This is a genomic window from Castellaniella caeni NBRC 101664, from assembly GCF_001592225.1.
Classification (GTDB): domain Bacteria; phylum Pseudomonadota; class Gammaproteobacteria; order Burkholderiales; family Burkholderiaceae_B; genus Castellaniella; species Castellaniella caeni.
On the sequence record NZ_BCWN01000014.1, the window covers coordinates 1 to 89585 of the forward strand.

At 64.6% G+C, this 89585-nt stretch carries 82 protein-coding genes and 1 tRNA gene; 57 read left to right on the plus strand and 26 right to left on the minus strand.

Features of this window, described 5'->3' with window-relative positions:
* Positions 1 to 26 precede the first annotated feature (26 nt).
* Positions 27 to 632, plus strand: a complete 606-nt coding sequence (locus CCA01S_RS09740) for a recombinase family protein (protein ID WP_066457815.1) — start codon at positions 27 to 29, stop codon at positions 630 to 632.
* A 100-nt stretch (positions 633 to 732) separates the two neighbouring features.
* On the opposite strand, the gene CCA01S_RS09745 is transcribed toward CCA01S_RS09740, so the two are convergent.
* Entirely contained in the window at positions 733 to 2331 is a 1599-nt protein-coding gene (locus CCA01S_RS09745; protein ID WP_066457597.1) for a methyl-accepting chemotaxis protein, read from the minus strand.
* 553 nt (positions 2332 to 2884) lie between these two features.
* On the opposite strand from CCA01S_RS09745, the gene mgtA reads away from it, so the two are divergent.
* Positions 2885 to 5650, plus strand: a complete 2766-nt coding sequence (gene mgtA, locus CCA01S_RS09750; RefSeq protein ID WP_066457600.1) for a magnesium-translocating P-type ATPase — start codon at positions 2885 to 2887, stop codon at positions 5648 to 5650.
* Between the two features lie 63 nt (positions 5651 to 5713).
* Here the strand turns inward: mgtA and CCA01S_RS09755 are convergent, their stop codons facing one another.
* From CCA01S_RS09755 to amaB, 7 genes are all read right to left on the minus strand, one after another.
* Positions 5714 to 6754, minus strand: a complete 1041-nt coding sequence (locus tag CCA01S_RS09755) for an ABC transporter ATP-binding protein (protein ID WP_066457604.1) — start codon at positions 6752 to 6754, stop codon at positions 5714 to 5716.
* A 1-nt stretch (position 6755) separates the two neighbouring features.
* On the minus strand, positions 6756 to 8270 hold the full coding sequence (locus CCA01S_RS09760; protein WP_066457607.1) for an ABC transporter permease: 1515 nt from the start codon (positions 8268 to 8270) through the stop codon (positions 6756 to 6758).
* 35 nt (positions 8271 to 8305) lie between these two features.
* A complete protein-coding gene (locus CCA01S_RS09765; protein WP_066457609.1) occupies positions 8306 to 9337 on the minus strand; it encodes an extracellular solute-binding protein in 1032 nt (343 codons plus the stop codon).
* 60 nt (positions 9338 to 9397) lie between these two features.
* Positions 9398 to 10498, minus strand: coding sequence for an amino acid ABC transporter permease (locus CCA01S_RS09770; RefSeq protein WP_066457611.1), 1101 nt, complete (start codon positions 10496 to 10498; stop codon positions 9398 to 9400).
* A gap of 7 nt (positions 10499 to 10505) precedes the next feature.
* Complete coding sequence (locus CCA01S_RS09775) at positions 10506 to 11699, minus strand: amino acid ABC transporter permease (RefSeq protein WP_084386662.1); 1194 nt, start codon at positions 11697 to 11699, stop codon at positions 10506 to 10508.
* Positions 11680 to 12705: an amino acid ABC transporter substrate-binding protein gene (locus CCA01S_RS09780; RefSeq protein ID WP_066457622.1), complete on the minus strand. Its 1026-nt coding sequence runs from the start codon at positions 12703 to 12705 to the stop codon at positions 11680 to 11682. Before CCA01S_RS09780 ends, CCA01S_RS09775 begins: the two co-directional genes overlap by 20 nt.
* A 78-nt stretch (positions 12706 to 12783) precedes the next feature.
* Entirely contained in the window at positions 12784 to 14286 is a 1503-nt protein-coding gene (gene amaB / locus CCA01S_RS09785; RefSeq protein ID WP_066457628.1) for an L-piperidine-6-carboxylate dehydrogenase, read from the minus strand.
* Between the two features lie 343 nt (positions 14287 to 14629).
* On the opposite strand from amaB, the gene CCA01S_RS09790 reads away from it, so the two are divergent.
* From CCA01S_RS09790 to CCA01S_RS09800, 3 genes are all read left to right on the plus strand, one after another.
* Positions 14630 to 15817 carry an NAD(P)/FAD-dependent oxidoreductase gene (locus CCA01S_RS09790; protein WP_066457632.1) on the plus strand — a complete coding sequence of 396 codons (1188 nt, stop codon included), beginning with the start codon at positions 14630 to 14632 and terminating at the stop codon, positions 15815 to 15817.
* A gap of 69 nt (positions 15818 to 15886) precedes the next feature.
* Entirely contained in the window at positions 15887 to 16501 is a 615-nt protein-coding gene (locus CCA01S_RS09795; protein WP_066457634.1) for a helix-turn-helix domain-containing protein, read from the plus strand.
* Positions 16502 to 16590: 89 nt separating this feature from the next.
* Positions 16591 to 18267 (plus strand): thiamine pyrophosphate-binding protein, encoded by a 1677-nt coding sequence (locus tag CCA01S_RS09800; protein ID WP_066457635.1) that lies wholly within the window; start codon positions 16591 to 16593, stop codon positions 18265 to 18267.
* A 51-nt stretch (positions 18268 to 18318) separates the two neighbouring features.
* Here the strand turns inward: CCA01S_RS09800 and CCA01S_RS09805 are convergent, their stop codons facing one another.
* Positions 18319 to 19227 (minus strand): LysR family transcriptional regulator ArgP, encoded by a 909-nt coding sequence (locus CCA01S_RS09805; protein WP_066457636.1) that lies wholly within the window; start codon positions 19225 to 19227, stop codon positions 18319 to 18321.
* Positions 19228 to 19405: 178 nt separating this feature from the next.
* On the opposite strand from CCA01S_RS09805, the gene CCA01S_RS09810 reads away from it, so the two are divergent.
* A complete protein-coding gene (locus CCA01S_RS09810) occupies positions 19406 to 20053 on the plus strand; it encodes a LysE/ArgO family amino acid transporter (protein WP_066457637.1) in 648 nt (215 codons plus the stop codon).
* Positions 20054 to 20101: 48 nt separating this feature from the next.
* Here CCA01S_RS09810 and CCA01S_RS16225 read toward each other — a convergent pair whose 3' ends face one another.
* Entirely contained in the window at positions 20102 to 22156 is a 2055-nt protein-coding gene (locus tag CCA01S_RS16225; RefSeq protein WP_066457639.1) for a methyl-accepting chemotaxis protein, read from the minus strand.
* Positions 22157 to 22387: 231 nt separating this feature from the next.
* Here CCA01S_RS16225 and CCA01S_RS09820 point away from each other — a divergent pair, with 231 nt between their 5' ends.
* The 4 genes from CCA01S_RS09820 to fghA all read left to right on the plus strand — a co-directional run bounded on the left by CCA01S_RS09820 (position 22388) and on the right by fghA (position 27770).
* A complete protein-coding gene (locus tag CCA01S_RS09820) occupies positions 22388 to 23542 on the plus strand; it encodes a mechanosensitive ion channel family protein (protein WP_146030617.1) in 1155 nt (384 codons plus the stop codon).
* A 161-nt stretch (positions 23543 to 23703) separates the two neighbouring features.
* On the plus strand, positions 23704 to 25608 hold the full coding sequence (gene htpG / locus CCA01S_RS09825) for a molecular chaperone HtpG (RefSeq protein WP_066457817.1): 1905 nt from the start codon (positions 23704 to 23706) through the stop codon (positions 25606 to 25608).
* Positions 25609 to 25822: 214 nt separating this feature from the next.
* Entirely contained in the window at positions 25823 to 26935 is a 1113-nt protein-coding gene (locus CCA01S_RS09830) for an S-(hydroxymethyl)glutathione dehydrogenase/class III alcohol dehydrogenase (protein WP_066457645.1), read from the plus strand.
* Positions 26936 to 26939: 4 nt separating this feature from the next.
* Positions 26940 to 27770, plus strand: coding sequence for an S-formylglutathione hydrolase (gene fghA, locus CCA01S_RS09835; protein WP_066457819.1), 831 nt, complete (start codon positions 26940 to 26942; stop codon positions 27768 to 27770).
* On the opposite strand, the gene CCA01S_RS09840 is transcribed toward fghA, so the two are convergent.
* Entirely contained in the window at positions 27749 to 28654 is a 906-nt protein-coding gene (locus tag CCA01S_RS09840; protein ID WP_066457648.1) for a LysR family transcriptional regulator, read from the minus strand. The genes fghA and CCA01S_RS09840 overlap by 22 nt on opposite strands.
* 182 nt (positions 28655 to 28836) lie before the next feature.
* Here CCA01S_RS09840 and CCA01S_RS09845 point away from each other — a divergent pair, with 182 nt between their 5' ends.
* From CCA01S_RS09845 to CCA01S_RS09915, 15 genes are all read left to right on the plus strand, one after another.
* On the plus strand, positions 28837 to 30972 hold the full coding sequence (locus tag CCA01S_RS09845) for a 3-hydroxyacyl-CoA dehydrogenase NAD-binding domain-containing protein (protein WP_066457651.1): 2136 nt from the start codon (positions 28837 to 28839) through the stop codon (positions 30970 to 30972).
* A 13-nt stretch (positions 30973 to 30985) separates the two neighbouring features.
* Positions 30986 to 32176 carry an acetyl-CoA C-acyltransferase gene (locus tag CCA01S_RS09850; RefSeq protein WP_066457653.1) on the plus strand — a complete coding sequence of 397 codons (1191 nt, stop codon included), beginning with the start codon at positions 30986 to 30988 and terminating at the stop codon, positions 32174 to 32176.
* A gap of 15 nt (positions 32177 to 32191) precedes the next feature.
* Positions 32192 to 33388, plus strand: coding sequence for an acyl-CoA dehydrogenase family protein (locus CCA01S_RS09855; RefSeq protein ID WP_066457655.1), 1197 nt, complete (start codon positions 32192 to 32194; stop codon positions 33386 to 33388).
* 13 nt (positions 33389 to 33401) lie between these two features.
* Entirely contained in the window at positions 33402 to 34541 is a 1140-nt protein-coding gene (locus CCA01S_RS09860; RefSeq protein WP_066457656.1) for an acyl-CoA dehydrogenase family protein, read from the plus strand.
* Positions 34538 to 35335 (plus strand): oxepin-CoA hydrolase, alternative type, encoded by a 798-nt coding sequence (locus CCA01S_RS09865; protein ID WP_066457662.1) that lies wholly within the window; start codon positions 34538 to 34540, stop codon positions 35333 to 35335. The genes CCA01S_RS09860 and CCA01S_RS09865 overlap by 4 nt, the downstream gene beginning before the upstream one ends.
* Complete coding sequence (locus CCA01S_RS09870) at positions 35332 to 36540, plus strand: CaiB/BaiF CoA transferase family protein (RefSeq protein WP_066457665.1); 1209 nt, start codon at positions 35332 to 35334, stop codon at positions 36538 to 36540. The genes CCA01S_RS09865 and CCA01S_RS09870 overlap by 4 nt, the downstream gene beginning before the upstream one ends.
* A 38-nt stretch (positions 36541 to 36578) precedes the next feature.
* Positions 36579 to 37586: an NAD(P)H-dependent flavin oxidoreductase gene (locus tag CCA01S_RS09875; protein ID WP_066457667.1), complete on the plus strand. Its 1008-nt coding sequence runs from the start codon at positions 36579 to 36581 to the stop codon at positions 37584 to 37586.
* A gap of 87 nt (positions 37587 to 37673) precedes the next feature.
* On the plus strand, positions 37674 to 38843 hold the full coding sequence (locus tag CCA01S_RS09880) for an ABC transporter substrate-binding protein (protein WP_066457670.1): 1170 nt from the start codon (positions 37674 to 37676) through the stop codon (positions 38841 to 38843).
* Between the two features lie 127 nt (positions 38844 to 38970).
* The gene (locus tag CCA01S_RS09885; protein ID WP_066457673.1) at positions 38971 to 39843 is read left to right on the plus strand and encodes a branched-chain amino acid ABC transporter permease; all 873 of its coding nucleotides are present in this window, start codon (positions 38971 to 38973) and stop codon (positions 39841 to 39843) included.
* A 2-nt stretch (positions 39844 to 39845) separates the two neighbouring features.
* Positions 39846 to 40823, plus strand: coding sequence for a branched-chain amino acid ABC transporter permease (locus tag CCA01S_RS09890; RefSeq protein ID WP_066457675.1), 978 nt, complete (start codon positions 39846 to 39848; stop codon positions 40821 to 40823).
* Positions 40817 to 41530, plus strand: coding sequence for an ABC transporter ATP-binding protein (locus tag CCA01S_RS09895; RefSeq protein ID WP_066457677.1), 714 nt, complete (start codon positions 40817 to 40819; stop codon positions 41528 to 41530). Before CCA01S_RS09890 ends, CCA01S_RS09895 begins: the two co-directional genes overlap by 7 nt.
* Positions 41523 to 42224, plus strand: coding sequence for an ABC transporter ATP-binding protein (locus CCA01S_RS09900; protein WP_066457680.1), 702 nt, complete (start codon positions 41523 to 41525; stop codon positions 42222 to 42224). Before CCA01S_RS09895 ends, CCA01S_RS09900 begins: the two co-directional genes overlap by 8 nt.
* Positions 42202 to 42669 carry a PaaI family thioesterase gene (locus tag CCA01S_RS09905; RefSeq protein WP_084386663.1) on the plus strand — a complete coding sequence of 156 codons (468 nt, stop codon included), beginning with the start codon at positions 42202 to 42204 and terminating at the stop codon, positions 42667 to 42669. Before CCA01S_RS09900 ends, CCA01S_RS09905 begins: the two co-directional genes overlap by 23 nt.
* A gap of 3 nt (positions 42670 to 42672) precedes the next feature.
* A complete protein-coding gene (locus tag CCA01S_RS09910) occupies positions 42673 to 43425 on the plus strand; it encodes an electron transfer flavoprotein subunit beta/FixA family protein (protein WP_066457682.1) in 753 nt (250 codons plus the stop codon).
* Positions 43422 to 44360 (plus strand): electron transfer flavoprotein subunit alpha/FixB family protein, encoded by a 939-nt coding sequence (locus tag CCA01S_RS09915; protein WP_066457685.1) that lies wholly within the window; start codon positions 43422 to 43424, stop codon positions 44358 to 44360. Before CCA01S_RS09910 ends, CCA01S_RS09915 begins: the two co-directional genes overlap by 4 nt.
* A gap of 33 nt (positions 44361 to 44393) precedes the next feature.
* Here the strand turns inward: CCA01S_RS09915 and CCA01S_RS09920 are convergent, their stop codons facing one another.
* From CCA01S_RS09920 to CCA01S_RS09930, 3 genes are read right to left on the minus strand one after another with little or no spacing between them, the layout of a single operon-like run.
* A complete protein-coding gene (locus tag CCA01S_RS09920) occupies positions 44394 to 45698 on the minus strand; it encodes a TRAP transporter large permease (protein WP_066457694.1) in 1305 nt (434 codons plus the stop codon).
* Positions 45698 to 46240: a TRAP transporter small permease gene (locus tag CCA01S_RS09925; RefSeq protein WP_232305045.1), complete on the minus strand. Its 543-nt coding sequence runs from the start codon at positions 46238 to 46240 to the stop codon at positions 45698 to 45700. Before CCA01S_RS09925 ends, CCA01S_RS09920 begins: the two co-directional genes overlap by 1 nt.
* Before the next feature lie 8 nt (positions 46241 to 46248).
* Complete coding sequence (locus tag CCA01S_RS09930) at positions 46249 to 47220, minus strand: TRAP transporter substrate-binding protein (protein ID WP_066457696.1); 972 nt, start codon at positions 47218 to 47220, stop codon at positions 46249 to 46251.
* A 234-nt stretch (positions 47221 to 47454) separates the two neighbouring features.
* Between CCA01S_RS09930 and CCA01S_RS09935 the strand changes: the two genes are divergently transcribed.
* The 3 genes from CCA01S_RS09935 to CCA01S_RS09945 are packed head-to-tail and all read left to right on the plus strand — an operon-like array spanning position 47455 to position 49951.
* Positions 47455 to 48147: an MBL fold metallo-hydrolase gene (locus CCA01S_RS09935; RefSeq protein ID WP_066457698.1), complete on the plus strand. Its 693-nt coding sequence runs from the start codon at positions 47455 to 47457 to the stop codon at positions 48145 to 48147.
* Entirely contained in the window at positions 48144 to 48824 is a 681-nt protein-coding gene (locus tag CCA01S_RS09940; protein ID WP_084386664.1) for a GntR family transcriptional regulator, read from the plus strand. Before CCA01S_RS09935 ends, CCA01S_RS09940 begins: the two co-directional genes overlap by 4 nt.
* 20 nt (positions 48825 to 48844) lie before the next feature.
* Entirely contained in the window at positions 48845 to 49951 is a 1107-nt protein-coding gene (locus CCA01S_RS09945) for an NAD(P)/FAD-dependent oxidoreductase (RefSeq protein WP_066457703.1), read from the plus strand.
* A 29-nt stretch (positions 49952 to 49980) separates the two neighbouring features.
* On the opposite strand, the gene ampD is transcribed toward CCA01S_RS09945, so the two are convergent.
* The 3 genes from ampD to CCA01S_RS09960 are packed head-to-tail and all read right to left on the minus strand — an operon-like array spanning position 49981 to position 51699.
* Positions 49981 to 50559, minus strand: a complete 579-nt coding sequence (ampD, locus tag CCA01S_RS09950) for a 1,6-anhydro-N-acetylmuramyl-L-alanine amidase AmpD (RefSeq protein ID WP_066457828.1) — start codon at positions 50557 to 50559, stop codon at positions 49981 to 49983.
* A gap of 47 nt (positions 50560 to 50606) precedes the next feature.
* Positions 50607 to 50855, minus strand: coding sequence for a PP0621 family protein (locus CCA01S_RS09955; RefSeq protein ID WP_066457706.1), 249 nt, complete (start codon positions 50853 to 50855; stop codon positions 50607 to 50609).
* Positions 50848 to 51699 carry a cytochrome C assembly family protein gene (locus CCA01S_RS09960; RefSeq protein WP_066457709.1) on the minus strand — a complete coding sequence of 284 codons (852 nt, stop codon included), beginning with the start codon at positions 51697 to 51699 and terminating at the stop codon, positions 50848 to 50850. The genes CCA01S_RS09955 and CCA01S_RS09960 overlap by 8 nt, the downstream gene beginning before the upstream one ends.
* Before the next feature lie 93 nt (positions 51700 to 51792).
* Here CCA01S_RS09960 and ffh point away from each other — a divergent pair, with 93 nt between their 5' ends.
* Positions 51793 to 53208: a signal recognition particle protein gene (gene ffh, locus CCA01S_RS09965; RefSeq protein ID WP_066457711.1), complete on the plus strand. Its 1416-nt coding sequence runs from the start codon at positions 51793 to 51795 to the stop codon at positions 53206 to 53208.
* A 162-nt stretch (positions 53209 to 53370) separates the two neighbouring features.
* Here ffh and thiS read toward each other — a convergent pair whose 3' ends face one another.
* The 3 genes from thiS to trmB form a co-directional block, all read right to left on the minus strand.
* A complete protein-coding gene (thiS, locus tag CCA01S_RS09970) occupies positions 53371 to 53577 on the minus strand; it encodes a sulfur carrier protein ThiS (RefSeq protein WP_066457729.1) in 207 nt (68 codons plus the stop codon).
* Between the two features lie 76 nt (positions 53578 to 53653).
* Positions 53654 to 54589 carry a prolyl aminopeptidase gene (pip, locus tag CCA01S_RS09975; RefSeq protein ID WP_066457732.1) on the minus strand — a complete coding sequence of 312 codons (936 nt, stop codon included), beginning with the start codon at positions 54587 to 54589 and terminating at the stop codon, positions 53654 to 53656.
* Positions 54586 to 55338 (minus strand): tRNA (guanosine(46)-N7)-methyltransferase TrmB, encoded by a 753-nt coding sequence (trmB, locus tag CCA01S_RS09980; RefSeq protein WP_066457735.1) that lies wholly within the window; start codon positions 55336 to 55338, stop codon positions 54586 to 54588. The genes pip and trmB overlap by 4 nt, the downstream gene beginning before the upstream one ends.
* A gap of 86 nt (positions 55339 to 55424) precedes the next feature.
* On the opposite strand from trmB, the gene CCA01S_RS09985 reads away from it, so the two are divergent.
* Positions 55425 to 55498: transfer RNA gene (locus tag CCA01S_RS09985), tRNA-Gly, on the plus strand.
* Between the two features lie 264 nt (positions 55499 to 55762).
* On the opposite strand, the gene CCA01S_RS09990 is transcribed toward CCA01S_RS09985, so the two are convergent.
* On the minus strand, positions 55763 to 56401 hold the full coding sequence (locus tag CCA01S_RS09990; protein WP_439951503.1) for an RES family NAD+ phosphorylase: 639 nt from the start codon (positions 56399 to 56401) through the stop codon (positions 55763 to 55765).
* A gap of 13 nt (positions 56402 to 56414) precedes the next feature.
* Complete coding sequence (locus CCA01S_RS09995; protein WP_066457837.1) at positions 56415 to 57032, minus strand: integrase; 618 nt, start codon at positions 57030 to 57032, stop codon at positions 56415 to 56417.
* 416 nt (positions 57033 to 57448) lie between these two features.
* Between CCA01S_RS09995 and CCA01S_RS10000 the strand changes: the two genes are divergently transcribed.
* The 3 genes from CCA01S_RS10000 to CCA01S_RS10010 all read left to right on the plus strand — a co-directional run bounded on the left by CCA01S_RS10000 (position 57449) and on the right by CCA01S_RS10010 (position 60574).
* A complete protein-coding gene (locus tag CCA01S_RS10000) occupies positions 57449 to 57865 on the plus strand; it encodes a helix-turn-helix domain-containing protein (RefSeq protein WP_066457739.1) in 417 nt (138 codons plus the stop codon).
* Entirely contained in the window at positions 57865 to 59097 is a 1233-nt protein-coding gene (locus CCA01S_RS10005; RefSeq protein WP_066457741.1) for a type II toxin-antitoxin system HipA family toxin, read from the plus strand. Before CCA01S_RS10000 ends, CCA01S_RS10005 begins: the two co-directional genes overlap by 1 nt.
* Positions 59098 to 59614: 517 nt before the next feature.
* Positions 59615 to 60574: a helix-turn-helix domain-containing protein gene (locus CCA01S_RS10010; RefSeq protein ID WP_066457744.1), complete on the plus strand. Its 960-nt coding sequence runs from the start codon at positions 59615 to 59617 to the stop codon at positions 60572 to 60574.
* On the opposite strand, the gene yczE is transcribed toward CCA01S_RS10010, so the two are convergent.
* Positions 60571 to 61257 (minus strand): membrane protein YczE, encoded by a 687-nt coding sequence (gene yczE, locus CCA01S_RS10015; protein WP_066457747.1) that lies wholly within the window; start codon positions 61255 to 61257, stop codon positions 60571 to 60573. The two genes, CCA01S_RS10010 and yczE, sit on opposite strands and share 4 nt — an antisense overlap.
* A 105-nt stretch (positions 61258 to 61362) precedes the next feature.
* Here yczE and yczR point away from each other — a divergent pair, with 105 nt between their 5' ends.
* A complete protein-coding gene (yczR, locus tag CCA01S_RS10020; protein ID WP_066457754.1) occupies positions 61363 to 62808 on the plus strand; it encodes a MocR-like transcription factor YczR in 1446 nt (481 codons plus the stop codon).
* A 45-nt stretch (positions 62809 to 62853) separates the two neighbouring features.
* On the opposite strand, the gene wrbA is transcribed toward yczR, so the two are convergent.
* Positions 62854 to 63447 carry an NAD(P)H:quinone oxidoreductase type IV gene (wrbA, locus tag CCA01S_RS10025; protein ID WP_066457757.1) on the minus strand — a complete coding sequence of 198 codons (594 nt, stop codon included), beginning with the start codon at positions 63445 to 63447 and terminating at the stop codon, positions 62854 to 62856.
* 202 nt (positions 63448 to 63649) lie between these two features.
* Here wrbA and CCA01S_RS10030 point away from each other — a divergent pair, with 202 nt between their 5' ends.
* The 7 genes from CCA01S_RS10030 to CCA01S_RS10060 all read left to right on the plus strand — a co-directional run bounded on the left by CCA01S_RS10030 (position 63650) and on the right by CCA01S_RS10060 (position 69739).
* Complete coding sequence (locus CCA01S_RS10030) at positions 63650 to 64543, plus strand: LysR substrate-binding domain-containing protein (RefSeq protein WP_066457761.1); 894 nt, start codon at positions 63650 to 63652, stop codon at positions 64541 to 64543.
* A gap of 49 nt (positions 64544 to 64592) precedes the next feature.
* Entirely contained in the window at positions 64593 to 64865 is a 273-nt protein-coding gene (locus tag CCA01S_RS10035; RefSeq protein ID WP_066457763.1) for a CopG family ribbon-helix-helix protein, read from the plus strand.
* The gene (locus CCA01S_RS10040; protein ID WP_066457766.1) at positions 64853 to 65146 is read left to right on the plus strand and encodes a type II toxin-antitoxin system RelE/ParE family toxin; all 294 of its coding nucleotides are present in this window, start codon (positions 64853 to 64855) and stop codon (positions 65144 to 65146) included. The genes CCA01S_RS10035 and CCA01S_RS10040 overlap by 13 nt, the downstream gene beginning before the upstream one ends.
* A 42-nt stretch (positions 65147 to 65188) precedes the next feature.
* Positions 65189 to 65410, plus strand: coding sequence for an antitoxin PaaA2 family protein (locus CCA01S_RS10045; RefSeq protein ID WP_066457768.1), 222 nt, complete (start codon positions 65189 to 65191; stop codon positions 65408 to 65410).
* A 271-nt stretch (positions 65411 to 65681) separates the two neighbouring features.
* Positions 65682 to 66770: a DUF72 domain-containing protein gene (locus CCA01S_RS10050; RefSeq protein ID WP_084386667.1), complete on the plus strand. Its 1089-nt coding sequence runs from the start codon at positions 65682 to 65684 to the stop codon at positions 66768 to 66770.
* 255 nt (positions 66771 to 67025) lie between these two features.
* Positions 67026 to 68201, plus strand: a complete 1176-nt coding sequence (locus tag CCA01S_RS10055) for a porin (RefSeq protein ID WP_066457770.1) — start codon at positions 67026 to 67028, stop codon at positions 68199 to 68201.
* A gap of 341 nt (positions 68202 to 68542) precedes the next feature.
* The gene (locus CCA01S_RS10060; RefSeq protein ID WP_066457772.1) at positions 68543 to 69739 is read left to right on the plus strand and encodes a porin; all 1197 of its coding nucleotides are present in this window, start codon (positions 68543 to 68545) and stop codon (positions 69737 to 69739) included.
* A gap of 145 nt (positions 69740 to 69884) precedes the next feature.
* Here the strand turns inward: CCA01S_RS10060 and CCA01S_RS16065 are convergent, their stop codons facing one another.
* Positions 69885 to 69983, minus strand: a complete 99-nt coding sequence (locus CCA01S_RS16065; RefSeq protein WP_232305055.1) for a type II toxin-antitoxin system HicB family antitoxin — start codon at positions 69981 to 69983, stop codon at positions 69885 to 69887.
* A gap of 200 nt (positions 69984 to 70183) precedes the next feature.
* Between CCA01S_RS16065 and CCA01S_RS10065 the strand changes: the two genes are divergently transcribed.
* The 16 genes from CCA01S_RS10065 (at position 70184) to CCA01S_RS16230 (ending at position 87967) form a co-directional block, all read left to right on the plus strand.
* Positions 70184 to 70543, plus strand: a complete 360-nt coding sequence (locus CCA01S_RS10065; protein WP_066457774.1) for an NADH-quinone oxidoreductase subunit A — start codon at positions 70184 to 70186, stop codon at positions 70541 to 70543.
* 15 nt (positions 70544 to 70558) lie between these two features.
* Positions 70559 to 71035 carry a NuoB/complex I 20 kDa subunit family protein gene (locus CCA01S_RS10070; protein WP_066457841.1) on the plus strand — a complete coding sequence of 159 codons (477 nt, stop codon included), beginning with the start codon at positions 70559 to 70561 and terminating at the stop codon, positions 71033 to 71035.
* A gap of 92 nt (positions 71036 to 71127) precedes the next feature.
* Positions 71128 to 71745 (plus strand): NADH-quinone oxidoreductase subunit C, encoded by a 618-nt coding sequence (locus tag CCA01S_RS10075; protein WP_066457777.1) that lies wholly within the window; start codon positions 71128 to 71130, stop codon positions 71743 to 71745.
* A gap of 1 nt (position 71746) precedes the next feature.
* Positions 71747 to 73000, plus strand: a complete 1254-nt coding sequence (locus CCA01S_RS10080; protein ID WP_066457781.1) for an NADH-quinone oxidoreductase subunit D — start codon at positions 71747 to 71749, stop codon at positions 72998 to 73000.
* A 26-nt stretch (positions 73001 to 73026) separates the two neighbouring features.
* Positions 73027 to 73512, plus strand: a complete 486-nt coding sequence (gene nuoE, locus CCA01S_RS10085; protein ID WP_066457783.1) for an NADH-quinone oxidoreductase subunit NuoE — start codon at positions 73027 to 73029, stop codon at positions 73510 to 73512.
* The gene (gene nuoF / locus CCA01S_RS10090) at positions 73509 to 74876 is read left to right on the plus strand and encodes an NADH-quinone oxidoreductase subunit NuoF (RefSeq protein WP_066457784.1); all 1368 of its coding nucleotides are present in this window, start codon (positions 73509 to 73511) and stop codon (positions 74874 to 74876) included. Before nuoE ends, nuoF begins: the two co-directional genes overlap by 4 nt.
* 14 nt (positions 74877 to 74890) lie before the next feature.
* Positions 74891 to 77221, plus strand: a complete 2331-nt coding sequence (gene nuoG, locus CCA01S_RS10095; RefSeq protein ID WP_066457790.1) for an NADH-quinone oxidoreductase subunit NuoG — start codon at positions 74891 to 74893, stop codon at positions 77219 to 77221.
* Complete coding sequence (nuoH, locus tag CCA01S_RS10100) at positions 77222 to 78295, plus strand: NADH-quinone oxidoreductase subunit NuoH (protein WP_066457793.1); 1074 nt, start codon at positions 77222 to 77224, stop codon at positions 78293 to 78295. It begins immediately after the preceding gene.
* A 10-nt stretch (positions 78296 to 78305) separates the two neighbouring features.
* Complete coding sequence (gene nuoI, locus CCA01S_RS10105; RefSeq protein ID WP_066457795.1) at positions 78306 to 78794, plus strand: NADH-quinone oxidoreductase subunit NuoI; 489 nt, start codon at positions 78306 to 78308, stop codon at positions 78792 to 78794.
* A gap of 15 nt (positions 78795 to 78809) precedes the next feature.
* A complete protein-coding gene (locus CCA01S_RS10110) occupies positions 78810 to 79436 on the plus strand; it encodes an NADH-quinone oxidoreductase subunit J (protein ID WP_066457798.1) in 627 nt (208 codons plus the stop codon).
* Positions 79436 to 79744: an NADH-quinone oxidoreductase subunit NuoK gene (gene nuoK / locus CCA01S_RS10115; RefSeq protein ID WP_066457843.1), complete on the plus strand. Its 309-nt coding sequence runs from the start codon at positions 79436 to 79438 to the stop codon at positions 79742 to 79744. Before CCA01S_RS10110 ends, nuoK begins: the two co-directional genes overlap by 1 nt.
* A 7-nt stretch (positions 79745 to 79751) precedes the next feature.
* Positions 79752 to 81785 carry an NADH-quinone oxidoreductase subunit L gene (gene nuoL / locus CCA01S_RS10120; RefSeq protein ID WP_066457800.1) on the plus strand — a complete coding sequence of 678 codons (2034 nt, stop codon included), beginning with the start codon at positions 79752 to 79754 and terminating at the stop codon, positions 81783 to 81785.
* 11 nt (positions 81786 to 81796) lie between these two features.
* Complete coding sequence (locus CCA01S_RS10125; RefSeq protein WP_066457803.1) at positions 81797 to 83284, plus strand: NADH-quinone oxidoreductase subunit M; 1488 nt, start codon at positions 81797 to 81799, stop codon at positions 83282 to 83284.
* A 12-nt stretch (positions 83285 to 83296) separates the two neighbouring features.
* Positions 83297 to 84781 carry an NADH-quinone oxidoreductase subunit NuoN gene (gene nuoN, locus CCA01S_RS10130; RefSeq protein WP_066457806.1) on the plus strand — a complete coding sequence of 495 codons (1485 nt, stop codon included), beginning with the start codon at positions 83297 to 83299 and terminating at the stop codon, positions 84779 to 84781.
* A gap of 10 nt (positions 84782 to 84791) precedes the next feature.
* Positions 84792 to 85565 (plus strand): DUF2818 family protein, encoded by a 774-nt coding sequence (locus CCA01S_RS16070; protein WP_066457808.1) that lies wholly within the window; start codon positions 84792 to 84794, stop codon positions 85563 to 85565.
* A 365-nt stretch (positions 85566 to 85930) separates the two neighbouring features.
* On the plus strand, positions 85931 to 87967 hold the full coding sequence (locus CCA01S_RS16230) for a methyl-accepting chemotaxis protein (RefSeq protein WP_066457810.1): 2037 nt from the start codon (positions 85931 to 85933) through the stop codon (positions 87965 to 87967).
* 161 nt (positions 87968 to 88128) lie between these two features.
* Here the strand turns inward: CCA01S_RS16230 and CCA01S_RS10145 are convergent, their stop codons facing one another.
* Complete coding sequence (locus CCA01S_RS10145; RefSeq protein WP_066457812.1) at positions 88129 to 89250, minus strand: alpha-hydroxy acid oxidase; 1122 nt, start codon at positions 89248 to 89250, stop codon at positions 88129 to 88131.
* Positions 89251 to 89585 lie beyond the last annotated feature (335 nt).

Genomic DNA, 89585 nt, shown 5'->3' on the forward strand with positions numbered 1-89585 from the left:
CCGTTTGCTGTACATTGCGCCCCATGATGACGGCAGGAACATCCGCAGGGCGGCGCCTCGGATATGCGCGGGTCTCGACGGACGGGCAGCACCTCGACCTGCAGATCGACGCATTTCTTCGGGCGGGCATAGCAAAAAGCGATACGTATACCGATGTGGCCAGCGGCAAGAGCGCCGCGCGCGAGCAGCTGAATGCCTGCTTTCGCGCCTTGCGCCAGGGAGACACGCTGGTGGTCTGGCGCCTCGACAGGCTGGGCCGCAGTCTGCCGGACCTGGTGCGCATCGTGGGCGACCTGGAGCAAAAAGGGGTCAGTTTCGAGAGCCTGACCGAAAAAATTGAAACCAGCAGTGCCTCGGGTCGGCTGATCTTCCACGTTTTCGCGGCCTTGGCCGAGTTCGAACGCAACCTCATCCGGGAGCGCACCCGGGCGGGCCTCGTGGCGGCGCGTGCGCGGGGGCGCCACGGGGGGCGGCGGCCCAAGCTCGATACGCGGCAGACGCAGGAAGTCCTGGCCATGGTCGAGGCGCGCGGCACCCCGGTCGCCCAGATCGCCGCGCGCTATCACGTGTCCAGGACGACGATCTATAACGTGGTGTCGCGTGCGCGGCGCGTGAAAGTCGGCACCTTGTGACGATCGGTGCCGTGGTGTCCTGCGGTAGAAACAGGTGCCACAGTGGGTGGGTGAAGCGGGCATGCTGGGCGGCCCCCCGCGAGAGGAGGCCGTCGAGGACTCAGGCCTGCGGCAGGGCCGGGGCGTCGTGGCGCAGCTGGAACACGCCCACGGCCTGGTTCAGGCCGTTCATTTGCGCATCGAGCGCCTTGGCCGATTCGCCTGCCTGCACGACCAGGGCGGCGTTTTGCTGCGTGACCTGGTCCATCTGCGTGATGGCGAGGTTGATCTGCTCGATGCCGGTGGCCTGCTCGCGGCTGGCCAAGGTGATTTCGCCCATGATGTCGGTGACGCGCTTGACGCTGCTGACGACCTCGGCCATGGTCTGCCCGGCGCCGTCGGCCAGGGTGGCCCCGGTGCGGATTTTCTGCACCGTGGTGTCGATGAGCCCGCGGATTTCCTGCGCGGCGGCCGCCGAACGCTGGGCGAGCGCGCGCACCTCGGAGGCCACCACGGCAAAGCCCTTGCCCTGCTCGCCCGCGCGGGCGGCCTCGACGGCGGCGTTCAGCGCGAGGATGTTGGTCTGGAAGGCGATGCTGTCGATAGTGCCGATGATGTCGGCCATCTGCTGGGTGGAGGCGTTGATGTCGTCCATGGTGTGCACCACCTGGTTGACCGTGTCGCCGCCTTTGGCGGCAACTTCGGACGCGGCGCTGGCCAGCGTGTTGGCCTGCTGCGCGTTGGTGGCGTTGTGCCCCACGGTGCTGGTGATCTGTTCCATGCTGGCGGCGGTTTCCTGCAGCGAGGCGGCCTGTTCTTCGGTGCGCGCGGAAAGGTCCAGGTTGCCGGTGACGATCTGGCCGACGGACTGGGCGATCCACTCGGTGCCTTGGCGCACCTGGGCCACGGCCTGGGCGATGCCGTCGCGCATGACGCGCATGGCGTGCAGCAGGCTGTGGGTGTCGCCCTCGCGCACGGGGATGTCCACGCTCAGGTCGCCTTGCGACATCTGATTGGCGATGGCGATGACTTCATCGGGTTCGCCGCCCAGCTGGCGCACCAGCCGACGCGACAGGGTCAGCCCCAGCGCCAGCAAAATGGCCGCCAGCACGAGGGCCGCCAGCACGAAGCGGATGGCCTGGTTCCAGAGCGTGGCGTTGACCGTGTCCAAGTAGACGCCCGAGCCCAGAATCCAGCCCCAGGGGGCGAATTCTTTCACGTAAGACACCTTGGGCACTGGCTGGGCGGCACCCTGCTTGGGCCAGAGGTAGAAGACGAAGCCGTCATGGCTGGGGCTGGCCTTGACGGTATCGACGAAGGCGACGAACAGCCGCAGACCGTTTGGGTCTTTGATGGCTGAGAGGTCTTGCCCGTTGAGCTTGGGCTGGATGGGATGCATCACCATGCGCGGCTGCATGTCGTTGATCCAGAAGTATTCCTGCCCGCTGTAGCGCATGCCGCGGATGGCGTCCATGGCCTGCTGTTTGGCCTGGTCTTCAGTCAGCGCCCCTTTTTTCACCTGGGCATCCAGATAGGTGATGACCCCGTAGGCGGTTTCTACCGCCTGGCGGGCGCCGTCCTGGCGTTCCTTGAGCAGCGCGTTGCGCTCCATCCAGAGGAAGGCGCCGGTGAGCAGGGCGATGCCGATGATGGCCACCAGCGTGAAAAGGGCGAATTTGAATGAGGTGGTGCGTGTTCGTGCCAGACGCGGGTGGGCCATGGTGTCATCCTCTCTTCTGTGTAACGAAGCATGCCGCGGGGCTGCCGGGTGTACCAAGCGAACCGCCGTCGGCTACCGCGCGTATCGGCTCAGTGTAGGTCGGGTATCGGGTATGCATATGCGCGAAATGAGGCCAAAAACCCGAGCAGAACGCTCGGATTCCGCTTGTGGCGGCCTGATTTTCGACATTAAAATGACGCGTCTTCAATTTTGCGGAGTGCCTTCCTGTGGAAAGTGCCAGTTGTCGATCTACGATCGATGCGCCACAGGCTTAGGTAGCTTGCAAGTCTTCGGCTTGCGGCTATCCCTGTCTTGTGGCAGATAGCTGCGGGTTCGTCCCGATGCCGTGCGTCCGCACGGCATCCCTCATCCCGACACGATCGTGATTGTCGCCGCCCGACGCGGCGGCCCGTTTGCGCCTGGTCAACGACTCGTCGCGCCGGGCCGCCGCGCGGCCGACTCTTTTGCGGGAACTTCACCATGACTTTGAACCCTCGGCCTCGTTAGCCGCTCTTCTGTTTGTTTCAGGGGAGTGGCGATCCGGAGAACAAGAATGCGTTTCACGATCCTGAAAGAACTTTTCGCGGGCTTTTTGCGCGCCCGCCACATGACCCGCCATTTCCGTCGGCGGTTTCTGCCGACTGCCGAGATCGGCGCCGTGGCCAGCCACGAAGTGCCCCCGGTGCTGGCGCAAGCCTTGCGGGCCGCCGCCCTGATGGCGCCCGACGCGCTGCTGCGCCGCCTGGACAGCCGCCCCGATGGCCTGAGCGATGCGCAGGCAGCCCAGCTGCGCGAATCCGTCGGTTTCAACGAAGTGGAGCAGGAAAAGCCCCTGCCCTGGTGGACGCACCTGTGGCATTGCTATCGCACGCCCTTCAACCTGCTGCTGACCCTCCTGGCCGTCGTGTCGTGGCTCACGCAGGACGCGGAGGCGGTCGTCGTCATCGGCACCATGGTGGTGCTGTCCACCTTGCTGCGTTTCTGGCAGGAGGTGCGCTCCAACCGCGAGGCGGACGCCATCAAATCGCTGGTCAGCAATACGGCCACGGTGTTGCGACCCCTGGGCGACGCCGACGTGACGGGGGCGGATGGCCAACCGCGAGGCGTGCAGCTGGACGATGGCCTGGGCCGCCGCTGCGAGGTCGAAGTGCGCCTGCTGGTGCCGGGCGACGTCGTCGTGCTGGCGGCGGGCGACATGATCCCGGCGGATTGCCGCATCCTGGCGGCCAAAGACCTGTTCGTCGCGCAGGCCGCCATGACGGGCGAGTCGCTGCCCGTGGAAAAATTCGCCGTCCAGCGCGACGACGCGGTGCGCAACCCGCTCGAACTCGACAACGTCGTCTTCATGGGCACCAACGTCGTCTCGGGCGCGGCCCGCGTCGTCGTGGTCAACACCGGCGAGCGTTCTTACTTCGGGGCGCTGGCCGGGCGGGTGCTGGCCACGGACCGCGCGCCCACGCCGTTTCAGATGGGGGTCAATCGCACGAGCTGGTTGCTCATCCGCTTCATGCTGGTGATGGCGCCCCTGGTGCTGTTCATCAATGGCTTCACCAAGGGCGACTGGGGCGAGGCGCTGCTGTTCGCCGTGTCGGTGGCGGTCGGGCTCACGCCCGAGATGCTGCCCATGATCGCCACCTCCACCCTGGCCAAGGGGGCGGTGGCGCTGGCCCGGCGCAAGGTGGTGGTCAAGCGGCTGGACGCCATCCAGAACTTCGGTGCCATGGACGTGCTGTGTACGGACAAGACGGGCACGCTCACGCAAGACCGCATTTTCCTCGAACGCCACGTGGATGCCTGGGGGGAGCCGTCCGACGCGGTGCTGGAACTGGCCTGGCTCAACAGCCGGCATCAGACGGGCCTGAAGAACCTGCTGGACGTGGCCGTGCTCGAGCGCGCCGGGGTGGACGGCCCGTCGGGGGCCGCAGGCCGCTATCGCAAAGTGGACGAAATGCCGTTCGATTTCGTCCGGCGGCGCATGTCGGTGGTGGTGTCCGGGCCGGATGGCGGGCATCGCCTGATCACCAAGGGGGCGGTCGAAGAAGTGCTGCGGGTATGTACACGGGTCATGCACGATGGCCGCGAAGTGCCGCTGACGCCCGCGCTGCTGGAGCGCATCCGGGCCGTGGCCAGCAGTCTCAATGAAGAAGGCCTGCGCGTGGTGGCCGTGGCCTCGGGTCGGCCGCAGCCCGCGCGGCAGGCGTACAGTGTGGCCGACGAGCAGGGCCTGGTGCTGGCCGGCACCATTGCCTTTCTCGACCCTCCCAAAGAATCCACCCACGAGGCGCTGGCCGCCCTGGCGGCGCATGGCGTGGCCGTCAAGGTGCTCACGGGCGACAACGAGCGCATCACGGCCAAAGTGTGCCGCGAGGTGGGCCTGCAGCCGCGCCAGGTGCTGCTGGGCGGCGACCTCGAACTCATGGACGACGCAGCGCTGTCGCGCGCCGTGGAAACCACGGACGTCTTTGCCCGCCTGACGCCCACGCACAAGGCGCGCATCGTGCGCCTGCTCAAGGCTAACGGCCACGTGGTGGGGTTTCTGGGCGACGGCATCAACGATGCGTCGGCCCTGCGCACCGCCGACATTGGCATCTCGGTCGATTCGGCGGTAGACATCGCCCGCGAGGCTGCCGACATCATCCTGCTGGAAAAAAGCCTGATGGTGCTGGAAGCGGGGGTCGTCGAGGGACGGCGCACTTTCGTCAACATGCTCAAGTACATCAAGATGACGGCCAGCTCCAACTTCGGCAACGTGTTCTCGGTGCTGGTGGCCAGCGCCTTCATTCCGTTTCTGCCCATGCTGCCCATTCACCTGCTGGTACTCAATCTGCTCTACGACATCTCGCAGACGGCGATTCCGTTCGACACCGTGGATGAGGCGCAGCTGCTGCGGCCGCAGCGCTGGGTGCCGGGGGAAATCGGCCGCTTCATGCTTTTTTTCGGGCCCATCAGCTCGATCTTCGATCTGGTGACGTTCGCCATGATGTGGTTCGTCTTCGGCGCGCACTCCGCCGCGCAGCAGACGCTGTTCCAGTCGGGCTGGTTCGTGGTCAGCCTGCTGACGCAGACGCTCATCGTGCACATGATCCGCACGGCCAAGGTGCCCTTCGTGCAAAGCCGGGCCGCTTGGCCGCTGCTGTTCATGACGGTGCTGATCATGGCCGCGGGGCTGTTCTTGCCCATGGGGCCGCTGGCATCAGCCTTCAGCCTGCAGGCCTTGCCGCCGCTGTACTTCGCGCTGCTGCCGTTCATCCTGCTGGCCTACATGGGGCTGACGCAATGGATGAAGGGGGTGTACTGCCGCCGCTGGGGCTGGCAATGAGATAAAGCCCACGCCTGGGGCGGCTGCCGTCGTGGCGTAGCCCGGCGCGGCGCGGGCTGTAGCCTAGGTCGCCTTTTCGTCGAAGGCCATGCAGGCGCCCTGTACCCGCAGGTAGCCGCTGGCCCCCAGGGCCGGCGCTGACAGTGACGGCACGCGCAAGTCCAGGCACAGTTCGGCCAGATCGACGCCGATCAGGGTGTGGTCGCCGCGAAACGAGCGGTAGCCCACGGTGGCCGGGATGCCAGGGCCCTGGGCCGACCACAGCACCTGTTCGGGGCGGATCAGGATGCTGGCGTTGCCGTCGGGGCGCGGGCTTTCGGGGTGCAGCGCGATAGCGCCCAGGGCGCAGGTGGCGGTCTGGCCGTCGGTCAGTGCGCCCGGCAGGCACAGCGTGGCGCCCGTCAGCCGGGCGGCGGCCGGGCTGGCCGGTTTCCAGTACACCGCTTCGGGGCGGGCGCACTGCATGATGCGTCCGGACTGCATCACGGCCAGCTGATCCGACACGGCGAAGGCCTCGCCTGGGTCGTGGGTCACCAGCACCGTGGTCGTGCCCGTCTGGCGCAGCACGCGCACCACTTCTTCGCACATGCTGCGGCGCAGGTCGAGATCCAGGGCGTTGAAGGGTTCGTCCAGCAAGACCAGCGACGGCCCCGGCGCCAGGGCGCGGGCCAGGGCGACGCGCTGTTGCTGCCCGCCCGAGAGTTCGTGCGGATACCGCTTGCCCAGGCCCGCCAGCCCGGTGAGGGCCAGCACTTTTTCCACCCGCTGGCGCCGCCCGTCCTGGCGCGGCAGGCCGAAGCGGATGTTGCCTTCGACCGTGAGGTGCGGAAACAGCGTGCCTTCCTGGGGTACGTAGCCGATGCCGCGCCGCTCGGGCGGCACGAACACCGTGGGGGATGCCACGATGCGCTCGCCAAAGGCGATCTGGCCTTCGTCCAGCGGGTCGAAACCGGCGATCAGACGCAGCAAGGTGGTCTTGCCGCAGCCCGAAGGCCCCAGCAGGGCCAGCACCGACCCCTGGGGGATGGCCAGGTCGATGCCGCGCAGCACTTCGGTGGGGCCGAAGCGCTTGCGGATCTGGCTGAGGATCATGGAGGTGCTCATCTCATTGATGTCCGTGGTGCAGCATGCGGCGGGTGAAGACCCAGACCGGCAAAATGGAAACGACCACCAGCAAGGCGGCAAAAGGGGCGGCGGCGCCATATTCGGCATCGGCGGTGTATGTCCAGACCTCGGTCGCCAGGGTGACGGTGCCGGTGGGGGCGAGCATCAGCGTGGCCGTCAGCTCGCGCACGATCTCCAGCATCATGAGGGCCAGCGCCGCGCCGATGCCCGGCGTGATGTTGGGCAGGATCACGGTCAGGAAGACGTGGAACGGACGGCGTCCCAGGCTGCGGGCGATGGCCTCGATCTGCGGCGGCACGAGTTCGATCGAGGCGCGCAGCGACGATTGGGCCAGCGGCAGGAACAGGATGGCGTAGGCGATGAGCAGCACGCTCGCGCCCTGGTAGAGCGCGGGCACCAGACGGATCGACAGAAACACCAGGGCCAGGGCCACGACCACGCCGGGCAGCCCGTGCACGATGTAAGGCAGGCGCTCGGCGAATTGCGCGAGGCGGCCCCGGTGGCGCGCGGCCAGCAGCACCAGCGGGATGGCGAGCACGCTGGTGAGCAGGGCGCCCGAGCCCGCCAGCGTGAGCGTGCCTTCAATGGCCGGGAGAATCTGGTCGTAGCCACGCCCGGTGGAATGCCCGTGCGCAAGCCAATAGCCCAGTGTGGCCAGCGGCACGCCCAGGGAAACGCAGCCCAGCAGGCCGAAGACGGCCAACACGGGCCAGGTGGCCCGGCCCAGCGCCACGGGGCGGGCCTGACGCGTGGCGCCGCGCCCCACCCGGGCCACCTGGCGGCCCGCGCGCAGGCGCATTTCGGCCCAGGCTGCCGGGATACACAGCAACATCAGCACGATGGACTGCATGGCCGCCGAGGCGCTGTCGAACTGCAGCTCGTACGATTCGAAGATGGCGGTGGTGAAAGTCTGCACGCGCAACAGCGCCAGAGCGCCGAATTCGGCGAACATATGGGTCAGCACCAGCAGCGCGCCGCCGCCCAGGGCGGGCAGCAGCTGCGGCATCAGGGCGTGCGTGAAAGCGTGCCAGGGGCCGTGGCCCAAAGAGCGGCAGACGTCTTCCAGCCCTGGGTCGGTGCTGCGCAGGGCGGCGGCCACGGGCAGATAGACCAGGGGGTAGGACGACAGGGCCAGAATGAAGATGGCGCCGCCCAGGTTCTGAAAGACGACGTCGATGGATGACCAGGCGTAACTAGAGACAAAGGCGGGCACGGCCAGCGGCAGGCCGGCGGCCACGCGCCACCAGCGCCGGCCCGGCAGGTCGCTGCGTTCGACGCACCAGGCCACGCCCAGGCCGATCAGCGAGGCCAGGATCATCACCCCCAGCGCCAGGGTGACGGTATTGCTGAGCAGTTCGAAGGTGCGCGCGCGAAACAGTTCTGCCGCGGCGCCCGCAAGGCCCGTCTGGACGGTGCGCAGGGCAATGTAGACCAGCGGCAGGCAGACCAGCCCGACGGGAACGAGCGCCGCGACGCTCATCCAGGTCGGCGGCATGGCGGGCCGACGGCCCGCCAGCAAACCAGGCCGTATCACGCCAGGCCGGCCTCGCGGCGCAGGGCGATGGCGTCAGCCGCGTCGCCGAGGTCGGCGGGGCTGACGGCGGGCGGCATCAGCTGGTCGAAGGGCTTGAGGTCGAAGGGTGATTTCACGCCCGCGCGCAGGGGGTATTCGGCCACGGTATCGACCACGGCTTCCTGCCCGGCCTGGCTGACCATGAAGGCCAGCAGCTTCTGGGCCGCGTCGGGGTTGCGCGCCGTCTTCAGCACGCCCGCCGCCGACACCGTGATCAGGCATCCCGGATCTTTGGGGGCGGAATAGTGCAGGCCGGCTTTCATTTTGTCGGTGCCCACTTCGTTGGCGACGATGTACCAGTAGTAGTTGTTGACCAGCGCCGTGGCGATCTCGCCGCGCTCGACGGCGCGCATGGCGGCCATGTTGCCGTTGTAGATGCGCCCGAATTCTTTCAGGCCCTTGAGCCAGTTGAGCGCCGCGTCGCGCCCCTTGAGCAGCTTGATGGCGATGATCTGTTCTTGAAATGCCCCGCTGGTGGGCACGAAGCCCACGCGATCTTTCCAGGCCGCCGTGGCCATGTCCATGACCGACCCCGGCAGCTCGGACGCCTGGATCATGTCTTTGTTGTAGACCGTGACGCGGCTGCGGGCGGTCACCCCCGTCCAGGTCTTGTCGCGCGCGGTGTAGCCCGGGCGCACCTGGCTCAGCGTGCTCTCGGGCAGGGCGGCCAGCAGCTGCTTTTCGGCCAGGGCCGCGACCGGCGGGCTTTCTTCTGCGTAGAACACGTCAGCCGGCGAGCGGTTGCCTTCTTCGATGATCTGGTTGGCCAGCTGGGTGCTGCTGCCTTTGCGGATTTCGACCTGGATGCCCGTGGCCTTGGTGAAGGCGGCAACCAGCGCCGTCGTGGTCTTGGCGTGCTGGCCGTTGTACAGCACCAGGGTCTGGGTTTGCGCGGCGCGGGCGCTGCGCAGGGCGGGCGCGCCGAGCAGGGCGCCAGCGCCCAGCACGATCCCGCTGCGTAGAAAGGCTCGACGTGAGGAGGTCTTCATGGCTTGTGGACTCTCGAAAAAAGGTCGAGACGATTGTAAAGCAAATAAGAATGGTTATTCTTACGGGCGGCTGATGCGACGGTTGATGTGGCGCTCGACCCATTGGCTGTAGCGTGACATGCCGTAGCAGCAGACCAGGTAGATGGCACCGACGAAGAGATAGCCTTCGCGGAAGAAGGGCTTCCAGCTGGGGTCGCCCAACGCCAGCTTGAGCGCCCCGGTCAGGTCGTAGAGGCTGACCACCATCACGAGCGAGGTGTCCATGAAGGTGCTGATGAAGGTATTGACCATGGGGGCCACCACGATGCGCAGGGCCTGCGGCAGGATGATGCTGCCCGTGGCCTGCCAGTAGCCCAGGCCCAGCGCCGAGGCGGCGTGGTACTGCCCTTTGGGGATGGCCTGCAGGCCGCCGCGGATCGTCTCCGCCAGGTAGGCCGCCGTGAACAGCACGATGCCGATCTGGATGCGCAGCATGACGTCGATGTTGTATTCCGGCGGCAGGAACAGCGGAAACAGGAATGACGCCGTGAACAGCACCGTGATGAGCGGCACGCCGCGGATGATCTCGACGTAGAAGATGCAGAACGAGCGGATGATGGGCATGTTCGAGCGCCGCCCCAGCGCGATCAGGATGGCCAGCGGCAGCGCCAGGAAGATGCCCACCACCGTCAGCACCAGGGTGAGCGGAAACCCGCCCCACAGATTGGTTTCGACGCGGCTCATGCCCCAGAAGCCGCCCGTCATCAGCAGTACGAAGATCAGCAGCGCGGCCGCCCAGAGCCCCGCCAGCCAGGTTTTCCAGAAACGCCGGAAGCAGCTGATGAACAGCGCGCCGCCGAGGATCAGGGTGGCGACGAGCGGGCGCCATTGTTCGGCGTAGGGGTAGCGGCCAAAGAGGATCAGCCGCGCCTTTTCGGCGACGAAACCCCAGCAGGCGCCTTCGCCCTGGGCGGCGCGGCAGAGCTTGACGTCGGGCACGAAGACGGCATGGCCGAGCGCCCAGGCGTAGACGGGCGGGATGGCCGCCACCAGCAGGGCGCCGATGACCAGGGTGACGAGGCTGCTGATCCAGCTGGAAAACAGGTTGCGCCGCACCCAGGCGAGCAGCGGGCCGACGAAGGGCAGCGGCGGATTCAGCGGCGAGTGGGGCCGGGATGTCATGGTCGGCCTACCTTTCCACCAGCGCGACGCGGCGGTTGTACCAGTTCATGTAGAGGGCGATGACCAGGCTGATGAGCAGGTACACCAGCATGATGATGGAAATGCATTCCAGCGCCTGGCCGTTCTGGTTGATCGAGGTATTGGCGATCGAGACGATGTCGGGGTAGCCCACGGTCACGGCCAGCGACGAGTTCTTGGCTAGGTTGAGATACTGGCTGGTGATGGGCGGCACGATGACGCGCATGGCCTGCGGCAGGATGATCCAGCGCAGGCTTTGCGCCCGCGTGAGCCCCAGGGCCGCCCCGGCGTTGAGTTGCCCTTCGGATACGGCGAGGATGCCCGCGCGCACGATTTCGGCAATGTAGCTGGAGGTGTACAGGGTGAGGCCCGCCAGCAGCGCCAGGAATTCGGGCGTGAGCGAGATGCCGCCGCTGATGTTGAAGATCGAGATTTCGGGGACGTCGAATTGGTGGGGGGCGCCGCCCGCCAGCCAGCCGACCAGGGGCAGGCCCACGACGCACAGCAGCGCCGGCAGGCGGCGCGGGCGCCCGCCCGTGCGCGCCTGCCGCTTTTGCGCGCGGCGCAGCAGCCACCAGGCCCCCAGGCAGCCCAGCGGCAGGCCGACCAGGGCCGGAGCCCAGGCCATCGACCACACGGGCACCGGCATCTGCAGGCCGCTCTTGCTGAGGTACGTGTAGGGCAGCAGCGTCAAGGCGTCGTGCGCCGAGGGCAGCAGCTGCGTGATGACGAGGTAGAGCGCCAGCAGCTGGATGAGCAGCGGGACGTTGCGCAGGATTTCGACATAGACGTCGCACAGCTTGCGCAGCAGAAAATTATGCGACAGGCGGCCAATGCCCGCGAGTGTGCCCAGGATCGTGGCCAGCACGATGCCCAGCAGCGAGACGCGCAGGGTATTGCCCACGCCCACCAGGAATGCGCGCAGATAGGTGTCGCTGGCCACGTAGGGAAAGGCTGATTCGCCGATGTCGAAGCCCGCGGGCTGCAGCAGAAAGCCAAAGCCCGACTTCACCTGCATGGCCGCCAGGTTTTGTTCGGTGTTGGAAAACAGCACCCAGCCCAGGTACAGCAGGGCGAGGACGGCCACGATCTGGTAGACGAGGCTGCGGCGCCCCACGTGTGAGCCGCCTTGCGGGACGGCGGTGCGCTGCGTGCCTGGCGGCTTAGCGCACGGGAGGCGCATAGACCAGGCCGCCTTGCGTCCAGAGCTTGTTCACGCCGCGCGGCAGTTTCAGGGCCGAGTGCTCGCCCATGTTGCGGTCGAAGCTTTCGCCGTAGTTGCCCACCTGCTTGATGATGCGATAGGCCCAGTCTTTGTCCAGGCCCAGCAGCTTGCCCATGTCTTCGTCGGTGCCCAGCAAGCGCTGCACGTTGGGGTCTTTGCTTTCGGCCTTGACCTGATCGACGTTGGCCTGCGTGATGCCCATCTCTTCGGCGTTCTGCATGGCGAACAGCGCCCACTTCACGATGGCGAACCATTCGTCGTCGCCACGGCGCACCACCGGGCCCAGCGGCTCTTTGGAGATGACGTCGGGCAGGATGACGTAGTCGTCAGCCTTGGGGTTTTGCACGCGGATGCCGGCCAGTTCAGACATGTCGGTGGAGATGACCTGGCAGCGCCCGCCGAAGAAGGCGGTGTGCGCCCCTTCGGGCGAATCGAAGACCACCGGCTTGTAGGGGATGTGGTGCGCGCTGAAGTAGTCGGCCACGTTCTTTTCGGACGTGGTGCCCGACTGCAGGCAGATTTCGGCGTTTTTCAGTTCACTGGCGCTTTTCACGCCGAACTTCTTGGGCACCATGAAGCCTTGCCCGTCGTAGTAGTTGATGCCGGTGAAGACCACCCCCAGCGAGGCATCGCGCGTGAGCGACCAGGTGGTGTTGCGCGACAGCATGTCGATTTCGCCCGACTGCAGCGCGGTGAAGCGCTGCGGCGGGTTGAGCGGCACGAATTTCACCTTGGTGGCGTCTTTCAGCACGGCGGCGGCCACCGCGCGGCAGACGTCCACGTCCAGACCGCGCCATTCACCCTTGCTGTCGGTGCCGGAAAAACCGGGGGCCGACGTGTTGACGCCGCAGGCCAGCTGGTCGTGCGCGCGCACGGAGTCGAGCACTTTGCCTGCGTGCGCCGTGCCGCCGACGGCAAGCGTCAGGCCGGCCAGGGCAATGGCCAGGCGGGTGGGGGTCTTCATGGGGTTCTCCTCTGTGCCGGTGGGCGGTTTGTTGTGTGTTTTTGAAGGGCTTCATGCTGAGGCAGCGGCTCAGGCTTGTCAATCCTCGCCAAACCGGATGCCCTGGGCCAGCGGCAAGGCGTGAGAATAGTTGATGGTGTTGGTGGCGCGGCGCATATACGACTTCCAGGCATCCGAGCCCGATTCGCGGCCGCCACCGGTTTCTTTCTCGCCGCCGAAGGCCCCGCCGATTTCGGCCCCCGAGGTGCCGATGTTGACGTTGGCGATGCCGCAGTCCGATCCACCGGAGCTGAGAAACTGTTCGGCCTCGAGCAGGTTGGTGGTGAAGATGGCCGACGACAGGCCCTGCGGCACGGCATTGTGCATGTGCAGCGCCTCGTCGAACGTGCGGTAGCGCATCACGTACAGGATGGGGGCAAAGGTTTCCTGGCAGACCAGGTCGGTTTGTGCGGGCATTTCAACCAAGGCCGGGCGCACGTACCAGGCGTGCGGATAGCGCTCGGCCAGCGCGCGTTCGCCGCCCGTGACCTGGCCACCCTGCGCGCGGGCCGCGTCCAGCGCCGTCTGCATGGCCTCGAAGGCGCGCCGGTCGATGAGCGGCCCCACCAGGGTGTGCGCCTCGAGCGGGTTGCCCACCGTGGCGCTGGCGTAGGCGGCCTTCAGGCGCGCCATCAGGGTGTCGGCCACGTCTTCGTGCACGATGAGGCGCCGCGTGGTGGTGCAGCGCTGGCCGGCCGTGCCGATGGCGCCAAAGACGATGCCGCGCAGGGCCATGTCCAGGTTGGCCGAAGGCGCCACGACGATGGCGTTGTTGCCGCCCAGTTCGAGCAGGCAGCGGCCAAAGCGCTGGGCCACGCGCGGCCCCACCTGGCGGCCCATGCGGGTGGAACCCGTGGCCGAGACCAGCGCCACGCGCGGGTCGTCGATCAGGGCTTCGCCGACTTCGCGCGCGCCGATGACGATTTGCACCAGGTGTTCGGGGGCTTCGGTGTAGCGCGCCAGCGCCCGCTGGAACAGCGCTTCGCAGGCCAGGGCGCACAGCGGCGTTTTTTCGGAGGGCTTCCAGATGACGGGGTCGCCGCAGACCAGCGCCAGCGCCGTGTTCCACGACCACACGGCCACGGGGAAGTTGAAGGCGGAAATGACGGCCACGACGCCCAGCGGGTGCCAGGATTCCATCATGCGGTGGCCTGGGCGCTCAGACGCGATGGTCAGCCCGTGCAGCTGGCGCGACAGGCCCACGGCGAAGTCGCAGATGTCGATCATTTCTTGCACTTCGCCTTCGCCTTCGGCGGCGATCTTGCCGGCTTCGAGACTGACCAGGCGGCCCAGGGCCTGCTTGTGGGTGCGCAGTTCGTCGGCGAACAGGCGCACCAGTTCGCCGCGCCGCGGCCCGGGCACTTCGCGCCAGGCGAGAAACGCCGCCTGCGCCTGGGCGGCGATGCGGGCGACGTCTTGCGGACTGTGCGTGTGAAGATCGGCCAGGTGGCTGCCGTCGATGGGCGAGTGCACGGCCAGCGTGCCGCCTGTGAGCGTGTCTGACGAGAGGCCGAAAGAATGCAGCAGATCGTGCGTGTCCATGCGGTGTGCTCCGTGCAAGTGCGCTGCGCGCCCGGCGGGCAGCCGTGCGCGCGTGGGTCTTGGCCGCGCCCGGCCCCCAGCGTGCCGTGGGGGCGCAGCCCGGTATTCCGGTATTCGCGGCTGTGCGGTTCAGGATAGCACGCGGATTTCTGTCTGGAAAAAATTTTCTTTTAGGGAAAATGCTTAGAGCAATCAGAAAAAATTGGTTTGAAAATAAGGCATTGCCGAAAGGCGTGGTGTGCGCACCGCTCATCTGGCGGCGGGTCGGCTTGCCTTGACGGCAAGGGCGCCGCCGGGGCCTGGGCGAGGCGCGCCGCGCAGTACAGCCCAGGAGCCTCCTTCGATGTCGCAGACGCATTTCGACGTAGTGATTGCCGGTGGCGCCGCCGTTGGCAGCGCCACGGCCTATTTCCTGACGACCCACCCCGGTTTTCGCGGCACGGTGGCCGTCATCGAGCCCGATCCCAGCTATCAGCATTGCGCCACGGCGCTGTCGGCGGCGTCCATCCGGCACCAGTTTTCCACGGCGGAAAACATCCAGATGTCGCTCTTCGGCACGCGGTTCCTGCGCGGCTTTGCCCAGGCCTTGGCGGTGGACGGCGAGCAGCCCGACGCGGCCTTTCGCGAGGGCGGCTACCTGTTTCTGGCCACGCCGCGCGGCTGGCCGGTGCTGCAAGAAAACCAGGCCCTGCAACGCAGCCTGGGGGCCGATATCGCCTTGCTGGATAGCGCCGCGCTGCGGGCGCGTTATCCCTGGCTGGACGTGGCCGATCTGGCGGGCGGCGCCCTGGGCCTGAGCGGCGAGGGCTGGCTGGATGCCTACGGCATGCTGCAAGGGCTGCGGCGCAAAGCCATTGCCCAGGGCGCGGTGTATCTGCCGCGCCGGGTGGTGGGGCTCGGGCTTGCAGGGGGCCGGGTCGGCCAGGTGCGCCTGGACGACGGGCAGGTACTGTCCTGCGGGGCGCTGGTCAATGCGGCGGGCACGGGTGCCCCGGCGCTGGCGCGGCTGGCGGGCATCGAGCTGCCGGTGCAGACCCGCAAGCGCAGCGTCTTTTACGTGCAGTGCCCGCAGCCGCTGCCCGGCTGCCCCATGGTCATCGACCCCAGCGGCGCCTATTTTCGCCCCGAGGGGCAGGGCTTCATCATGGGGGTCGCGCCTTCGCCCGATCACGATCCCGAGTGCGCCGTCACCGATTTCGACGTGCAGCACGCCCTGTTCGACGAGGTGCTGTGGCCCACGCTCGCCCAGCGGGTGCCGGCCTTCGAGGCCCTGCGCTGCACGCGCAGCTGGGCCGGGCACTACGACTACAACCTCGTCGATCAGAACGTCATCCTCGGGCTGCATCCGGCGCTGGACAACCTGTATTTCGCCAATGGCTTCAGCGGACACGGCATGCAGCAGTCGCCCGCCGTGGGGCGCGCCTTGTCCGAACTGATCGTGTCCGGCGGCTTCCAGACGCTCGACCTTGGTCGTCTGGGGTGGGGCCGCATTCTCGAAGGCCGGCCGATCATCGAAAAGAATGTGGTTTAGCGGCCCGCAGCCGACGGGCGTGCGAGCCCGCGGCAGCGGCGCCGGGTGCGCGGGGGCAGCGAGCAGGCAATGACTATCACAGAAGACGACAAATTGAGTTCAACGCAGGTGCGCGAGCGCCAATCCGCCCTGGCCGGGCGCCTGAAGTCGCTGCGTTTGCAGCGCGGCTGGACGCAAGGCCAGGCGGGCGAGGCCAGCGGGGTGTCGGTCTCGGCGCTGTCCAAGATTGAAAACGGCCTGGTGTCGCCCACCTACGATGTGCTCTTGCGCCTGGCCCACGGCCTGGGCGTGGACATTGCCGAACTGTTCGTACCCGCCCAGGCGCACATGGGGGCCGGGCGGCGCAGCATCGAGCGCGCCGGGCAAGGGGAACTGCACGACACGCCACTCTACCGCCACCAGCTGCTGTGCTCGCAGCTGGCGCACAAGAGCATGATGCCGTTTCGCAGCGTCATCAAAGCCTTCAGTCTTGCGCCGGACGAGGGCTGGAGCCGCCACGACGGTGAAGAATTCGTCTACGTGCTGGCGGGCGCCATCGAGCTGCATACCGAGTACTACCAGCCCGTCACCTTGAGCGCGGGCGACTGTTTTTATATTGACAGCCGCATGCGGCATCGGGTCATCAACGCCGGTGCGCATGAGTCCGAGGTGCTGTGGCTGAGCACCACGCCGGTCGAAGCGTGAACAGGGCGGGCCGCGGGTTGGCGGGGTGAAGGTGATCTTGGACGCTGCCTGTCTGGCAGGGTCAGGCATGTTGCGAAAAGGAAAATGTGATGACGCTATCGTCTGCGGTACAGCCCCGGCTGGCGGGCCATGTGTTGGTCGATCAGTTGCGCGTGCACGGGGTTGGGCACGTTTTTTGCGTGCCCGGTGAAAGCTATCTGGCGGTGCTCGACGGGCTGTACGACGCGGGCATTGAAGTCACCGTGTGCCGCCAGGAGGGCGGGGCGGCCATGATGGCCGAGGCCCACGGCAAGCTCACGGGCCGCCCCGGCGTGTGTCTGGTGACGCGCGCACCGGGGGCTTCCAACGCCATGGCGGGGGTACATATTGCCTCGCAAGACTCTACGCCGCTGATTCTGCTGGTGGGCCAGATCGGCCGCGCCATGCGCGACCGGGGGGCGTTTCAAGAGATGGATTACCGCGCGGTCTTTGGCTCGCAGGTGAAATGGGCCGCCGAAATCGATCAGGCCGAGCGCATTCCCGAATACCTGTCGCGCGCTTTCCACGTGGCGGTGTCCGGGCGCCCCGGCCCCGTGGTGCTGGCGCTGCCCGAAGACATGCTCACCGAAATGGTCGCGGTGGCCGACGCCCGGCCCTACCAGGTGCTGGATACCGCGCCGCCCGCGGATCAGCTCACTGCGCTGGCCACGCTATTGTCCAAGGCCCAACGGCCTTTGGCGATTGTGGGCGGCAGCCGCTGGGATGCGCGGGCTGTCGATGATCTTGCGGCCTTTGCCCAGCGCCATGCCATCCCGGTGGCGGTGCAGTTTCGCCGCCAGATGCTGTGCCCGGTCGAACACCCCTGCTTCGCGGGCGACCTGGGCCTGGGGGCCGACCCGGCCTTGCTGGCCGCGATCCGCGCGTCCGACCTGATTCTGGCCGTGGGCGGGCGCCTGTCCGAGGTGCCCAGCCAGGGCTATACCCTGTTTGGCATCCCCGAAGCCGGGCAGACGTTCGCGCACGTGCACCCCGACCCCAGCGAGCTGAACCGCGTGTATCGGGCCGACGTGGCCCTGGCGTGCTCGCCCGGGGCCTGGCTGCGGGCCATGGCAGGGCTGCCCGCCACCGCCACGGCGGCGCGCCAGGCGCGCTGCCAGCAGCTGCACGCGGCGCGCGCCGCCTGGAGCGACCCCTTGCGCATCCACCACCCGGGCGCCTTGCAGATGGGCGCGGTGATGGCGTATCTCAACCAGGCCCTGCCCGATGACGCGATCCTCGCCAACGGCGCGGGCAATTACGCCACCTGGCTGCACCGGTTTTATCGCTTTCGCGGCTATGGCACGCAGCTGGCGCCCACCTCGGGCTCGATGGGCTATGGCCTGCCCGCCGCCGTGGCGGCCAAGCGGCTGTATCCGCAGCGTCCGGTGGTGTGTTTTGCCGGGGATGGTTGCTTCATGATGCATGGGCAAGAATTTGCCACGGCGGTGCAGTACCAGCTGCCCATCGTCGTCGTGCTCATCGACAATGGCATGTTTGGCACCATCCGCATGCACCAAGAGCGCCACTATCCGGGGCGGGTGTCGGCCACCGCGCTGCGCAATCCGGATTTTGCCGCCTATGCGCGCGCCTTTGGCGGCCATGGCGAGCGCGTCGAGACCACCGCCGAATTCCAGCCCGCCTTCGAGCGCGCCATGGCCAGCGGCCTGCCCGCCATCGTCCATTGCCTGATCGACCCCGAAACCATCACGCCCACCAAGACGCTCAGCCAGCTGCGCGCAGGACAGTAGCCACCGCGTGCCGCCTGACGCCCGCCCGCGCGGTGCCGAGGGAGCCTGTTTTCAGCCCGCCCGCGCCGGACGCACCAGCACCCGGGCGGCCTGGCGCACGGCCTGCGTGAGAACGTCCATGGTGCGCGCCCCCGTGCGCCAATGCTGCCAGTACAGCGGCAGGTCGTGCCAGGCGCGGGCGCGCAGCGGCACCAGATCGCCCGCGTCCAGGGCCGCGCGAATCATGGGCAGCGGGTTCATCGTCCAGCCCAGGCCAGCCAGGGTGGCCGTGACGAAGGCGTGCGCCGAGGGCAGCCACCAGGTGGGCGGTTGCCAGGGGCGCTCGTCGCCCAGAATCCGCCGCACGAACTGCGCCTGCATGTCGTCCTTGCGGTTGAAGATCAGCACCGGGGCCTGCGCCAGGGCGTCGGCGGTTACGCCGTGCGCAAAGTAGCGGGCGTGGAAGGCGGGTGAGCAGGTGGCCACGTAGCGCATGCGGCCCAGGGGGTGTACGCGGCAGCCCTGCACCGGGTCGCCCAGCGTCGTGACGGCGGCCAGCACGCTGCCGTTGCGCAGCAAAGAAGCCGTGTGATCCTGGTCTTCGGAAATCATGTCCAGCGTCGTGCGGCTGTTTTCTGCGTAGCGCGCCGCCGCCTGGATGAACCAGGTTTCCAGGCTGTCGTGGTTGACGGCGATACGCAGGCTGGGAGCGGGACGGTCGGCGTCGATGCCCAGATGATCGAGCGCTTCGTGTTCGAGCAAGGCGGCCTGCTCGGCCAGCCGTACCAGGACGCGGCCGTCCGCCGTGGCCTGTGCCGGGCTGGTGCGCAGCACCAGCAGTCGGCCCATGCGCGATTCGAGCGTCTTGATGCGCTGCGAGATGGCCGATGGGGTGACGTGCAGCGCCGCGGCGGCGCGCTCGAAGCTGCCCTCGCGCACGACGGCGGCCAGGGCGCGCAGATTGCCATGATCCAGTTGCATGCTTGTTCTCTGTTTTAATTAAGAATTGCTTAATATAATTTAATAAATTTAGCTGTATTTTATATTGCTGCACCTGCACAATGAAGGGCAGTCCGAATCAGCCGCGTCGCAAGCCGGTATGGCACCCGATTCGGCTGGCCATTCATTCGGATGGCCTTTCATTTTGCAGGAGCCCACGATGTTTGCCGCTGTCCCGTTTCTTTCCGCCTCGCCCCTGGTTGCCGCCTGGACGAGCGGCACCTTGACGGGCCTGGGCATGTTCGCCGCCGTGGGGGCGCAAAGCGCGTTCATCCTGCGCCAGGGCATTGCCCGCGCGCACCTGTTTTCCATCCTCTTCATCTGCGCCCTGATCGACGCCTGCTTCATCTTTGCCAGCGTCTCGGGTCTGCAGACGCTGACGGCCCGCCTGCCCGGGCTGGCGGGTTTCGTGCTGTGGTTCGGGGTCGTGTTCCTGTCCTGGTATGGTCTGCAGTCGGCCCACCGGGCCTGGCGTCCGGCGGCGGGGGCTCAGGCCGAGCAGGCCGCCTTGTCTTCGCGCCGCGCGGCCTTGCTGGGGGCCATTGGCTTCAGCCTGCTCAACCCCCATTTCTGGCTGGACATGATGGTGCTGGGCTCGATTGCCCACGGCTTTGCCGACGCGCGCTTTGGCTTTGCCGCCGGCGCGCTCACAGCCAGCGTGCTGTGGCTGATCGTTCTAGGCCTGGGGTCACGCCTGTTTGCACCGTTTTTTCGCGACCCGCGCGCCTGGCGCGTGCTGGATGGCGCCATTGCTCTGGTGATGTTCGTGCTGGCCTGGCGGCTGGCCGCGGGGGCCATCGCGCAGTAAGCGGCTTGGAGATGCGCCCGGTCGCAACCGCTGTGCGACCGAGGGGGCTCAGGCCAGCTGACGCAGCGCCCTTGGATGGGGGGCTTGCTGCCCAGGCGCATGTGCATAGGCCGCAGGCGGGTCATCCGGGCGGCCCTCGTCGCCTGTTTTGAACTGGGCCACGGTGGCCGCCAGGCTGTCGGCCTGCGCGCTCAGCGAGTCGGCGGCAGCGGCGGCTTCTTCGACCAGGGCCGCGTTTTGTTGCGTGACCTGATCCATCTGGCCCACCGCCAGGTTGATCTGGTCGATGCCCGTGGACTGCTCGTTGGACGCCGAGGCGATCTCGCTCATGATGCTGGTGACCCGATCGACGGCGGTCAGCACCTCTTGCATGAGTGTGCCGGTCTGGCCCGCCTGGCGCGTGCCCGACTGCACCTCTTGGGAAGCGGCTTCGATCAGTTGCTTGATCTCGCGGGCCGCTTCGGCGGAACGCTGCGCCAGCGCCCGCACCTCGCCCGCCACCACGGCGAAGCCCTTGCCCTGCTCGCCCGCGCGGGCGGCTTCGACGGCGGCATTGAGCGCCAGGATGTTGGTCTGGAAGGCAATGCCGTCGATGACGCCGATGATGTCGGTGATGCGCGTCGAACGCTCGGCGATGCGCTGCATGGTGGCGACCATGCCCTCCACGGCTTCTTCGCCCTGGTGCGCGGTGCGGGAAGCGCCGCTGGCCAGTTGATTGGCCTGGCGCGCGTTGTCGGCATTCTGGCGCACGGTGGACGACAGCTCTTCCATGCTGGCGGCGGTTTCCTGCAGCGAGGCGGCCTGTTCTTCGGTGCGGCTGGACAGGTCGGTGTTGCCCACGGCGATCTCGCGCGCGCCGGTGTGGATTTCACCCACGCTGGCATGCACTTGGCGAATCATGTGGCGCAGGGCGTCTTGCGTGCTGGCCAGGCTGTCGAGCAGCTGGTGCACCTCGTTGCGGCTGTGCGCCGGGCTGGGCGGGATGTCGTGGCTCAGGTCGCCCGCCCCCAGGCGCCGCAGGCCGGTGACCACGTCGTGCACCGGGGCCAGGGTGCGCCGTGCCAGCCAGAAGATCGCCAGCGCGATCAGCAACGTGCCCAGCAGCATGAAGCCCAGCTGCGTCCACATCTGCTGGTTGCTGGCGCCCAGGTAATCATCGACGTCGCCAAAGCCGTACATCAGCCAGCCCCAGTTGGGCACCGCCTGCCAGGCCATGAAGACCTTGGTTTGGTTGATCGTGGCCTGGGCCGTGCCGCTGGGGGCCGACTGAAAAGCCTGCTTCATGCGGGCGAAGTCGGCCGGCGGGTTGCCCGCGCTCACCAGATCGCCCGGCTTGCCGAAAGAGCCCGCCACCCGATACCAGTCCTGGCCGTCGGCCGTGGGGCGCAGCATGAAGAGCGAGCCGTATTCGGCCAGCTTGATGCTGGTGAGATCCTTGAGTACCGGCCCGATCTGGGCGCTGATGTCCAGGCGGTCGATGATGCCGCCGTACACCTGTCCCTGGGCGTTCTTGAGCGGGTTGACGGTGACCAGATGCCATTTGTCGTTGATCAGTTCGGGGATGTGGACGACCTTGTCTTCATCCAGCGCCCGGGCCAGGCGGCTGGCCGGGTCGAGCGTGGCGCCCACGGCGTGGGCGGGCTGATCCTGGTAGGCGCTGGCCAGCACGCGCCAGCCCGTGTCAGTGCGGGCGTACAGTTCGGCCGTCATGCCGGTGACGCTGCGCATGAGCGCCTGGTTGCCCCGCAGCGGCTTGCCGTCCAGCGTTTTGCCTTCGGTCGTGAAGACGGGCAGGCCGTTTTCACTTTGCCCGGTGGGCTTGGGCGTGCCGCCCAGATAGCGCGTGAGCACCGGGTAGAGGGATTCGCTGCGGTTGCGCGCCACGTCGAAGATGAGCTGCAGCGAGCGGTTGTAGTCTTCCAGCCCCATGCGGTTGGCGGCGCTGACGTTGGCGATGGCGGTTTGTCGGCTCTGCCAGGTGATGAACGCCGCCAGCAGGGCCATGACGAGCACCGTCATGGCCGTGGCCGCGATGAAGAGCTGGGTGCCCAACGTCAGGTGTGCCATGCGGCCTGTGGCAAGGCCTGTGCGTCGCTTGAGCATGATGGTGTGTCTCCAGACAGCAAAATCTTGTTGGAATCCAGAACGAAACGACCGACCTGGGCTCTATGAGCAAGCGTAACCTTACGGGGTCTGGCGCGATCGGGGAATGACGCGGAGGAAATACAGCTTATTTGTGCCTGGAAATGAGCCGTCGGCCATCCTTTACACTAAGTGGCCGAATTCCCTTGATTGGAGCCGATCGATTTGAATTTTCAAGCCATCTTGCAACAAATGATGTCTATTTATCAGCAATGGGAATCCGCCATCCTGGTTTTCGCCGCCGTGTTGGGGGCGCTCGTCACCGGCACGGTGCTGCGCATTTTGCTGGCCCGCGTGGCGGCCCGCCTGCATCCGGTGCGCCACGTGTGGGCGCATGGGCTGTTGTCGGGGGCGTCGCTGCCCGTGCAAACCCTGATCTGGGTGCTGGGCATCGCCCTGGCCGCCGAAATGCTCGTGCAGCGCGGCACGGTGCTGTCCAAAGACTCTTTGCTGGCACACGGGCTGGCCCCCACGCGCACAGTGCTGGTCATCCTGGTGGCAATGTGGTTCTTGCTGCGCGCCGTCAACCAGATTCAGTCCAACCTGCTGGGTCGGGCCCAGGCGCGCGGGCGTGAGCTCGACCCCACGGCGGCCGACGCCATCGGCAAGCTCACGAAGGCGTCCATCGTCATCACGGCCATCCTCATGGTGATGCAGGCGCTGGGCTTTTCGATTGCCGGGCTGCTGGCCTTCGGCGGCATGGGCGGCATCGCCGTCGGCTTTGCCGCGCAAAGCCTGGTCGCCAACCTGCTGGGCGGCCTCACCATCTTTGCCAGCCGCCCTTTCAAAGTGGGGGAATACATCATCATCCCGGGCACCGACCTCATGGGCGGCGTCGAACACATCGGCTGGCGCGCCACCCGCCTGATCGGCTTTGACTGCAAGCCGTTCTATGTGCCCAATGCCATGTTCAACACGCAGCCGGTCATCAACCACACGCGCATGACCAGCCGCCGCATCATGGAAGACATCCACCTGCGCTACGCCGACATCGACGCCGTGCCGGCCATTCTCGAAGCGGGGCGCGCGCTGCTCAATACGCACCCCGGCATCAAGCACGATTTCTTCGCCTTCAACTTCAGCAGCTGTGGCGGCTACTCGCTCAAGCTGTCGCTGTACGCCTTCACCGTCAGCACCGACTACAACGACTATATGAACGTGCAGGAAGACGTGCTGCTCAAGCTGGCTGACATCATCCGCCGCCAGGGGGCACGGATGACGGGGCCGGTGTCGTCGGTCGAGATGCCCCAGCTGCAAGTGCCGCCCTCGGGCGCCGCCCCGGCGGACGTGCCCGCGGGGCTGCTGACGCCACAGCCATTGCCGCCTGGCCTGCCGCCTATCGCCTGAGCCGACGGCCAAGTCCGGGTGTCGGCTGCGCGCTGCCAGCAGGCAGCCCTTGAAAACCCCGCCGTCGGCCCCCAGCTACCTGGATAGTTCGCCCTTGCGCCTGTGCCCAAGGCATGGCCGGGGCGCTTCACGATTCAATGAACCATTCATCCTTCGTCACCATGAGCCAAACCGATACGCAAGCCGCCGAAACCCTGGGTTTCCAGGCCGAAGTCAAGCAACTGCTGCAACTGATGATCCATTCCTTGTACAGCAACAAGGAAATCTTCCTGCGCGAACTGGTCTCCAACGCCTCCGATGCCTGCGACAAGCTGCGCTTCGAGGCCATCGACCATCCCGAACTGCTGGAAGGCGATGGTGACATGCGCATCCGCGTCGAGTTCGACAAGGCCGCGCGCACCATCACCATCAGCGACAACGGCGTGGGCCTGTCGCGCGACGAGGCGGTGGCCAACCTGGGCACCATCGCCCGCTCGGGCACGCGCGAGTTCTTCTCGCAGCTGACTGGCGACAAGCAAAAAGACGCCCAGCTCATTGGCCAATTCGGCGTGGGCTTTTATTCGTCCTTCATCGTGGCCGAGAAGGTCTCGGTGCAAAGCCGCCGCGCCGGGCTGCCCGTCAACGAAGGCGTCTTGTGGGAATCCGACGGCCAGGGCGAGTTTTCCGTGGCGGCCATCGAGCGCGCCGAGCGCGGCACGTCGGTCACGCTCACCCTGCGCGCCGACGAAGACGAATTCCTGTCGGGCTGGAAACTGCGCGAGGTGCTGCGCCGCTATTCCGACCACATTTCCCTGCCCATCCAGATGAAGAAGGAAGAGTGGGATGCGGAAAAATCCGAGCAGGTGACCAAGGACGAGTGGGAAACCGTCAACCAGGCCAATGCCCTGTGGGCGCGCTCGAAGGCCGACATCACCGACGAGCAGTACACCGAGTTCTACAAGCACATCGCGCACGACTTCGAAGACCCGCTGGCCTGGACGCACAACCGGGTGGAAGGCCGCAGCGAATACACCCAGCTGCTGTACGTGCCCAAGCGCGCACCCTTCGACCTCTGGGATCGCGACGCCCGCCGCGGCGTCAAGCTGTACGTCAAGCGCGTCTTCATCATGGACGATGCCGAGCAGCTGCTGCCCAGCTACCTGCGCTTCGTGCGCGGGGTGGTCGATTCGGCCGACCTGCCGCTCAACGTCTCGCGCGAAATCCTGCAGGAAAGCCGCGACGTGCGCGCGATCCGCGAAGGCTGCGCCAAGCGCATCCTGGGCCTGCTCGACGAGCTGGCGAGCGACAAGCCCGACGAATACAAAGAGTTCTGGACGCAGTTTGGCCAGGTGCTGAAAGAAGGCGTGGGCGAAGACCCGGCCAACAAGGATCGCATCGCCGCCCTGATGCGCTTCGCCACCACCCAGTCCGACAGCCCGGCGCAGACCGTGTCGTTTGCCGACTACGTCGGCCGCATGAAAGAGGGGCAGGACAAAATCTACTACCTGTCCGCCGATTCCTACCCCGCCGCCGCGCACAGCCCGCACCTCGAAGTCTTCCGTCGCAAGGGGCTTGAAGTGCTGCTGCTGTCCGACCGCGTGGACGAGTGGATGCTCTCGCACCTGCGCGAATTCGACGGCAAGTCGCTGGTGTCGGTGGCCAAGGGCGGGCTCGATCTCGACGCGCTGGCCGACGAGACTGAAAAGAAGCAGCAGGCCGAGGCCGCCGAAGCCTTCAAGCCCACCATCGAGCGCCTGAAGACGGCGCTGGGTGAGCGCGTGAAAGACGTGCGCGTCACCGCCCGCCTGGTCGATTCTCCCGCCTGCGTGGTGGTGGACGAAAACGAGCTCAGCCCGCACCTGCTGCGCATGCTCAAGGCCGCTGGTCAGGAGGCCCCGGACGTCAAGCCGATTCTTGAAGTCAACCCGCAGCACGCGCTGGTCAAACGCCTCGAAGCCCAGCCCGACGCCGCGTTTGGCGACTGGGCCGAGCTGCTGCTCGACCAGGCCATGCTGGCCGAAGGCGCCGCCCTGAAAGACCCGGCGGCGTTCGTCAAACGCATGAACGCGCTGCTGCTGGCGCAATAAGCGCCCAGGCCTGCCGCCAGGCAGGTGGCCGCGCCCGGCCCCGGGCCGGGGCCGCCACAAGCACTCCACGTGACGGAAACCCATCCGGCACCTGGGGTGCTTGTCATTTGTGTTCTCGAGGGCTTCTGTCCATAATCGCTGCTGATTACCCATCGATTACCCATGATGAGCGGTCATCCTGCCCGGATGATCTGCCTGTACACCTGGAGCTGCCATGAAATCCCGCGCCGCCGTCGCCTTCGAGGCTGGAAAACCCCTGCAGATCGTCGAGATCGACGTCGAGCCGCCGCGCAAGGGCGAAGTGCTCGTCAAGATCAGCCACACGGGCGTCTGCCATACCGATGCTTTCACCCTCAGTGGCGACGACCCCGAGGGCGTGTTCCCTGCAGTGCTGGGTCACGAGGGGGCGGGCGTGGTGGTCGAAGTGGGCGAGGGCGTCACCAGCGTGGCGCCCGGCGATCACGTCATCCCGCTCTACACCGCCGAGTGTGGCGAGTGCCTGTTCTGCAAGTCGGGCAAGACCAATCTGTGCGTGGCGGTGCGCGCCACGCAGGGCAAGGGCCTGATGCCCGACGGCACGACGCGCTTTTCCTATCAGGGCCAGCCCATCTATCACTACATGGGGTGCTCTACCTTCAGCGAATACACCGTGGTGGCTGAAGTATCGCTCGCCAAGATCGACCCCGCCGCCAACCCCGAGCAGGTCTGCCTGCTGGGCTGCGGCGTCACCACCGGCATCGGCGCCGTGCGCAACACCGCCAAGGTGCAGGCGGGCGACACGGTGGCCGTGTTCGGCCTGGGCGGCATCGGCCTGGCCGTGGTGCAGGGCGCGCGCCAGGCGGGCGCCGGGCGCATCATCGCCGTCGACACCAACCCCGACAAGTTCGCGCTCGCCAAGGTGTTTGGCGCCACCGACTGCGTCAACCCCAAGGATCACGCCGAGCCCATCCAGCAGGTGATCGTCGGCATGACCGGCTGGGGCGTGGATCACAGCTTCGAGTGCATCGGCAACGTCAACGTCATGCGTGCGGCGCTCGAATCCGCCCACCGTGGTTGGGGCCAGTCCATCATCATCGGCGTGGCCGGCGCGGGGCAGGAAATCTCCACCCGCCCCTTCCAGCTGGTGACGGGCCGCTCGTGGCGCGGCACCGCCTTTGGCGGGGTAAAGGGCCGCTCGCAGCTGCCCGGCATGGTGCAAGAAGCCATGCGCGGCGATATCGAACTCGCCCCGTTCGTCACCCACACCATGGGCCTGGAGGGCATCAACGAGGCGTTCGACCTGATGCACGAAGGCAAGTCGATCCGCTCGGTGATTCATTATGAATAACGAGATTGAACGGGTCGAGCAGCACGCCTGCTTTGGCGGCCGCCAGGAAGTCTGGCGCCATGAATCCGCCGTGCTGGGCTGCGCCATGCGCTTTGCCGTGTACCTGCCGCCCGCGGCCCTGCAGGGCCAGGCCTGCCCGGTGCTGTACTGGCTCTCGGGCCTGACCTGCTCCGAGCAGAACTTCATCACCAAGGCCGGCGCCCAGGCGCATGCCGCCCGGCACGGCCTGATTCTCGTGGCCCCTGACACCAGCCCGCGCGGCGACGGCGTTGCCGATGACCCCGCCTACGACCTGGGGCAGGGGGCGGGCTTTTACTTGAATGCCACCCAGGCGCCCTGGGCCGCGCACTACCGCATGCAGGATTACGTGGCCCAAGAGCTGCCCGATCTCATCGAGCGGCATTTTCCGGCCATGTCGGCGCGCGGCATCGCCGGGCATTCCATGGGCGGGCATGGCGCCCTGGTGACGGCCTTGCGCAACCCTGGGCGCTATCACAGCGTCTCGGCCTTCTCGCCCATCGTGGCACCCAGCCAGGTGCCCTGGGGCCAGAAGGCGTTTGCCGCGTACCTGGGCGACGACACTACCGCCTGGGCGGCGTGGGATGCCGTCGAGCTGCTGCGCGATGCCCCAGAGCGGCTGCCGCTGCTGGTCGATCAAGGGCTGGACGACGAGTTTTTAGCGCCGCAGCTGCGTCCTGAATTGCTCGAAGCCGCCTGCCGCGCGGCGGGCCATCCGCTGACCCTGCGGCGTCACGCGGGCTACGACCACAGCTACTACTTCATCGCCAGCTTCATCGGCGAGCACGTCGAACATCACGCCAAGGCGTTGCGGTAGGTCTGCGCGCGATCCAGCATGTACTCGATGAAGGTCGAGGTGGATCGCGTGTGGTAGCGGTTGGGCATATAGAGCATGAACATCTCGGTGCCGAAGATGCTGAGATACCACTCGTTGAGCGTGGTATCGACTTCGCCGCGCGCCACTTCAGCCCGCACGACGTAGTCGGGGACGATGCCCACCCCCAGGCCCGCCATGATGGCCTGGTGCAGGAACAGAAAATTTTCCGACATCAGCGTGGGTTCGAGCAGTACCTCCTGGCGGCGCTGCTTCAGGTAGGCCGACAGCCGCAGTTGGCGGCCCGCGACCCCCGAGGTGATGATGGGGGCCTTGGGCAGGTCTTCCAGCCGTTGCGGCAACCCGTATTGCTCGACGTATGCCTGTGACGCGCAAGCGGTGTAGCGCACGGGCCCCATGGGGCGCGCCACCAGGTTTTGCGGCGGGTTGGACATGACGCGAATGGAAATGTCTACTTCATCGCGCAGCATGTCGATGATGTGGTTCTCGAACATGACGTCCAGCACGATGCCTGGATACTGGCGCTTGAAATCGATGAGCCAGTGCGTCATCACCACTTGTCCGAAGCCGCTGGGGATGCTCAGGCGGATGCGGCCGCGCAGCATGTGCCCCAGCTCGCGCACGGAGTCCTTGGCGGTGGCGAGTTCAGACTGGATTTTGCTGCCGTGCTCGTACAGGCGCAGCCCGACCTCGGTGGGCTCGATGCGCCGGGTGGTGCGCCGCACCAGTTGCTGCCCCAGGGATCGTTCGAGTCGGTTGAGGTGATAGCTGACGTTGGCGCGGGTCATTTTCAGGCGGCGGGCGGCGGCGCTGAGGTTGCCGGCATCGAGGATTTCAACCAGAAAAATCAGGGATTCGGCGTTCATGGAACCTTGCGTCATGACGTGTTCACGGTCAATGTCAAAAATCGTTTGACAGTGTGTCAACTATCTATGCCATTGTAAAGGGGTTTGATCAGTGAAAGAATCATTCCCATAAATCAAACACTGTCATCGAGCACTGCCGCGCGCATTCGGCGTTCGGCATTCAGCATCCAGGAGACCCCGACATGACCGACCCCCGACACCCTTCCGTTCCTGCCGTCACCTGGCGGCGGGAAGGCCCCGTTCTGCTGGTGACGATCGATCACCCGCCCGTGAACGCGCTGGGGGTCGAGGTGCGCCGGGGCTTGCTGGCGGCGCTGGACGCGGCCCAGGCGGATGTGGCGGTGCAGGCCGTGCTGCTGCTGGGCAAGGGACGCAATTTCATCGCCGGCGCGGATATCCGCGAATTTGGCCAGCCCCCCCAGGCGCCTTTGCTCACCGATGTCTGCAACCGGATCGAAGCCTGCCCGCGGCCCGTGATCGCCGCCGTGCAAGGGGCGGCGTTCGGCGGCGGGCTCGAGGTCGTGCTGGCAGCGCACTACCGCCTGGCCGTGCCGGGTGCAAAGTTCGCCTTGCCCGAGGTCACGCTGGGCCTGCTGCCAGGGGCCGGCGGCACGCAGCGGGCGCCGCGCCTGATCGGTGTCGAGGCGGCGCTCAAGCTGATGCTCGACGGCAAGCCCGTGGCCGCTCGACAGGCCGCCGACCTGGGCTTGGTGGATCGGCTGGCCACTGGCACCGACCCGCAGGCCGAGGGTCTGGCTTATGCGCACGAACTGCTGGCGGCGGGTGCCGCGGTGCGGCCCACGCGCGACCGCGCGATTGCCGCCGATGCCGTCCCCGCCGCCCGCCAGGCCATCGAGGCGGCCCGCGGCAGCCTGAACAAAAAGCACCGTGGCCTGTTTTCTCCGGCGCGCATTGTCGATGCCGTCGAAGCCGTGCTGGACGTCCCCTTCGACGAGGGCCTGCGCCTTGAGCGCAGCTTCTTTTTGCAGTGCCTCGATACGCCGCAGCGTGCGGCGCTGGTGCACGCTTTTTTCGCCGAACGCGAAGCGGCCAAGGTGCCCGAGGCGGGCCGTGCCCGGCCCCGTTCCCTGGAGCGGATCGGCATCGTGGGCGGCGGCACGATGGGGGCGGGCATTGCCGTGGCGATGCTCGATGCGGGCTTGCCGGTCGTCATGATCGAACGCGACGACCCCAGCCTGGCGCGTGGCCAGGCCCACGTCGCCAAGGTCTATGACAGTCTGGTGCAACGCGGTCGGCTGGATGCCGCCGAGCGCGACCGCCGACTGACGCTGTTTTCCGGATCGACGGACTACGCTGCGCTGGCGCAGGCCGACCTGGTGGTCGAGGCGGTGTTTGAAGACATGGCGGTGAAGTCCGCCGTCTTCGCCGAACTGGATCGGGTCTGCAAACCGGGGGCCGTGCTGGCCAGCAATACCTCGTACCTGGACATCAATGCGCTGGCCAAGACCGTGGCCCGGCCGCAAGATGTGATCGGCCTGCATTTCTTCTCGCCCGCCAACATCATGAAGCTGCTCGAAATCGTCGTGCCCGAACAGGTGGCCGACGACGTCGTGGCAACCGGCTTCGCCCTGGCCAAGCGCCTGAAGAAAGTGGCGGTGCGCGCGGGCGTGTGCGACGGCTTCATCGGCAACCGCATCCTGGCCGTCTATCGGCAGGCGGCGGATTATCTGCTGGCCGACGGCGCCTCGCCCTACCAGATCGACCAGGCGGTGCGCCATTTCGGCTTTCCGATGGGGCCGTTCCAGGTCACCGATCTGGCAGGGGGCGACATTGGCTGGGCCACGCGCAAGCGCCGGGCCGCCACGCGCGACCCTTTGCTGCGCTACGTGCCCGCGGCCGACCGCCTGTGCGAGCGCGGCTGGTTCGGGCAGAAAACGGGCCGTGGCTGGTATCTGTATCCGGACGGCGCGCGCGTCGGACAGGAAGACCCCGAGGTGCTGGCCATCGTGGCCGAAGTGCGCCAGCAGCTGGGCGCCGTGCAGCGCACATTCACCGAGGACGAAATCCTGCGCCGCTACCTGGCCGCCATGATCAACGAAGGGGCCAACGTCGTGCACCAGGGCATTGCCTTGCGGCCTCTGGACGTGGACGTGGCCATGCTCTATGGCTACGGCTTTCCGCGCCATCGCGGCGGGCCCCTGCACTACGCCGATCAGGTCGGGCTGGACAAAATCCTGGCCGATATTCACGAATTCGCGGCGCAAGACCCGCACTTCTGGAAGCCTTCCCCCTTGCTGCTGCAACTGGTGGCGCAAGGCAGGCGGTTCCAGGATTTGAACCAGCTTCAACAAGACTGAGGAGACACGCATCATGCGAGAGGCCGTCATCGTTTCAACCGCCCGTACACCGCTGACCAAAGCGCATCGGGGCGAATTCAACATCACGCCGGGCCCCACCCTGGCCGCTTACGCCGTGCGCGCCGCCGTCGAGCGCGCGGGCGTCGATCCCGCCCAGATCGAGGACATGATCCTGGGCTGCGGCTATCCCGAAGGCACCACGGGGCGCAATATCGCGCGCCAGACCGTCATCCGTTCCGGGCTGCCTGTCACGGTGGCGGGCACCACCGTCAACCGCTTCTGCGCCTCGGGCCTGCAGGCCATCGCCATGGCCGCCGGGCGCATCGTGCTCGAAGGGGTGCCCGCCATGATCGCCGGCGGGGTGGAAAGCTGCTCGCAGATTCAGGGGCGCAGCGCCACCGACGCCGGCACGACAGGCATCGACCCCTGGATTGCCGAGCACAAGCCCGAACTCTATCTGTCCATGATCCAGACCGCCGACATCGTGGCGCGCCGCTATGGCATCACGCGTGAAGACCAGGATCGTTTCTCCGTGGAGAGCCAGCGCCGCACCGCCCAGGCGCAGGCCACGGGTGTGTTCAAGGACGAAATCATTGCCTGCACGACCACCATGGCGGTGAAGAACAAAGAAACCGGCGAGCTCACCCAGACCGAAGTCACGGTGGATCACGACACTTGCAACCGCCCTGGCACCACCTACGAAAACCTGGCCAAGCTGACGCCCGTGATGGGGCCGGATCAGTTCGTCACGGCGGGCAACGCCTCGCAGCTCTCCGATGGCGCCGCGGCCTGCGTGCTGGTCGAAGCGCGCGAGGCCGAACGCCTCGGGTTGCAGCCGCTTGGGGCCTTCCGTGGGCTGGCCGTGGCCGGCTGCGAGCCCGATGAAATGGGCATCGGCCCCGTGTTTGCCGTGCCCCGCCTGCTGCAGCGTTACGGCCTGAAGATGGACGACATCGGTCTGTGGGAACTCAACGAGGCCTTTGCCTCGCAAGCCCTGTACTGCCAGCGCACGCTGGGCATTCCGCACGAACTGCTCAACGTCAACGGCGGCGCCATTTCCATCGGTCACCCCTTTGGCACCACGGGCGCGCGCCTGGCCGGGCACGTGCTGCTCGAAGGCAAGCGGCGCGGCGTGAAGTACGCCGTGACCACCATGTGCATCGGCGGCGGCATGGGAGCAGCGGGGCTGTTCGAAATCTACTGATCTCAAGGAATTTCCATGGATTTGAATTTCACTCCGGAAGAGGAACTCTTCCGGCAGGAAGTGTGCGCCTTTCTGGAAGCCAAACTGCCGCAGCGGCTGTCCGACAAAGTGGCCCAAGGCCTGCACTTGAGCAAGGCCGACATGCAGTCCTGGCACGCCATCCTGAACGAGCAGGGTTGGCTCGCCAGCCACTGGCCGATCGAATACGGCGGCACGGGCTGGGATCCCGTGCGCAAGTTCATCTTCGACAACGAGTGCGCGCTCGCGCACGCCCCGCGCGTGGTGCCGTTTGGCGTCAATATGCTGGGCCCCGTGCTCATCAAGTACGGCAACGAAGCGCAAAAGCGCTACTGGCTGCCCCGCATCCTGGATGGTTCCGACTGGTGGTGCCAGGGCTATTCCGAGCCGGGCGCGGGTTCCGACCTGGCGGGCCTGAAGACGCGCGCCGTGCGCGATGGCGACCACTATGTCGTCAATGGCCAGAAAACCTGGACGACGCTCGGCCAGCACGCCAACATGATTTTCTGCCTGGTGCGCACCGACCCGGATGCCAAGAAGCAGGCGGGCATCAGCTTTCTGCTGATCGACATGAACACCCCGGGCGTCGAAGTGCGGCCCATCATCACGCTCGATGGCGCGCACGAGGTCAACGAGGTGTTCTTCACCGACGTGCGAGTGCCCGTGGAAAACCTGGTGGGCGAGGAAAACCGGGGCTGGACGTGCGCCAAGTATCTGCTGACGTATGAACGTACCAACATTGCCGGCGTAGGCATGTCGGCCGCTGCGCTGGCGCGCCTGCGCAGCATCGCCGCCAAGCTGCAGAAAAATGGCCGTCCCCTGGTGCAAGACCCCGTGTTTGCCGCGCGCCTGGCGAAGATCGAAATCGATCTGGAAAACATGAAGATCACCAATCTGCGCGTCATCGCGGCGGTGGCCGGGGGCGGTGTGCCGGGCGCCGAGAGCTCGATGCTGAAGATCCGCGGCACCCAGATTCGCCAGGAAATCACCGCGCTGATGCGCCGCGCCATGGGGCCGTACGCCCAGCCGCTGCAAAGCGCTGCCCTGGAAGAAGACTTTGTCGGCCCGTGGGTTGGGCCGCAAGAAGCCGCGCCGGTGGCCGCCCAGTACTTCAACAATCGCAAGCTGTCGATCTTTGGCGGATCGAACGAGATCCAGCGCAACATCATCTCCAAGATGATCCTCGGACTGTAAGGGGATTGCATTCATGAATTTTGAACATACCGAAGACCGTCGCATGATGGCGGAGTCGCTGGGCCGCTACTTGCGCGAGCAGTATCCGTTTGCCGAGCGCGACACGATTGCCCGCTCTGCGGCGGGCCGCAGCCCCGAGCACTGGCAGCGCATGGCGCAGATGGGTATCGTGGGCGCTCTCTTTGGCGAGCATCAGGGGGGATATGGCGGCGCGGGGTTTGACTTGGCCGTGGTCTTTGAAGAACTGGGCCGCCGCCTGGTGACCGAGCCCTTTCTGGGGACTTTGATGGCGGGGCTGGCCTTGTCCGAGGCTGCGGGCAACGCGGGACAGGCCCGGGTGCAGGCCATGATCGATGGCCAGTGCATTGGCGCCTTTGCGCATGCCGAGCCTGACGCCGCCTATGCGCTTGCCCGAGTGAGCACGACGGCGCGGCGCACCGAGGGCGGCTGGGTGTTGGACGGGGCCAAGGCGGTGGTGCCGCACGCCGAGGCCGCCGACCTGCTCGTCGTCAGCGCGCGCACCTCGGGCGCGCCCGCCGACGAACAGGGCATCAGCCTGTTCGTCGTGTCGGCCAAGGCCGTCGGCCTGGCACTGCGCGGCTACCCCTTGGTGGATGGCGGGCGCGCCGCCGAGCTTGTCCTGACGAACGTGCGTCTGGGCGACGAGGCGCTGCTGGGCGCCGTGGATCAGGCCTATCCTCTGATCGAGCGCATCGTCGGAGCGGGTGTTCTGGCCCTGTGCGCCGAAAGCCTGGGGGCCATGGAAGTGGCCAAGGACGATACGCTGGAATACCTGCGCACGCGCCAGCAGTTCGGTGTGCCGATCGGCAGCTTTCAGGCGTTGCAGCATCGCATGGTGGACGTGCTGCTCGAAATCGAGCAGGCGCGCTCCGCCGTCATCCGGGCCGCTGCCGCGCTCGATGGCGACGATCGCTTGGCCCGCGAACAGGCGCTGTCGGCGGCCAAGTACACCATCGGCCGGGTGGGCATTCTGGTGGCCGAAGAGGCCATCCAGCTGCACGGCGGTATCGGTATGACCTGGGAGTTGCCGCTGGCGCACTATGCCAAGCGCCTGGTGATGATCGATCACCAGTTGGGCGACGAAGACTTTCACCTGCAGCGCTACATGGCGCTGGGCGGAGCCCGCTCATGAGCGAAAGACTGGTGTCGCGCCGCGAAGGCGCCGTGCAGGTGCTGGTAAACCACAATCCCCAGGCGCGCAACGCGCTCAGCCCGGAGTTTTACTCCGCCTTGCGCGAGGCGTTGACGGTTGCCGCCGCCGATCCCGAGGTCGGCGCTGTGGTGCTCGTCGGCGCGCAGGGATACTTCTGCGCGGGCGGCGATCTCAACCAACTGGCCAAGCGCCGCGAACTCACCGAGTCGCAGCGCCGTGAGCGCATCGAGGCTCTGCATGAGACCGTGCGCGCCATCCGCCGCTGTCCCAAGCCCGTGCTGGCCGCGGTGGAAGGGGGCGCCGCCGGGGCGGGGGTCTCGCTGGCCCTGGCCTGCGACCTGCTGGTCATGGCCGAGGACGCCTATTTGTCGCTCGCCTACGTCAAGGTGGGCCTGAGCCCGGATGGCGGTGCCACGGCCTTTCTGGCCGAGTTCATGCCGCGCCAGCTGCTGGCCGAGCTGGTGCTCACGGGCGACCGGATCGCCGCGCCCCGGTTGGCCAGCCTGGGCGTGGTCAACCGGGTGGCCGCGCCCGGCAGCGCCGAGGCGCAGGCCATCGAGTTGGCCCAGCGCCTGGCGCGCGGCCCGCAACGAGCCATGGCGCGTATCAAGGCCCTGTCGCTCAGCGCCCATCATCACTCGGTGGAAGCGCAGCTGGATGCGGAGGCCGAGCGTATGGCGGCCTCCCTGGGGGATGCGGAAGCCGCTGAGGGTATCGGGGCGTTCTTCGGCAAGCGTGCCGCCGACTTCATCTCTTTGAGGAAACTGTCATGACGAGCGCAACGGCTCATCTGCCCCTGGCCGGGGTACGTGTTCTGGATTTGTCCCGCGTGCTGGCCGGCCCCATGTCGGCCATGACGCTGGGAGACCTGGGCGCCGAGGTGATCAAGGTCGAACACCCGGGCCGCGGCGACGATACGCGCGACTGGGGCGTACGGGTGGGACGCACCGAGACGGCCTATTTCAACAGCGTCAATCGCAACAAGCGCTCCATCACCCTGGATCTGAAATCCGCCGAAGGCCAGCGTATCGCCCGCGAGCTGGCGCTGCAGTGCGATGTGGTCGTGCAAAATTTCAAGGTGGGCGGGGTCGAACGCATGGGGCTGGGCTACGAGCAGTTGAGTGCGCTCAATCCACGTCTCGTCTATTGCTCGATCTCCGGCTACAACAGCCATGGCCCCGAGGCCACCCGGCCCGGCTACGACCTGGTGGTGCAGGGCGAAACCGGCCTCATGGCCTTGAATGGTGAGGTCAACCAGCCGCCGCTGAAATTCGGTGTGGCGGTCGTGGACATGTTCACCGGCATGTACGCCGCCCAGGCCATGCTGGCCGCCCTGTACGAGCGCGAACGCACCGGGCGCGGGCGCCACATCCAGATGGCGCTGTACGACTGCGGCCTGATGATCTCGGCCTACTACGGGCTCGAGGCCTTGCTGCGCGGCGAAGACCCGCCTAAATACGGCAACAACCATCCGTCCATCATGCCCTATGGCGTCTTCGAGGCGCAGGACGGGCCGCTGGTGGTGACGGTGGGCAACAACAGCCAATTCGAGCGCTTCTGCCGCGAAGTCATCGAACGCCCCGATCTGGCCGACGACGAGCGCTTCAAGACCAATCTGCTGCGCGCCGCCAACCGCGAGGCCTTGAACCCGGTGCTCATCGACGAAATCCGCCGTCGGCCCCGCGCGCAGCTGCTCGAACGGCTGGCCGCCTGCGGCATCCCCTGCGGCGAGGTGCTGGGCCTGCACGAGGCGCTCACGTCGCGCCGCGCCGTCGAGGGCGGCCTGGTGCAAAGCCTGCCGCATCCGCATGCGCAGTCTACCTACGTGCTGGCGCCACCTTACCGCTTCGATGGCCAGCGCCCGCCCATTCGCAAGGCGCCGCCGCAGCTGGGGGCGGATACCGCCGAGGTGCTGCAGTCGTTGCTGGCCGTGGACGCGGACGGCCTGGCCCGGCTCAAGGCCGAACAGGTGATCTAGCGGCACGGCCATTCCAGAGGACAGAGGAGACTTTAATCATGTCGATTCCGTATCAAACGGACATCACCCGGCTCTATGGCATCCGCTTGCCCGTCGTGGCGGGCGGCCTGATGTGGCTGGCCAACGCCGATTACGTGGCGGCGGCCTCGCGCGCCGGCATCATGGGTTTCATCACCGCGGCGAGCTTTCCCGAAGAACAGCAGCTGCGCGGCGAAATTCGCCGCTGCCGTGACCTGTGCGACGGCGGCCCCTTCGGTGTCAATGTCTCGATGCTGCCCAAGCTGGTGCCGGGCGAAAAGACCCAGCAGGTCTTCGAAACCATCATCGACGAGGGCGTGCGCTTTGTCGAGACCTCGGGCCGCAGCCCCGAAGCCTATCTGCCCCTGCTGAAATCGGCGGGGGTGAAGGTGCTGCACAAGGTGCCCGCCGTGCGCTACGCCCTCAAGGCCCAGTCGCTGGGCGTCGATGCCGTGGCCATCGTCGGGGCCGAGTGCGGCGGGCATCCCGGCATGGACATGGTAGGCACCATCGTCAACACGGCCTGGGCGCAGCATGCCCTGCACATCCCCTATCTGGTGGGCGGCGGTATCGGCCACGGCTCGCAGATCGTTGCCGCCCTGGCCATGGGCGCTGCCGGCGTGGTGGTGGGCACCCGCTTCCTGGTGGCCGATGAAATCTGGGCGCATGCGGAGTTCAAGCAGCGGCTCATCCAGGCGCAGCCTACGGATACCGACCTGTGCATGCAGTCGATCAAGAACACGGTGCGCACCCTGCGCAACGAGACGACGGCGCTGGTCAAGGCGATGGAGGTCGAAAACCCCCAGGTGACGATTGCCGACCTGATGCCGCTGGTCTCGGGCCAGATCGGGCGCAATGCTTACAAGACGGGCGACTGGTCGCGCGGCCTGCTGGCGGCGGGCCATGCGCTGGCTTTCGTCGATCGGGCGGAACCATTGGCCGCCATCGTGGCGCGCCTGCAAGAACAAATGCTGCAAGCCATGCAGCGGCTGGATGCTGTCCGCCGCGTCGCAGCGTCGGTGGATTGATTCGCCGACCAGTATGGATTGAATTGATTTTTTCACGAAAGGCCTCCGACAAGGTCTTGTTGAACGTCACACAAAAGGAGAAATGTCATGGTTCGAGGATTAGGCAAAATCTGCGTGCTGTCTGCGGTGGCCCTGTGCCTGCAGATGGGCTCGGCGGCAGCCGATGAAATTCTGGTGGGGGTCGAAGGCCCGATGACTGGCGCGCTGGCGCGCGAGGGCGGCGGCATGATCCAGGGGGTCGAAGTGGCCGCCGAGCTCTTTAACAAGTCGCAAAGCAAGCACACGATCAAGCTCGTCAAGATCGACGACGAATCGCAGCCCGCGAAGGCGGTGGCCGCCGTCGAGAAGCTGGCGGGCGAGGGGGCGGTGGCGATCACCGGCGGCTATGGCTCGAACAACGTGGGCCCGGCCTCAGACGCCGCCAACAAGCTGGGCCTGCCCTACATCACCTCGGGGGCGGTGGCCGATGGTCTCACGCAGCGCGGTTTCAAAACCTTTTTCCGGGTCAACAACACGGCGGGTTATCAAAAGGCGCTGGTTGGCCTGATGGAAACCATGAAGATCGAGTCCGTTTCAGTGTTGTATTCCACCAAAGAGGCCAATGCGCACCTGGCCGCCGACACTGAAAAGGAAATGGCGAGCAAGGGCGTCAAAGTCATCATGCACGCCTTCGACCCGGCCACCACCGACTTCAAGCCGCTCATCAACAAGGTACGCCTGAAAGACAAGGCCGACGTCATCCTGATGGTGGGCTACGAAAACGACTACGTGGGCATTCTGCGGGCGGCCAAGGTGCTCAAGCCCAAGGTCAAGGCCATGATCGGCGTCTGGGGGCTGGTGACACCCAAGATGATGAAGGAATTCCCCGACGTGGTGCAAAACGTCTTCGGCACGGCGGCCTTGCCCTATCCGGTGGAATTCACCTCGCCCGAGGGCAAGGCATTTGCCGAAGCCTACGAGGCGCGCTTCAAGGACGATGTGGGCTACCTGCAGCAGTTCGGCTACGTCCAGGGCAAGATCCTGTTCGAAGCCATTGCCCGGGCCGCCGACAAGGGCACGCTGAAGTCGGGCGGCGTGGCGCAAGAGCTGGCCGCCACCGACGCCCAGACCCTGATTGGCCGGGTGCAGTTCAACGAACAGGGCGACAACATCAATTTTGCCCATCACATCGGTCAGATTCAGGGCGACAAGATCGTGCTGGTATGGCCCGAGGATGCGGCCACCGGCAAGATGGCCTATCCCGGGGTGCCCTGGTAAGCAGACCCGGGCACGGCGGTGCCCGCCCCTGGCCGGCCGCGTGATCCGGGGCTGGGCCGGGGCCGCCGCCGACGACACTGGGCATCCGGGCCCGGTGCACTTTATTTGAACGTGGAGCATTTCTTCCATGATGGAACTCATTTTGCAGTCGCTCTATTCAGGCGTCCTGCAGGGCGGCTCGTACGCCCTGGTGGCGCTTGGACTGGCGCTGGTCTTCGGGACGATGAAGGTGATCAACCTCGCCCACGGAGAACTCGTCCTGTTGGCGGCCTACATCGCCTACACGGTCGAGGCGGGGCTGGGCATCAGCCCCATCTACGCCATTCCCATCGCACTGGTGGTGGTGAGCCTGTGCTCGGTGCTCGTGTACTGGCTGGTGAACATGATCCGGGCCGACCGTGAGCTCAATTCGCTGATCCTCACCTACGGCGCGGGCGTCATGCTCACCAACGCCATCCTGCTCACCTGGTCGGCCGACGTGCATTCGACCTCGTCGTCCTGGCTGCAGGATGCCGTGGTGCTTGGGCCGCTGTACAGCATGCGCGGCGAGGTGCTGTTCTTCGGGATCGCGCTGGTGCTGATGCTTGCGCTGTGGTGGTGGCTGTCGCGCAGCTGGTACGGGCGTGCCGTGCGCGCCGTCTCCAGCAACCGGGACGCGGCCAAGCTCATGGGCATCAACCCGCGCACGACCGAGATCGTCTCGTTCGTGGTGGCCGGCATCCTGGCGGCTTTCGCCGGGGTGGCCATCTTCAGCTACGGCGTCATCCAGCCAGCCTTTGGCCATGCGCTGACGATCAAGGCCTTCATCATCACGGTGCTGGCGGGCATCGGCTCGATTCCGGGCGTGCTGATCGGCGGCCTGCTGCTGGGGATCGCCGAGGCGCTGACCGTCACTCTGTACAGCTCGGCCTTGCAGGAGCTGGTCGGGATGGTGCTGTTCCTGCTGGTGCTGTTTGTCATGCCCAATGGCCTGTTTGGCGCCAAGGCGCGAAGGGGGTGAACATGAAACTATCGAAATCGGCCCTGCTCGGGATCGTGCTGGCGTACGGCATCATCCCGTGGCTGCTGGGCGACAACAACTACGTCATGAGCCTGATCGTGGCCGCCTTGATCATCGGGGGCGTCGCGCTGGCCTGGGCCTTGCTGGGCAACCTGGGCGGGATGGTCAGCTTCGGGCATTCCGCGTTTTTCGGGGTGGGGGCCTACGTCTCCGCCTTGCTCACCATGAAGGCTGGCATGCCGGTGCTGCCCGCCATGCTGCTGGGCGGCGTCGGAGCCGTGCTGGCGTCGCTGGTGATGCTGCCGGTGCTGCGCCTGAAAGGCCCGTACTTCGCCCTGGCAATCCTGGCGTATGCGCACATCTTCCGCATCGTCGCCACGGAATGGGAATCGGTCACGGGCGGTTCGGGCGGGCTGGCCAGCGTGCCCCAACTGCCTGTCGTGCTGGGCTTCGACCTGTCGAGCAAGACAGGCGGCTACGTGCTCATCCTCACCCTGCTGCTGGTGTTCATCGTGGCGTACCGCCACATCCGCGCCAGCCACTACGGCATCGCCCTGCGGGCCATGCACGGCAGCGAGGACGCTACCCGCGTGGTGGGCGTCAACAGCGTACTGCTCAAGGCCATGATGCTGTTCGTCTCGGCCTTCATGACGGGCGTCGTCGGGGCCTTCAACGTGCATTACATCAACTTCCTCGAACCCGATTACGCTTTCAACAGCATGTGGGTGATGCTGCCCATCGTCGCGGCTATCTTCGGCGGCTATCGCACGATCTCCGGGCCTGTCATCGGCGCCGTGACCGTCTATCTGGTGGATCAGCTGATCTTCAAGAACCTCATGCCCACTGGCCATCAGCTGGTGCTGGGGGCCTTGCTGGTGGCCATGATCATTTTCAGCCCCGGCGGCCTGGTGCCCCTGGTGCGCAAGATCCCTGGCATGCAGCGGATCGCAAGTGGTTCTACGGGGGAGCAGGCATGCTGAAGCTCGAAAATCTGTCGGTCCGGTTCGGCGGCCTGACGGCGGTCAACGCCGTCAGCCTGTCGGTGCGCTCGGACGAAGTGGTCGGCCTGGTCGGCCCCAACGGTGCCGGGAAAACCACGTTGTTCAACGCCATCTCGGGCCTGGTGCGCCCGTCGGACGGGCGCATCCTGTTCGACACCCGCGACATCGTTCGCGCGCCCCTGCATCGTCGGGCCCGCATGGGTATCGGGCGCACGTTCCAGATCCCGCAGCCCATGCACGAACTGACGGTGCGCGAGAACCTGATCGTGGCGCAGCGTTTCGGCACCGGGCGCGTCGATCCAGCCCGGCTCGACGAGGTGCTGGCCTTCACCGGCCTGGGCGCCAAGGCCGATCACGATGCCGCCACCGGGCTGGCGCTGACCGAACTCAAGGCGCTGGAAGTGGCCAAGGCGCTTGCCACCGACCCCAAGCTGCTCATGCTCGACGAGGTGCTGGCCGGGCTCGAGACCGCGGGCAAGCGCCGTTTCATGAACATGCTCAAAGAGCTGCATGCCAAGTTTTCCGTCGGCATTCTGATCATCGAGCACGATATCGAGACCATCAGCAATCTGTGCGACCGGGTGGCCGTGCTCAACTTCGGCGAACTGATCGCCGATGGCACGCCCGACGAGGTCTTCAGCAACCCCGAGGTCATCAAGAGCTACACAGGAGACGGCCATGCTTGAAATCAAGGATGTGCGCGCGGGCTATGGCGCCATCAACGTGCTGTGGGATGTGTCGCTGTCGGTGCCCCAGGGGCAGCTGACCACCATCGTCGGCCCCAATGGGGCCGGCAAGACGACGCTGCTGCGCGCCATCATGGGGCTCATCCCCTTGACCCAGGGCAGCATCAGCTTCGAGGGCCGCCCCCTGGGCGGCGCGTCCACCTGGGATTTGCTTGGTCAGGGGATCGCCATGATTCCCGAGGGACGGATGGTGTTCAAGGACATGTCCATCGAGGAAAACCTGATGCTGGGCGCCTACCCCAAGTCCCGGCGCGCCGGGGCCAAGGCCAATTGCGAGAAGGCCTACGCCCTGTTTCCGCGGCTGAAAGAGCGTCGTACCCAGCTGGCCGGCACCTTGTCCGGCGGCGAGGCCCAGATGCTGGCCATGGGTCGCGGTCTGATGTCCGATCCGCACCTGCTCATCATCGACGAACCTTCCCTGGGCCTGGCCCCGGTGATCGTCAACGAACTCTTCGACGTGCTGGCCCAGTTGAAAAAAGAAGGCCGCACGATCGTGCTGGTCGAACAGAACACGCACAAGGCGGTCGGCGTGGCCGACCATGTCCACCTGATGCAGGGCGGGAAAATCCAGCTTTCCCAGGCCGCTGCGGATGTCGATATCGAGGCGCTGCATGAACTCTACTTTGCCCGCTGAACTTGCCGAGGCGCTGAACGAAAGTGCCATCGGCCGCGGCTTTGCCGCGCAGACTGGCTGCCGCATCGTGGCCTGGCGCGATGGTTGTGCCGAGCTCGAACTGGACATCGAACCACGCCACCTGAACCGTGGCGGCACGGTGCATGGCGGCGTGCTGGCCACGCTCATCGACGTGACGGGCGCCCTGGCCGGGCTGTACACCGGCTCGCCGGAGCACCCGCGCAAGGCGGTCACGCTGTCGCTGAACATCAGCTACACGGGCCAGGTCTCCGCAGGCACTCTGCACGCGCGGGGCAAGGTGCAGTCCGCCGGGCGCAGCGTGTTTTTTTCCAGAACCGAGGTTTTCGACGATGAAGGTCATCCCATTGCCCACGGGGATGCCGTCAACCGCTACCGCCGGGGTAGCGAGGGGGCCTCGTCCCATCCCTCTTCTTTGAAGGAATGATTCGTGAATATTGTCGTACCCGTCAAACGGGTGGTGGATTACAACGTCAAGGTGCGCGTCAAGCGTGACGGCACCGGGGTGGATTTGGCCAACGTCAAGATGGCCATGAACCCGTTCGATGAAATTGCTGTGGAAGAGGCCGTGCGCCTCAAGGAGGCGGGGCTGGCGGAAGCGGTCGTCGTCGTCAGTTGCGGGGCGGCCGCCTGCCAGGAAACCCTGCGCACGGCTCTGGCCATGGGGGCCGATCGCGCCATCCTGGTGCAGACCGATGCCGAACTGCAGCCGCTGGCGGTGGCCCGCCTGCTGCAGGCCGTGTGCCAGCAAGAATCACCCGGCCTGGTCATCTGCGGCAAGCAGGCCATCGATGACGATGCCGGCCAGACCGGCCAGATGCTGGCCGCCCTGCTGGGCTGGCCACAGGCCACGTTCGCCTCGCAGGTGGCGGTGGCCGATGGCCGCGCCACGGTCACGCGCGAAGTGGACGGCGGGCTGGAAACGCTTGAGCTGACCCTGCCCGCCGTGGTCACCACCGATCTGCGCCTGAACCAGCCGCGCTACGTCACGCTGCCCAACATCATGAAGGCGAAGAAAAAGCCGCTGGACATCCTGACGCCCGAGGGGCTGGGGGTGGCGGTGCAGGCCAATCTGACCGTGCTGCAGGTGAGCGAACCCGCGGCGCGCAGCGCCGGCGTTCGGGTGGCCGACGCCGCCCAGCTGCTCGACCGTCTCAAAAATGAAGCCAAGGTGATTGCATGACCATTCTCGTACTTGCCGAACACACGCATCAGCACCTGGGTGCCGCCACTGCCAACGTCGTCGCGGCGGCCCTTGCTCTGGGCGATGAGGTGCACGTGCTGGTGGCGGGCACCGATTGTCAGGCTGCGGCCGAGCAGGCTCGTGAGCTGGCCGGTGTATCGCGCGTCCTGCTGGTCGATGCGCCGCACTATCGAGATCAGCTGGCCGAGAATCTGGCCGCGCTCATCCTGGCGCATGCCCCGGGGTATGAACACATCCTGGCGGCGGCTTCTCCTGCGGGCAAGAGCACCTTGCCCCGGGTGGCGGCCTTGCTGGGGGTTGCGCAGATTTCCGATGTGATCGCCGTCGAAGACAGCGCGACCTTCGTGCGCCCCATTTATGCGGGCAATGCTCTGGCGCGGGTGCGCAGCACGGACGCCGTCAAGGTGATGACGATTCGCACGACAGCCTTCGACGCCGTCGCGTCAGGCGCCGTGGTTCCTGTCGAAACGCTGCCAGCCGGCCCCGACCTGGGCCTGTCCCGGCTAGTGAGCCGCGCGCTCACGGTCAGCGAGCGCCCCGAGCTGGGTGCCGCCGACATCATTGTTTCCGGTGGGCGTGGCCTGGGCAGCGGCGAGCATTACCGGCAGGTGCTCGAGCCCCTGGCTGACCGCCTGGGTGCTGCCCTGGGCGCCTCGCGCGCAGCGGTGGACGCGGGCTTCGTGCCCAACGACTACCAGGTGGGACAGACGGGCAAGATCGTGGCCCCGCAGCTGTACATCGCCGTGGGCATCTCGGGGGCCATCCAGCACCTGGCCGGCATGAAAGACTCCAAGGTGATCGTGGCTGTCAACAAAGACCCCGAAGCGCCCATCTTCGGCGTGGCCGATTACGGGCTGGAGGCCGATCTGTTCACGGCGGTGCCCGAACTGGTGCAGGCGCTGCAACCGGCCTGAGCGTTGGCGTGCAGCCTGTCTTTGCACGCAAGCTCAACCGCCGTACATCATCCTCGGCAGCACCATCACAACATCGGGGAAGACGGTGAAGATCGCCGCCGCAAGGATCAGCATGAGGAAAAACGGGAAGGCGGCCTTCGAGATGAACACGATGTCGCGTCCCGTCATGCCCTGCAGGACGAACAGGTTGAGGCCGACGGGTGGGGTCAGTTGCCCCATTTCCACCACCAGGACGAGATACACGCCAAACCAGATGGTGTCGATGCCCGCCGCTTGAACCGCGGGCAGGAGCACCGCCGTGGTCAGCACGACGATGGAAATTCCGTCCAGGAAACACCCCATGATGATGAAAAATACGGTCAGCGCGGCGATAAACGTGTAGCTGCTGAGCTGCATGCCGGTGATCCACCCTGCAATCATGGCGGGTAGCCCGGAATAGCCCATTGCCAGGGTCAGGAAGGCTGATCCGGCCAGAATGAAGGCAATCATGGATGACGAAAGCGTGGCTGCGATCAGCCCCTCTTTGAAGGACTGCCAGCTCAGGTCGCCAAACCACCAGCTCATGGCCAGCGCCAGTACCACGCCGACCGCGGCGGAGTCTGTGGGGCTGGCAAGCCCCAGGTAGATGGAGCCCACGACCCCCGCGATCAGCAGAACGACCGGCAGCAGCCGACGAGAGGCCTGAAATTTTTGCCCCAGTGTGGTGGGGGGGTCTTTGGGCGGAGTTTTGGCGCGCCCGGTGATCGACTGCAGTGCCACGTATCCCATGTAGAGTGCGATGACGACCAGCCCGGGCAGTATCCCCGCGATGAAAAGCCGGGCGATGGATTGCTCAGCCGCCACGCCGTAGACGATCATGATGATGGAGGGGGGGATCAAGAGCCCCAGGGTGGCGGAACCCGCCACCGTGCCCAATACCAGGCGTTCGTCGTAGCCTCGCGCCTTGAGTTCGGGCACGGCGACCTTGGCGACCGTGGCGCACGTGGCCGCTGAAGATCCACTGACGGCGGCGAAGATGCCCGAGGCAAGAATGCCGACGTGACCCAGCCCGCCGGGGATGGGGCGCATCCAGGGGGCGAGCCCTGTGAACAGGTCTTTGGACATGCGCGAGCGAAACAGGATTTCGCCCATCCAGATGAAAAGCGGCAGCGCCGCCAGCGACCACTCGGTGGACGACGTCCAGATGTTGGTGCCGAGTACGTCGGTGATCGGTGCGCTGGCAAAGAGGACGACACCCACGAGCCCGGTGACGAACAAGGCAATGGAAATCCACAGGCCAGCGGCCAGGCTGCCAAAGAGCACCGCCAGAAGGACGAACGACATGAGGGAGACAGACATCAGGTGACCTCTTCGGCGTGGTTGTCCGTGCTCAGGGCCTCGCTATGACCATCGCGCAGAACCTCGAAAAATGTGTGGATGGCGGCTACCAGGAAGACAGCCGCGCCGATGCACATGACCAGTTGTGGAATCCAGAGTGGTTCGCGCAGCAAGCCGGTGCCCCGGTCGCCCCAGGCATACGACTGGTAGGCCAGCTGGCCCAGGCTGTAGGTGAACAGCCCGCCGATGAGTACGGCAAGCAGCGCAACCAAGGTCAGGCTGACGCGCTGTGCCAGTCTCGGTAGACGTACCTCGAGCAAGGTGACACGGATGTGCGCGGCCTTGCGCAGCCCCAGGCCCAGAGACAGGAAGGTGGCGAAAGCCAGCGCGTAGCCCGATAGCGCGGTATAGGAGGGGATGAGCAGGCCGAAACTGGTGCCAAACAGCCGTGTGGCAACGTAGTCGATGATGTTCAGCAGCACCTGGCCGAACACCACGACGACGATGCCCACCAGTGAGGCGGCAGCCAGCAGGCCTGTGATGCGATAGAGCGCATCCAGCATCTTGTGCATCATTGGGCCCGGTAGGTCTGGAGTACGGCTTCACCCGGTTTTCCGGCCGAGCGGCTCCATTCGGTTGCCATCCGCGCGCCGATCTTGTGCAGAGAGGCGTTCAGGGCTTCGCTGCCATCGCTGACGTGCATGCCGTGGTCGGCCAGAATCTGTTTTTTGGCCTGGTGGTCTGCTTCCGCCATCTGCCATCCGCGGGTTTCGGCTTTGGCCGCGGCCTCGATGACCGCCTGCTGTTCGTCGGCAGGCAGGGCATCAAAGACGCGTTTGTTGACGACCACGATGTTCTTGGGCAAATAGGCCTTCACGTCGTAGAAATACTTGAGGAAATCCCAGGCTTTGGTATCCACCCCTGTCGAGGTTGCCGTGAGCATCGTATTGACCCTGCCGGTGGTAAACGCCTGGGCAAGATCCGGAACCTCGACTTGCGCCGGGACGGCGTTGACCAACTGCGCCAGGCGCGCCAGCTGAGAGTTATAGACGCGGAACTTCAGGCCTTGCAGGTCTTCGACCTTTTCGATAGGGCGATCCGAATACAGCCCTTGGGGCGGCCAGGCAACCGAGTAAAGGATTTTCAGGCCTTGTTTGTCGAGTTCTTTTTCCAGCTCGGGCCTGGACGCCGCGTAGAGTTTGCGGGCGTCGTCGAACGACGTGGCAACGAAGGGCACGGAGTCTAGTGCATAGAAGGGGTTTTCGTTCGCCAGGATGGAGATGAAGAATTCGCCGATCTGGATTTGGCGTGAACGGACCGCGTTCTTGATTTCCGGGTGCTTGATGAGCGACCCAGCCGAATGCACCTTGATCTGCAGCTTGCCGTGGGTGGCTTCCTGGACGTCTTGGGTGAACTGCAGCACGTTCTTGGTGTGGAAGTTGGACTCGGGGTAGGGCGTGGCCATTTGCCAGGTGTCGGCCTGTGCCCCCGCGCTGGTCAGGGCGATTGCCAGCCCGGCCACGATTGTCTTGAATGCCGCCATGATGTCTCCCGAAATCTTGATAAAAAAATGAGGAACTGATGTAGAATCAATAATACTATTAATAATTTATGTGTCACTACAATTTTGATGAAGATCAGTGAAAACCCTAGGTTTTCAGGGTTATGTCGTCCGATTTATCCCTGCGAAACGCTCAATTCTGGTTGTGGTAATTGAAGTCAAAGTTATAGTATTGTCTGTATTATTGATAATAATCGTTGGACGAAGGAGATCTCGATGACGATTCATCACAGCATTCTGGTGGAAGGCAACAGCCTCCGCTTCAAAGAGGGCTTCTTCGGCTTTTCCACGACCGTGTTGATTCAGGCAGAGGGACATGGCCCGATCCTGTTCGATACCGGGCACCACCTCACCCGGCTCATGCTGCTGGCTGGGCTGAAAAGACACGGCCTGGCCCCAGAGGACATACGCACGGTCTTTCTCTCGCACCTGCACTTCGACCATGCCAATAACGTCGATCTGTTCCCGCGGGCGGATGTCTATCTTGGCGCCGCAGAATGGGCGTACGCCAAACAGCCCGATCCGGACGATCCGTTTTGCAGCATCGGCATGAACCACTATCTGGCCGACCGTCCTCTGCACCTGCTGGATCAAACCGAAGGAGAACTGGTGCCCGGATTGCTGTATCGTCATGCGCCTGGGCATACGCCAGGAAGTTATCTGCTGCACTACACCCGGGATGACGGGGCGCGTGTCGTGCTGGCGGGGGATGCGTGCAAGACGTACCGCGAATTGGCGGGGGGACATGCGGCCAGCGAGTTCGATCCCGCGTCGCGCTCCGCCCAGACGCTCGCCTGGATTGCCGCCCACGCCGACATTGTCGTGCCAGGCCATTTCCCTGAACTGCGGCGCACCCCCGCGGGCTGGATGTGGGACGAACCCACGCGTCTGGAGTTGATCGTTCGATGAATCGTGAACCAAGCCGTAGTGCTTCCGTAGCCGATATTGTGGCGCTGTTGGAAGCCGACATCATTTTCGGGCGGCTGCGCCCCAACCAAGAGCTGACAGAAGACACCCTGATGGAACGCTTCGAGGCCAAGCGCCACGTGGTGCGCTCGGTGATTCAAGAGCTGGTGGGCCGCCGCCTCGTGGTCAAGCCGCGTTCCAGATCGGCACGTGTCAAAGATTTCACGCTCGAAGAAGTGGGCGAAATCTATCACATGCGCGAGCTGCTGCAGCGTGACGCGGCGCTGATCATGCCGTTGCCCGCCTCCGCCCAGGCCCTGGCAGCGCTCAAAGAAGCCTACGTCAAGCATGCCGCGGCCGTGTCGATCGCCGCCGATGGCAGCCTGATCCGGCGCTTGAACGATCAGTTTCACGACCAGCTGTTCGCCCTGAGCTGCAACCGCGAACTTTGCAAGGCCATCGCCTTTTACACCGAAGTCTCCAACCCGATCCGCTCGTATGGCATCGTCGCCCCCGAGTGGCTGCAGCAGGCGGTGCGCGAGCATGCCGCCATGATCCAGGCAATCGAGGCACAAGACCGGGTTGCGCTGGCGCGCTTGGTGGTAGACCACATGCAGCCCACGCGCCAGCGCTGGGAATCCTTGCACGTCGGCAGGGCGCCGCAACAAAACGATCACTAGCGGGATTGGGAGTTCAAGCTGTGGAAGAAGTGGATTGCATTGTCATCGGGGCTGGCGTCGTCGGCTTGGCGGTTGCGCGGGCCTGTGCGCTGGGGGGCCGTGAAACCATCCTGCTGGAGGCGCAGTCGGCGATCGGCACGGGCACCAGCTCGCGCAACAGCGAGGTCGTTCATGCCGGTATTTACTACCCGCCAGGTTCCCTCAAGGCGCGCCTGTGCGTGCAAGGCCGCCAGGCGCTTTACGCTTATTGCGAGACGCACGGCGTAGCCCACTGGCGTTGCGGCAAATTGATCGTCGCCACCGCGGCCAGCCAGCTGCCCACGTTGCGCGCGCTGGCCGCCAACGCGGCAGCCAGCGGGGTGGATGATCTCCAGTGGCTGGAGGCCGCGCAGGCACAGGCGCAAGAACCCGCACTGCGCTGCGTGGCGGCGCTCCAGTCGCCTTCCACCGGGGTCGTCGACAGCCACGGCCTGATGCAGGCTTTGCTGGGGGACCTGGAGGCCGCGGGCGGCATGCTGGCGCTGTGTTCCCCCGTGGTGTCGGGGCGTGTCGATGGCAAGCACGGCATCGTGCTGCAGGTCGGGGGCGACGAACCCATGGAAATCCGCACGCCTTGTCTCATCAATTCGGCGGGCTTGCAGGCGGCGTCCCTGGCCGCGCGTCTCGAAGGGGTGCCGCCCGAGACGATTCCCCGCATGAAACTGGCCAAAGGCAACTATTACGCCTTGTCAGTGGCGTCCCCCTTTTCTCATCTGATCTATCCCGTGCCCGTGAAAGGTGGCCTGGGGGTGCATCTGACGCTGGATTTGGGGCGGCGCGCACGCTTCGGGCCCGATGTCCAGTGGGTGGATACCGTCGATTACGACGTGGATCCCGCGCGTGCCGACAGCTTCTACGATTCGATCCGCCAATACTGGCCTCAGCTGCCCGATGGCGCATTGCATGCCGACTACGCCGGGGTGCGTCCCAAGCTGGCCCATGCGGAAGCAGGCGATGCGGATTTCCTGATTCAGGATGCGCGCCAGCACGGTGTGCCTGGCCTGATCAATTTGTACGGTATCGAATCACCAGGCCTGACCGCCTGTCTTGGTATCGCCGATGAGGTGCTCGGGCGCCTGTCGTTCTAAGCATGGCCGGTCGTGAACGCCCAGCCCTTTCACGCCAGCCCTCCGTCCAACCGCCCCCACTCAAACGACTTGCCGGGGTCGGTCTTTCTGCCCGGCGCGATGTGTTCGTGCCCGCGCACCCAGCGGATCGGGTGCCGCGCGCGGATCGCCGCCGCCAGGGCATTGAGCCGTGCGTACTGGGCGTCCGTGTACGGGGTCGTATCCGTGCCTTCCAGCTCGATGCCGATCGAAAAATCGTTGCAGCGCTCACGCCCCTGAAAAGACGACACCCCCGCGTGCCAGGCGCGCAGCGTGGTGGGCACGAACTGCACGATGGTGCCGTCGCGGCGGATGAGGAAGTGCGCGGAGACCTTCAGGTCGCGGATGTTCTCGAACCAGGGGTCGGCGGCGATGTCCAGGCGGTTTTGAAAGAAATCGATGATGGCGTCGCCCTGAAACACCCCGGGCGGCAGGCTGATGTTGTGGATGATCAGCAGGGACGGGGCTTCGGCGTCGGGGCGGGTGTCGTGGTTGGGCGATGGGCGGCGCAGGATGCCGGGGCCGTCGTCCAGCCAGCCGTCCGGCCCCAGGTGCAGCGGCCCGGCGGCCTGTGTGGATGGCGTTTCCAGCGACCCGACGTCTGGTGCCTGGACGCCAGCTTGCCCGGCGCGCCGGGTCACTGTTTCAGTCCCAGCCGTGCGTGTTCGGCGCAGCACCAGGTCTTGCCCCGGCTCATGTAGGCTTCGGAGCGCGGCAGATAGATCTGGCAGTGGGCGCAGCGCACCATTTCTTCGGCGGCGGCCTTGGATTGCGCCGCCTGGCGCCGCTCCGCCGCCTGCCGGGCCTGGGCTTTTTGATGATTGAGGATGCGCGAAACCATCAGGACGGCCAGGATGATGATGGCCCACAGTAGAAACTTACCCAAGATTGCCTCGGTGCAAAATCACTTCAAGGACGAACCGGCTGCCGGTGTAGGACAGCAGCAGGAAGGCGAACCCGACCAGCGTCCAGCGCAGTGCCGTGCGCCCGCGCCAGCCCTGAATCTGGCGCCCGAGCAGCAGCACGCCGAAAGTGACCCAGGACAGCAGCGTGAACACCGTCTTGTGATCCATGGGCAGGGCGTTGCCGCCCAGGCGCAGCGAGACGATGATGCCGGTGATGACGGTGAGCGTCAGGATGGCAAAGCCAATGCCGATCAGGCGAAACAACAGCTGTTCGAGCGTGAGCAGCGGCGGCATGGCGCTCATGGCGCGGCCCATGACGCCTTGCTCGCCCTCGGATTCGATCGGGCGATGCAGGTGGCGGTCGAGCACCGTCATGAGCATGGCGTGTAGCGCGGCGACGGTGATGAGCCCGTAGGCCACCATGGCGATCAGCAGGTGCACGCGCAGCCAGTCGCTGTTGGCGTGCGGCACCAGATAACCCTGCGGAAAGACACCTGCCAACAGGCTGACCAGCGCGGCGGCGGGCAGCAGCACCAGCAGCAGGCTGTCGAGCCGCAGCAGGAAGTTTTCGATCCAGAAGACGATCATGCCCAGCCACATGGCGGTGGACAGGGCCAGCGCCCAGCCCAGGTGCAGGCCAGCGGGCACGATGACGGCGGCCCCCAGGCCGATGCCGTGCAGGGCAATGGCCCCCAGCAGGCAGCTGCGCCCGATGGCCCCGGTGGCGCGCACACTCTTGGCACCGATGATCGGACGCCATAGGGCCAGGCCCAGCACGGCGTAAGCCAGTGCGGCAAGCAAGTGAAATACAATGCTGACTGACATAGTCCTCGGTATCCGGCGCGCACAGCCCGCGCCCCAAAAGCATCCATTTTATGCGCAGGCCGACGGATCAACCAGTTTTACGGATACGCCATCATGCTCGATAACCTCACTTCCCGTCTGTCGCGCGTCGTCAAGACCATGCGAGGCGAAGCCCGCCTGACCGAATCCAACACGCAAGAGATGCTGCGTGAGGTGCGCCTCGCGCTGCTCGAAGCCGACGTGGCGCTGCCCGTCGTGCGCGAGTTCGTCGCCCGCGTCAAGACGGCGGCGCTGGGGCAGGAAGTCGTGGGCAGCCTCAACCCCGGCCAGGCGCTGGTGGGCATCGTACACAAAGAACTCACCAGCCTCATGGGGGGCGATCTTGGGGCCGAGGCGGGCGAGCTTTCCCTGGCGGCGCAACCGCCCGCCGTCATCCTCATGGCGGGTCTGCAGGGGGCGGGCAAGACCACCACCACCGGCAAGCTGGCCAAGTGGTTGTCCGAGGGCAACCACATCCAGCATGGCCGCAAGACCGGGCGCAAGAAGGTGCTGGTCGTCAGTGCCGACGTCTACCGGCCCGCCGCCATCGATCAGCTGCGCACCGTGGCGGCGCAGGTGGGGGTCGATTTCCTGCCCACCGAAACCACGCAAAAACCGCAGGACATCGCCCGTGATGCGCTCGATCATGCCCGCCGCCACCACTACGACGTGCTCATCGTCGATACGGCTGGGCGCCTGGGCATCGATCAGGTCATGATGGACGAGATCCACGTCCTGCATGGCCTGCTCAACCCCATCGAAACCCTGTTCGTGGTCGATGCCATGCAGGGGCAAGACGCCGTCAACGTGGCGCGCGCGTTCTCCGAGGCGCTGCCGCTCACCGGCGTGGTGATGACCAAGCTCGATGGCGACGCGCGCGGCGGGGCGGCCCTGTCGGTGCGCCAGATCACCGGCAAGCCGCTCAAGTTCGTGGGCGTGTCCGAAAAACTCGATGGCCTCGAAGCTTTCCACCCCGAGCGCATGGCCCAGCGCATCCTCGGCATGGGCGACATCGTCTCGCTGGTCGAGCAGGCGCAAAAAAATATCGATATCGCCGAGGCGCAAAAACTGGCGGCCCGGCTCAAGTCCGGCGACCGCTTCGACCTCAATGATTTCCGCGATCAGCTGCAGCAGGTCAAAAAGCTGGGTGACATGGGCTCTTTACTGGAAAAACTGCCCGCGCAGTTTGCTCAGGCCGCCGCCCACGTGCAGGGCGGCCAAGCCGAAAAGCAGCTGGCGCGCACTGAAGGCATTCTCAATTCCATGACGGCGCTCGAACGCGCCAAGCCCGAGCTCATCAAGGCCTCACGCAAGCGCCGTATCGCCGCGGGCTCCGGCGTGCCGGTTCAAGAGGTCAACCGCCTGCTCAAGCAGTTCGAGCAGATGCAGGGGATGATGAAGCAGATGAAAAAAGGCGGCATGGCGAAGATGATGCGCGCCATGGGGGGGCTGAAGGGGCTGGCGGGGATGGGAAGGGGAGGGTTTCGGTAGGTTTTGCTTTTGGGAGGGCTTGGGGCTGTCTTGGTGCGGGCATTTTTCCACGGAGACAGGCAGGGCTTGTCTTGGTGCTGGCATCTCTCCACGTCGCGGCCTGCAGGCCGCTTCGATTCGACAGGCAAAAAACCGTCCGCAGGGACGGTTTTTAGTCCTGTCTCATCCCCCTCCCACGGCTACGACGATTTCCAGGTGGTCGCCGTTGGATAGCGCCGTGTGGGCGTGTTGGCTCTTGGGGACGATGTCGCCGTTGCGTTCGATGGCGATGCGCTTGCCCTCGTAGCCCAGGTGGGCCACCAGGTCTTGCACTGTGTGGACGCCGTCCAGCTGTTTTTCGTGACCGTTCAGGCGGATGGTGAGACTCATGGTGCGTGGCTTCCGTGTGCGCTGCCCGCGCCTTCGGGCACGGGCGGCGGCGATCAGAGAAAGGGCGGTGGGACGCTCAGGCGTAGCGGTCGGTGGCCGCCAGCAGTTGCTTCAGGATGCCGGGTTCGTCAAAAGCATGACCCGCATTCGGGATCAGGTGGAAGTCGGCCTTGGGCCAGGCCTGGTGCAGATCCCAGGCCGAGCGGGCCGGGGTACAGCAATCGTAGCGCCCCTGCACGATGACGCCGGGGATGTCCGCCAGCTTGTGCGCGTCGCGCAGCAGCTGGCCTTCTTCCATGAAGCCCTTGTTCACGAAGTAGTGGTTCTCGATCCGGGCGAAGGCCAGTGCCGCCTGGTCGGCGGCGTGTGACTGGATGTGCTCTTCGTTGGGCAGCAGGCTGATGGTGTGGCTTTCCCACTGCGTCCAGGCGTGGGCCGCCTGCAGCTGCGCCTGGGTGTCGCTGCCCGTGAGGCGGCGGTGATAGGCCGCGATCAGGTCGCCGCGCTCGGCCTCGGGGATGGGGGCCAGATAGGTTTCCCAGACATCGGGGAACAGCCACGATGCGCCTTCCTGATAGAACCAGCGCAGCTCGGCCTGGCGCAGCAGGAAGATGCCGCGCACAATCAGGGCCCGCACGTGTCGTGGGTGGGTTTCGGCATAGGCCAGCGCCAGGGTGGAGCCCCACGAACCGCCGAAGACCACCATCTGTTCGGCCTTGAGCACCTCCGTGCGCAGCCGTTCGATGTCGGCCACCAGATCCCAGGTCGTATTGTGTTCGAGGCTGGCCGACGGCGTCGAACGCCCGCAGCCACGCTGATCGAACAGCAAAACGTTGTAGCGGCTGGGGTCGAAGACTTGCCGATGGGTGGCCGAACAGCCAGCGCCCGGCCCGCCGTGCAGAAACACCGCGGGCGTGCCGTGCGGATTGCCGCACAGTTCCCAGTAGACGCGATGGCCGTGGCCGACCTCCAGGATGCCCTGCTGATAGGGCTGGATTTCCGGATACATCAATTTGCCTCTGTTGCTGATGCGACGCCGTCAGGCGTGCGTCGCGTGAAAATCAGATCCCAGACCCCGTGCCCCAGGCGCAAGCCGCGGTTCTCGAACTTGGTCAGCGGCCGGTAGTCGGGGCGGGGCGCATAATCGGCACAGGTGTTTTGCAGCCCGGACTCGGCGGACAGCACCGCCAGCATCTGCTGGGCATAGTGTTCCCAATCGGTGGCGCAGTGCAGATAAGCGCCCGGCGCCAGGCGGCTGACCAGCAGTTCGACGAAGGCTGGCTGGATCAGGCGACGCTTGTGGTGGCGTTTCTTCGGCCAGGGATCGGGGAAATAAATGTGCGCGCCCGCCAGCGACCCGGGTCGGATCATGTCGCGCAGCACCTCGACCGCATCGTGCTGGATGATGCGAATGTTGCCCAGCTCGTTGTCGTGGATGCGCTTGAGCAGCGCCCCGACGCCCGCGTTGAAGACCTCGACCCCCAGAAAATTGTCGCCCGGCCGCGCCTGGGCAATCTGCTGCGTGGTCTCGCCCATGCCAAAGCCGATCTCCAGGATGGTGGGCGCGGCGCGGCCAAAGGCCGCCGACAAGTCGAGCGGCGCATTCTGGTAGCGGATGGCCCACTGCTGCAGCCACTGGGCGATGGCTTGCTCCTGGCTGGGCGTGATGTGTGCGCGGCGATGGACGAAACTGCGAATGTGCGTGCTGCCGGAGGCACCTTGTGCCGTGACGATGGGCGGGGGGGCTTTAGGTGTGTTCAAAATGAGGTAAACTACAGGGCTTCAAGGGTGTCTGTGGCCTTCAATTTTACCCACAAATCCTTGTGCATCAATCGATTGCACCAATCGCGGGTGTAGTTTAATGGTAAAACTGAAGCTTCCCAAGCTTCCGTCGTGGGTTCGATTCCCATCACCCGCTCCATTTCGGCTTTCCACGGTCTTCCACCGAACGCCAAGAAACGTCGTAATTCATTGTCGGGATTAAGATTTTTTAGCCAACCTTGATCCACTGACATCCAGCGAAATCCACTCCCATCCGCATAAAAACGGTACAAACGGTACATTGAGTGGTACACCGGCAATACGGGGTTCCCAAATCGGGAGACGAAGGCCGGCAAAGCACGCCAAAGCAGATCCAGCGGGTTTTCAAGAAGGACGTGTTTTCCGTACTGCCGCCCCTGACCATCTACGACATCACCCGCGCCCATTTGCTGGACATCAGCGGCAGGGTGGAAAAGCGTGGCTCGCTGTCGGTGGCCATAGCAATAGGTTGGTGCCAACCGCTGGCACGCCCTTGGACACCAACCAGTTCGGTACGCGCTGATCGCCACGCGCATAAATGCACCATCCGCTGCCAAAGACACGGCCGATGCGTTCTGCGATGCCGATGTGTGGCGTGTTCATGGTCGTCTCCGGCCATCGCATGCAACTGGGCGGATACCTGTTGCGTGTGCGTGTAGTCGCGGCTGACCAACTGCTCCAGGTTCAGGCCGAAGTAGCCGGCCATGACGCCCGAGGCTGTGAGGTCGGCCAGATGTAAATCAGCCATCACCCCTACGGCACGCACCATACGACCCTGGACTTCTTTCAGCGCGATCGAACGCTTTGTATCTGCAAGCCACTGGTGCTTGTGGAACACCGACTCCATCAGCGCCGTCGGCAGATCGCGCCCCAGGTAGAGCACTCCGTAGGCCCGCGCCGGATCATCGTAGCGATTGGTGCTGTTGCGGCCATAGTACAGTGGGCTGTTCCGATAGACGACACGGCTCACATGCTGGAGCAACTCACCGACATTGATCAGGGACGAAGGCAGTTCGTAGCTCATGGGCGGTCTGGCTTCAGTGCACCTGCACGCTCAACACATTGAATACGGTCTCGGCCACGTCGTTGATCGAGCCAGGTGTCACTGCGTCCACCGGCGAACGCCCGCCCAAGCCTTCGAGAGGTTCGGACAACGCACGGTAGATCGTCCAGGGGTCGATACCCTCGACCTTCTGCAGTATGGTTTGGGTCAGCTGCTGTTTTACCGGATCGAGCTGCCAGTCGGGCAGCTTCTGACCGCGAGGTCCCACATTCAGTGACAGCAGCCGGCGGGCGACGATGTCCTTGTAGATCTGCTGACGCGATTTGTTCGCCAGCTTGGCGAATTCGGCGAGTGGCAGATTTTGCGGCTGATTGAAGGTTGTCAGCAGTACAACGCGACCGCGTTGAATGTCGGTTTCAGTCGGTGCCCAGCGCTTGCTGGCACGCAGCGCGACCGCTTTGCGGGCGAGGGCCTGCGTCGTCGTCTCCGCTTCCATGGGGGGGTGCAGCTTCGCAGCCTTCACTCGTTCGTAGACGAACGCCTGCAACTCGGCCGCGAACGCCCTGGCATCCCGGATTTCGACGGTATCTGCGAAGCGGCGTACATCTTCCGCCGTGACGCGCGGTAGATGGGTGGTATTGGGCATAGTCATCTCCCACAGGCTGGTTTGAGACATAATCAACGTTAATCTCTTATGTCTCATTTGTCAATTTAGTCGCCTGAATAAGAGCCTTCTTGATCGGATCGCCCGCAAGGTGGCAGAAGCATCCATGCAGGATAGGACGTAGCACGCAGAGCTGGCATCTCAGGCGCCGACATTGATCTGACGGCGGGGGCTTTCTCGGCCCATGCGGAGCATCGTACGCAGTAGGTTATCGCTGCGCGCTCATCTACTCGATAGCGCAGATAAGCATTCGACATGGTTGATGACCCCGCTCCAGTCTGCGCAATTATCTGCCTGAAGGGTTTCCGCTGGAAGTTGGCGGAATACTTGATCATGGTTGTGCCGATATGTTCAAATATGACTAACTAAAGTTAATTCAAAATCATATTTGATGGATTATCGTCATGCCATCTTCCGTGCGGAAACGCTCTGGCGCACAGCTTGCGTTGCCACTGCCAGTTGGGCGCGCGCTGCGTCGTTTGGGGCAGGATATCTCGACGGCACGCCGCATGCGCCGACTGAGCCAGGAAAGCCTGGCGCAGCGCATCGGCACATCACTGAGCACCGTCAGGCGCATGGAAGATGGCTATCCTGGCACGGCGCTGCATACCTTTCTGCGTGCCCTGCAAGTGCTCGGCCGCCTGGATGCGGTGCTCAAGGCAATGGCCATGGAAAATGATGTGCTGGGCATGGAACTGATGCGCGAACAGTTGCCGCAAAGGGTGCGATCGTCGCCTGGAAACAAGCGGCAAACGCGCCAGTCCGCCGCGACTGGCGAAAGCAGTACAGATGCCGACAACGATGAGCTGGAGGGCTTCTGATGGCAAAGGGCAAGTCGCCCAGGCGTCGCGACCTCGAAGTGCGTCTGGGGGCCGGAGGACAGGTCGTGGGGCGACTGTATCTAGGTAGTGGTAAGCGCAGCGCGTTCAGCTATGACGAGCAATGGCTGCACGATCCCCGCTTCTTCGCGCTGTCGCCTGACTTGCAACCCGTGCCGGGCGTCCAGCATCCCGAGCAGGTGTTTTTTCGTGCGTTGGAAGACACTGCGCCAGATTCATGGGGTGAACGCGTGATCCGGCGTGCTCATGCGAGGCTGCGGCAGGAAGATCGCCAGATGCCCGCTCTGGAGCCCGTCGACTTCGTGATGTGGGTAGACGACGAGGCGCGTGTTGGCGCACTGCGCCTGTTTGATCCCCAGGCCAAGGCCTATTTGCGCTCTGGCGAGCAGTGCAGACGCGTACCGCCGTTGGTGGAGTTGGATAGGATTGTGCAGGCCGCCCACGCCCTGGAAGAGGGTACGGAGAGCGCACAAGACCTGCAATACTTGCTTGGACAGGGCACTTCGCTGGGCGGTACGCGGCCCAAATCCACGGTTCGAGATACGGGGGGGCGTTTGGCCTTGGGCAAGTTTCCCAGCCGGGCGGATCAGCGTGACGTCATCCGTGGCGAAGTGCTGGCCATGCACCTGGCGGCCAAGGCAGGCATCAGGGTGGCTCCGGCGCGTGTGGAACTGATCAACGGCACCGCAGTTGCCATCATTCGCCGATTCGACCGCACCGACAATGCAGGCCGGATTCCCTACGTGTCGGCCGCGACGATGCTGCAATCCGATGGCCGTGACACGGCGCATGCCTACACGGAGCTGGTGGACGTGCTGCTGCAAGTGGGAGCCAACCCGATTCAAGACATCCACGAACTGTGGCGTCGCCTGGTCTTCAATTTCCTGATTTGCAACACTGACGACCATCTGCGCAATATGGGGTTCCTGTACGACGCACGCAATCACGGGTGGCGCCTGTCGCCAGCCTTCGACCTCAACCCGATGCCGGGCGATCGCCGAGAGAGCAAGACCTGGCTCACCGAGGATTCCGGGGTCATCGATAGCCAAGCCTTGCTGATGGAGGGAGCACCTTATTTCAGGTTGGACGCAGAACGGGCCGCTGCGACTTGGGTTGAAGTTGCCCAGGCAGTAAATGGCTGGCGCACGGTAGCCAGGGGGTTGGGCATGCGCGGTGCGGATGTGCTCGACTTCGAGCCCGCATTTGTTGTGTAGGGCCCGACAAACGGGCGTGTAGTACTGCTCGCGCTGCATCATGTATTTGCCCTCTGCTGGGGTGGAACCCAGACTTTGAAATCCATATTCGTGCTGTCGGCACGCCCACCACCTTGCCCGCGCGCTCACAGGCGTCCAGGACATCTGAAAGGTGTTGAGGCATGGTTTGTTCGTGGATTTACATTCGCTTCGCGCAACGCACCATTATTCGTCCCGTATTGCGAATTTAATGCAGAAACTATTGGTGACCCCACTGATGCCTCACTACGTCCCGAGGCACCAGCATGCGTTGAGACGGTATAGCTGGACGATGCGCGGTGATCGTCCAGTGGTCGATATCCTCGACCTCCTGAAGCACGGTTTCATGCGGGATAGGCCGAAGGCGGCATCGGGGCATTGTCCAACGCTGCGCATGCCTCTATCGCTCGAACTGTTGCGCGCCTTGAAGTACGCGCAGTACGCGCGTATAGTATTAAGTAAATTTATAATTTCATTTACTTAATAAATGAGGCCAAACATGCAATCATCGTCACTCGTTGAACTCGCACTGTCCGCTCAAGGCTGCACCCAGAAAGAGCTTGCCCTTAAGCTGCGGGTTTCGCCGGCACAAATTAGCAAGTGGAAGAAAGGCGAGTACATTTCATCCGAAATGAGCGACAGGTTGAGCGAGCTGGCCGACCTGGACGATCTGGATCCGGATGTCGTCTTGCTTGCTGGCTCCAAAGAAGACGCCAAGAAATGGGTACAACTCATTCGCTACCTTGCAGACCTCTCCGAATGTAGTGCGGAGACTGGCTACGATACGGCGCCGTTGGTGGAGGATCTGGAGGACGACAACTGCTTCCTGTTCTGGAACACCTTTCATGTGCTCCAAGAAATGGGGGTGAATATTCCTCGACCCTTTCCCAAGGAGCTGGAGGCTTGTATCGCGGATGACGATGATGAGAGCGAAGCCATTTGGGACAACGAGATAGCTTCACTCATCCATGACATGTTTAAGTCACTCACAAACGTGTATGGCTTTTATGCAGCGTTCGTGTCAGATTTGGTTCTGGATGATGAGCTGGATCTGGTCGACACGCCAGCTTGGGATCTTGATTCTGCACTGCTCAGTCTGGCCGCATCGAAGCTGGAGCTGAACGAACGCGAGGTTCCTGGATTTTCACGTTTCAAGAACAAAGTGGAGTCCGAGGTCGCTGAAATGATCACGTATCTGAAGGAGCGTGCATTTCGTGCTGGTGTCCCTTTGAGAGCCGAGCTGATGGATCTGGTCTTCGATTCCCACGATGAGTTGGGTCGGGCTGCGGAAGCACATAGCTTTGGCTTTAACCAAAGCCGCCTGCATCCTGATATCTACATGAACGAGCTGCTCACTGGCATGCGTGTGATTCATCAAGTACTGCCGGCGATCCTGAAAAAGCTTGGCATTGAAGATGAGTTTGAGCTTGATACTTCCGAACTCCGACTCGGCCGTTAGCAGGTAGGAACCCCCGCCGCGTGCCGGGGATCGGTCTCGACTTCGATCATGGCCCAGGGCAGCATGGCCTGGGTCAGGGGGCCGATCAGCAGGGCGAACAGAACCGTGCCGATGCCAAACAGACCTACCCCCCCCAGCATCAACCCCACCAACAGCACAGAGACTTCCAGGGCGGTGCGCACCAGACGCAGCGACAGGCCCGTGACCCGCTGCAGGCCTGTCATCAGGCCATCGCGCGGGCCGCGGCCCAGCTGCACCCCGATATATAAGGCCGACCCGAGGCCGCACAGCGCCACCCCACCCACCGTCAGGCCCAGGCGGGCCAGAAAGTGATCGGGGGTATCCAGCACCCGCATGGTCAAATCCGTGGCGATCCCGATGGTGATGGCGTTGGCGATGGTGCCGACACCGGGGATTTCGCGCAGAGGCACCCAGAGCAGCAGCACGGCAAATGACACCGTAATGAACACCCAGGCGAAGCTGACCGGGAAATAATGGGTCAGGCCGATGTGCAGGGCGTCCCAGGGGGCCAGGCCCAGACTGCCGCGGATCATCATGCCCATGGATACCCCGTAGAACACCAGCCCGATCATCAGCTGGGTCAGGCGGCGGCCCAGCCGTCCGGCGCGCAGTTGTTCAAATGGCCCGAGCTGGGCAAGCCGAATGGAATTTTTTTGTCGCATGATGAGATGAGCCCGGGCACCGCACTGCCCATGGATTTACTATGCTTGTCATCTTGCCCATAATTGGTCTGCTTGAAAATAGCCAATCACAATAAAGTGGCCTGCATGAAAGAATCCATTACCGCCCGCCAGCTCAGTACCCTCGTCGGCACGCTGCCTGCGGGCACGGCCTACGTTGGTCTGGCCGACCAGCTCACTTTGTTGATCGGCGATGGTCGCATTCCACTGGGCGTGCGCCTGCCCAGCGAACGCAGCCTGGCTGCGGCGCTGGGGCGATCCCGCACCACGATCACCCGGGCTTACCTGGCCCTGCGCGACAGCGGCTATGCCCGCGCGACCCAGGGTTCGGGAACCTATACCGCCGTCCCCGGTGGGCGGCGGCAGGCTCACGACCGCGTTCTGGTGGCCGGTGGGGCGGGTGAAGACTGGATCGACCTCAGCTGCGCCGCCGATTCAGCCCCCGCCGAGGTCATGGCAGCCTACACCGCCGCCTTGTCCGATCTGCCCACTTATCTGAGCGGGCACGGGTATTTCCCATCCGGCCTGCGGGTTTTGCAAGAAGCGGTCGCCGCCGCATACCAGGTTCGCGGCCTGCCTACCGCGCCAGAACAGATCATCGTCACCCCCGGGGCGCTCAGTGCCGCCAGCATCGTGGTGCGGGCCCTGGCCTCCCGGCGGGGACATGCCCTGATCGAGTCGCCCACATACCCCAATGCCGCCGAAACCTTGAGGGCTGCCGGGTTGACCCTGCATGAAACCCCGCTGGGCCTCACGGGATGGGACATGGCCGGCATGATGCACACGATCCAGCAGGCGCGGCCTGATTTCGCCTATCTGGTTCCAGATTTTCAAAACCCGACCGGCGCGGTCATGACCACCGACCAGCGTCAGCAGCTGGGACGCTGCCTGCAAGCCCATGGGGTTGCGCCGATCGTGGATGAGACCCACCAGGCATTGGCTCTGGATGGCCAGGCCATGCCCGCGCCTTTTGCCTGCTTCAACCCCGACACCATCACGCTGGGCAGCCTGAGCAAGGCCTTTTGGGGTGGGCTGCGGGTGGGTTGGATTCGCGCTCCGCAGCCCTTGCTGGGGTCGCTCACCCGGGCGCGGATGTCGCTGGATCTGGGTGTGCCCATCGTCGAACAATTGGCCGCGGCGCACTTGTTGCGGCAGGGGACGGTCTCGCCGGGGCAAATCCAGCGGCTGCGCGCGCAGCGCGATGCCTTGATGCAGGCCGTGGCGACCCACTTGCCCGACTGGCGCTTTGTCCCGCCAGCAGGCGGGCTGGCCCTGTGGTGCGAACTGCCCTGCCGGGGGGCGACAGCGCTGGCCGCCGCAATGACCGTCAAACAGGTGGCCATCACCCCCGGCCCCGTGTTTTCCCCGGATGGCGGTCTGGATGCCTTCATCCGCCTGCCCTGGTCGCGGCCCGTGGCCGATCTGCGGCAAGCGGTCGATCGCATCGCCCTGGCCTGGCGCAGCATCGCCACGCACGCGCTCGACCTCCCCGCCAGTCGCCAGCACAAGCCAATCCGCCTGGTGATGGCGTGATCGCCGCCGATCGTCTTGCGCGGCCGCCAGGGGCCGACGCTGGCCTTACGCCGCGATCTTGCCGGCGAACTCGACCAGCCGCCGCGCCTGGAAGCGCACCGAAGCCAGCACCGCGTCGTTGACGTCTCCCATGCTGGCGCTGGCGCCGTAAGGGTTGCCGCCGGAGGCGAAGATCACGGGGTCGGCATAGCCGGGGGCCACGATGATGCTGCCCCAGTGCATGAAAGTCGCGTACATCCCGAGCAGCGTGGTTTCTTGCCCGCCGTGCACGGTTTGCGCGCTGCTCATGGCGCTGGCGGCCTTGTTGGCCAGCTGGCCTTGCTGCCACACCGGGCCCAGCGTGTCGATGAAGGCGCGCATCTGGCTGGCCATATTTCCAAAGCGCGTGGGGGCGCTGAACAGAAAGGCGTTGGCCCAAATCAGGTCTTCGGGCGTGGCCTCGGCGATATGTGCCGTCTTTTCAGTCTGCTCGCCCCAGGCTGGCACCGACTTGACGACTTCGGCGGGCGCGGTTTCACGCACCTTGCGCAGGCGCACTTCGGCGCCCGCTTCTTCGGCGGCCTTGGCCGCGGCCTCGGCCATGGCGTAATTGGTGCCGTAGGTGCTGTAGTAGACGATGGCCAGCTTGACCTTGCTCATATGGACTCTCCGTGGGGTTGAAAATCGGGTGTTTCGCTTCAGGCGGTTTCAAATCGAACCGCTGCAGCCTGGTTTTAGACAGGCCGACGGGCGATCACGGCACTCATGATGCCATTGGAACAATGAATCAGTAATAGATGGAAAATATCTATACTGTCCTGAAAATAGAACAATTCTCCTTGGCGTTTGTGGAGGAACGGCCATGCAGGATCTCGACGATCTGGCGTATTTCGCGCTGGTGGTGGAACACGGCGGTTTTGCCGCGGCTGCGCGCGCCAGCGGCATTCCCAAGTCCAAGCTCAGTCGTCGCCTGGCCGAGCTGGAAACTCGGCTTGGCGTGCGCTTGGCGCAGCGCAGCACGCGCCACTTCGTGCTCACGCCCGTGGGCGAGCAGATCGTGCCGCATGCGCACGCCATGCTGGCCGAAGCCGAGACCGTGCGCGCGCTGGCGCACGAACAGACGCACGAGCCGCGCGGGCGCGTGCGCCTGGCCTGCCCGCCAGCCTTGCTGCAGGCGACGGTGGGGCCGCTGCTCAATGCCTTCGTCAAGGCCTGGCCGCAGGTTCAGCTGCAGATCGAGGCAAGCAACCGCAACGTGGATGTCTGGCAGGATGGCGTCGATCTGGTGCTGCGCGTGCGTGCGCCCGATGCCGTGTTGCCGCAGGATGAAGTGGTGCGTCCCCTGGCACCCAGCGAACACGTGCTGGCCGTCGCGCCAGCGCTGCTGGCGGGCATCCCGCCCTTGTCCGCGCCAGACGACCTGCGCGCCTTGCCCACGCTGGGCCTGGGCAATTCGCCAGAGGCCCGCGCATGGCACCTGCGCCATGCCGATGGCCGACAGGTGGAATACAAGCACGCCCCCCGGCTGGTGGCCGACGATATGGGCGTGCTGCTGTGCGCGGCACTGGACGGTGTCGGCTGCGCCGTGCTGCCGCGCCTGATGCTGCATGATGCGCTGGCCAGCGACCAGCTGCGGGTCGTGCTGCCCGATTGGGCCCCGCCGCCCGGCGTCGTCCAGCTGGCCTACGCCAGCCGCAGCGGCCAGCGCGCAGCGGTGCGCAAGCTCATCGACTACTTGGCTGACGGTTTTGCGTAAAGAGTTGAGTTATCATGGCCAGGTATTACCATGTGATAAAAGGCTTGCTATGGCAACGTCCCTCAAGATCGACGAGATGCTGAAAGACCGTGTCCAGCATCTGGCCAGTCAGCGCCGCCGCTCATCCCATTGGATCATGCTCGAAGCGATCCGGCAGTACGTCGAACGTGAGGAAGCGCGCGAGCGCTTCAAACAAGAAGCCTTGGCGTCCTGGGTCGCTTACCAGGAAACCGGTCGTCATCTGACGGGTCGAGAGGTTGGCATCTGGTTGGATACCTGGGGCACCCGCGACGAAAGGGCGGTGCCTGAGTGCCGCGAGTAATCGTCACCGAAGGCGCGACAGAAGGCTTGGAGAGATGTCGGAAATTCCTGGCCACGAAGGCGCTGGAAGCCTCCAGGCGGGCCGGTCAGGTCATCAAGCAACAGCTTCAACTGCTGGAGACGGCTCCCAACATCGGGCGGCCGCTCTCTGACATGCCAGAACTGCGCGAGTTGGTGATCGCCTTCGGCGATTCCGGTTATGTGGCGCTGTACCGCTACGAGCCAATCGACGACGCGGTGTATGTCCTGGCCTTCCGCCACCAGAAGGAGGCGGGCTATTGATCCGGTGCGCGACAAGCCTCGGCCTTCAGGCGAGGTAAGGATATGATGACGAACACCAATTTTGACTGGGAATCCGTGACGGTCACAAAGCGGCCCGATCGGTCGGCGGCGCTCAAGCGGGCGCATGAGGCAGCGGCCTATGACGCATGGTTCCGCGACCAGGTGCAGGCCAGCATCGACGATCCGCGCCCGAATGTGACCGATGCGCAGGCCAGCGCACATATGGAGCGCGTGTTTACGCGGCTTGAGAAGAAGGCGCATTGATGCCGACGGCGCAGTGGCGCAGGCCGGGGAGTGAGGCCCCGACAAGCGCCTGACCACACCCGCGACGAAAGGGCGGTGCCTGAGTGCCACAAGTAGTCGTCACCGAAGGCGCGACAGAAGGCTTGGAGCGATGTCGGAAATTCCTGGCCACGAAGCACGTCGCTGGAAGATGTCGCTCGCGTTCAAGTGCCGCATTCTGGTGGCCTTGAGCGCCGTTGTCGTACGAGGATGTTCGCTCTATGAGACGTGGCTGGTGATCGAGATGGCAAACATGCAAGGCGACCTTTTTGAAGAAGCCGTTTTCCCGCCGCTGGCAGATGTGACAGATGGGGCAGGGGCGGCAGATGCGGATCCGGGCCCCGGCGCGGCGCCCGCCGCCCGCCGCAGCGCGGCCAAGGTGCGTCTTGCGCCCGCGGCGGCCGATTGGCACGATCTGGCCCTACGGCTGCCGACACAGTTGCGGTTCGGGGTTTCCACGTGGTCGTACCCAGGCTGGGACGGGCTGGTCTGGGACGGCGCCTACAGCCCTGGCACGCTCTCGCAAAGCGGCTTGGGCGCCTATCATCAGCACCCGCTGCTGCGCACGGTGTGCGTGGATCGCACCTTCTGGCGTCCGCTGACGGCGGGGCAGTACGCGGCGTACGCCAGCCAGGTCGATGACGACTTCCGCTTCGTCGTCAAATGCCCCGCGCTCATCACGGATGCCCAGGTGCGCGATGACGACGGCAAGGCGCGCAAGCCCAATCCGGATTTCCTCGCGCCCCATCTGGCGGTCGAGTACTTCGTGCAACCCACGCTCGAAGGGCTGGGTGCCAAGCTGGGCGTGCTCGTCTTCCAGCTGAGCCCTCTGTCCATGGGTTGGCTTCACCGCCCCATGGCCTTGCTGGAGCAGTTGGATCGTCTGCTGGCTGGGGTTCAGCAGGCTCTGTCCGGGCATGCCCAGGTGATTGTCGCGGTCGAGGTGCGCGATCCCGAGCTGCTGGGGCAGGGGTTGGTGGATGTGCTCAAGGCGCACGGCGCCACCTTTTGCCTGGGCCTGCACGGCAAGATGCCGCCCATCGAAGCGCAATTGCCGATGCTGCGCGCGCTGTGGCCGGGCCCGCTGGTCTGCCGGTGGAACCTGAATCGCGCCTTTGGCGCATACGGCTATGCCGATGCCCAGAAAAAGCACGCCCCATTTGACGCGATTGTCAGTGCAGACCCGCATACGCGCAGCGTGCTGGCGCGCACCATTTGCGGCATTACGGGCGCGGGTCAGCCCGCCTACGTGACCATCAGCAACGACGCCGAGGGGTGCGCGCCGCTTTCTATCCAGAAACTTGCCCAGGCGGTTGGCGACCCAGAATCCACCAGCGCCTGACGCATATCGGTGGACACGCACTGCGCAGCGCGCGGCATGTGGGACATCGCTGGCGCTGTATTGGTCAATTGTTGTGTGAGCGCCACAACTTGTCGGAAATACTCGGGATTCCCGGGTGTTCGCTCGCGTAAACCCGTATCTCTCTATACCATCAAACCCTATCCCTTGATGGGAAGTTGCAAAGCCCGCTGCATGGAAAGCTGCCGGCAGGCTTTGAAACACTAGGCTACACAACAACCTCTGGAGATTTCATCCATGCAAAAGACTCTGCTCGCCGCAGCACTGCTGGCCGGTCTGGCCACCGCTGGCGTCGCTCAAGCTGAATCGTCCGTTACCCTGTACGGTATCGCTGACGCGGGCTACGGCTATTCCCAGTACAAACTGAACGATCACAACATCAACCTGAAGAAGACCTCCTCCGGTCTGTTGGGTGGTAGCCTGGCTGGTAACCGCTTCGGTCTGCGTGGTTCTGAAGATCTGGGCAACGGCCTGCGCGCTGTTTTCACCCTCGAACAAGGTTTTGACATCGGCAGCGGTGCTCCGGCCGACGACAAGCGTCAGTTCAGCCGCCAAGCCTTCGTGGGTGTGGCCAGCGACAGCTGGGGCACTTTCACCATGGGCCGTCAGTATGACGCCGGTGTGGATGCTGGCATCGTCGAAAACGGCGACGGCACCAACGGCTTCAACCTGGGCGACATGGACAAGGCCTTCGGTTCCACCGGCATGAACGGCGGCACCCGCATCGACAACTCCTTCAAGTACACCACGCCGAGCATGGCTGGCTTCAAGGCCATCTTCCTGTACGGCACGGGTGGTAACGGCAACACCACGATCTTCCGCAATGGCAACGACGATGCCAAGGACACCAACCGTGGCAACCACGGTTCTGTCGGCCTGGTGTATGCCAATGGCCCGCTGTCTGTCGGCGCCAGCTACACGCGTGAAAACCGTGGCGAGACCACGACGGGTGACTTCGGTGGCTCCTCGTTCACCAAGGATGCCGTCACCAACTGGAACATCGGCGCCGCCTACGACTTTGAAGTCGTGAAGCTGTCCCTGGCCTATGGTCGCGACCTCCATGGCAAGCTGGGCATGGGCATGGATACCGCCGATTACTTGGGCCAAGACCTGAACATCGAAAACTACTCCGACTTCAAGTCCAACAACTACCACGTGGGCCTGAGCGCTCCCCTGGCAGGCGGCGTGCTGTACGCGGGCTGGAACCGTTCCACCTCCAACCTCGACGCTGCGCAAGCTGACGGCGGCTGGGGCGATCTGGCGGGCAACATCAACACCTACCACGTCAACTACCAGTACCCGCTGTCCAAGCGCACCACGGTGTACGTCTACGGTTCTTATGCACAGAACCTGGGCTACGTCGATGGCCTGAAGGGCAAGGAAGCCGGTCTGGGCATGCTCCACGCATTCTGATGATCATCTGATCCAGAGCCAAGGTTCTGGATCAGATGCTTCTCGGGTGCCTGGCACCACAACAAAAAGCCACCCCTGCGGGTGGCTTTTTGTTGTTCTATCACACGAAGCTTTGGCGGTTTTTGCGGTGGCCGCATCGCGCTAGAGGTGGGTAAGGCCGCGCTTTGTTGTCCGAGTGCAACGCAATGCCTGAAAACTTTTGATGTGAGTGATCCTTGCATGGCGCGACTGCCGGTTTTTTGATGCAATAGCCATAACCTCCCTTTTGCGGAGCTAGACGGAGAGGCGGCCTCATGTGGTTGGTCGGCTCTGGTTCATAAAAATCTACGGAGATTTCTCACATGAAAAAGACTCTGCTCGCTGCTGCTCTGCTGGCAGGTTTCGCCACCGCCGGTGTCGCTCAGGCAGAAACGTCGGTGACGCTGTACGGGATTCTGGATACGGGCTACGGCTACAACCAGGTCAAGTTCAATGACCATGGCTACGACCTCAAGAGCACCAACTCCGGCATGCAGGGCGGCATCTTCAACGGCAGCCGCTTCGGCCTGCGCGGTTCTGAAGACCTGGGCAATGGCACCCGTGCCATCTTCACCCTGGAACAAGGCATCACCTTGGGTGACGGCACCTCGACCAGCACCAAGCAATTCCATCGCCAAGCCTGGGTAGGTCTGGCCAGCGACGACTGGGGTACGTTCACCATGGGCCGCCAGTACAATATGGGCGCCGTGATGATTTACGACCAGTTCAACGTCGGTCACACGATGGGCGACATGGACAGCGCTTTCGGTGCCGTCGGTTATGCCAACCGCATGGACAACAGCTTCCGCTACATGACGCCGAACTTCTCCGGCTTCCAGGCTGGCGTGGCCTATGCCAATGGCAAGACCAGCATCACGCGTGACGGCAACGACGTCGATAGCACTGACAATACCGACCGCACCAACTGGGTGTCGGTTGGTCTCAAGTATGCCAATGGCCCGATCGCCTTGGGTGCTAGCTACGATCGTCAGATGATGAACGATACGTACACTGCCCCCGATGGTAGTAAGAAAGATTGGCACAATCGCAATGACGCGATCACCAGCTGGAACATCGGCGCGTCGTACGACTTCGAAGTCGTGAAGCTGGCGCTGGCCTTTGGTCAAGACCGCCATGGCAAGATGGGCTTCGCTGGCGCAGGCATGGCCAACACGGGTGCGGATGTTTACAAAGCCCTCGGCTCGAGCGGCAATGCATACAGCGACTTCAAGTCTAATAACTACTACGTGGGCTTGTCGGCGCCGCTGGCTGGTGGTACGGCGGGTGTCACCTGGACGCACTCCAAGTCCAATCTGGACGAGTACGACCAGTGGACGCTGGCTGATGGCACGAAGGGCGCTTTCCCCGACAAGGCTCAAGACATCTACCAGGTCAACTACCAGTACCCGCTGTCCAAGCGCACCTCCGTGTACGCATATGGCTCCTACGGCACCGGCATGTACTACCTGGACAATGCCAAGGCCAAGGAAGTCGGTATCGGCCTGAACCACAAGTTCTAATCGCCACGCGTGGCTCGTCCACGCCGCGATGCGGCCCGGCTTGCCGGGCCGTCACGAACCCGAAGGCTTGCCTTCGACAAAAAACCACCCTCGGGTGGTTTTTTGTTGTTGGTGCGTCGGCAGTGCATGGCCGACAGGTGCGCCGCTACCGGTGGTTTTGCATGGCGCGCCGGGCGGCTTCGACCAGAAACCCGCTGCGCGTGGCCCCGTGGGCCTTGGCGTAGCGATCGATCTGCGCCAGCATCCGGCGCGGCACGGCCGATTTTGAACGCGCAGGCGTGCGTCTGTTCAGCCTCTGGCAAGCCCCGCTTTCAGGCATCTGAAAGCCATTCTGTGCTCCCCTGAAGCCTAGCCCGGATTTGTTTCCGCCCAGGGTTTTCCCGGCAAATCCGCATATCGAAATGCTACAATCCCGTAGTTTGATCTTTCGAGGCAGGGCCATCCATGAATCTGCAACAGTACTTTCCGGTGCTGCTTTTCATCATCGTTGCCACGCTGATTGGCGCGGCTTTGCTGGTGGCGGGGCGCCTGCTGGGGCGCAACGTACCCGATGCTGAAAAGCTGTCTGTCTACGAGTGCGGTTTCGAGTCGTTTGGCGACTCGCGCATGAAGTTCGACGTGCGCTACTACCTGGTGGCCATCCTCTTCATCATGTTCGACCTCGAAATCGCGTTTCTGTTCCCCTGGGCAATGGCCAACGGGGCCGTCGGCATGGTGGGCTTCTGGTCGGTGGCCGTGTTTCTGGGCATCCTCACGGTGGGCTTCATCTACGAATGGCGCCGTGGCGCGCTCGACTGGGAATAATTGGGGGTGAGCAAAATGGCTGTTGAAGGCGTCATGGAAAAAGGCTTCATGACAACCAGTGCGGATAAATTCCTCAACTGGGCAAAGACGGGCTCGCTGTGGCCCATGACATTCGGTCTCGCGTGCTGTGCGGTCGAGATGATGCACGCTGGCGCGGCGCGCTACGACCTCGACCAGTTCGGCATCATCTTTCGTCCCAGCCCGCGCCAGTCCGATCTGATGATCGTGGCAGGCACGCTGTGCAACAAGATGGCGCCCGCGCTGCGCAAGGTCTACGACCAGATGCCCGAACCGCGCTGGGTGGTCTCCATGGGTTCCTGTGCCAATGGGGGTGGCTACTACCACTACTCGTATTCGGTGGTGCGCGGCTGCGACCGCATCGTGCCGGTGGATGTCTACGTGCCGGGCTGTCCGCCCACGGCCGAGGCGCTGGTGTACGGCTTGCTGCAGATGCAAAACAAGATCCGTCTCACCAACACCATTGCCCGCTAGCAGGCGGTGGCGGGGCGTGATGCTCAATGGGCCGTCCACGGACGGCCGCCCGCCCGCCTTCATCCACATCCGATGATTCTGATGATCCGCATATGACCCGGCTACAGACCTTACAAACCAATTTGCACGACGTGCTGGGCGACTCGATCGAACTCGTCGAGTCGCTGGGCGAGCTCACGCTGCAGGTGCCCCAGGGCGCCTGGGCCGACACCTGCCGCACGCTGCGCGATCACGCCAGCCTGCGCTTCGAGTCCTGTATGGACTTGTGCGGGGTCGATTACTCGGCCTGGAAAGCCCCCACCTACACGCCCGACCACACGCACACCCACCCGCACCGCTTCGCCGTGGTCGTGCACCTGCTGTCGGTCACGCACAACTGGCGCCTGCGGGTGCGCGTCTATGCCGAGCACGACGAATTCCCCGTAGTGGCCTCGCTGGTCGATGTCTGGCCGTCGGTCAACTGGTACGAGCGCGAAGCCTTCGATCTCTACGGCATCGTCTTCGAAGGGCACCCCGACCTGCGCCGCATCCTCACCGATTACGGTTTCATCGGCCACCCCTTCCGCAAAGATTTCCCCATCTCGGGGCACGTCGAAATGCGCTACGACGCCGAGCAAAAGCGCGTCATTTATCAACCGGTCACGATCGAACCGCGCGAAGTCACCCCGCGCGTGGTGCGCGAAGATCACTACGGCATAGAGCGGTACTGACATGGCAGAAATCCAGAACTACAACCTCAATTTCGGCCCGCAGCACCCGGCCGCGCACGGGGTGCTGCGCCTGGTGCTCGAACTCGACGGCGAAGTCGTCCAGCGCGCCGATCCGCACATCGGGCTGCTGCACCGCGCCACCGAAAAACTGGCCGAGACGCGTACCTTCCTGCAGACGCTGCCCTACATGGATCGCCTCGACTACGTGTCGATGATGTGCAACGAGCACGCCTACTGCATGGCCGTCGAGCGCCTGCTGGGCATTCAGATTCCGCTGCGCGCGCAGTACATCCGCGTCATGTTCGACGAGATCACGCGCATTCTCAATCACCTGATGTCGCTGGGCTCGCACGCGCTCGACGTGGGTGCCATGGCCGTGTTCCTGTACGCCTTCCGCGAACGCGAAGACCTGATGGACTGCTACGAGGCCGTATCCGGTGCGCGCATGCACGCGGCCTACTATCGCCCCGGTGGCGTCTACCGCGACCTGCCCGACACCATGCCGCAGTACAAGCCGTCCAAGTACCGCTCGGCCAAAGAAATGAAGGCCATCAACGAGGCCCGTTCGGGTTCGCTGCTCGACTTCATCGAAGACTTCACCAACCGCTTTCCCAACTGCGTCGACGAGTACGAAGTCCTGCTCACCGAAAACCGCATCTGGAAGCAGCGCCTGGTGGACATCGGTGTGGTGTCGCCCGAACGCGCCCTGGCGCTGGGCTTTACCGGCCCCATGCTGCGCGGCTCGGGCATCGAATGGGACCTCCGCAAGAAGCAGCCCTACGAAGTCTACGACAAGATGGACTTCGACATCCCCGTGGGCAAGAACGGCGACTGCTACGACCGCTATCTGTGCCGCATCGAAGAAATGCGCCAGTCCAACCGCATCATCCGCCAGTGCATCGAATGGCTGCGCAACAATCCGGGCCCCGTCATCACCGAAAACCACAAGGTGGCGCCGCCCAAGCGCGAGCGCATGAAGACGGGCATGGAAGACATGATCCACCACTTCAAGCTCTTTACCGAAGGCATGCACGTGCCCGAGGGCGAGGCCTATGCCGCCGTCGAACACCCCAAGGGCGAGTTTGGCATCTACCTCATTTCCGACGGTGCCAACAAGCCGTATCGCATGAAGATTCGTGCGCCGGGCTTTGCGCACCTGCACTCGCTCGAAGAAATGTCCAAGGGACACATGATTTCCGACGTGGTCACCATCATTGGCACCCAGGACATCGTGTTTGGCGAAATCGACCGCTAGGCCCCGGAGATCACAGGATAATGACGATGCTGCTTTCCGAACAAGCGTACCGGGATATCGACCGGGAAATTGCAAAATATCCGCCCGAGCAGAAACAATCTGCCGTGATGGCGGCGCTGACCATCGCCCAGACCGAACAAGGCTGGGTGTCGCCCGAGATCATCCGCGACGTGGCGGCCTACCTCGACATGCCCGCCATCGCGGTGCAAGAAGTGGCCACCTTCTACGCGATGTACAACACGCACAAAGTGGGTAAATACACGCTCACCATCTGCACCAACCTGCCCTGTGCGCTGCAGGGCAGCACGCAAGCGGCCGATTACCTCAAGCAAAAGCTGGGCATCGACTTCCACGAAACCACGCCCGATGGCCTGTTCACCCTGCTCGAAGGCGAGTGCATGGGGGCCTGCGGCGATGCGCCCGTGATCATCGCCAACGACAAGCACATGTGCTGCCGCATGCAGCCCGAGAAGATCGACGCCCTGATCCAAGAATTGAAGGAGTCGGCATGAGCGCCCTGGACGTTCTCAACAAGTATGGCAACGATGCTTTCGACCCGCAGCTGGGCAACGACGCCGAACGCAGCATGATTTTCCACGGGCGCCACATCCAGCCGCAGATTCTGGCCGGGCTCGATGGCAGCAACTGGGGCATCAAAGACTACATGGCGCGCGGCGGCTACGAGTCGCTCAAAAAAATCCTCACCACGGGCATGAAGCCCGAAGACGTGATCGCCGAACTCAAGGCTTCCAGCCTGCGCGGGCGCGGTGGTGCGGGTTTTCCCACAGGCCTGAAATGGTCGTTCATGCCGCGCAACCTGCCCACGCAAAAGTACGTGGTGTGCAACTCCGACGAAGGCGAGCCGGGCACCTTCAAAGACCGCGACATCCTGCGCTACAACCCGCATTCGGTCATCGAAGGCATGATCATCGGCGGCTTCGCCATGGGCGCCTCGGTGGGCTACAACTACATTCACGGCGAAATCTTCCGCATCTACGAGCGCTTCGAAGAAGCCCTCGCCCAGGCGCGCGAGGCCGGGTTTCTGGGTGAAAACATCCTGGGTTCCGGCTTCTCGTACCAGCTGTACGCGCACCATGGCTTCGGGGCCTACATCTGCGGCGAAGAAACCGCGCTGCTCGAATCCATCGAAGGCAAGAAAGGCCAGCCGCGCTTCAAGCCGCCGTTCCCGGCCAGCTACGGCCTGTTCGGCAAGCCCACCACGGTCAACAACACCGAAACCTTCGCCGCCGTGCCCTTCGTCTTTCAGATGGGCGCGCAAGCCTATCTCGAACTGGGCATCGAGAAAGCCGGCGGCACCAAGATTTTCTCGGTCTCGGGCGACGTCGAACGCCCCGGCAACTACGAAATCCCCCTGGGCACGCCGTTCACCACGCTGCTCGAACTCGCGGGCGGGGTCAAGGGCGGCAAGCTCAAGGCGGTCATCCCGGGCGGTTCATCGTCGCCCGTGCTGCCCGCCGAGATCATGCTCAAGACCAACATGGACTACGATTCCATCGCCAAGGCCGGGTCGATGCTGGGTTCGGGCGCGGTCATCGTGCTCAACGACAGCCGCTGCATGGTCAAGTCGCTCATGCGCCTGTCGTACTTCTACATGGAAGAATCCTGCGGCCAGTGCACGCCGTGCCGTGAAGGCACCGGCTGGTTGTATCGCATGATGCAGCGCATGGAGCACGGCCAGGGCACGATGGAAGACATCGAAACCCTGGATTCGGTTGCACACAACATGATGGGCCGCACGATTTGCGCCCTCGCGGATGCGGCGGCCATGCCCGTGCGCAGCTTCATCAAGCACTTCCGCGACGAATTCGTCCACCACGTCGACCACAAAGATTGTGTGGTCGCCAAGTATCTGTAGGGTCAGGACACGCCATGGTAGAACTCACCATTGACGGGCTGAAGGTTCAAGCCGAAGAAGGCAGCATGGTCATCCAGGCTGCCCACGCGGCTGGACTGTACATCCCGCATTTCTGCTATCACAAGAAGCTCAGCATTGCCGCCAACTGCCGCATGTGCCTGGTCGAAGTCGAAAAGGCTCCCAAGCAACTGCCGGCCTGTGCCACGCCGGTCACCAACGGCATGGTCGTGCACACGCGCTCGCCCAAGGCCATCGAGGCCCAGCGCGCCGTGATGGAATTCCTGCTCATCAATCACCCGCTCGATTGCCCGGTGTGCGACCAGGGCGGCGAATGCCAGCTGCAAGACCTCGCCATGGGCTATGGCGAATCGGCCTCACGCTATAAAGAAACCAAGCGCGTGGTCTTTCACAAGCCCATGGGGCCGCTCATTTCCGCCGAACAGATGCAGCGCTGCATCCACTGCACGCGCTGCATCCGGGTGGGCCAGGAGATCGGCGGCATCATGGAAATCGGCATGCTCAACCGGGGCGAATTCTCCGAAATCACCACTTTCGTGGGTGAGGCCGTCGAATCCGAACTCTCCGGCAATATGATCGACGTCTGCCCGGTGGGCGCGCTGCTCTCCAAGCCCTTCATGATGAGCGCGCGCACCTGGGAACTCGCCCGCCGCCGCTCGGTCAGCCCGCACGACAGCGTGGGCGCCAATCTGGTCGTGCAGACCAAGATGGATCGCGTGCTGCGCGTGGTGCCGTTTGAAAACGAACCCGTCAACGAATGCTGGATCAGCGACCGCGACCGCTTCTCCTACGCCGGCCTGTACGTCGAAGACCGCCTGCAGCACCCCATGGTGCGCGGCTGCGACGGCCAATGGCACGAAGCCTCCTGGACGGACGCCCTGCAGTCCGTGGTCACGGGCCTCAATCAGGTGCGTGAAGACGGTGGCAGCACGCAAATCGGCGCGCTGGGCTCCGAAACCGCCACGCTCGAAGAACTCGCCTTGCTGGCGCGCCTGACGCGCGCCCTGGGGTCGGACAACATCGACTTCCGCCTGCGCGGCGATGGCGCGGCGCTTGACGCTGTGCGCACCGGCGCCCCCTGGCTGGGCATGCCGATCGCCGATCTCAACACGCTCGATCGCGCGCTGGTCGTGGGCTCGTTCCTGCGCAAGGATCACCCGCTCATGGCGCAGCGCCTGCGCCAGGCCGCCAAGCACGGCATGCAGCTGTCCCTGGTCGATAGCGTCGCCGTCGATCCCCTGGTGCCGGTCACGGGTCGCCTCACCGTCAAGCCCTCGGGCCTGGTGCAGGCGCTGGCCGAAATCGTCGTCGCCCTGGCCGCGCTCAAGTCGCAGCCGGTGCCCGAAGGCCTGGCCAACGTGCAGGCGGGCGAGGCGGCGCAAAAGATCGCCGACAGCCTGGCTTCGGGCGCGAAGGTCGGCATCTTCCTGGGCAACCTGGCCGTCACCGACGATCAGGTGGTGCGCCTGGCCGCCAACGCGCAAGAAATCGCGCGCCTGTGCGGGGGCCGTTTTGGCTTCCTCACCTCGGGCGGCAACACGGTGGGTGGCTACCTGGCGGGCGCCGTGCCCGCCGAAGGCGGCCTGGACGCCCGTCGCATGCTGGGCGGCGAGCCGCTCAAGGCCTATCTGGTGCTGCACGCCGAACCACGCCTCGACAGCGAACTGGGCGAGCGCGCCGTGCGCGCCCTGCAAGGTTCGGCCATGGCGGTGGCGTTCACCGCCTTCAAGTCGGCTGCCGAAGACTGGGCCGACGTCATGCTGCCCATCGCGCCGTTCACCGAAACCTCCGGCTCTTTCGTCAATGCCGAAGGCCGCGTGCAAAGCTTCAAGGGCGTGGCCGCCCCGGTGGGCGACACGCGCCCGGCCTGGAAGGTGCTGCGCGTGCTGGGCAATCTGCTCAGTCTGCAGGGCTTTGACGACGAAACCTCCGAGTCCGTGCGCGACACGGTGATGGTGGGCGGCGTCGATGGCCGCCTGTCCAACGAAGTGCGCAAGACGCCGGGCACGGTGGCACCGGGCACGGGGCTCGAACGCGTGGCCGAACTGCCCATCTACCGTACCGACGCCCTGGTGCGCCGCTCGCAGCCGCTGCAAGAGCACGTCAATTCGGCGCCGCCGCGCGCCGCCATGAACGCCGCCACGCTGCAGTCGCTGGGCCTGACGGCGGGCGATGCCGTGCGTGTGTCCACCGAGCACGGCGCCGCCGAGCTCGAAGCCGCGCTGGACGATGCTGTGGCCGACCAGGCCGTGCGCATTGCCGGTGCCTTTGAACAGACCGCCGCCCTGGGCATCGGCTCGGGCGCCATCCAGCTGGAGCGACGCTAAATGGACTGGTTGACTCTCCTCAACGACTACGGCGTCGGCCTGATCGGCGCCACCCCCTGGCTGGTGGTCTGGACGCTCGTCAAGATCATCGTGATCGCGGTGCCCATCATCCTGTGCGTGGCCTACCTCACGTACTGGGAACGCAAGATGATCGGCTTCATGCACATCCGCCTGGGGCCCAACCGCGTGGGCTATCGCGGCCTGCTGCAGCCCTTTGCCGACGTCTTCAAGCTGCTCACCAAAGAGCTCATCGTACCGACCAAGGCCAATCCGGTGCTCTACGTCGTGGCCCCGGTGGTCACGCTCATGCCGGCGCTGGCCGCCTGGGCGGTGATCCCCTTCCAGCCCGACGTCGTGCTGGCCAACGTCAACGCCGGGCTGCTGTTCATCATGGCCATCACCTCGGTGGGTGTGTATGGCGTCATCGTGGCGGGCTGGGCGTCCAATTCCAAGTATGCGCTGCTCTCGGCCCTGCGCGCCTCGGCGCAGATGGTGTCCTACGAGCTGGCCGTGGGTTTTGTCATGGTCACCGTGCTGCTGGTGTCGGGCACGCTCAACCTCTCGGGCATCGTCCAGGGGCAGGGCACGGGCTGGTTCGCCAGCCACGGCGTCAGCATCCTGTCCTGGAACTGGCTGCCGCTCCTGCCGTTGTTCATCATCTACGTGGTGTCCTCGGTGGCGGAAACCAACCGCCACCCCTTCGACATGGCCGAGTGCGAATCCGAAATCGTCGCGGGCCACATGGTCGAATACTCGGGCATGGGCTTTGCCTTGTTCTTCCTGGGCGAATACGCCAACATGATCCTGCTGTCCGCCATGGCGGCCATCATGTTCCTCGGGGGCTGGCTGCCGCCGTTCGACTTCGCGCCATTCACCTGGATTCCGGGCTGGCTGTGGCTGGGCATCAAGACCTTCGTCGTCGTGTCCATGTTCATCTGGTTCCGCGCCACCTTCCCGCGCTACCGCTACGACCAGATCATGCGTCTGGGTTGGAAGGTCTTCATTCCGCTGACCGGGGTATGGCTGGTGGTCGTGGCGATCTGGATGCAGACGCCCTGGAACATCTGGCAGTAAGAGGGACATCATGGAAGCAATCAAAGACTTCTTCGGCAGTCTGATGCTGAAGGAAATGTTCGAGGGCATGTGGCTCACGGGCAAGTACTTCTTCAAGCGCAAGATCACGCTGCGCTACCCGGTCGAAAAAACGCCGACCTCGCCGCGCTTTCGCGGCCTGCACGCGCAGCGCCGCTACGAAAACGGCGAAGAACGCTGCATTGCCTGCAAGCTGTGCGAGGCCGTGTGCCCGGCGCTGGCCATCACCATCGAGTCCGAACAGCGCGAAGACGGCAGCCGCCGCACGACGCGCTACGACATCGATCTCACCAAGTGCATTTTCTGCGGCTTCTGTGAAGAAGCCTGTCCCACGGACGCCATCGTCGAGACCCACCTGCACGAATACCACGGTGAAAAACGGGGCGACCTGTACTTCACCAAAGACATGCTGCTGGCCGTGGGCGATCGCTACGAATCGGAAATCGCGGCCCGCCGCGCTGCCGATGCGCCTTATCGTTGATGCGGATGACTGACCATGAGTTTTGATTCCATACTGTTCTACCTGCTGGCCATCGTGCTGGTCGTGGCGTCGTTTCGCGTCATCACGGCCACCAGCCCGGTCACCGGCGTGCTGCACCTGATCCTGGCCTTCTTCACCGCGTCCATGCTGTGGATGCTGATCCAGGCCGAATTTCTCGCGCTCGCGCTGATGATCGTCTACGTGGGCGCCGTCATGGTGCTGTTCCTGTTCGTCGTCATGATGCTCGACATGCGCCTTGAAGGGCTGAAGTCCGGCCTCAAGGTGTATCTGCCGCTGGGGCTTACCATCGGCGGCATCATGGTGCTGGAGATGGCCTTCGTGGTGCTGCGCTCGTGGGGCGATGCCCCCAGCCTGCCGCCCGTGCCCGACAACTTCGACAACACCCTGGCGCTGGGCACGGCCATGTACACGCATTTCAGCTATGCGGTGCAGGTGGGCGGGCTCATCTTGCTGGTGGGCATGATTGCCGCCATCGCGCTCACCATGCGCAAGCGCACCGATTTCAAGCGCACGACCCCCAGCAAGCAGGTGCGCGTCACCGCCGCCGACCGTATCCGCGTGGTGCATATGCCCGCCGTGGTCGAGGCCCCCGCTGTTGAAGCCGAAGGAGCCGAAAAATGATGGAAATCGGTCTAAGCCATTACCTGGTCGTCGGGGCCATCCTGTTTGCCATCGGCGTGTTCGGCTTCTTTCTCAATCGCCGCAACCTGATCGTGCTGCTGATGTCGATCGAACTCATCTTGCTGTCGGCCAACATGAATTTCGTGGCCTTCTCGATGTGGTCGGGCAATCCGGCGGGGCAGGTGTTCGTGTTCTTCGTGCTGACGGTGGCTGCGGCAGAGGCCGCCATCGGTCTGGCGATTCTGGTGCTGCTGTTCCGCAACCTGAGCACCATCAGCGTCGACAAGCTCGACCAATTGAAGGGGTAAGGGCAAGATGTCTGCACAAAGTCTTTATTTGTTGATTGCCCTGGCGCCGCTGTTCACGGCCGTGGTCGTGGGCTTTTTCGGCACGGGCTTCATGGGCTCGTGGATCGGGCGTCGTGGCTCGCATACCCTCACCATCCTGGGGGTGCTGGTGTCTTTCGTCGGCTCGCTCGTCGTGCTGCAGCAGACGCTGGCCGGCCAGACCTTCGACGGCACCATCTACACCTGGTCGATGATCGGCACCTTCAAGTACGAAGTGGGCTTCCTCATTGACCCCCTGTCGGCGCTCATGATGGTGGTGGTGTCGGGGGTGTCGCTCATGGTGCACATCTACACCATCGGCTACATGGCCGAAGACCCCGGGTACAACCGCTTCTTCTCGTATATTTCGCTGTTCACCTTCTCGATGCTGATGCTGGTGATGGCCAACAACATGCTGCAGCTGTTCTTCGGCTGGGAAGCCGTGGGCCTGGTGTCGTACCTGCTCATCGGTTTTTACTACTCCAAGCCGTCGGCGGTGTTCGCCAACCTCAAGGCCTTCATGGTCAACCGGGTGGGCGACTTCGGCTTCGTGCTGGGCATCGGCCTGCTGTATGCCTACGCGGGCAGCCTCAACTATGGCGAAGTCTTCGCGCAGGCCGACAAGCTGGGCGGCATCGTCTTCCCCGGCACCGACTGGCAGATGCTCACCGTGGCCTGCCTGTGCCTGTTCGTGGGCGCCATGGGCAAGTCGGCGCAAGCGCCGCTGCACGTCTGGCTGCCCGACTCCATGGAAGGCCCCACCCCCATCTCCGCACTGATCCACGCCGCCACCATGGTGACGGCGGGCATCTTCATGGTGGCGCGCTTCTCGCCGGTCTATGAACTCAGCGAAACCGCGCTCTCGGTCATCATGGTGATCGGTGCCTTCGGTGCCTTCTTCCTCGGCATCCTGGGCGTGGTGCAAAACGACATCAAGCGCGTGGTGGCGTATTCCACGCTCTCGCAGCTGGGCTACATGGTGGTGGCGCTGGGCGCCTCGGCCTACTCGGTGGCCATCTTCCACCTGATGACGCACGCCTTCTTCAAGGCGCTGCTGTTCCTGGGCTCGGGCTCGGTCATCATGGGCATGCTGCACGACCAGGACATGCGCCACATGGGCGGCCTCTGGAAACGCATGCCGATCACCTGGATCACGATGCTGATCGGCACGCTGGCGCTGGTGGGCACGCCGTTCTTCTCGGGCTTCTATTCCAAGGAAAGCATCATTTCGGCGGCGCACGCGGCCAACATCCCGGGCGCGGGCTTTGCCTATGCGCTCACGCTCTCGGGCGTGTTCGTCACCTCGCTGTATTCCTTCCGCCTGTACTTCCTGGTCTTCCACGGCAAAGAACGCTATCCCGATCACGTCGATCACGACCACAGCCACGACAGCCACTGGGCCAGCTACGGCGACGGCCCCAGCATCCATGCCCTGCATGGCGCCAAGCCCAAAGAATCGCCCTGGGTGGTGACGCTGCCGCTGTCCATCCTGGCCTTCATGTCGGTGGTGGCGGGTGTCTGGTTCGTCGATCCGCTGCTCTTTGGCGGCTTCTTCGGCAAGTCCATCACCGTGCTGGCGCAACACCCGGCCATGGCCGCGCTGGCTGAAGAATGGCACGGCTGGGTCGGCTTCGGCATCCACGGCCTGACCGCGCTGCCCTTCCTGCTGCTGCTGGCCGGCTTCGTGGTCGCCTGGTATTGCTGGCTGGTCAATCCCGCGGTGCCCGCGGCGCTGGCCAGGGCCTTCAAGCCCGTCTACGACACGCTGCTCAACAAGTACTACTTCGACTGGTTCAACGAGCGCGTGGTTGCCCGCTTCGCCCGCGGCCTGGGCCGCGGCCTGTGGCAAGGCGGCGACCGCGGCATCATCGACGGCATCATCGTCAACGGCAGCGCCCGCATGGTGGGCGTGGCTGCGGCAACGACGCGTCTGCTGCAGTCGGGCTACATCTATCATTACGCCTTCGCCATGATCATCGGCATCATGGTGTTTCTCACATTCTTCGTTCTGATGGTTCATTGATGGCTAGCGAAATGGCGTCTTCAACACTCCCCTGGCTGACCCTGTCGATCTTTGTCCCGATCATCTTCGGCCTGCTCGTGCTGCTGATCGGGCGCGACGACAACCCGGGGCCGACTCGCGTGCTGTCGCTGGTGGGCTCGATCGTGAGCCTGCTGGTCACCCTGCCGCTGTACACCGGCTTCAATCCCAAGACGGCCGACATGCAGTTCGTCGAAAACACGCCCTGGATCGAGGCCTTCAACCTCAACTATCACCTGGGGATCGACGGCATCTCGGTGTGGTTCATCCTGCTGACGGCCTTCATCACCATCATCGTGGTGCTGGCGGGCTGGGAAGTCATCAAGTCGCGCGTGGCGCAGTACATGGCGGCCTTCCTCATCCTGTCGGGCCTGATGATCGGCGTCTTCAGCGCCCTGGACGGCATGCTGTTCTACGTGTTCTTCGAGGCCACGCTGATTCCGATGTACATCATCATCGGCGCCTGGGGCGGCCCCAACCGCGTGTATGCCGCGCTGAAATTCTTTCTCTACACCCTGATGGGCTCGCTGCTCACGCTCATTGCCTTCATCTATATGTGGCACGTGGCGGGGCAGTCGTTCGACGTCGCCACCTGGCAGAAGATGCCGCTCAGCTATTCGCAGCAAATCTTCATTTTCATTGCGCTGTTTGCCGCATTCGCCGTGAAGATTCCGATGTGGCCGATTCACACCTGGCTGCCTGACGCCCACGTCGAAGCGCCCACGGGCGGCTCCATCGTGCTGGCCGCCATCATGCTCAAGCTGGGGGCCTACGCCTTCCTGCGGTTTTCGCTGCCCATCGCGCCGGATGCCTCGCACAGCCTGGCGGGCCTGATGATCGGCCTGTCGCTGGTGGCCGTCATCTACATCGGCCTGGTCGCCATCGTGCAAGACGACATGAAAAAGCTGGTGGCGTATTCGTCCGTGGCGCACATGGGCTTCGTCACCCTGGGCTTTTTCGTCTTCAACATCACCGGCCTGGAAGGCGCCATCATCCAGATGCTGTCGCACGGCTTCGTCTCGGGCGCCATGTTCATGTGCATTGGCGTCATGTACGACCGCCTGCACACGCGCCGCATCGACGCCTATGGTGGCATCATCAACCGCATGCCGCGCTTCGTCACCTATTTCGTGCTGTTCTCCATGGCCAACGCCGGCCTGCCGGGCACCAGCGGTTTCGTGGGTGAATTCACCGTCATCCTGGGGGCCGTGCAGTACAACTTCTGGATCGGCCTGCTGGCGGCTTCGGCGCTCATCTGGGGTGCGGGCTATTCGCTGTGGATGCTCAAGCGCGTGGCGCTGGGCCCGGTGGCCAACGAGCAAGTGGACGGCATGAAAGACCTGTGCAGCCGCGAGTTCCTGGTGCTGGGCCTGCTGGCCATCTTTGTGCTCTTCATGGGGATCTACCCCAGCTTCTTCACCGATCTGATGCACCCGTCCGTGCAGGCGCTGCTCGATCACGTTGCTCAATCGAAACTGTAGACCGGAATCACGATGCAAAATCTTTTCGACTTCGCGCTGGCGACCCCGGAGATCGTTCTGCTGGTGCTGACGGGCGTCGTGCTGCTGATCGATGCCTTTGGCACCGAGCCCTCCCGGCGCATGACCTTCATGCTTACCCTGGGCACCTTGCTGGTGGCGGTGCTGGTCTCCTGGGGCCAGTGGAGCAACGGCGTGCAGGGCCGCACCTTCAGCGACCTGTACGTGGCCGATTCCTTCGGGCACTTCCTCAAGATCCTCTCGGCGATTGCCGTGGCGGTCACGCTCATCTACGGCCATTCCTACGCCGAGAAGCGTGACATGGTGACGCGTGGCGGCGAACTGTATTCGCTGACGCTGCTGATGCTGCTGGGCGAGTTCGTGATGATTTCGGCGGGCAGCATGCTCACGGTGTATCTGGGCGTCGAACTGATGTCCTTCGCCCTGTATGCCCTGGTGGCTCTGCGCCGCGATCACCTGGCCTCCACCGAGGCCGCGATGAAATACTACGTGCTGGGCTGCCTGGCTTCGGGCATCTTGCTCTATGGCATGTCCATGATCTACGGCGCCACCGGCCAGCTGGGCCTGGCCGAGATCGCCCAGGTCATCCGCGACGGCGGGGCACAGCGCCTGCCGCTGGCCTTCGGTGTGGTGTTCATCGTCTCGGGCCTGGCCTTCAAGCTGACGGCGGCGCCTTTCCACATGTGGACGCCCGACGTCTATCAGGGCGCGCCCACTACGGTCACGCTGCTGGTTGGGGCGGCCCCCAAGTTTGCCGCCTTTGCCATCATGATCCGCCTGCTCATCGAGGCCCTGCACGGCATTGCCATGGACTGGCAGCCCATGCTGCTCATCATGGCGGCGCTGTCGCTGGCCATCGGCAACATCGTGGCCATCGCGCAGACCAACTTCAAGCGCATGCTGGCCTATTCCACGATCTCGCACATGGGCTTCGTGTTCCTGGGCCTGCTCTCGGGCGTGTTCGAGGGCCAGCCGGGCGCCAGCGCGGCGGCCTACGGCGCTTCGCTGTTCTACATCGTCATCTACGTGCTGACGACGCTGTCCACCTTCGGCCTCATCATGCTGCTCTCGCGCCAGGGCTTCGAGGCCGAAGAGATCGCCGATCTCAAGGGGCTCAATCGCCGCAATCCGATGCTCGCCGGCGTGCTGCTGCTGGCCATGTTCTCGCTGGCCGGCATTCCACCCCTGTCGGGCTTCTACGCCAAGCTGGTTGTGCTGCAGGCCCTCATCAACGCGGGCCACGTGCCGCTGGCCGTGTTCGCCGTGATGATGTCGCTCATTGGCGCCTTCTACTACCTGCGCGTGGTGAAGATGGCCTATTTCGACGAGCCCGAGGACGGCGTCGAACTGAGCTCGGGCACGGCGGTCACGCGCAGTGTCATGTCGCTCAACGGCCTGCTGGTGATCGGCCTGGGCGTGATGCCGGGCGGCCTGATGGCCTTGTGCATCGACGTCATCCGCCAGTCGCTGGTGTTCTAAGGCTGTCCATATGACGTTGTCGGTCGCTGTCTGGCTGGTCATCCTGGGCGCCCTGGTGCTGGCCAACCTGCCGTTCCTGCTCGAACGCCCGCTGGCCCCGTGGCCCTGGTCGCGGGCCACGCAATCGCTGGGCAGCCTGGCGCGCTGGGTCGTGGGCCTGGTTTTTCTGGCGGCGCTGGCGCTATGGGCCTGGGGCACCCCGCGCCTGGTGGGCGGCGCCTTCGGCGGCGTGGGCGGCCTGTTCTTCATCGGCAAGCTGCTGGTCAGCGGCTTGCTGGCCTTTGGCCTGCTGTATTTTCCAGGCTGGCTGGCGGGCCGCAAGGCGGCCGCTGCCGCGCAGGTGCCTCATGGAACGGCGCAGTCCGAGCACATGACGGCCATGGCCGCGCTCATGGATGAGGCCGTGCGTCCGGCTGCGGCAGATTCGACGGCGCAGGCGGGCCAGGCGGCAGACACGGCGCAGGCGGTGGGTCGGGCGGCAGTCGTGTCATCAGAAGTAGCGCAGGCGGTGTCGGCGGCGGACGCTGCGCCGCCTGCTACAAGGCGCCCCAACGGCGCGGCTGCAAAGGCCGCCGCCAAGGGCAAGCCCTTCATCGACCGCTTCCTCGAACTGCTCATCGGCTATGTGCTGGTGGGCACGTTCGGCTTCACCTTCGAACTCGACCTGGGCAACGCCTTTCCCCAGGGCTGGGAATTCTACGCGGTCACGCTGGCCCTGTTCATCGTGTTGGGATATCCCGGCTTCGTCTGGCACTACCTGCTGCAGCGCCGCCGACACCACTGAACAAACCTCGCAGCGAAACAGACAAAAACCGGCCTTCCGCCGGTTTTTTTGCTGCCGGGCCGCCCCAAAGCAAAAAGCGCCCCCTTTGGGGGCAGCAAGCCGCAGGCGCAGCGTGGGGGCTACTGTTGCTGCCGGGCCGCCCCAAAGCAAAAGCAGCCTCCTAACGAATCCGAGCAGCGTGCAAGCTGCGAGGTGGGAGCAAGCCGCAGGCGCGGCGTAGGACATCGACGCGCAGGATTCTTGCTTGATTCTGCCTATATTCCGCCTATATGTAAATTTTGTTGTTTAGTTTCGCCAAATTTATTTCTTTTGTTGCTTTATGATGTAAATTTACCTGTCAAGTAATTTGAACTTCAGGAAGCGCCATGCCCGCCTTGTTCCGCCGCCTTACGCTGCGTCAGCAGTTGATGCTGATCGTCGCTTGCATCGTGATCGCGGGGTTTGCCATCACGCTGACGGTCTTTACCCGTCAGGCGGCGCACTTTCAGCTCGAAAGCGCAACGCGCTACGGCACCGAGCTGGCGCGCCGCGAAGGGTCGGATGCCACGGCGCCGCTGCGCCAGGCCATCGAAACCGGTCGTACGCTGGCTGCTGCTCTGCAAACCTTGAGCGCTTCGGGTGGCACCGCGGATCGCGCCCAGGCGACGGCCCTGCTGCGCCAGGTGCTCGAGGCCGAGCCGGCGTACCTGGGGGTCTGGTCGGCCTGGGAACCCAACGCGTTCGATGGGCGCGACAGCCAGTTCGCGGGCACGAAACAGTCGGATGCCAGTGGCCGCTACCTGGTGCAGCTCAATCGCCAGACCGACGGTGGCATTGCCCAGGAAGTGCTCAGCGGCATCGACCAGCCAGGTGCGGGTGATTACTATCTGGTGCCGCGCAAGACCGGCAAGATCACGGTCAGCGATCCGTTCACCTACGACTATGGCAACCGCAAGGCGCTGCTGACCACGGTGTCCGTGCCCATCCTCAAGCAGGGGGCTTTCGTGGGGGCGGTCGGCGTCGATATCGACCTGGCCAATCTGCAGTCGTCGATCAGCAAGCTGCGCCCCTTCGAGACGGGGTACGCCAGTCTCTTGTCCAATCAAGGGTATTTCGTCGGCGACCGCGACAGCAGCCTGCTGGGCAAGCGACTGAGTGAAGACCTGGGGCTCAGCGCGGACGATCTGCGGGCGGCATTGAAATCCATCGCCGATGGCGAGACCCTGACCACCTTGCTGTACGATCCGCTGCTGAAAACCGACGCCACGGTGATTCAGGTGCCGATCTATTTTCCGGGGGTGGCCGCGCCCTGGGGCTTTGCCGTGACGCTGCCCAACGACCAGATTCTGAAAGACGTCCGCAGCCTGGAATGGCTGTCCGCAGGCCTGGGTCTACTGAGCGTGGCCTTGACGATTCTGTGTCTGGGGCTGGCCATCGGGCGGCTGGTGCTGCGTCCCCTGGGGGGTGAGCCCGCCGAGGCCAACCGTTTGGTCACGCAGGTGGCCCAGGGCGATCTGACGCAGCGCGTGCCGGTGCGTGAGCACGATGACGTCAGTTTGATGGCCCACCTGCGCACGATGCAAGACGGCCTCACCGACATGATCGCGCGTGTGCGCAGCGGTGCACAGAGCGTGGCGGCAGCTTCGGCGCAGATCAGCAGCGGCAATCTCGACCTGTCCTCGCGGACAGAACAGCAGGCCAGTTCGCTGGCCGAGACGGCGGCCACGATGGAAGAAATCACCGCCACCGTGCGCCAGAATGCCGACAACGCCCAGCAGGCCAATACGCTGGCCAACAAGGCCACACAGATCGCTACGGGGGGTGGGGCCATCGTGGCCGAGCTGGTGGGGACGATGGGCGAGATCGATGCCAGAGCCCAACAGGTGGCCGACATCATCGGTGTCATCGACAGCATTGCCTTCCAGACCAATATTCTGGCGCTCAATGCGGCGGTCGAAGCCGCCCGCGCGGGCGAACAGGGCCGCGGCTTTGCCGTGGTGGCCAGCGAGGTGCGAGCGTTGGCGCAGCGCAGTGCGGGTGCGGCCAAAGAGATCAAGACGCTGATCGAGGCATCCGTGGCGTCCAGTCACAAGGGCAATGCGCAGGCCGACCGCGCCGGGGCCACCATGCAGGAAATCGTCGAGGCTATCCGCCAGGTGACGACCATCATGGGCGAGATCAGCGCCGCCAGTCGCGAACAGACAACCGGGATCGAAGAAATCAGCACGGCCATCACGCAGATGGATGACGTCACGCGCCAGAATGCCAGCCTGGTCGAAGAGTCAGCGGCGGCAGCATCCAGTCTGCAGGCCCAGGCCGATACCTTGTTGCAGCTGGTGTCCAGTTTCCAGCTGCGCGACGAGGCATCCGTGGGGGCACCAGAGGCGCGCTTGCCGCATACGCCGCCGAAGCTGATTTCATAAAGGGCGCATCGAAACCGCCGCTGGGCGTGGCTGCTTCTCCCTCACCGTTTGTAAGCAGCCTGCGTTATGGACGGTCTTCGTTATAAGCAGCTCGGTGATAAGCGGCCCCCCCGCTATAAGCGGTATTCCGTTATAAGCAGCCCTTGTTTGCTGGGCATGGATCAGTCCGCGGCGGCCGATCCGTGTCCGGGCTTGTCCCAGAGCACGTGAGGGCCGATTTCGTCCAGTGTGCGGCAACCCGTCAGTGCCATGGCCACTTCCAGCTCGCCACGCAGCAGCTGGATGAGGTGGGCCAGCCCCGAGGCCCCGCCCACGGCCAGCGCGTGCAGGGCGGGGCGGCCGATCAGCACGGCCTGGGCGCCCAGGGCCAGGGCTTTCAGGATGTCACTGCCCCGGCGAATGCCGCCGTCCAGCAGGATGGGCAGGGCGCCATCGACGGCCCGTGCAATGGCGGGCAGCGCCTCGATGGTGGCGGGCAGGGTGTCCAGGCAGCGTCCGCCGTGGTTGGAGACGATCAGGCCGCTGGCGCCATGCTGCATCGCCAGGCGCGCATCTTCGGGGTCGAGTATCCCTTTGAGCCACAGCGGCACTTGCGGGAATTGCTGGCGCAGCCAGGTGACGGTGTCCCAGGTGGGGGCGACGTCCAGCAGCCCGCTGTCGAACAGGGGGCTGCCGCCGGGGGGCGTGGGCCTGGCCTGGGCTGGTGACAGGCCGTCGAGGTGCACCGAGCGGATGTGTGGCGGACAGCGAAAGCCGCTGCGCTGCTCGGCGTTGCGGATGCCATTGACCGGCGCATCGACGGTCAGCACCAGTGCCTGGGCGCCTGCCCGGATGGCCCGCTCGGCCAGCGCCAGGGTGTCTTCGGGCCGGGCCTGGGCGTAGAGCTGGAACCAGATCGTCGGGGGGGCGGGCAGCGCGGCCAGCGTTTCGATGGGAGTGCCCGACTGGGCACTGAGCACGAGTAGCGTGCCTGTGGCGGCGGCGGCCAGCGCCGTGGCCTGCTCGGCCTCGGGATGCACCAGACCATGCCAGGCGCTGGGGGCGATGAGAATCGGGTGCCGCAGCGCCTGCCCGGCCAGCGTCAGGCGCGTGTGCGCGCCCTGCAGGGGCCGCAACACACGGCTGCGCAGCTTGAGCCGCGCATAGGCCTGCTGGTTGTCCTGCGCCGTCAGCTGATCGGCGCTGCCCGATTCCAGCCAGGCCCAGATGGCGGGATCGAGCCGCGCCCGAGCGAGATCGGCATAGTCTTGGGCGCATAGTGGCACGGGCGGGGGCGAATTCATTGGATTGGCTGCGTGTTGCGCGCGGGGTGTTGAATCAGTACGGTAAAAGGGGCGGTCGGGGCCAAGCGGTCAAGTTCGTCTCAGCGATCGCGCTACCTCTCCAATTCTACAATCGCGAAAGGTGAACTGGTCTGTGGAGCACACGCCAGCCAAACGCCCGCAGCGCCTGGGGGTCAGGCAAGTCGCCTTTAGGGTTGGGCCAGGCACGAAACGCCGCTGCGGCCGTCGGTTTTCAACTTGGCGGCATGGACAGTTTCATCCGTTCGTACTTCCCAGTCTGGCGGGGCCTGGGGCGCATCCCCAGAATGGGGCTTTCCGCTCAGAAAGCCCGCCTC

What these genes read in the sequence shown, in the direction of transcription:
- CCA01S_RS10000 (WP_066457739.1), top strand. Translation starts at nt 57,449, where the DNA reads ATGCCATCTTCCGTGCGGAAACGCTCTGGCGCACAGCTTGCGTTGCCA.
- CCA01S_RS09770 (WP_066457611.1), bottom strand. Translation starts at nt 10,498, where the DNA reads ATGACATCCCGGCCCCACTCGCCGCTGAATCCGCCGCTGCCCTTCGTC.
- CCA01S_RS09995 (WP_066457837.1), bottom strand. Translation starts at nt 57,032, where the DNA reads ATGACTATGCCCAATACCACCCATCTACCGCGCGTCACGGCGGAAGAT.
- CCA01S_RS09760 (WP_066457607.1), bottom strand. Translation starts at nt 8,270, where the DNA reads ATGCCGCCGACCTGGATGAGCGTCGCGGCGCTCGTTCCCGTCGGGCTG.
- amaB (WP_066457628.1), bottom strand. Translation starts at nt 14,286, where the DNA reads ATGGACACGCACGATCTGCTGCATTCTTTCGGCCTCTCGTCAGACACG.
- CCA01S_RS09840 (WP_066457648.1), bottom strand. Translation starts at nt 28,654, where the DNA reads ATGAACGCCGAATCCCTGATTTTTCTGGTTGAAATCCTCGATGCCGGC.
- CCA01S_RS09915 (WP_066457685.1), top strand. Translation starts at nt 43,422, where the DNA reads ATGACCATTCTCGTACTTGCCGAACACACGCATCAGCACCTGGGTGCC.
- CCA01S_RS10110 (WP_066457798.1), top strand. Translation starts at nt 78,810, where the DNA reads ATGAGTTTTGATTCCATACTGTTCTACCTGCTGGCCATCGTGCTGGTC.
- CCA01S_RS16070 (WP_066457808.1), top strand. Translation starts at nt 84,792, where the DNA reads ATGACGTTGTCGGTCGCTGTCTGGCTGGTCATCCTGGGCGCCCTGGTG.
- CCA01S_RS16225 (WP_066457639.1), bottom strand. Translation starts at nt 22,156, where the DNA reads ATGCTCAAGCGACGCACAGGCCTTGCCACAGGCCGCATGGCACACCTG.
- CCA01S_RS10065 (WP_066457774.1), top strand. Translation starts at nt 70,184, where the DNA reads ATGAATCTGCAACAGTACTTTCCGGTGCTGCTTTTCATCATCGTTGCC.
- CCA01S_RS09875 (WP_066457667.1), top strand. Translation starts at nt 36,579, where the DNA reads ATGTCGATTCCGTATCAAACGGACATCACCCGGCTCTATGGCATCCGC.
- CCA01S_RS10080 (WP_066457781.1), top strand. Translation starts at nt 71,747, where the DNA reads ATGGCAGAAATCCAGAACTACAACCTCAATTTCGGCCCGCAGCACCCG.
- CCA01S_RS09745 (WP_066457597.1), bottom strand. Translation starts at nt 2,331, where the DNA reads ATGGCCCACCCGCGTCTGGCACGAACACGCACCACCTCATTCAAATTC.
- CCA01S_RS09850 (WP_066457653.1), top strand. Translation starts at nt 30,986, where the DNA reads ATGCGAGAGGCCGTCATCGTTTCAACCGCCCGTACACCGCTGACCAAA.
- CCA01S_RS09940 (WP_084386664.1), top strand. Translation starts at nt 48,144, where the DNA reads ATGAATCGTGAACCAAGCCGTAGTGCTTCCGTAGCCGATATTGTGGCG.
- CCA01S_RS10050 (WP_084386667.1), top strand. Translation starts at nt 65,682, where the DNA reads ATGCAAGGCGACCTTTTTGAAGAAGCCGTTTTCCCGCCGCTGGCAGAT.
- nuoL (WP_066457800.1), top strand. Translation starts at nt 79,752, where the DNA reads ATGTCTGCACAAAGTCTTTATTTGTTGATTGCCCTGGCGCCGCTGTTC.
- nuoG (WP_066457790.1), top strand. Translation starts at nt 74,891, where the DNA reads ATGGTAGAACTCACCATTGACGGGCTGAAGGTTCAAGCCGAAGAAGGC.
- CCA01S_RS09920 (WP_066457694.1), bottom strand. Translation starts at nt 45,698, where the DNA reads ATGTCTGTCTCCCTCATGTCGTTCGTCCTTCTGGCGGTGCTCTTTGGC.
- wrbA (WP_066457757.1), bottom strand. Translation starts at nt 63,447, where the DNA reads ATGAGCAAGGTCAAGCTGGCCATCGTCTACTACAGCACCTACGGCACC.
- CCA01S_RS09820 (WP_146030617.1), top strand. Translation starts at nt 22,388, where the DNA reads ATGATGTCTATTTATCAGCAATGGGAATCCGCCATCCTGGTTTTCGCC.
- CCA01S_RS09740 (WP_066457815.1), top strand. Translation starts at nt 27, where the DNA reads ATGACGGCAGGAACATCCGCAGGGCGGCGCCTCGGATATGCGCGGGTC.
- htpG (WP_066457817.1), top strand. Translation starts at nt 23,704, where the DNA reads ATGAGCCAAACCGATACGCAAGCCGCCGAAACCCTGGGTTTCCAGGCC.
- yczR (WP_066457754.1), top strand. Translation starts at nt 61,363, where the DNA reads ATGAAAGAATCCATTACCGCCCGCCAGCTCAGTACCCTCGTCGGCACG.
- CCA01S_RS10045 (WP_066457768.1), top strand. Translation starts at nt 65,189, where the DNA reads ATGATGACGAACACCAATTTTGACTGGGAATCCGTGACGGTCACAAAG.
- CCA01S_RS09790 (WP_066457632.1), top strand. Translation starts at nt 14,630, where the DNA reads ATGTCGCAGACGCATTTCGACGTAGTGATTGCCGGTGGCGCCGCCGTT.
- CCA01S_RS09755 (WP_066457604.1), bottom strand. Translation starts at nt 6,754, where the DNA reads ATGAGCACCTCCATGATCCTCAGCCAGATCCGCAAGCGCTTCGGCCCC.
- CCA01S_RS09880 (WP_066457670.1), top strand. Translation starts at nt 37,674, where the DNA reads ATGGTTCGAGGATTAGGCAAAATCTGCGTGCTGTCTGCGGTGGCCCTG.
- CCA01S_RS09860 (WP_066457656.1), top strand. Translation starts at nt 33,402, where the DNA reads ATGAATTTTGAACATACCGAAGACCGTCGCATGATGGCGGAGTCGCTG.
- mgtA (WP_066457600.1), top strand. Translation starts at nt 2,885, where the DNA reads ATGCGTTTCACGATCCTGAAAGAACTTTTCGCGGGCTTTTTGCGCGCC.
- CCA01S_RS09935 (WP_066457698.1), top strand. Translation starts at nt 47,455, where the DNA reads ATGACGATTCATCACAGCATTCTGGTGGAAGGCAACAGCCTCCGCTTC.
- CCA01S_RS09805 (WP_066457636.1), bottom strand. Translation starts at nt 19,227, where the DNA reads ATGCAACTGGATCATGGCAATCTGCGCGCCCTGGCCGCCGTCGTGCGC.
- CCA01S_RS10035 (WP_066457763.1), top strand. Translation starts at nt 64,593, where the DNA reads ATGGCAACGTCCCTCAAGATCGACGAGATGCTGAAAGACCGTGTCCAG.
- CCA01S_RS09865 (WP_066457662.1), top strand. Translation starts at nt 34,538, where the DNA reads ATGAGCGAAAGACTGGTGTCGCGCCGCGAAGGCGCCGTGCAGGTGCTG.
- CCA01S_RS09905 (WP_084386663.1), top strand. Translation starts at nt 42,202, where the DNA reads ATGAACTCTACTTTGCCCGCTGAACTTGCCGAGGCGCTGAACGAAAGT.
- CCA01S_RS10075 (WP_066457777.1), top strand. Translation starts at nt 71,128, where the DNA reads ATGACCCGGCTACAGACCTTACAAACCAATTTGCACGACGTGCTGGGC.
- CCA01S_RS10030 (WP_066457761.1), top strand. Translation starts at nt 63,650, where the DNA reads ATGCAGGATCTCGACGATCTGGCGTATTTCGCGCTGGTGGTGGAACAC.
- nuoK (WP_066457843.1), top strand. Translation starts at nt 79,436, where the DNA reads ATGGAAATCGGTCTAAGCCATTACCTGGTCGTCGGGGCCATCCTGTTT.
- nuoF (WP_066457784.1), top strand. Translation starts at nt 73,509, where the DNA reads ATGAGCGCCCTGGACGTTCTCAACAAGTATGGCAACGATGCTTTCGAC.
- CCA01S_RS10070 (WP_066457841.1), top strand. Translation starts at nt 70,559, where the DNA reads ATGGCTGTTGAAGGCGTCATGGAAAAAGGCTTCATGACAACCAGTGCG.
- CCA01S_RS09930 (WP_066457696.1), bottom strand. Translation starts at nt 47,220, where the DNA reads ATGGCGGCATTCAAGACAATCGTGGCCGGGCTGGCAATCGCCCTGACC.
- CCA01S_RS09890 (WP_066457675.1), top strand. Translation starts at nt 39,846, where the DNA reads ATGAAACTATCGAAATCGGCCCTGCTCGGGATCGTGCTGGCGTACGGC.
- CCA01S_RS09845 (WP_066457651.1), top strand. Translation starts at nt 28,837, where the DNA reads ATGACCGACCCCCGACACCCTTCCGTTCCTGCCGTCACCTGGCGGCGG.
- CCA01S_RS09800 (WP_066457635.1), top strand. Translation starts at nt 16,591, where the DNA reads ATGACGCTATCGTCTGCGGTACAGCCCCGGCTGGCGGGCCATGTGTTG.
- CCA01S_RS10145 (WP_066457812.1), bottom strand. Translation starts at nt 89,250, where the DNA reads ATGAATTCGCCCCCGCCCGTGCCACTATGCGCCCAAGACTATGCCGAT.
- CCA01S_RS10005 (WP_066457741.1), top strand. Translation starts at nt 57,865, where the DNA reads ATGGCAAAGGGCAAGTCGCCCAGGCGTCGCGACCTCGAAGTGCGTCTG.
- CCA01S_RS10125 (WP_066457803.1), top strand. Translation starts at nt 81,797, where the DNA reads ATGGCGTCTTCAACACTCCCCTGGCTGACCCTGTCGATCTTTGTCCCG.
- CCA01S_RS16065 (WP_232305055.1), bottom strand. Translation starts at nt 69,983, where the DNA reads ATGCTGGCGCAGATCGATCGCTACGCCAAGGCCCACGGGGCCACGCGC.
- nuoN (WP_066457806.1), top strand. Translation starts at nt 83,297, where the DNA reads ATGCAAAATCTTTTCGACTTCGCGCTGGCGACCCCGGAGATCGTTCTG.
- nuoI (WP_066457795.1), top strand. Translation starts at nt 78,306, where the DNA reads ATGGAAGCAATCAAAGACTTCTTCGGCAGTCTGATGCTGAAGGAAATG.
- CCA01S_RS09990 (WP_439951503.1), bottom strand. Translation starts at nt 56,401, where the DNA reads ATGAGCTACGAACTGCCTTCGTCCCTGATCAATGTCGGTGAGTTGCTC.
- CCA01S_RS09900 (WP_066457680.1), top strand. Translation starts at nt 41,523, where the DNA reads ATGCTTGAAATCAAGGATGTGCGCGCGGGCTATGGCGCCATCAACGTG.
- nuoH (WP_066457793.1), top strand. Translation starts at nt 77,222, where the DNA reads ATGGACTGGTTGACTCTCCTCAACGACTACGGCGTCGGCCTGATCGGC.
- CCA01S_RS09925 (WP_232305045.1), bottom strand. Translation starts at nt 46,240, where the DNA reads ATGCTGGATGCGCTCTATCGCATCACAGGCCTGCTGGCTGCCGCCTCA.
- CCA01S_RS09810 (WP_066457637.1), top strand. Translation starts at nt 19,406, where the DNA reads ATGTTTGCCGCTGTCCCGTTTCTTTCCGCCTCGCCCCTGGTTGCCGCC.
- CCA01S_RS09855 (WP_066457655.1), top strand. Translation starts at nt 32,192, where the DNA reads ATGGATTTGAATTTCACTCCGGAAGAGGAACTCTTCCGGCAGGAAGTG.
- CCA01S_RS09775 (WP_084386662.1), bottom strand. Translation starts at nt 11,699, where the DNA reads ATGCGCCTCCCGTGCGCTAAGCCGCCAGGCACGCAGCGCACCGCCGTC.
- CCA01S_RS09960 (WP_066457709.1), bottom strand. Translation starts at nt 51,699, where the DNA reads ATGTCAGTCAGCATTGTATTTCACTTGCTTGCCGCACTGGCTTACGCC.
- CCA01S_RS16230 (WP_066457810.1), top strand. Translation starts at nt 85,931, where the DNA reads ATGCCCGCCTTGTTCCGCCGCCTTACGCTGCGTCAGCAGTTGATGCTG.
- CCA01S_RS10010 (WP_066457744.1), top strand. Translation starts at nt 59,615, where the DNA reads ATGCAATCATCGTCACTCGTTGAACTCGCACTGTCCGCTCAAGGCTGC.
- thiS (WP_066457729.1), bottom strand. Translation starts at nt 53,577, where the DNA reads ATGAGTCTCACCATCCGCCTGAACGGTCACGAAAAACAGCTGGACGGC.
- CCA01S_RS09795 (WP_066457634.1), top strand. Translation starts at nt 15,887, where the DNA reads ATGACTATCACAGAAGACGACAAATTGAGTTCAACGCAGGTGCGCGAG.
- CCA01S_RS10060 (WP_066457772.1), top strand. Translation starts at nt 68,543, where the DNA reads ATGAAAAAGACTCTGCTCGCTGCTGCTCTGCTGGCAGGTTTCGCCACC.
- CCA01S_RS09765 (WP_066457609.1), bottom strand. Translation starts at nt 9,337, where the DNA reads ATGAAGACCTCCTCACGTCGAGCCTTTCTACGCAGCGGGATCGTGCTG.
- CCA01S_RS10055 (WP_066457770.1), top strand. Translation starts at nt 67,026, where the DNA reads ATGCAAAAGACTCTGCTCGCCGCAGCACTGCTGGCCGGTCTGGCCACC.
- yczE (WP_066457747.1), bottom strand. Translation starts at nt 61,257, where the DNA reads ATGCGACAAAAAAATTCCATTCGGCTTGCCCAGCTCGGGCCATTTGAA.
- ffh (WP_066457711.1), top strand. Translation starts at nt 51,793, where the DNA reads ATGCTCGATAACCTCACTTCCCGTCTGTCGCGCGTCGTCAAGACCATG.
- CCA01S_RS09895 (WP_066457677.1), top strand. Translation starts at nt 40,817, where the DNA reads ATGCTGAAGCTCGAAAATCTGTCGGTCCGGTTCGGCGGCCTGACGGCG.
- CCA01S_RS09885 (WP_066457673.1), top strand. Translation starts at nt 38,971, where the DNA reads ATGATGGAACTCATTTTGCAGTCGCTCTATTCAGGCGTCCTGCAGGGC.
- nuoE (WP_066457783.1), top strand. Translation starts at nt 73,027, where the DNA reads ATGCTGCTTTCCGAACAAGCGTACCGGGATATCGACCGGGAAATTGCA.
- CCA01S_RS09830 (WP_066457645.1), top strand. Translation starts at nt 25,823, where the DNA reads ATGAAATCCCGCGCCGCCGTCGCCTTCGAGGCTGGAAAACCCCTGCAG.
- CCA01S_RS09780 (WP_066457622.1), bottom strand. Translation starts at nt 12,705, where the DNA reads ATGAAGACCCCCACCCGCCTGGCCATTGCCCTGGCCGGCCTGACGCTT.
- CCA01S_RS09870 (WP_066457665.1), top strand. Translation starts at nt 35,332, where the DNA reads ATGACGAGCGCAACGGCTCATCTGCCCCTGGCCGGGGTACGTGTTCTG.